Annotated in this window: 107 protein-coding genes and 1 tRNA gene (2 of these 108 cut by a window edge); 53 read left to right on the plus strand and 55 right to left on the minus strand. The window is 59.9% G+C overall.

Going from position 1 to position 115343, the window contains the following annotated elements:
• The 4 genes from EKD03_RS02310 to EKD03_RS02325 all read right to left on the minus strand — a co-directional run.
• A protein-coding gene (locus EKD03_RS02310; RefSeq protein ID WP_129626891.1) for a sulfite exporter TauE/SafE family protein crosses the window boundary here: on the minus strand, positions 1–14 show its start. Its footprint begins 712 nt before the window's first position; 14 of the gene's 726 nt are visible here — the first part of the coding sequence; it begins with the start codon at positions 12–14; its stop codon lies beyond the left edge, outside the window.
• A complete protein-coding gene (locus EKD03_RS02315) occupies positions 14–1273 on the minus strand; it encodes a glycosyltransferase family 4 protein (RefSeq protein WP_129626893.1) in 1260 nt (419 codons plus the stop codon). The genes EKD03_RS02310 and EKD03_RS02315 overlap by 1 nt, the downstream gene beginning before the upstream one ends.
• A complete protein-coding gene (locus EKD03_RS02320) occupies positions 1273–2085 on the minus strand; it encodes a M23 family metallopeptidase (protein ID WP_238613339.1) in 813 nt (270 codons plus the stop codon). Before EKD03_RS02320 ends, EKD03_RS02315 begins: the two co-directional genes overlap by 1 nt.
• Positions 2086–2200: 115 nt before the next feature.
• On the minus strand, positions 2201–3979 hold the full coding sequence (locus tag EKD03_RS02325; protein WP_129626897.1) for a protein kinase domain-containing protein: 1779 nt from the start codon (positions 3977–3979) through the stop codon (positions 2201–2203).
• Positions 3980–4245: 266 nt separating this feature from the next.
• Here EKD03_RS02325 and EKD03_RS02330 point away from each other — a divergent pair, with 266 nt between their 5' ends.
• Positions 4246–5400: an iron-containing alcohol dehydrogenase gene (locus EKD03_RS02330; protein WP_129626899.1), complete on the plus strand. Its 1155-nt coding sequence runs from the start codon at positions 4246–4248 to the stop codon at positions 5398–5400.
• Positions 5401–5443: 43 nt separating this feature from the next.
• On the opposite strand, the gene EKD03_RS02335 is transcribed toward EKD03_RS02330, so the two are convergent.
• Entirely contained in the window at positions 5444–6619 is a 1176-nt protein-coding gene (locus EKD03_RS02335) for a sugar phosphate nucleotidyltransferase (RefSeq protein ID WP_129626901.1), read from the minus strand.
• Positions 6620–6625: 6 nt separating this feature from the next.
• Positions 6626–7414: an enoyl-CoA hydratase gene (locus EKD03_RS02340; RefSeq protein WP_129626903.1), complete on the minus strand. Its 789-nt coding sequence runs from the start codon at positions 7412–7414 to the stop codon at positions 6626–6628.
• A 114-nt stretch (positions 7415–7528) separates the two neighbouring features.
• Between EKD03_RS02340 and EKD03_RS02345 the strand changes: the two genes are divergently transcribed.
• Complete coding sequence (locus EKD03_RS02345; protein WP_161569161.1) at positions 7529–8479, plus strand: STAS domain-containing protein; 951 nt, start codon at positions 7529–7531, stop codon at positions 8477–8479.
• 76 nt (positions 8480–8555) lie between these two features.
• On the opposite strand, the gene EKD03_RS02350 is transcribed toward EKD03_RS02345, so the two are convergent.
• Positions 8556–9053, minus strand: coding sequence for a zinc ribbon domain-containing protein (locus EKD03_RS02350; RefSeq protein WP_129626907.1), 498 nt, complete (start codon positions 9051–9053; stop codon positions 8556–8558).
• Between the two features lie 213 nt (positions 9054–9266).
• Here EKD03_RS02350 and EKD03_RS02355 point away from each other — a divergent pair, with 213 nt between their 5' ends.
• Complete coding sequence (locus EKD03_RS02355) at positions 9267–9863, plus strand: hypothetical protein (RefSeq protein WP_129626909.1); 597 nt, start codon at positions 9267–9269, stop codon at positions 9861–9863.
• A gap of 184 nt (positions 9864–10047) precedes the next feature.
• Here the strand turns inward: EKD03_RS02355 and EKD03_RS02360 are convergent, their stop codons facing one another.
• The 6 genes from EKD03_RS02360 to EKD03_RS02385 all read right to left on the minus strand — a co-directional run bounded on the left by EKD03_RS02360 (position 10048) and on the right by EKD03_RS02385 (position 15511).
• Positions 10048–11022, minus strand: a complete 975-nt coding sequence (locus EKD03_RS02360) for a PrsW family intramembrane metalloprotease (protein ID WP_129626911.1) — start codon at positions 11020–11022, stop codon at positions 10048–10050.
• Positions 11022–11612 (minus strand): imidazoleglycerol-phosphate dehydratase HisB, encoded by a 591-nt coding sequence (gene hisB, locus EKD03_RS02365; RefSeq protein WP_129626913.1) that lies wholly within the window; start codon positions 11610–11612, stop codon positions 11022–11024. The genes EKD03_RS02360 and hisB overlap by 1 nt, the downstream gene beginning before the upstream one ends.
• A gap of 8 nt (positions 11613–11620) precedes the next feature.
• Complete coding sequence (locus EKD03_RS02370) at positions 11621–11947, minus strand: nucleoside triphosphate pyrophosphohydrolase family protein (RefSeq protein WP_129626915.1); 327 nt, start codon at positions 11945–11947, stop codon at positions 11621–11623.
• Between the two features lie 23 nt (positions 11948–11970).
• On the minus strand, positions 11971–14172 hold the full coding sequence (locus tag EKD03_RS02375; RefSeq protein ID WP_129627182.1) for an HD family phosphohydrolase: 2202 nt from the start codon (positions 14170–14172) through the stop codon (positions 11971–11973).
• A gap of 11 nt (positions 14173–14183) precedes the next feature.
• Complete coding sequence (locus EKD03_RS02380; protein ID WP_129626917.1) at positions 14184–14735, minus strand: GatB/YqeY domain-containing protein; 552 nt, start codon at positions 14733–14735, stop codon at positions 14184–14186.
• A 146-nt stretch (positions 14736–14881) separates the two neighbouring features.
• Positions 14882–15511, minus strand: coding sequence for a guanylate kinase (locus tag EKD03_RS02385; protein ID WP_129626919.1), 630 nt, complete (start codon positions 15509–15511; stop codon positions 14882–14884).
• Between the two features lie 15 nt (positions 15512–15526).
• On the opposite strand from EKD03_RS02385, the gene EKD03_RS02390 reads away from it, so the two are divergent.
• Positions 15527–17380, plus strand: a complete 1854-nt coding sequence (locus tag EKD03_RS02390; protein WP_129626921.1) for an Rqc2 family fibronectin-binding protein — start codon at positions 15527–15529, stop codon at positions 17378–17380.
• Between the two features lie 165 nt (positions 17381–17545).
• The gene (locus EKD03_RS02395; protein ID WP_129626923.1) at positions 17546–18460 is read left to right on the plus strand and encodes a polyprenyl synthetase family protein; all 915 of its coding nucleotides are present in this window, start codon (positions 17546–17548) and stop codon (positions 18458–18460) included.
• An 82-nt stretch (positions 18461–18542) separates the two neighbouring features.
• Here EKD03_RS02395 and EKD03_RS02400 read toward each other — a convergent pair whose 3' ends face one another.
• Positions 18543–20522 (minus strand): DUF4838 domain-containing protein, encoded by a 1980-nt coding sequence (locus tag EKD03_RS02400; RefSeq protein WP_129626926.1) that lies wholly within the window; start codon positions 20520–20522, stop codon positions 18543–18545.
• A gap of 176 nt (positions 20523–20698) precedes the next feature.
• Entirely contained in the window at positions 20699–21256 is a 558-nt protein-coding gene (locus tag EKD03_RS02405) for a 2Fe-2S iron-sulfur cluster-binding protein (RefSeq protein WP_129626928.1), read from the minus strand.
• A 356-nt stretch (positions 21257–21612) separates the two neighbouring features.
• Between EKD03_RS02405 and EKD03_RS02410 the strand changes: the two genes are divergently transcribed.
• Positions 21613–22398: an RNA polymerase sigma factor gene (locus tag EKD03_RS02410; protein WP_129626930.1), complete on the plus strand. Its 786-nt coding sequence runs from the start codon at positions 21613–21615 to the stop codon at positions 22396–22398.
• Between the two features lie 155 nt (positions 22399–22553).
• The gene (locus EKD03_RS02415; RefSeq protein WP_129626932.1) at positions 22554–22943 is read left to right on the plus strand and encodes a hypothetical protein; all 390 of its coding nucleotides are present in this window, start codon (positions 22554–22556) and stop codon (positions 22941–22943) included.
• 161 nt (positions 22944–23104) lie between these two features.
• Here EKD03_RS02415 and gap read toward each other — a convergent pair whose 3' ends face one another.
• On the minus strand, positions 23105–24130 hold the full coding sequence (gene gap / locus EKD03_RS02420; protein WP_129626935.1) for a type I glyceraldehyde-3-phosphate dehydrogenase: 1026 nt from the start codon (positions 24128–24130) through the stop codon (positions 23105–23107).
• A gap of 485 nt (positions 24131–24615) precedes the next feature.
• Here gap and EKD03_RS02430 point away from each other — a divergent pair, with 485 nt between their 5' ends.
• The 3 genes from EKD03_RS02430 (at position 24616) to EKD03_RS02440 (ending at position 26176) form a co-directional block, all read left to right on the plus strand.
• Positions 24616–25341, plus strand: a complete 726-nt coding sequence (locus EKD03_RS02430) for a CvpA family protein (protein WP_129626939.1) — start codon at positions 24616–24618, stop codon at positions 25339–25341.
• A 197-nt stretch (positions 25342–25538) separates the two neighbouring features.
• Positions 25539–25865, plus strand: coding sequence for a thioredoxin (gene trxA / locus EKD03_RS02435; protein ID WP_129626941.1), 327 nt, complete (start codon positions 25539–25541; stop codon positions 25863–25865).
• A gap of 35 nt (positions 25866–25900) precedes the next feature.
• A complete protein-coding gene (locus tag EKD03_RS02440; protein ID WP_129626943.1) occupies positions 25901–26176 on the plus strand; it encodes a metal-sensitive transcriptional regulator in 276 nt (91 codons plus the stop codon).
• A 105-nt stretch (positions 26177–26281) separates the two neighbouring features.
• Here the strand turns inward: EKD03_RS02440 and EKD03_RS02445 are convergent, their stop codons facing one another.
• Both EKD03_RS02445 and EKD03_RS02450 read right to left on the minus strand, forming a co-directional pair.
• A complete protein-coding gene (locus EKD03_RS02445; protein ID WP_129626945.1) occupies positions 26282–27349 on the minus strand; it encodes a ParB/RepB/Spo0J family partition protein in 1068 nt (355 codons plus the stop codon).
• Between the two features lie 37 nt (positions 27350–27386).
• Positions 27387–28310 carry a diacylglycerol/lipid kinase family protein gene (locus EKD03_RS02450; protein ID WP_129626947.1) on the minus strand — a complete coding sequence of 308 codons (924 nt, stop codon included), beginning with the start codon at positions 28308–28310 and terminating at the stop codon, positions 27387–27389.
• A 405-nt stretch (positions 28311–28715) separates the two neighbouring features.
• Between EKD03_RS02450 and EKD03_RS02455 the strand changes: the two genes are divergently transcribed.
• Positions 28716–29288 carry a DUF1997 domain-containing protein gene (locus tag EKD03_RS02455; protein ID WP_238613340.1) on the plus strand — a complete coding sequence of 191 codons (573 nt, stop codon included), beginning with the start codon at positions 28716–28718 and terminating at the stop codon, positions 29286–29288.
• Between the two features lie 75 nt (positions 29289–29363).
• Here the strand turns inward: EKD03_RS02455 and EKD03_RS02460 are convergent, their stop codons facing one another.
• The 3 genes from EKD03_RS02460 to EKD03_RS02470 form a co-directional block, all read right to left on the minus strand.
• Positions 29364–29696 carry an FHA domain-containing protein gene (locus EKD03_RS02460; protein WP_129626949.1) on the minus strand — a complete coding sequence of 111 codons (333 nt, stop codon included), beginning with the start codon at positions 29694–29696 and terminating at the stop codon, positions 29364–29366.
• A gap of 177 nt (positions 29697–29873) precedes the next feature.
• On the minus strand, positions 29874–30578 hold the full coding sequence (locus tag EKD03_RS02465) for a protein DA1 (protein ID WP_129626951.1): 705 nt from the start codon (positions 30576–30578) through the stop codon (positions 29874–29876).
• Positions 30579–30581: 3 nt separating this feature from the next.
• The gene (locus EKD03_RS02470) at positions 30582–31448 is read right to left on the minus strand and encodes an alpha/beta fold hydrolase (protein ID WP_129626953.1); all 867 of its coding nucleotides are present in this window, start codon (positions 31446–31448) and stop codon (positions 30582–30584) included.
• 239 nt (positions 31449–31687) lie between these two features.
• Between EKD03_RS02470 and EKD03_RS02475 the strand changes: the two genes are divergently transcribed.
• From EKD03_RS02475 to EKD03_RS02495, 5 genes are all read left to right on the plus strand, one after another.
• A complete protein-coding gene (locus EKD03_RS02475) occupies positions 31688–32350 on the plus strand; it encodes a PH domain-containing protein (protein ID WP_129626955.1) in 663 nt (220 codons plus the stop codon).
• Positions 32325–34094, plus strand: a complete 1770-nt coding sequence (gene accC / locus EKD03_RS02480) for an acetyl-CoA carboxylase biotin carboxylase subunit (RefSeq protein WP_129626957.1) — start codon at positions 32325–32327, stop codon at positions 34092–34094. Before EKD03_RS02475 ends, accC begins: the two co-directional genes overlap by 26 nt.
• A gap of 4 nt (positions 34095–34098) precedes the next feature.
• Positions 34099–34728 (plus strand): GNAT family N-acetyltransferase, encoded by a 630-nt coding sequence (locus EKD03_RS02485; protein ID WP_129626959.1) that lies wholly within the window; start codon positions 34099–34101, stop codon positions 34726–34728.
• Positions 34729–34999: 271 nt separating this feature from the next.
• Positions 35000–36442, plus strand: a complete 1443-nt coding sequence (gene proS / locus EKD03_RS02490) for a proline--tRNA ligase (protein WP_129626961.1) — start codon at positions 35000–35002, stop codon at positions 36440–36442.
• Positions 36443–36480: 38 nt separating this feature from the next.
• Complete coding sequence (locus EKD03_RS02495; RefSeq protein WP_202976754.1) at positions 36481–37344, plus strand: STAS domain-containing protein; 864 nt, start codon at positions 36481–36483, stop codon at positions 37342–37344.
• A gap of 65 nt (positions 37345–37409) precedes the next feature.
• On the opposite strand, the gene EKD03_RS02500 is transcribed toward EKD03_RS02495, so the two are convergent.
• The 4 genes from EKD03_RS02500 to EKD03_RS02515 all read right to left on the minus strand — a co-directional run bounded on the left by EKD03_RS02500 (position 37410) and on the right by EKD03_RS02515 (position 43037).
• Positions 37410–38528, minus strand: a complete 1119-nt coding sequence (locus tag EKD03_RS02500) for a glycosyltransferase family 4 protein (RefSeq protein ID WP_129626963.1) — start codon at positions 38526–38528, stop codon at positions 37410–37412.
• A 57-nt stretch (positions 38529–38585) separates the two neighbouring features.
• Positions 38586–39671 carry a 3-phosphoserine/phosphohydroxythreonine transaminase gene (serC, locus tag EKD03_RS02505; protein WP_129626964.1) on the minus strand — a complete coding sequence of 362 codons (1086 nt, stop codon included), beginning with the start codon at positions 39669–39671 and terminating at the stop codon, positions 38586–38588.
• Positions 39672–39866: 195 nt separating this feature from the next.
• A complete protein-coding gene (locus EKD03_RS02510) occupies positions 39867–40670 on the minus strand; it encodes a TrmH family RNA methyltransferase (protein ID WP_129626966.1) in 804 nt (267 codons plus the stop codon).
• Between the two features lie 105 nt (positions 40671–40775).
• Positions 40776–43037 (minus strand): FAD-binding oxidoreductase, encoded by a 2262-nt coding sequence (locus EKD03_RS02515; RefSeq protein WP_129626968.1) that lies wholly within the window; start codon positions 43035–43037, stop codon positions 40776–40778.
• A gap of 190 nt (positions 43038–43227) precedes the next feature.
• Here EKD03_RS02515 and rplI point away from each other — a divergent pair, with 190 nt between their 5' ends.
• The 3 genes from rplI to EKD03_RS02530 all read left to right on the plus strand — a co-directional run bounded on the left by rplI (position 43228) and on the right by EKD03_RS02530 (position 46227).
• Positions 43228–43731, plus strand: coding sequence for a 50S ribosomal protein L9 (gene rplI / locus EKD03_RS02520; protein ID WP_129627191.1), 504 nt, complete (start codon positions 43228–43230; stop codon positions 43729–43731).
• A gap of 205 nt (positions 43732–43936) precedes the next feature.
• Positions 43937–45268 carry a replicative DNA helicase gene (dnaB, locus tag EKD03_RS02525; RefSeq protein WP_129626970.1) on the plus strand — a complete coding sequence of 444 codons (1332 nt, stop codon included), beginning with the start codon at positions 43937–43939 and terminating at the stop codon, positions 45266–45268.
• Positions 45269–45384: 116 nt separating this feature from the next.
• Positions 45385–46227 carry a plastocyanin/azurin family copper-binding protein gene (locus EKD03_RS02530; RefSeq protein ID WP_129626972.1) on the plus strand — a complete coding sequence of 281 codons (843 nt, stop codon included), beginning with the start codon at positions 45385–45387 and terminating at the stop codon, positions 46225–46227.
• Positions 46228–46302: 75 nt separating this feature from the next.
• Here EKD03_RS02530 and EKD03_RS02535 read toward each other — a convergent pair whose 3' ends face one another.
• The 5 genes from EKD03_RS02535 to pufB all read right to left on the minus strand — a co-directional run bounded on the left by EKD03_RS02535 (position 46303) and on the right by pufB (position 50458).
• Positions 46303–47523, minus strand: coding sequence for a geranylgeranyl diphosphate reductase (locus EKD03_RS02535; protein ID WP_129626974.1), 1221 nt, complete (start codon positions 47521–47523; stop codon positions 46303–46305).
• 51 nt (positions 47524–47574) lie between these two features.
• Positions 47575–48516, minus strand: a complete 942-nt coding sequence (chlG, locus tag EKD03_RS02540; RefSeq protein ID WP_129626976.1) for a chlorophyll synthase ChlG — start codon at positions 48514–48516, stop codon at positions 47575–47577.
• A 90-nt stretch (positions 48517–48606) separates the two neighbouring features.
• The gene (gene puf2C / locus EKD03_RS02545; protein ID WP_129626978.1) at positions 48607–49881 is read right to left on the minus strand and encodes a cytochrome c-554 Puf2C; all 1275 of its coding nucleotides are present in this window, start codon (positions 49879–49881) and stop codon (positions 48607–48609) included.
• A gap of 138 nt (positions 49882–50019) precedes the next feature.
• Entirely contained in the window at positions 50020–50205 is a 186-nt protein-coding gene (locus EKD03_RS02550; RefSeq protein ID WP_129626980.1) for a light-harvesting protein, read from the minus strand.
• Positions 50206–50287: 82 nt separating this feature from the next.
• Positions 50288–50458: a light-harvesting antenna LH1, beta subunit gene (gene pufB / locus EKD03_RS02555; RefSeq protein ID WP_006563675.1), complete on the minus strand. Its 171-nt coding sequence runs from the start codon at positions 50456–50458 to the stop codon at positions 50288–50290.
• Positions 50459–50792: 334 nt separating this feature from the next.
• On the opposite strand from pufB, the gene EKD03_RS02560 reads away from it, so the two are divergent.
• The 3 genes from EKD03_RS02560 to EKD03_RS02570 all read left to right on the plus strand — a co-directional run bounded on the left by EKD03_RS02560 (position 50793) and on the right by EKD03_RS02570 (position 55039).
• Positions 50793–52583, plus strand: coding sequence for an ABC transporter ATP-binding protein (locus EKD03_RS02560; protein WP_129626982.1), 1791 nt, complete (start codon positions 50793–50795; stop codon positions 52581–52583).
• The gene (locus EKD03_RS02565; RefSeq protein ID WP_129626983.1) at positions 52564–54345 is read left to right on the plus strand and encodes an ABC transporter ATP-binding protein; all 1782 of its coding nucleotides are present in this window, start codon (positions 52564–52566) and stop codon (positions 54343–54345) included. Before EKD03_RS02560 ends, EKD03_RS02565 begins: the two co-directional genes overlap by 20 nt.
• 142 nt (positions 54346–54487) lie before the next feature.
• Positions 54488–55039, plus strand: a complete 552-nt coding sequence (locus EKD03_RS02570; RefSeq protein WP_238613342.1) for a GNAT family N-acetyltransferase — start codon at positions 54488–54490, stop codon at positions 55037–55039.
• Here EKD03_RS02570 and EKD03_RS02575 read toward each other — a convergent pair.
• Positions 55011–56903, minus strand: coding sequence for an ABC transporter ATP-binding protein (locus EKD03_RS02575; protein ID WP_238613344.1), 1893 nt, complete (start codon positions 56901–56903; stop codon positions 55011–55013). The genes EKD03_RS02570 and EKD03_RS02575 overlap by 29 nt on opposite strands.
• Positions 56904–57212: 309 nt before the next feature.
• Between EKD03_RS02575 and EKD03_RS02580 the strand changes: the two genes are divergently transcribed.
• Positions 57213–57791: a DUF4126 domain-containing protein gene (locus EKD03_RS02580; RefSeq protein WP_129626985.1), complete on the plus strand. Its 579-nt coding sequence runs from the start codon at positions 57213–57215 to the stop codon at positions 57789–57791.
• A gap of 133 nt (positions 57792–57924) precedes the next feature.
• On the opposite strand, the gene EKD03_RS02585 is transcribed toward EKD03_RS02580, so the two are convergent.
• Genes EKD03_RS02585 through hisD form a run of 3 tightly spaced genes read right to left on the minus strand, consistent with a single transcriptional unit; the run spans position 57925 to position 61139 of the window.
• On the minus strand, positions 57925–59571 hold the full coding sequence (locus EKD03_RS02585; protein WP_129626987.1) for a spermidine synthase: 1647 nt from the start codon (positions 59569–59571) through the stop codon (positions 57925–57927).
• Positions 59572–59826 carry a YggT family protein gene (locus tag EKD03_RS02590; RefSeq protein ID WP_129626989.1) on the minus strand — a complete coding sequence of 85 codons (255 nt, stop codon included), beginning with the start codon at positions 59824–59826 and terminating at the stop codon, positions 59572–59574.
• A 29-nt stretch (positions 59827–59855) separates the two neighbouring features.
• The gene (hisD, locus tag EKD03_RS02595) at positions 59856–61139 is read right to left on the minus strand and encodes a histidinol dehydrogenase (protein ID WP_129626991.1); all 1284 of its coding nucleotides are present in this window, start codon (positions 61137–61139) and stop codon (positions 59856–59858) included.
• Positions 61140–61590: 451 nt separating this feature from the next.
• Between hisD and EKD03_RS02600 the strand changes: the two genes are divergently transcribed.
• Positions 61591–62562 (plus strand): LGFP repeat-containing protein, encoded by a 972-nt coding sequence (locus tag EKD03_RS02600; RefSeq protein WP_129626993.1) that lies wholly within the window; start codon positions 61591–61593, stop codon positions 62560–62562.
• Between the two features lie 126 nt (positions 62563–62688).
• Here EKD03_RS02600 and EKD03_RS02610 read toward each other — a convergent pair whose 3' ends face one another.
• From EKD03_RS02610 to EKD03_RS02620, 3 genes are all read right to left on the minus strand, one after another.
• A complete protein-coding gene (locus EKD03_RS02610) occupies positions 62689–64365 on the minus strand; it encodes a ribonuclease J (RefSeq protein WP_129626997.1) in 1677 nt (558 codons plus the stop codon).
• 191 nt (positions 64366–64556) lie between these two features.
• Entirely contained in the window at positions 64557–65066 is a 510-nt protein-coding gene (locus EKD03_RS02615; protein ID WP_129627000.1) for a hypothetical protein, read from the minus strand.
• Between the two features lie 42 nt (positions 65067–65108).
• Entirely contained in the window at positions 65109–65756 is a 648-nt protein-coding gene (locus tag EKD03_RS02620) for a uracil-DNA glycosylase (protein WP_238613348.1), read from the minus strand.
• A 414-nt stretch (positions 65757–66170) separates the two neighbouring features.
• Here EKD03_RS02620 and gltX point away from each other — a divergent pair, with 414 nt between their 5' ends.
• Both gltX and malZ read left to right on the plus strand, forming a co-directional pair.
• Positions 66171–67670, plus strand: coding sequence for a glutamate--tRNA ligase (gene gltX, locus EKD03_RS02625; RefSeq protein ID WP_129627003.1), 1500 nt, complete (start codon positions 66171–66173; stop codon positions 67668–67670).
• Positions 67671–67950: 280 nt separating this feature from the next.
• Positions 67951–69795 carry a maltodextrin glucosidase gene (gene malZ, locus EKD03_RS02630; RefSeq protein ID WP_129627006.1) on the plus strand — a complete coding sequence of 615 codons (1845 nt, stop codon included), beginning with the start codon at positions 67951–67953 and terminating at the stop codon, positions 69793–69795.
• A 16-nt stretch (positions 69796–69811) separates the two neighbouring features.
• On the opposite strand, the gene EKD03_RS02635 is transcribed toward malZ, so the two are convergent.
• A complete protein-coding gene (locus tag EKD03_RS02635) occupies positions 69812–70081 on the minus strand; it encodes a hypothetical protein (RefSeq protein ID WP_129627009.1) in 270 nt (89 codons plus the stop codon).
• A 203-nt stretch (positions 70082–70284) separates the two neighbouring features.
• On the opposite strand from EKD03_RS02635, the gene EKD03_RS02640 reads away from it, so the two are divergent.
• From EKD03_RS02640 to EKD03_RS02655, 4 genes are all read left to right on the plus strand, one after another.
• Entirely contained in the window at positions 70285–71742 is a 1458-nt protein-coding gene (locus tag EKD03_RS02640; protein ID WP_129627012.1) for an AAA family ATPase, read from the plus strand.
• Complete coding sequence (locus tag EKD03_RS02645; RefSeq protein ID WP_129627014.1) at positions 71743–72399, plus strand: DUF4276 family protein; 657 nt, start codon at positions 71743–71745, stop codon at positions 72397–72399.
• 47 nt (positions 72400–72446) lie between these two features.
• The gene (locus EKD03_RS02650; RefSeq protein ID WP_161569162.1) at positions 72447–73592 is read left to right on the plus strand and encodes an alpha/beta hydrolase; all 1146 of its coding nucleotides are present in this window, start codon (positions 72447–72449) and stop codon (positions 73590–73592) included.
• A 195-nt stretch (positions 73593–73787) separates the two neighbouring features.
• On the plus strand, positions 73788–75095 hold the full coding sequence (locus tag EKD03_RS02655) for a bifunctional folylpolyglutamate synthase/dihydrofolate synthase (protein WP_129627020.1): 1308 nt from the start codon (positions 73788–73790) through the stop codon (positions 75093–75095).
• A gap of 2 nt (positions 75096–75097) precedes the next feature.
• On the opposite strand, the gene EKD03_RS02660 is transcribed toward EKD03_RS02655, so the two are convergent.
• Positions 75098–75370, minus strand: a complete 273-nt coding sequence (locus EKD03_RS02660) for a DUF4404 family protein (RefSeq protein ID WP_129627023.1) — start codon at positions 75368–75370, stop codon at positions 75098–75100.
• A gap of 91 nt (positions 75371–75461) precedes the next feature.
• On the opposite strand from EKD03_RS02660, the gene EKD03_RS02665 reads away from it, so the two are divergent.
• Complete coding sequence (locus EKD03_RS02665) at positions 75462–76337, plus strand: polysaccharide deacetylase family protein (RefSeq protein WP_129627026.1); 876 nt, start codon at positions 75462–75464, stop codon at positions 76335–76337.
• Between the two features lie 24 nt (positions 76338–76361).
• Here EKD03_RS02665 and EKD03_RS02670 read toward each other — a convergent pair whose 3' ends face one another.
• Genes EKD03_RS02670 through EKD03_RS02680 form a run of 3 tightly spaced genes read right to left on the minus strand, consistent with a single transcriptional unit; the run spans position 76362 to position 78560 of the window.
• Positions 76362–76970, minus strand: a complete 609-nt coding sequence (locus tag EKD03_RS02670) for a M23 family metallopeptidase (RefSeq protein ID WP_129627029.1) — start codon at positions 76968–76970, stop codon at positions 76362–76364.
• 1 nt (position 76971) lies between these two features.
• Complete coding sequence (locus EKD03_RS02675) at positions 76972–78039, minus strand: glucosaminidase domain-containing protein (RefSeq protein WP_238613350.1); 1068 nt, start codon at positions 78037–78039, stop codon at positions 76972–76974.
• Positions 78036–78560: a hypothetical protein gene (locus tag EKD03_RS02680; protein ID WP_129627032.1), complete on the minus strand. Its 525-nt coding sequence runs from the start codon at positions 78558–78560 to the stop codon at positions 78036–78038. Before EKD03_RS02680 ends, EKD03_RS02675 begins: the two co-directional genes overlap by 4 nt.
• A 240-nt stretch (positions 78561–78800) precedes the next feature.
• On the opposite strand from EKD03_RS02680, the gene EKD03_RS02685 reads away from it, so the two are divergent.
• Positions 78801–79709, plus strand: a complete 909-nt coding sequence (locus tag EKD03_RS02685; RefSeq protein ID WP_129627035.1) for a ketopantoate reductase family protein — start codon at positions 78801–78803, stop codon at positions 79707–79709.
• A gap of 10 nt (positions 79710–79719) precedes the next feature.
• Here the strand turns inward: EKD03_RS02685 and EKD03_RS02690 are convergent, their stop codons facing one another.
• On the minus strand, positions 79720–80553 hold the full coding sequence (locus EKD03_RS02690; RefSeq protein ID WP_129627038.1) for a metallophosphoesterase family protein: 834 nt from the start codon (positions 80551–80553) through the stop codon (positions 79720–79722).
• Positions 80550–81413, minus strand: a complete 864-nt coding sequence (locus EKD03_RS02695; protein WP_129627041.1) for a YihY/virulence factor BrkB family protein — start codon at positions 81411–81413, stop codon at positions 80550–80552. The genes EKD03_RS02690 and EKD03_RS02695 overlap by 4 nt, the downstream gene beginning before the upstream one ends.
• A gap of 268 nt (positions 81414–81681) precedes the next feature.
• Between EKD03_RS02695 and EKD03_RS02700 the strand changes: the two genes are divergently transcribed.
• From EKD03_RS02700 to EKD03_RS02710, 3 genes are read left to right on the plus strand one after another with little or no spacing between them, the layout of a single operon-like run.
• The gene (locus tag EKD03_RS02700) at positions 81682–82437 is read left to right on the plus strand and encodes a LamB/YcsF family protein (RefSeq protein WP_129627044.1); all 756 of its coding nucleotides are present in this window, start codon (positions 81682–81684) and stop codon (positions 82435–82437) included.
• A gap of 14 nt (positions 82438–82451) precedes the next feature.
• Entirely contained in the window at positions 82452–83123 is a 672-nt protein-coding gene (gene pxpB, locus EKD03_RS02705) for a 5-oxoprolinase subunit PxpB (RefSeq protein WP_129627047.1), read from the plus strand.
• Positions 83120–84100: a 5-oxoprolinase subunit C family protein gene (locus tag EKD03_RS02710; protein ID WP_129627050.1), complete on the plus strand. Its 981-nt coding sequence runs from the start codon at positions 83120–83122 to the stop codon at positions 84098–84100. Before pxpB ends, EKD03_RS02710 begins: the two co-directional genes overlap by 4 nt.
• 40 nt (positions 84101–84140) lie before the next feature.
• On the opposite strand, the gene EKD03_RS02715 is transcribed toward EKD03_RS02710, so the two are convergent.
• A complete protein-coding gene (locus tag EKD03_RS02715) occupies positions 84141–84536 on the minus strand; it encodes a hypothetical protein (protein WP_129627053.1) in 396 nt (131 codons plus the stop codon).
• Between the two features lie 187 nt (positions 84537–84723).
• The gene (locus tag EKD03_RS02720) at positions 84724–87990 is read right to left on the minus strand and encodes an AfsR/SARP family transcriptional regulator (RefSeq protein ID WP_238613352.1); all 3267 of its coding nucleotides are present in this window, start codon (positions 87988–87990) and stop codon (positions 84724–84726) included.
• A gap of 113 nt (positions 87991–88103) precedes the next feature.
• On the opposite strand from EKD03_RS02720, the gene EKD03_RS02725 reads away from it, so the two are divergent.
• A complete protein-coding gene (locus EKD03_RS02725; RefSeq protein WP_129627058.1) occupies positions 88104–88397 on the plus strand; it encodes a hypothetical protein in 294 nt (97 codons plus the stop codon).
• Between the two features lie 4 nt (positions 88398–88401).
• Here the strand turns inward: EKD03_RS02725 and EKD03_RS02730 are convergent, their stop codons facing one another.
• Both EKD03_RS02730 and EKD03_RS02735 read right to left on the minus strand, forming a co-directional pair.
• Positions 88402–89145, minus strand: a complete 744-nt coding sequence (locus tag EKD03_RS02730) for a 3-oxoacyl-ACP reductase family protein (RefSeq protein ID WP_129627061.1) — start codon at positions 89143–89145, stop codon at positions 88402–88404.
• Positions 89146–89267: 122 nt separating this feature from the next.
• Complete coding sequence (locus EKD03_RS02735) at positions 89268–90455, minus strand: acetyl-CoA C-acyltransferase family protein (RefSeq protein WP_129627064.1); 1188 nt, start codon at positions 90453–90455, stop codon at positions 89268–89270.
• Positions 90456–90726: 271 nt separating this feature from the next.
• On the opposite strand from EKD03_RS02735, the gene EKD03_RS02740 reads away from it, so the two are divergent.
• Positions 90727–91275: a GNAT family N-acetyltransferase gene (locus EKD03_RS02740; protein ID WP_129627067.1), complete on the plus strand. Its 549-nt coding sequence runs from the start codon at positions 90727–90729 to the stop codon at positions 91273–91275.
• A 283-nt stretch (positions 91276–91558) separates the two neighbouring features.
• Here EKD03_RS02740 and EKD03_RS02745 read toward each other — a convergent pair whose 3' ends face one another.
• The 4 genes from EKD03_RS02745 to EKD03_RS02760 all read right to left on the minus strand — a co-directional run bounded on the left by EKD03_RS02745 (position 91559) and on the right by EKD03_RS02760 (position 96860).
• Positions 91559–92548 (minus strand): GGDEF domain-containing protein, encoded by a 990-nt coding sequence (locus EKD03_RS02745; protein ID WP_129627070.1) that lies wholly within the window; start codon positions 92546–92548, stop codon positions 91559–91561.
• Between the two features lie 49 nt (positions 92549–92597).
• Complete coding sequence (locus EKD03_RS02750; RefSeq protein WP_129627073.1) at positions 92598–93713, minus strand: cobalamin B12-binding domain-containing protein; 1116 nt, start codon at positions 93711–93713, stop codon at positions 92598–92600.
• 77 nt (positions 93714–93790) lie between these two features.
• Positions 93791–95119 carry a S41 family peptidase gene (locus EKD03_RS02755; protein ID WP_129627076.1) on the minus strand — a complete coding sequence of 443 codons (1329 nt, stop codon included), beginning with the start codon at positions 95117–95119 and terminating at the stop codon, positions 93791–93793.
• Between the two features lie 22 nt (positions 95120–95141).
• On the minus strand, positions 95142–96860 hold the full coding sequence (locus tag EKD03_RS02760; RefSeq protein ID WP_129627079.1) for a penicillin-binding transpeptidase domain-containing protein: 1719 nt from the start codon (positions 96858–96860) through the stop codon (positions 95142–95144).
• 133 nt (positions 96861–96993) lie between these two features.
• Here EKD03_RS02760 and EKD03_RS02765 point away from each other — a divergent pair, with 133 nt between their 5' ends.
• The 15 genes from EKD03_RS02765 (at position 96994) to EKD03_RS02835 (ending at position 112194) form a co-directional block, all read left to right on the plus strand.
• Positions 96994–97617 (plus strand): ABC transporter ATP-binding protein, encoded by a 624-nt coding sequence (locus EKD03_RS02765; protein WP_129627082.1) that lies wholly within the window; start codon positions 96994–96996, stop codon positions 97615–97617.
• 57 nt (positions 97618–97674) lie between these two features.
• Positions 97675–98385 carry a heme exporter protein CcmB gene (locus EKD03_RS02770; RefSeq protein ID WP_129627085.1) on the plus strand — a complete coding sequence of 237 codons (711 nt, stop codon included), beginning with the start codon at positions 97675–97677 and terminating at the stop codon, positions 98383–98385.
• A gap of 359 nt (positions 98386–98744) precedes the next feature.
• Complete coding sequence (locus EKD03_RS02775) at positions 98745–99848, plus strand: hypothetical protein (protein WP_129627088.1); 1104 nt, start codon at positions 98745–98747, stop codon at positions 99846–99848.
• A gap of 90 nt (positions 99849–99938) precedes the next feature.
• Positions 99939–100511 (plus strand): c-type cytochrome, encoded by a 573-nt coding sequence (locus tag EKD03_RS02780; RefSeq protein WP_129627091.1) that lies wholly within the window; start codon positions 99939–99941, stop codon positions 100509–100511.
• Between the two features lie 406 nt (positions 100512–100917).
• The gene (locus EKD03_RS02785; protein ID WP_129627094.1) at positions 100918–101883 is read left to right on the plus strand and encodes a cytochrome c biogenesis protein; all 966 of its coding nucleotides are present in this window, start codon (positions 100918–100920) and stop codon (positions 101881–101883) included.
• Positions 101884–101885: 2 nt separating this feature from the next.
• Entirely contained in the window at positions 101886–102092 is a 207-nt protein-coding gene (locus tag EKD03_RS02790; RefSeq protein WP_420808787.1) for a CcmD family protein, read from the plus strand.
• A 49-nt stretch (positions 102093–102141) separates the two neighbouring features.
• Positions 102142–102561 (plus strand): cytochrome c maturation protein CcmE domain-containing protein, encoded by a 420-nt coding sequence (locus EKD03_RS02795; protein WP_129627101.1) that lies wholly within the window; start codon positions 102142–102144, stop codon positions 102559–102561.
• Between the two features lie 78 nt (positions 102562–102639).
• Positions 102640–105045 carry a heme lyase CcmF/NrfE family subunit gene (locus EKD03_RS02800; protein ID WP_129627104.1) on the plus strand — a complete coding sequence of 802 codons (2406 nt, stop codon included), beginning with the start codon at positions 102640–102642 and terminating at the stop codon, positions 105043–105045.
• A 6-nt stretch (positions 105046–105051) separates the two neighbouring features.
• On the plus strand, positions 105052–106128 hold the full coding sequence (locus tag EKD03_RS02805) for a J domain-containing protein (protein WP_129627107.1): 1077 nt from the start codon (positions 105052–105054) through the stop codon (positions 106126–106128).
• 154 nt (positions 106129–106282) lie between these two features.
• Positions 106283–107125, plus strand: coding sequence for a TlpA disulfide reductase family protein (locus tag EKD03_RS02810; protein WP_129627110.1), 843 nt, complete (start codon positions 106283–106285; stop codon positions 107123–107125).
• Positions 107126–107139: 14 nt separating this feature from the next.
• Positions 107140–107820: a response regulator transcription factor gene (locus EKD03_RS02815; RefSeq protein WP_129627113.1), complete on the plus strand. Its 681-nt coding sequence runs from the start codon at positions 107140–107142 to the stop codon at positions 107818–107820.
• Between the two features lie 159 nt (positions 107821–107979).
• Positions 107980–108055, plus strand: a tRNA-Gly gene (locus tag EKD03_RS02820).
• A 328-nt stretch (positions 108056–108383) separates the two neighbouring features.
• Positions 108384–108899, plus strand: a complete 516-nt coding sequence (locus EKD03_RS02825) for a TIGR00725 family protein (RefSeq protein ID WP_202976755.1) — start codon at positions 108384–108386, stop codon at positions 108897–108899.
• 111 nt (positions 108900–109010) lie between these two features.
• Positions 109011–110810 carry a glycoside hydrolase family protein gene (locus EKD03_RS02830; RefSeq protein ID WP_129627116.1) on the plus strand — a complete coding sequence of 600 codons (1800 nt, stop codon included), beginning with the start codon at positions 109011–109013 and terminating at the stop codon, positions 110808–110810.
• Between the two features lie 73 nt (positions 110811–110883).
• Positions 110884–112194 carry a glycoside hydrolase 5 family protein gene (locus tag EKD03_RS02835; protein ID WP_129627119.1) on the plus strand — a complete coding sequence of 437 codons (1311 nt, stop codon included), beginning with the start codon at positions 110884–110886 and terminating at the stop codon, positions 112192–112194.
• Between the two features lie 41 nt (positions 112195–112235).
• Here the strand turns inward: EKD03_RS02835 and EKD03_RS02840 are convergent, their stop codons facing one another.
• From EKD03_RS02840 to EKD03_RS02850, 3 genes are read right to left on the minus strand one after another with little or no spacing between them, the layout of a single operon-like run.
• Positions 112236–112907, minus strand: a complete 672-nt coding sequence (locus tag EKD03_RS02840) for a hypothetical protein (RefSeq protein WP_129627122.1) — start codon at positions 112905–112907, stop codon at positions 112236–112238.
• Between the two features lie 5 nt (positions 112908–112912).
• On the minus strand, positions 112913–113389 hold the full coding sequence (gene ruvC / locus EKD03_RS02845; protein ID WP_129627125.1) for a crossover junction endodeoxyribonuclease RuvC: 477 nt from the start codon (positions 113387–113389) through the stop codon (positions 112913–112915).
• A gap of 14 nt (positions 113390–113403) precedes the next feature.
• The gene (locus EKD03_RS02850; protein ID WP_129627128.1) at positions 113404–114159 is read right to left on the minus strand and encodes a YebC/PmpR family DNA-binding transcriptional regulator; all 756 of its coding nucleotides are present in this window, start codon (positions 114157–114159) and stop codon (positions 113404–113406) included.
• Between the two features lie 382 nt (positions 114160–114541).
• Here EKD03_RS02850 and dnaE point away from each other — a divergent pair, with 382 nt between their 5' ends.
• On the plus strand, positions 114542–115343 hold the 5' portion of the coding sequence (dnaE, locus tag EKD03_RS02855) for a DNA polymerase III subunit alpha (protein WP_129627131.1). It continues 3005 nt past the right edge of the window; 802 of the gene's 3807 nt are visible here — the first part of the coding sequence; the start codon lies at positions 114542–114544; its stop codon lies off the right edge, out of view.

Below are 115343 nucleotides of genomic sequence, written 5' to 3' on the forward strand. Positions count from 1 at the left end.
ATCAGGGTGGTCATCACGGTCGCTCCTTGTGCAAGTGTGCATACAGTTCCTCGTACTGCGGCACCAGCAGCGGCACCGCGTAGCGCTGACGCGCCAGATCGCGGGCGGTCGCACCGAGCCGCCGCGCCTCCTCCGGGTGGGTGAGGAGATCGGCGAGGCGCTGCGCGAAGTGTTGCGGGGTGGCCGCCAACGCCCCGTTCAGCCCGTCGCAGATGATGTCGGGGGTGCCGCCGGTGGGCATGGCCAGGATCGGGGTACCCACGCTGGTGGCTTCGAGCAGGACACGGCTCAACGGCTCGCCCCAGGATGAGGGGAAGAGCAGCAGATCAGCACGCGCCATCAGCCGCAGCACCTCATCATGCCCGGCCCAATCGAGGAACTGCACCGCTACCCCCAGGCGGCCTAGTTCCTGCGCCAGCCAACCACGCAACCCACCATCCCCGGCCACCAGCAGCGTATAGGTAGGCAGCGGCCCCCCCCGCAACTCGCGGAAGATCGCTGGGAGTAATCCGGCTCCTTTGTTGGCCTCCAACTTGCCCACAAAGAGCAGCATTGGCCCCTCGACCTGCACGTGGCTCGGCGTGGCCAGTGTGGCGGCGAGGGCGTCATGATCTACCATGTGCGGCAGCACATGGATGCGCTCCGGCGGCACGATCCCGCGCAGACGGCGGGCGATGTAGGTGCTACAGGCGATTACCGCGTCGGCCTGAGCGAGAAAGGCGGCGCGGCGGCGCAGGTGAGCCAGCATATAGGGAATCGCGGGCAGCGCGAGTACCCCCCGCAATGGCCCCAAGCGTGCCGGGAGGTCGGTGGCCAAACTGGCCCAACTCGCCACCGGGTGCGGAATGCGATCCCCGTGCAACCCGGTCGCAAAATAGTCCCACGGCCAGTGGTCGCGCACCGTCACCACCACCGGCACGTTCAGCCGCCGCCCGGCCAACACCGCTGCCGGGGCCACCTGGACGTGCTGGGCGTGGATGACATCGGGCTGACCGACGGTCGCCGCCACAATTGCGTTCGCCAGTGGCTTCCAGAACTTTTCGTGGCGGAAGTAGTTCTGGATGATCGGCAGGCGCGGCGCACTGTAGCCCACCCGCAAGGCCGGGACACCCAGCGCATCATAGGCGCTGATCCCGCGCCCGCCGCGATCCGGCACTACCGCCTTGATGCGGTGGCCGCGTGCTTGGAGCGCCAGCGCTAAGGCGTGGCTGCTCCAGGCCGCTCCGCCCTTGCCGCTGGGTGGAAAGACATCGCTCGGAATAATGATCTGCATTAGGGTAGCACCGGGGTCATATTCTCCCCACGCTGCCATGCCTTCAGGTAGGGGAAGGGCGAGATCTGCCCGCGCCGTACCTGCCAATCGTCGGGGGTGGTGGGGCGCGAGATACCAAAATGCACATGCGGCGGGGTGTTGCGCGCATTGCCGCTCTTACCCGTCAATCCGAGCAGTTGCCCCGCCTCGACCCGCACCCCCGGCGCGATGCCCTCGGCCAGCGCCGAGAGGTGCGAGCCGTAGTAGCGCACACCGTCATCACCGATCATAGCGACCGAGATGCCCCCCCGAAGCGCAGGATCATCATTGGCCGGAGACCACCGATCCTCTGGGCTGGTAAAGTCAATCACCCCCGATGTCGGAGCCACAAAGCGGCTGCCCTCGGCACAGAAGATGTCGGTGGCCGGGTAGTCGTGGTGGCTCGAACCATAATCCACCTTAGCCCCTTGCACCGGGAAGACATAGCTCAGTTGCTCCGTCTCTGGAGGTAACAGATCGTCATTCACCACCAGAATCGGGGTCGCATCGGATGTAGGCGCTGGCAGCGGCGTAACCACCTGGGCCGCGATGAGGGTGGCGGTAGTGGCGGGTGTTGCCGTGGGTAGCGCGATGGTCGGGCTGGGGTTAGCCGTGGCTGTCGCCGTCGCCGTAGGCAGCGGAGTGGAGGTTGGTGGCGTAGTGGGCGTCAGCGTCGCCACTGGTGTTGGTGTCGCTGTCGGTACCTGGGCCGTGCTGGGCGTACAGGCGCTCAACAGCACGAGCAGTACGAGTAACCAGGGGCTGCGGCGGATGGATGACATGATCGGCAGCAAGGTGGAGATCTCCTTATGGTTCATGCGATGTAGAGGCGAAGCATCGCCCACAAAGTGTAGTCTGTGTTCCCCAGGTCATATGGCAAGCGATGCTTCGCCCCTACGTGACGGCACGTCACGGTAACGGCATCTGCCCCATGATCACAATCTCACTAATCGGTGTAAAATCGCGCCCGCCCTCTGGTGGCACAATAGTCGTCTCCAGAATGACCAAGCGCACATAGCTACTCAGCACCGGCTTGGGCAGGCGGATGCTTTGCAGACTGGGATCATCATTGAACATGGCTCTCACATTACTCCCGTCACTAAACTCCAGACCGATCTTGACCACGCGCCGGTTCTGCCAGAAGCGGTTGGTGCCATCGGTCGGATCAACCTTGGCATAGCCGGGAATGACCTGCACCTCGCTAATCAGCATCGGGGCACCCAGTTCCAACTGTAGCCCCTGGCCAATCCCATCGCCCTCGACGCGCCAGGCGGTATCGGCATAGCCATCTACCACATTCCATGGTGAATAGGAGATCGGATTGCCCGCCGCATCAATGCCATCGGGTGCGGCATCACTGGCTACAATGTCATAGGGGAAGAGTTGCTCAACCGGGCCATACTGGGGGCCACTAGGGGTGGTGGCGGTGGCACCAGCGACACCCGACGATGGCCCGGCGGGGCTACTGGTCGCCCCCGTCTGCACCGCACCAGCCGTGGGTGCTCGGTCATCGGTGGGGGTGGGAGTTGCGGTTGGCCGGGGGGTACGGGTCGCACTTACGGCCACACTCGTCGGCGCGGCTCCTGGCCCACCATCACGGATCACAAACCAGAATATCCCGCCACCCGTAGCCAGCAGCACAACCAGTCCGACGATGATCGGTAGGACGGCGCAGCCGCGCCGCTGCGCCCGTGGTGTCGATTCCAGGGGCAGCGCAAAGGCGGGTGGAGGTGGAGGGGCAGCGCGGGGCAGGGGCGGCGGGGCCGCCGGGCTCGCCTGCACCACGGTGGGATCGTAGCCCCTCGGTTGCACCAGCGTCGGCCCGACATTCGCCACCGGCCCGGCCCGCATGATCTGGGTCAGGTCGCGGCGCATCGCCGCCGCACTCGGCGGGCGGTTGCGCTGATCGAGTTGCATGCCATGGGCGACCCAGGCAGCCAGCACATGCGGCACCTGCGGGTTGATCTGCGTGAGGAGGTGCAATGGATCGGGTTGGCCGGAGGCGGTGGCTCCCAGACGTTGCAGCACATCGGGTGGTGGTGCAGCGGCCAGCAGATGGTAGATCGTGGCTGCCAGGGCATAGAGATCGCTTACCGGGCCGGTGCCACTGCCCTGCACCTGCTCCAACGGCGCATAGTTGGGGGTATAGGCCAAGATACTGGCCGTGTTGGCTGATTGCACATTGGCATAGCCCTTGGCCAAACCAAAATCGAGCAGCACGATCTCGCCCGTCGGGGTCAGTTTGAGGTTCTGGGGCTTAATGTCGCGGTGGATGATCGGCGGATTCTGGCCGTGCAGATACTCCAACACCGCGAGGCACTGATCGGCCCAGCGCATCACCTCTTCGACCGGGAAGGGCTGGCCGCGCTGGGTGAGCAGGTGGCCCAGATCATTGCCGGGAATATACTCCATCACCAAAAACTGGCCCTGCGCATCAGCAAAGAAGTCGGAGACCTTGGGCAAGGCGGGATGGCGCAGACTCGCCAGAATACGCGCCTCGCGCTCGAAGGCCGTGGACACATTGGCCCCCGTCACCGTCATCTGCTTGAGGGCGACTGTGGCTCCCAAACGCTGATCAACCGCCTCATAGACCGCCCCCATGCCGCCGCGCCCAATGGTGCGGGTAATCATGTAGCGTTGGTTGATCAGGGTATTTGCAGGGAACTCGGCTGGATTCTGGGTTTGCATGATTGCGCCTCCCTGTATGTCAACTTCTCACCTCTGGTGGGGGGGGGCGGGGGGCGGCTGCACCCCGATACCCCTCAAGCTAAGGGGATTTCGGCTTGGGGCTACGCCCCAAACCCATGGTTTTGCTGGTGCGGTTGGCCGCAAAGCGGCCAACCGCACCAGCAAAACACTCTTTTTCGTGGGGGCCTGCGGCCCCCACACCCCTGCTGTGGTAGAGACGGGTATAATGGAGAAGAACAGCCCCCCACCAGATAAAGGAAATCCCTATGCAGGAATTTTTCGAGTTTGGAATTGGCACCCGTGTCCTGTATAAACATGGCCTTGCCCATGAGCTTGGTTCGGTGATCGAAGAACTCGGTGCGCAGCGCCCCTTCATTATCGCCGATAAAGGCGTGGTTGGTGCAGGTCTGATCGAGCCAATCCTCACTGGAATCAACGCGCACTCTGAAGTGGCTGGCATCTTCGATGCGGTTCCCGCCAACTCCTCGGTGAGTGTGGTGATGGAATGCGCCGCCGCTGCCAGTGCTGCCGCCGCCGACCTGATCATCGCGATTGGTGGGGGTAGCCCGCTCGACACCGCCAAGGCGGTGCGGATCATCCTCACCTTCGGCGGGCATCTGCTCGACTACCAGGGCTACAATGTCATCCCCGACCGGCTCATCCCCATGATTGCCATCCCCACCACCAGCGGTACGGGCAGCGAAGTGACGCCCTACGCGGTCATCCGCGACGAGGAGCAGGATCTGAAACTGAGTTTCGCCAGCCGCTACCTATTACCCGATGTCGCCATTCTCGACCCGCTCCTGACCCGCACGCTCCCGCCGATGCTCACGGCGGCCACCGGGATTGACGCGCTCTCGCACGCTATCGAGACCTTCGTCTCGACCGAGAACAGCCCCTTCAGCGACGGCCTAGCACTGACGGCGATCAACCTGATCGGCACGCACCTCCGCACCGCAGTACAGCAGGGCGAGAACATGGAGGCACGCAGCCAGATGCTCATCGCCGCGTGCATGGCCGGAATGGCGTGTGCCAACAGCTACTTTGGCGTCATCCACGCCATGGCCCACGCGGTCGGCGGCAAGTTCCATGCCCATCATGGTACCGCGATCTCGATCTGTATGCCACACGGGATGCGCTTTAACAGCGAGGTCGAACCGGAACGCTACTTGCGCATCGCCCAGGCACTCGGCGTCAGCCGCGAGGGGCGCAGCGACGCCGAGGTGATCGCCGCCGGGATCGCGGCAGTCGCAGCGCTCGCGCATGACTGCGGGTTGCCCAGCCGCCTGCGCGATATCGGCGTGCCTGAGGACGCGCTACCCGATCTGGCCGCCACCGCCGCGATTGACGGGGCCATCTTCCATAACCCACGTGAGGCCAGTGAGGATGAGGTGTTGGCATTGTTGCAGGCCGCGTGGTGATGGGGTGGTGATGGGTGGTGTAGCGACGCAAGATATTGCGTCGCTACACCACCCGACCCGCATCAACCGCACCTGTCACATGCACCCCCTGGCTCAAGATCACCCCCCGCGTACAGAGTTGGGTACGGCTGAGCAACCCCGCCATCGCGGCGGTGGGGCGGAGTTCGCTGAAGTGCTGCACAGGCAAGTGCGCCATGGGCGCAACCGAGGCCAGATCATCAAGCCAACTACTCTCCACGCGGCTCCCCGCCCCCACATGCGCCCCGGCCCCGATCACCGAGTCCTGCACACGCGCACCATCATCTACGTGGGCTCCCGGCTCCAGACAACTGGTCTCGACACGGCATCCGGCCCCGATCACACAGTCATCCCCGATCACCACCGGGCCAATAATGCGGCTCCCCGCCCCTACCCGTGCGCGCCCGATCTGCACCCAGCCACTGATCTGCACCCCCGGATCTAATTGGGCCTGCGGGTCAATCTGGCTGCGCCACGCCGCCCGCCGCGCCAACAAGAACTGCGCCGCACTCAGCGCCTCCCAGGGCGTACCAATTGGCACCCAGAAACCACTACAGATGTGGTAACCCACGGGGCGCTGCGCCGCCAACAGCCCGATCAGGTCGGTCAGTTCATACTCACCACGTGGCGAGGGCTGGATCTGCTCCAACGCCGCAAAGGAATCCGCATCAAGGTGGTAGATGCCGGGGTTGGCCAACGCATCGGGCGGCGGATGATCGGGCTTCTCCCAGATGCTGCGCACATGCCCATCCACAATCTGGAGTACCCCAAAGGATCGCGCATCCTCCACCCGCAGACCAGCGAGGCAGGGCAGGCTGCTACACACCCCCACCAGATCATCATGGGCGATCAGGTTGTCGCCATAGAGCAAAAAGAACGGCTCGTCCAGCGCACCAACCGCCCGCAATGCCCCCGCCGTGCCGTTGACGTCGGTCTGAAGCACATAGTGCAGCGCAATACCCCGGTAACTAGAGCCAAATGCGTTATGAATATCATCAGCGCGGTAGCCGGTGACCAACGTGGCATGATCGATCATCCCCACCAACTCATCGAGGATATGGGCTAACAGCGGACGACCGAGGAGCGGGATGAGGGGTTTGGGGCGGTGGCTGGTGAGTGGACGGGTGCGTTTGGACTCGCCCGCAGCCAAAATGACTGCGTGGCGAGTGGTACCTGTGAAGGGAACGGGGCGATGCGCCATACAGACCTACTTCCCCCACTGAGGTGGGCGTTTCTCCAGGAAGGCACAGATACCCTCCTGGGCATCAGCAAGGGTCGCATTGGTGGCCATCACATCTTTGGTATAGGCATAGGCTTCGGCTTGAGGCATGGAGATCTGGCGATAGAAAGCCTGTTTACCCAAGCCAACCACGGTGGGGCTGGCGGCCACGATCTTCTCAGCCAACGCATGCGCCGTGCTGGCCAGTTCGGCCACCGGCACCACCCGATTGACCAACCCGGATTCGCGGGCCGCCTGGGCCGAGATCATCTCGCCGGTGAGCAACATCTCCAACGCCAGTTTGGCCGGCACCGCCCGGCTCAGCGCGACCATGGGGGTCGAGCAGAAGAGCCCGATCTTCACCCCTGGGGTGGCGAAGCGCGCATCCTCAGCCGCAACGACCAGATCGCAGGTGGCGGCGAGTTGGCAGCCGGCTGCGGTGGCAACCCCGTGGATCTGTGCAATCACTGGCTGCGGGATAGCCTGGATCTGCTGCATCAGTTGGGTACAAACATCAAAGATCTGCTGGTAGAACTCCGGTGTCTGGCCGGTCATCTCACTCAGATCGTGGCCAGAGCAGAAGACCGGGCCATTCCCACTGAGAATCACCGCCCCCACGTCACGATCAGCCCCAATCTGGGTAAAACAGTCCAACAACTCCTGCATGTGCGCCAACGAGAGCGCATTGCGGCGCTGGGGACGATTCATCGTCACATGGGCAATCCGGCCCTCACGTTCGATCAGAATGTGCTGATACGTCACTGTACCCTGACTCATGCCGCCTCCTTTGGTGGTGTCGTATATGATTATATCTGGGTGCATGGTACAATTGCAGCGGTTTTTACGCAACTAGCGCCATATCCTCCCGCCTTCATTGAGGAGAATGAAGATATGCAACTGACCCAACGGCAAGTCATCATCGCAATCCAGATCATATTGATTATTGGATCGCTCTTAGCCCTGATTTACCAACTGATTTTTCCAGAAGCATACGATTTTTCACTCTTCATCGACACTATAATCGTCATTCCTACCCTCTCAGCACTTGTCTTCGCCTACTGGCGGGGCTGGGAGTGGGTACGCTATATCATGCTGATTATGATCACGATTCTCTCAGGAATATTGATCGATGAGAAATATCTCTATGAGCACTTCTCACTCACCGCCTTCATCCCGCCATCCATGGCGCTCATTGTTGCTGGCCCAACCTGGCTCATTGGGACAACCATCGGAATGATCCTGATATTGCTGTTGCGTTCTGGCGGCAGTTCGGTTTATACCGACCCGATCACAATGATAATCTACCTGATCATCGTAGGCGGGATGCTCCTGGCGCGGATTGTGATGGATAATGCCCAACACCAAGCCGAGATGAGTGCCCAGGAAGCCCAAGCAGCCTTGGCAAGTACCCAAATCCACGCCGAAGAATTGGCACAGAAGGCCAAAGAACTCGAAGCCCAGAATGCCCAGCAGCGCCAGTTGATTGACCTCGTCTCGACCCTCGAAACGCCCGCTGTGATGCTTGCGGATGGCGTACTTCTGGCCCCCGTTGTTGGGCATCTCGATAGTCGGCGAGCGAGTGAACTAACCAAACGCCTGCTCCAAGAAGTCAGCATCCACAACGCGCACATGGTAATCATTGATATTGCCGGGGTACCTACGGTTGACACCTCGGTGGCGCAGGCGATTGTACGCACCATCCAGGCCATCCGGCTACTCGGTTGCCAAGTGACCATCACCGGCATCTCGGCCTCGGTCGCCGCCACAATGACCCATCTCGGTATCAACCTCAACGGGGTACGCACCGCCCGCACGCCCCAAGAGGTGATGAAAACCTCGTAGGGTCGCATCGCGATACGACCCATGCACGGGGGGGATTCGGGGGCCACAGGCCCCCGGAAAAACCTCCCCAAACGATCTACCCAACCCGTGCGCCACAGTTGGGGCAGAACATCGCACTACTCGGCATCTGGAAGCCACAACTCGGACAGATCTTCTGGGCGGACGCTGGTGGTGGGGTAACCATCGGCGGCGTGACCATCGGTGGCGTGACCATCGGCGGAGCATCATAGGAGATCGGCACCGACTGGCTGGGGCTGGTTGGCGATACGCCCAGAGGTGTCTCTTCAAAGACCTCATTCTGAGCAATCTTCAACTCTTCCTCATGGGTCACCAATGTCGAACGTAACTGATCCACCAACCCCGCCATCTCCGCAATCGAGGGCGCACTGATCTGGCCGGCGCGCTGGAGATCATACGCACGCTGCCCCATCTCCATCAGCTTTGCATCAAGTTGACGCCGTACCTCGTTGATCTCGCCCTGGAGGCGAGTCGTCTTTTGAAACTTCTCGGCCTCAAACTTCGCCCGATCAATCCCTTGATTGAGTGTCTTGCCAATCTGATCAAACAACCCCATAACCAACCTCCTTAGTGCTGTTGCGCACCATCCCTGCGGGTATGACGCTGGAGGTAGCCCGCTGGATGCACGCATTATTGTAGCATATAGCCCTACGTACTTCTGTCGTAAGTCATCCCTCTAATCACGACAGAAGTACTATGGACGCAGAAGGTAACATTTCGTACCATATACGTGCAGGCACACCATTGCTGCTACTTGAAAGGACCTGCTGTGAACCAGATTCTGACAATTACTCCATTGACTCCAGAAACGACATCTCAACTCCTAACCCTGCTTGAACTTCGTCGCCATGAGTTGCCGTTTGCTGATGAGGAATTGGCCCGCCATCAGACGTTACTCAACGCGATTGAGGAGCAGAATCAGCGTGGTGAGCAGACGTTAGCCGATTGGCGCAAGGCACTTTCGCAGCGCTGGCAGGCAGAAGTTGCCGGGCAGCGTACCTACATCGCCGTCCAGCGTAAACTTGCGGCCTATTTTGATAACGATACCACCTACCTGCAACTCGTTGCGCCGACCTCGCCCTCCGCCGCATTAACCGCAACCACGCTGCTGGCCGATATGCGCCGTCTGGAGGCATCGTTGACCCTCCTGCGCCCACGCCCGCCGTTTGCCGAGGAGAGCCTCGCTCAGATGCACGCGGCAGGCGATCAGTTAGCGGCCATGATCAGTTTGACCGAGCATTGTGAGGCTGAACGTCGGCGCGTGCTGATCGAGCAGCGCATGGCCAGCCACCTCTACGAGCGCGTCTGCCAGAAGACCCGCCAATTGGTGACCGAATACGCCCACGAAGAGGAATTGGCCGCGTAGCGACGCAAAATATTGCGTCGCCAACGAGCCAACGAGACGCAACATCGTGCGTCGCCAACGAGACGCAACATCGTGCGTCGCCAACGAGACGCAACATCGTGCGTCGCCAACGAGACGCAACATCGTGCGTCGCCAACGAGACGCAACATCGTGCGTCGCCAACGAGACGCAACATATTGCGTCTCTACGCCCCCGCCGATTGGCGCACCAAATATTCCCGCAACGCGGCTACCCGCGTACTATTCCCACGCTCATCGCCTAAGGTAAGCAATTGGTGCTTCTTGTGAACCAACTCGGCACAGGTGGTATAAAAGTCGCGTTGTGTCCGCCCGCGCATCCCTAAGCCAATCTGGGCCTTGATCGAGCTTGCCACGAGGTACTGCGCGGGGGTGATCACGCCCATTGCCACCTCCTCGCGCAGATAGTCGCGCATCCACTTGCGCTCACGCCAGATCGCCCAGATAACGATCCCCAACGCCGCCGCCCAGCCCGTCCAATCCACGAGCAAGGTGGCGATCAGCCCGCCTAGCCCAAAACTGCCCCCTAAGACGGTGGACATCCCGTTGTGGAGCGCGTGCAGAAAGATGGCGACACACCAACCCAGGAAGGGTGCGGCCAGTTTGATCGCCCAGCCGCGCCGTAAGCGTGCGACCGCCAAGCCAATGCCGATAAAGGCGGTGTAGACGGCATGGCCCCAACCGCCCAGTATCACCCGCAGCACAAACAGGGTAATCATGTCGCCCATGCCGCCCTCTTGGTAGCCCATAAAGTAGAGGTAGAGGACGTTCTCGGTGGCGGCAAAGCCTAGCGCGGTGATCGCCGCATAGACCATCCCATCCAGCACCGAGTCAAACTCGTGGGGGAAAAAGATGACGATCAGCAGTACCGCCAAGCCCTTCAGGCTCTCTTCCACCACGGGGGCCAGCAGGGTTGTCCCGGTCAATTCGGCCAGCGCCGCACTCCCCGTGATCACCTCGACCCCAACCTCCAGGAGACTCGTGGCAATGATCGCGCCCAGGGTGGCCACGCATGCGCCCCAGAGGAACGCGCCCCCCAACAGGTGCAGCGGCTCCTTCTCGAAGCGGTCGAGCCAGTAGACGATGGCCGCATAGAGAAAGGCGGGGCCAAAACTGAGCAGCACCGCAACGAGAAAGATCATCAGAGAACCCCCTTCGTACTCGGTACCGCCCCGGCTAAGCGTGGCTCAAGCCGGGTAGCAGTGTCGAGCGCCCGCCCAAAGGCTTTGAAGATCGCCTCAACCTTGTGGTGATCGTTGCGCCCGTAGAGTACCTGCGCGTGTAGGTTGAGCCGCCCGTGGAAGGCGACACTCTCAAGTAGGTGGAAGATTAGATCGGTGCCGAGTTGGCCAACCCGTGGGGTGACAAAATCGGCCTGTACGACACAGTAGGGCCGCCCACCTAGATCGAGCGCCACCATCGCTAACGTCTCGTCCATGGGCACGAAGCTGTGGGCCGTGCGCACGATCCCGCGCCGCTCGCCCAGAGCCAGATCAATCGCTCGCCCCAAGCAGATGCAGGTATCCTCGGCGGTATGGTGTTCATCAATATGCAGATCGCCCTCGGCATGAACGCTGAGGTCGAAGAGGCCATGCTTGGCCCACAGAATCAACATATGATCGAGAAAGCCAATTCCGGTGGCAACCTCGGCCTTGCCACTGCCATCAATGTTCAAGCTCAGGCTGATGGTCGTCTCGCCGGTTGTACGGTTGATGGTTGCGCTGCGCTCCATACTACTCCTTACGCCTCGCGTCGAATACTACGTTCGCTCGAAAAGCCTTCGGGGTAACGGCGGCGCAGCTTCTCGATATTCTGTGCCATCACCTCACCCATCTGCACGCCCAAGGCATCACAGGCCAGCGCCGCGTACCAGAGCACATCCCCCAACTCCTTGCGCAAGGCATCGGCGTCGAGCGTGTGGCCATGAAACTCGGCCTTCTTCAAGGTATCGGCAAACTCGCCCGCCTCACCACACAAGCCCAGCGCCGCATTGAGTAAACGCTCGCGCTCACTACGTCCCCCCGCCTCAGTCCGTAAGGCGAGAATCTGGTATTCATTCGCATCCATGCACTCAGTTCCTCTTATCTATCCTATTTCACTATCGAAGGCCCATAATCAACCCGTGGATGGTAGATACTCTGCAAACTATTCACAAACGCCTGTTTGATCAGGGCTATTTCACGCATCGTCAAGGACGAATCATCCAACTCGCCCTCGCGGATACGAGTCGAGATGATTGACTGCACCAGATCGTCGAGTGCCTGTGCCCCTGGCGTTGCGCTATTCGCGCCCTCACCGGTAGCCCCAACTGCAAGCAGTTTGCCGTGCTGCGCCTTGGAGCGCACCGTCGCCTCCACCGAATCCGCCAGCATGAGGATGGCCTGTTCCCGCGTGCGCGGGCGCGGGCCAGGGTAGCGAAAATCACGCGGATCAACGCTGTCATGCTGTTGGAGCGCCTGCTCGTAAAAATGGCGAATCAAACCCGTACCGTGGTGGGTGGCAATAAAGTCAATGATCTGTGGCGGCAACCCCGCCGCCTGAGCCATCTTCACCCCCTCGCGCACATGATCGAGAATGATCTGCGCACTCGTCTGGGGATCAAGGTCATTATGTACGTTGGCACGCCCCATCTGATTGTCGGTAAAGAAATAGGGCCGGATGGTTTTGCCAATATCGTGGTAGTAGGCGGCCACGCGCAGCAAGAGCGCGTCGGCATTGATCGCCTCGGCAGCCGCTTCGGCCAAGTTGCCCACCGCTACGCTATGGTAGTAGGTGCCCGGAGCCTCACGAATCAGCTTGCGCAGCAGTGGCCGCGAGGGGTGCGCCAACTCCATCAGTTGCAGTGGCGTCACCTGACCAGCAGCCCGGCTCACCAAGTTAAAGACCCCCAGGGCAAGGATGGTCGAGAAGATACCATTCACTCCGGCGAGCAGTATCCCCGTTAGTGCCTGAATCCCCAACGCAGAGAGGGTATCGGCACGGATGATCGGCTGTTCCAGCATCCAGAAGGCCAGATGCGCTAACGCCACCACCAGACTCACGCTCAGGCCCGCCAATAGAAAGACCGCGATATGATCGGCGTTGCGCACCACAAAGACCGCCACCACACAACTAGCCATCAGACTCAGCGCGAGTGGCAAGGTGCCATCTTGCATAAAGCTGATCGCAACCGTTACCAGCGCCGAGGCCGCCAAGGCAAAACGACCATTAAAGACCACCGCGATGATAATGGCGAGGCTGGCAAGCGGCCAAAAGTAGGTATTCGTTCCCGCAAGCGGGATGACGATCCGGCTCAAGATGAGGGTCAAGACCATCAAGGAGATCAGGACAAAGAGCGAACGCGGATTGTGGGTCGTATCGGTCTGATAGATCAGCCCATACCCAAAGAAGGCGAGCATCATCAGGAGCGCGATCAGGCCACGTCCCGCGATCCCCAACCAACTCAGCGCCAGTGGCATGGCCCCCGTCTGCTGTAACTTCTCAATCGTCTCCGGGCGAATGATCTCGCCCACCCGCACAATACTCTCACCGGCCAGCACGCGCACCTGTTGGGGTAGTACCTTATCACGCGCACTCTGGCGACGCACCGCCGTGGCCTCATCATCCAGCGTGCGATTGACCAGCAAGAACGACTGGGTGAAGAAGAGCGCCAACTCGCGCTGGGTTGGCGAGAGCGTGGTCGTCGCTAGCCAGTAGGTGAGCCAGCGTTCGCGCAACTCAATCAGCGCCTGTTCATCTATCGCATAATCATAGCGATTGAGCGACCGATTGTAGAGACCAATCACCTCCTGGCGCAACGTCGCCCAACTCTCTTGATCCAGAGTCAAGATCAGATCGGCGCGCTCCGCCGAGAGCGCCACCGTCGCATTGGGCAGAGCGGCCAGCGTGTTCAGACGCGCCGCCCGACTGAGCGAGGGATCATCGCGCACACTCGTGATCGTATCGAGCAGCGCATTGAGCGCCGTGCGTTGGTGAATGGGGATCTGGGGGTCGTAGAGATAGACCAGGTTCTCCGGGCTATTCTCAGCCTGCGCCTGACGTTCAGCAGTGAGGATCTCACTGATGTAGGTGGCGTCACGCGGGGCCACGACACTCTGGGGGCTAGGCTGACCAACCTCTAAGCGCCCATACTCACCGGGCAAACTGAGGGTAAGCGCGGCCCAGATACCGAGCCAGAGGATCAGCGCTTCCAGCCCCAGCGCCATGATGGGGCGCTGCGCAACGAGTACAAAGGGGCGCAGCGCCCGTGAAGCGGCGATTCGGATGAGCCAGCGACGCAGCGTTGTATTCATCGCCAAGGCGATTAGTTCCCGGCCAGAAGTTCGCGGGCCACCTGGCTGAGCACGCGGCCCTCAGCTTGGCCCTTGAAGCGCTCCATCAAGACCGGCATCAGTTTACCCATGCTGGATGCACCACTCAAGCCGAGTTCAGCGATCAGGGCCGCGACCTGGGGCCGTAATTCTTCTAGGCTCAACTGCTTGGGCAGATAGATCTCCAACATCTGCGCCTCGGCCTCTTCACTTGCCGCCAGATCCTCACGCCCAGCCTTGTGGTAGATCTCGGCAGCATCACGGCGGCGCTTCACCTCCTTGATGATGATCGCAACTACCGCCGCATCATCAAGCGGCGCGTGGGCATCAGCCGAGATCGCGCTGAGCGCAGCATCACGTGCCTCGGCATCATCGGCGTACTTGGCCTCAATCTCACGCGCCGCCGCGTCATAGCGCTGCTTGGCCGCCTCCAACTGGGCCGTCTGAAGCGCTGCCCGTGTGGTACGAATCAGTTCGACCCGCGCCTTATCGCCACTACGCATGGCGTCTTTGAGATCACTATTGAGTCGTTCATGGAGTAACATATCAGACCTCCGGTGGGGGTTTGGGGGCGGCTGCGCCGCCCCCGAAAATCTTTTTTGGTTGTTATTTGGCGGCGTAGCCGCCAAATAACAACCAACATTGGGATTTGGGGCTTCAGCCCCAAGAACGTTGCCCAGCCCTGGCTCGCTTATAACGTCACTTGGCGCGGATAGACCCGCAACTTCTCGGCGGTAATGATGGCCCGAATCTGGCCAGCGGCTTCATCCAAGTGCGACTCTTGGTTGATCACGATATAGTCGAAGAGCCGGGCCTGCTCCAGTTCGTGCGCAGCAACCGCCAACCGATCCTCGATCTCATCGGCACTCTCGGTGCGGCGCAGGGTTAAGCGGTGGCGTAGTTCATCCAACGATGCGGGGGCGAGGAAGATAAAGAGCGCCTCCGGGGCGATGCGCTTGATCGTCGCCGCACCATCCACATTGATGCGCAGGATCACATCGCGCCCGCTCTCCATCGCTTGGCGTACCTCAAATTTCGGAATGCCCTTATACTGTCCGTAGACATCCGCCCACTCCAGCAGTTCATCATCACGAATCATCTGCTCGAAGCGCTCATTGGTGACAAAGTGGTAGTCGAAACCGTCAATCTCGCCCGGTCGCTTGGGGCGGCTGTTGGCGGTGACGACAAAGTGGAATGGGAACCCCAATTCACGCATCCGCATCAGCACTGAGTCTTTACCGACCCCCGAAGGGCCAGAGATGACGACCAACAACGGTGTGGCGGGTTTACCTTCAAGCAATGGGTTGAGCAATTGCGACATTCGCATCCCTAATCTATGTACTTCGATGCACTGACAATAAGCGCAGTGGCCGATGAGTTGCGCGAAACCATCCTGGGTGGACGCATCCAACGTGTCCTGCTAACTGGCCCGCTCGGTATCGGGCTAGAGATCTACCACCACGGCCAGCGTTATCACCTGCTGGCCTCGGCGCATGCCCAGTTTGCGCGGGTTCATCTGGTGCGTACCCGGCTCAGCCGTGGGGTTGAGCAGGCGACGCCGCTGCTGCTGCTCATGCGTAAATATCTGCTCGGTGGCCGAATTGTGAGTATCGAACAGCCGCACCTTGAACGCATCCTCGTGCTTAGTATAGCCAAACGCGCAGAGACGCGCAACCAAGCCGAGGAAATAGAGGATGCAGAAGGGTTGTTTCCTCCGCCCCAAATCTCCGGGAGCCAATCTCCTCCTCCAGCGGGAGAGGACGAAGGAGGGGACGATGAAGAAGCTGATCCCTGGCCTGATGATGCCGAACAGCCCGCCCTGATCACCTGCGACCTGATCATCGAGCCGATGGATCGGCGTAGTAATATCATTCTGGTGGATGATAACAACCTGGTCATGGAGAGCATCAAGCGCGTGACCCCGCGCATGAGCCAGCGCGTGATCATGCCGCGCCATGTCTACGAGTTGCCACCGGCGCAAGAGAAACGCGATCCTACCCGTGCAATGGGCGAGGGGCTGGCGGGATTGAGCGCGTCGGTGGGGAACGAGTTGGAGAAGGCGCTGGTCGCCACCTACCGGGGGGTCTCGCCCCAAGTGGCCCGCGAAGTCATCTTCCGCAGCCTGGGCCAGCCCAAAGCGCCGATCAGCGCCGATCTGCCCTGGTATAGCCTAGCAGCCCGGCTGCGCGAAATCTTCAGCCCACCCTGGCAACCCTGCCTCGTGCGTGGCCCCGATGGCCCGCTCGCCTATGCCGCATACCACCTAGGGCACCTCGCCAATACCCAAGATGCCCCCAGCATCAGTGCGGTGCTGGAGGAGTTCTATGCTGCCCGCGAGACACTGACCAACCACACCCAACGCCGCAGCGCACTCGCGCAGCAACTCAGCACCGCCGCCGAACGCCTTCAGCACCAACACGACCAGATCCGCGCCGAATTGCGCAAGGCGGGCGATCTTGAGGTGCTGCGCTGGGAGGGCGAGATGATCTTCGCCTTCCTGCACGCACTTCAGCCCGGCCAGACGGTGCTCACGGTTGAAGGCCGCAAGATCCAACTTGATCCGCAGCGCAAACCGGTTGAGCAAGCCCAAGAGCGCTTCAAAGCCTACGACAAGGCCAAGAGTGCGCTGGCCGGGTTGCCCGAACTGCTGGGTCAGGTTGAACTGCGCATCCATGGGGTGGAACAACTACGTGCCCTTCTCCTCCTCAGCGACGACTATGATCAGATCGAGCAGATCGCCATCGAAGCCGAAGAGTTGGGCTACCTGCGCGAACATCCCGATCCAGTGCGTCAGCGCCGCCGACGCAAAACCAGCAAAGCGCGCCCGCTTCAGGTACAATCGAGTGATGGATTCAGCATCGTGATTGGCCGCAGCGCCCGCCAGAACGAGGAGGTCACCTTCCACATCGGGCGGCCCGACGATCTCTGGCTGCATGCACGAGGCATCCATGGCTCCCACGTCATCATCCGCAGTGGCGGCCGCGAGGTTCCCGAAACGACCCTGATCGAAGCGGCGGGTTTGGCGGCCCACTTCAGCCAAGCCGCAGCCGATGCGAATGTCGAGATTGATCTCTGTCGGCGGGTACTAGTGCGCAAGATCGTCGGCGGAGCACCCGGCCTAGTCACCTACCACGCTGAGCGCACACTGCGGGCCGCGCCACGCAAGCCGGGTTCCCCGATCATCCCGTAGGGGAGAAGCATCGCCCTTCAACCAGTTCGTGTTCCTCTGCCACATGGTGGGCGATGCTTCGCCCTTACAAGGAAGTTGACACCCCACGATGAATGGGGTATCGTACCGCCGCACCAACCCAACCCACATATCGGGCCTGCGCCATACGGCAGCCCGCCCAGATCTATGTTTAAGCTGCCATTGCCCGCCACCATCATGGCCGATCTTCAGGCGGTTGATCGGATTGTTCGCGAACGTACCGCATCTCGCTCCGGGGTGATCGGCGTGGCCGAGCCTACGATTCTGCGCCCCGACACCATGCGGCCACGCGCTGCACTGGTGCTACTCGCCGCCCACTTCGGTGAGTACGCGCTAGAACGTACCATCCACGCCGCCGCAGCGGTGGAACTCATCCACGCCGCCACACGCACCCATAACGATCTGATTGATGCCGCCGAGCGACGGCGCGGCCAAACGCGCCAAGGCGATTGGGGCCACGGGCTGTCGCTCATGGTGGGCGATTATCTCTTCGCCCTCGCCGCCGGCGAGATGGCACTCAGCCCAGACCCACGGGTGATCAGTTACTACTCGCAGGCGGTCATGCGGATCTGTGAGAGCGAGCTATCGCCGGTGCCCACCCTGCGCCCACGTGAAGCAGCGCACGCGGCCTACATCGCCCACACCGGCAGTTCAGCCGCCGCGCTCTACGCTGCTGCATGTCAGGCCGGGGCGGCCTGCGGTGGCCTCGCTGCGGAACATGTCGCGGCACTCTATCAGTATGGCCACGAACTCGGTCTGGCGCTCCAGATCAGTACCGAACTGCACGACTTCGCCGACCACACCGAGGCTGGCTCCAGCCTGCGCCGGGGTATCGCCAGCCTACCGCTGATCTTCGCGGCGGAACATGGCGCTGGCGAGCGGCTTGAGGCGGCGCTCAACACCCCCGATAGTGACCACGCCTGGGCCGTGGCCGAGGTGCGCCAGTATGGCCTCGCCCCCGCCCACGCCGTGATGCAAGCACACCTCGGCGCAGCCCGCGCCGCCCTCGTCGGGTTGCCGGAGAACCCGGCACGAGCGGTGTTGGAGGCGGTGGAGGTGTAGAGGCGCGTCGCGCCCTACATTTCTTCCTCTGCGTTCTCTACGGTGGAAAACCGGGCGACACGGGGCGCGTCGCGACGCGCCCCTACCTGCGCATCAACTCCCACACCAAACGCGGATCACCGGCCAAGTTGCGCAACAACAATGCCCGTCGCGCCCGCAACGTCGCACGCTGCCACGGCAAGGCGATGTGCAGGTCGGCAATCTGATCGAGGTGCAGTTGCAAGATGGTGCGCAATAACAGATGCCCCGGACGAGCAGCGGCGGGAACATGCGTCTGGGCCCAATCCAGCAGAAGATCCAAGCCCGCCTGCGCCGTCGCCAACGCCTGCTGCAACACCACCCGTTCAGCCCCGCGCTCGGCCATCACATAGAGCTGTTGGCGCAGCGCCAAAAAGCGCAACAACCCAACCGCCAACGCCCACTCGGCGCGTTCCGCCTCCAACGTCGCCCGCTCACCAAAGGCCGTGTGCAGCACTTCGTCCCACGCCGCCTGCCCCGCCAGCAAATCGGCCTGCATCCGGCCCATGCGCTCCAAACGCTGCTCGCAATCCGGGCGCGGCGCGGCCATATAGTCGAGCACATCCAGCGGAGGCAGCGCAACCGGATCGCGCTGATCGCCAGCCTCACGCCGCAGCGCCGCCTCAGCGGGGGTACGATCCAGCACCGCCAACCACGCCCGCTCCAAGGTGGTGTAGGTACGCAACAGCGCCGCCGGGCTACGCGGGGCACGAACCTCTGCGTAGGTCGCCAACAACGCCGCATGATCCTGCTCAGGATTCCAGGCCAAGCGCGCAAACAGATACGCATTGATCGGCGGCACCAGCCATGGCCGGTCACCCGTCATCAACGCATAAACACTCGTCACCCCCTGGCTACGGTAGTAGGTCAGATCCGCCGCGATCACTGCGGCCAAGGGCGGCGGCGAAGACTTGAAGAGGATACCATCCAGGTAATACTCGAAGAGCGCCACCGTCCCGCCAAACGCAGCCCGATTAGCAGCCAGATCAGCCGCGTGGGGTAGATTGAGGTGGCTCTGCGGATCGCCAAGCCCCTGCGCGTAGGAGCGCGGGCGCGGCGCAAGCAGCGCTTCCACCTGCGGATGCGGGCGCACCACTCGTGGTGCAGTGGCCGTGGTATGATAAGCTAAGTAGCTCAGTTTGGCCTCAGAGCGCAGCGCCGCCAGCGCCTCAGCCAGTGTGTTGATCACCAACAGACTCTGGTCGGAAGCACTAAGCCCCGCACACAGCGGGCAATCGCACCAGCCGCCCGCCAACAGATCATCGGGCCAGAGATGGTAGACCTGCGCTTCGGGGTAGGTGGTAAAGAAGGCGCTGGCATGCTGGCGCAACAGGGCGAGCGTCTGCGGGTTACGCGGGCAGCAATTGTGATCGGGGGTATGGCGACCATCGGCGACGCGGAAGAGATCGGGCTGGGACGCGAAGAGCCGCCGGGGCAAGAGATCGCGCAGATGGTGGCCTCCCAACTCCAGATCAAGACCACGTTCCGCCAAACGCGGCAGCAGCGCCCGCCGCCGCCGTCGCCAGGTCGCCAAGCGACACGCCCCAATCGCCGGGCCATGGTCAATCGTATGGATGAAGATCGTATTCAGGCGATTCTGCGCCGCCCAGACGATCCACGCTTCAGCTTCAGCCAGAAAGAGATCGTGGCCGATCACGAGGCTACGTCGGAGCAGAGCGGGGCGGTCGGCCACACCCTCGGCGGGCAAGATCACCTGCGCAAGGCGCGGGATGACCTCACCGGCAGCCCCCGGCATAACCCAGCGGCACCCCAGCGCCTCCAACAGATCATAGACCGCATAGAGCAGCCCCCGTGGCCCCTCGCCGCGCAGCAACATCCCCGCATGATCGGTGGCGCGCAAGAAGGCATCCCCACCTGACCCATGACGCAACACAATGCGCGGGCCAAGCGCCTGCGCAACCACGGACAACGCCGGGGCACCCATCCGCTGCAAGGTACGCCGCAACTCCTCGGCGGCGAAACGCGCCACCGGATGGGGACTCGTCAGTTCAATCGCCCAACTCGGCGTAAGGGTCAGATCCACCAAGCAGACCTCTTGACAAGATTTTTCTAAGCGCCTCCCGACGGGGGTTCGGGGGCGGCTTCGCCGCCTCCGAAAATCTTTTTTGTTGTTTTTTGGCGGCGTAGCCGCCAAAAAACAACAAAAATTGGGGCTTGGGGCTGCGCCCCAAGAACTTTGCATATGCCCTGGGGTCACGACTACGCCGACGGCGACTGATCCTTGGGTTCCGTCTTTAACATATGCTGCGTAATCCGCACCGTATCATCAACCAACTGATTAAGATTGGTGATCGGCCAGAGCACACTATACAGACCAATCCGGTTGATACTACTCAGCAAATTGAAGGGCCAACGCCCAATATGCTGCCAGTTGATCGCCGCAATATTCTCCAGCAAGCCGGGTAGATGATCGGCAGATGTCGTCCCCATCGGTGGATTCAGCACCGCATCAAGCTGACGGCGCATCTCCTCAGCGCGGGTCAGCACCTGTACGGGGCCAGTACCACGCAAGGCCGCCTGACAGCCAAGGCGATAACCCTGCGCCAGCCGCGCATCGGTCAACCACGTATGTTCAACCTCAGTCGGCTCATTCAACTGATCCGCGCCACTGAGAATCTTACACTCACACATGGTACAGATCCCACTGCCATCGCAGTAGAAACCGATATGGGACGCCTTCCGACGCGCAATCGCCACGATACGTTCACCGAGCTTGGCATCATCGGTGGATTCATCATTGATTTCAACCTGAACCATAGCCAACTCCTGTGCAATACAATCGCCCTGCACAGGTATTGTAACACGCACTTAGCGGCGGTGGGGGTTGGGGCGCAGCCCCACCAAGCGAAAAAGAGACACCAACTCGTTCAAGTGGATACCAGCGGCCAATCCGCACACTCCCTCCTCCCATTCCTAAAGAATACGACACACCATCGTAGCATCTGTCATCCGTTGCTCATCTAACGATCTTCTCAGCCACACAGTGAGTCCCTACAATCAATGTAGGAAGACCCACAGCACGGGCATACAGACGCCAAACAGCCAAACAGGGCGGTGAGCGTCTGATAACAACACAAGCAGCCCAGCGGGCTACTTGGAGAATTGAGGAGGCCATGATCACGCAGCGTATTGACACCCCCAGCCGAACCATCCCCAACCGAGGGACGAGCATGGCACTCCCTCAGCCCAACCGCGACGGCAGCCGTGTCATTGAAGATGAGCAGCCGGATCTTATGGATCTGATGATCCTGGTACAACGCTGTGCGACCGAGAGCGAGCGTTTTTACCGTGGCCAGCCCCATGACACCCGTTTCAGTTATGAACTCTTTCGGCGGGCGCTCGTGGAACGCGATGAGTTAGCATGGGAACAACTCTACCTCCACTACAGTGGCCTAGTAGAAGGCTGGATTCGGCGTAGTGGTGCCTTTGTCAGTAGCGGTGAGAGCAGCGAATATTTTGTGGTAGGTGCCTTCACCAAATTCTGGCGTGCGATCTCTGCCGAACGCTTCGCATCCTTCCCGACCCTCGCCTCGCTGCTACAATACCTCCAACTCTGCTCAACGAGCGTGGTGATTGACAGCGTGCGGGCGCAGTCCTGGTCGGAGATGCTCCCCGAAGAGACCATCACACCAACCCATATGCCCCACTACTCCCCCGACGAAGAGGCCATGAGCCGGGTGGATAGCCAAGAGTTTTGGAGCTTCATCAATACCCAACTCCACAACGAGATTGAGCGCGTCGTCGTCTACTACTCCTTCATCCTCAGTATGACTCCACGCGCCATCTATGCCAAGCGGAGTGATCTCTTCAACAGTGTCAACGATGTATACAACGTCAAACGCAACGTCTTAGGCCGCCTAAGCCGCAACCAACAACTCCGCATGATACTTGCCCAATAGGTCGTGTCGCGACAGAACGCCTCTTCTTATGGAGAAGAGGCGTTCTTTTTGACCAGAACAAACGACATAGCGTAGCAGGTATGTAAAATATAGTCATCCACTGCGTTTCTTACTATACGGCAGGGGGGTTCGGCTGCTGGTACATTGAGGAGCGCATGGCTATGATCATAGATAAGAGCCAGGAGACGGGCTGCGTGGCACCACCTGGATTGAGCAGTAGCGTACTGATGGCGGCGATTGACGGTGAACTTGATGCAGAGACCCAGGCCCACCTCGAAGTATGCCCAAGCTGTGCTACACGCATGCGGCAGATGCGAGAATTTCAGCGTCGGCTACATCTGCGGCTCTACCGGCTCTTTTGCCCAACAACCGATGTACTCGTGGATTATTGTCAAGGGCTACTTGATCCGTATCAACGCGCCCAGATCACCCACCATATTGCGCTCTGCCCCCATTGTGCCAGAGAAGTAGCGCTGATGGAAGCATTAGAACCGATCTCCGATCATAGTGCCCCGCGTGGGGCACTGCTCTGTATGTCGCGCTAGGCGCAAAAAGTCCTTGGGCTGCGCCCCAAACCCTAATTGGGTTGTTTTTTGGCGGCTACGCCGCCAAAAAACAACCTAAAATATCTTCGGGGGAGGCGTAACTTCACACAAAAAAGGGGCTTGGGGCTACGCCCCAAGCCCCTACCGAAGACAACTATACACTACTCAAAATGCTCAGCGATATAGGCGGTCAGATCGGAGACACGGGTCGAGTAGCCCCACTCATTGTCATACCAGGAGACGACCTTGAAGAAGTCGTCGCCCATGGCGATGGTGAGCGGAAGATCGACCATCGTGCTATAGGACATCCCGATGAAGTCGCTGCTGACCAGTTCCTCGTGGCTCACGCCGAGGATACCGTCCATCTCCTCGCTCTCGCTGGCCTCAATGAATGCCTGGTTAATCTCCTCAACCGTGGTGGCGCGGTTCAACAGAACCGAGAAGTCCACCATCGAGACCGTGGCAGTGGGGACACGCACGGCATAACCGTGGAACTTGCCCTTCAGTTCTGGGATCACCAACGAAACAGCCTTGGCGGCCCCGGTGGTGGTGGGTACCATATTGATAGCTGCGGCGCGTGCGCGACGCAGATCCTTATGCACGTTATCCTGAAGATTCTGATCCATCGTATAGGCATGGATCGTCGTCATCAGACCACGCTGAATCCCGAACTTGTCGTTGAGCACCTTGGCCACCGGAGCCAGACAGTTGGTGGTACAGGACGCATTCGAGATGATATGATGCTTCTCGTGATCATACTTGGTCTCGTTGACACCCAAGCAGATCGTCAGATCCTCGCCCTTCGCAGGTGCCGAGATAATCACCTTCTTGGCCCCTGCTTCCAGGTGCGCCTTGGCCTTATCCGCATCGGTGAAGCGGCCAGTTGACTCGATGACAATATCAACCCCCATCTTGCCCCAGGGTAGCGCGGTGGGATCGCGCTCGGCAAGAGCCGCAATCTCATAGTGAACATCATCATAATCAACGATAATCTTATCGTCGGTGACACTCACCTCGCCATCGAAGGGGCCGTAGGTCGAGTCGTACCGCAGCAGATGCGCCAGCGTCTCATTGTCGGTCAGATCGTTAATCGCGACGATCTCGAACTCATCTGGGTGGTACTCGAGCATCGCCTTAAGTGTCTGGCGACCGATCCGACCAAAACCATTGATTGCGACGCGAACCATGAATCGTGCCTCCTTCTCGATACGTAATTACCTCGCAGGCATCTACCGTCGAATTGGGCTCAATCCTATTGAGCCAAGCCGTCAGTAGCCGGTCTAGCGCCATGCCCTCACGAGAAAACGCATAGGATTATAGGCAACATTATAGCACGCTCAAGAGCGCAAGGGAAAGGTGAGTTGCATCCCCTGCGGGCATGGGCAACATCCTTGGGGTTGCACCCCAAACTCCAGTTTTTGGGGGCGGCTGGGGCGGCTGCGCCGCCCATTGACATGAACGTAAGCCTCCCGGCGGGGATTCGGGGGAGGCTTCGCCTTCCCCGAAGAACTTTTTTTCTCGTATTTTGGCGGCTTCGCCGCCAAAATACGAGAAAGAAGCAGGTCTGGGGCTGGGCACCAGACCCCTACGAAAGGTGGACGTAGCACATGCCCGCCAAGGGCATGTGCTACAATTGCGCGTACCATTGGCGCAATCAGCGAGGTGGCAGAATATGATTCTCATGATTATTGTCTTTATAGCCATCGGGGTCCTTGGTTTCATTGGCTTCTCGCGAGGCGTGCGCCGAGGATTGATCGCCTTAGCCGGAACACTTATGAGCGCGGTCTTGATCGATCTCTGGCAAGCGCGCTGGTCTGAATGGTTACGGAGTGAGATCGATCAGTCCCTCTGGATGGTCTTTCTCCTAACCGCCTTGATCTTCCTGGCAGTAGCGCTACTCGTGGGCTATGGAGGTAGCCTGCTCCTACCACACGATCCGCTACGCAAACCCCAAGCACCTACGACGCTGATGGATCGTGGGATCGGTATGTTCCTCGGTGCGCTCAATGCCGCCATCCTCACCAGTTACCTGATGCGCTATGCCAACGATATTTGGCCCGAAGAAGAGGCGCAGGATCTCTTCAGTCAGAATATTGTTACTGATATTCTTAATCAATGGCTGCCCTGGTTCATCCTCGCGATGGTGCTGAGTACGATGATCTTTGTGCTGGTAAAGGGCTATCACCGCATCTCGCAAGCCCTCAAGCAACCCGTCTCGACCATACCACCAATCAAACGCGCACCTATACCTCCGCCCCCCGCCCCTGCGCCTGCCCGCAAAGCCCCCCCGGCTGGGCCGACAATGCCCTCTTCACCGCCGCCCCAACCTAAAGCCTCCCCCCCGGTGGATCATGCTGATCTGGATCGCATCATGCGGGATCTGGATGCGAAGAAGTAGGGGCGAAGCATCGCCCCCACAGACGATGGACGATCCTCCCAGGATGCGCTGGGGCGATGCTTCGCCCCTACGGGATGATTGGGCAATCCAGCACCTCTTGACAAGCACAATGTGATCGTGTAATATACCCCCTAGGGGTATCCGAAAGGGATACACAAGCATAAAAACACCGGGGGTATACCCCGAGGAGGATTGCAATGGCAAAGCCCGTTAAGGTCACAGATGCCGATTTCGAGCAGGCGGTTCTCAAGTCGGACAAGCCGGTGGTGGTAGATTTCTGGGCACCCTGGTGTGGGCCATGCCGGGCCATCACGCCGACGCTCGATAAGCTCGCCGGGGAGTTCGAGGGTAAGCTGACTATCGCCAAGGTCAATACCGATGAGGAGATCCGCTGGGCCGGGCAACTGGGCATTCAGGGCATCCCCACACTAGTCATCTTCAAGGGCGGCAAGGAGGTTCAGCGCCTCGTTGGCCAGAAATCAGAAGGAGCCTACCGCGACATCTTTAATCAGGTGATCGGCTAATCTCGCGGCGATAAGGTTCATGAGCGGAGGCTGCTATGGCCGATCAGGTACGCCCCCTTTCGCCTGAACGACGCCAGGATGTCTTGTTACGTCTGCGGCGCATCGAGGGCCAGGTACGCGGTATTCAGCGGATGGTCGAGGATGACCGCGATTGCCGCGAGATCGTGACCCAGGTGGCGGCGGTGAAGTCGGCCCTCGCGAGTGTCAGTAGCCAGGTGTTGCGCTGTTATGCCCATAATTGCCTGGATAATGAAGAAGAATCCCGCGAGAAGACGATTGCCGATCTTATTCATCTCTTCGAGGGGAAATAGGGTGTGTGTGGCGTAGCGACGCAAAATCTTGCGTCGCGAGACGCAAAATCTTGCGTCGCGAGACGCAAAATCTTGCGTCTCTACGCCACACACCATTTTGCGTCGCTACTCCTCGGTCTCCCAACCTTCTTGTTCGGCCAACTCGCGTAGCCCGCGTGCAAGGCTCTCCAACTGCTTGAGCAGTAGCCGTAGTTTGAAGGGTGCCCCGTCATCGGCCTTAACCCACTTGTGGAGGTCGCCTTCGGCGTAGGCGCGTGTGATGCGGTCGGTCTCGTCTACCATCTGATCGAGCGAGCGAATACGGAAAACCCGCGCCTTGTTTTTCGGCTGGTTCTCGATGGTCTCTTCCTCGACCCGCAGGTAGCCCTGCTCCTCGCCTTGCTCCGCTTCTTCATCCTCCCAGAAACCCGCCTCGCTCTCGGCTTGGTCTACGGCGGCGATGCTCGTTTTGCCCAACGGCCCACCACCGATACCCCCCTCCGGTGTGCTGAGGGTGGTGCGTAGTTGTTCGCCCTGCTCCAATGCCTGGAGCGCGGTCTCTAGGGTTAGGTTGGGGTTGGCAGCAAAGTAGGCCACTAATTTGCTCAGTTCGGCCGCCGACATGCCCTCTTCGACGGCAAACCGGGCTAGTTCGATCTGGGTGCGCGGGCTACTCACCCGGCGTAGATGCTGGGCCTGGGTGACGTTCAGTTCGCCACGCCGAATGAGCTCTTGTACCTCGTCGGGGAGATCGAGCAGCCCCAGGTAGCGCCGCACGGTGCGCCCGCTAAAACCGACGGCCTCGCCTACCAGTTCATCAAGCTCGCTCTCGGCCAACTTGCCGCGTTCGGCAATGATGCGCGTGCGCAGCCGTGCATAGGCGCGTGCCTGCTCAACATCGTTGAGGTCTTGACGCTGCACATTCTCGATCAGTTGGCGTAAGAGGAGATCTGGATCGTCAGCATCGAGCACAATGCAGGGTAGCCGTTCCAGGCCCAGTTGCAGCGCCGCTGCACGCCGCCGCCCACCGTACACAACCCGATAGCGCCCGTTCCCTACTTCAACCACCCCAAGCGGCTGGAGCAACCCACGCTCAGCCATGGTGGCCGCCAAACCCGCAACATCCCCTGGATCTTCCCGCACGCCGTCTGGGTCGGTCTCAAGCTGGCGGGGGTCGAGATAGAGCAACTGCATTGCAGAGATCTCCTTAGATAAACACATTTGTTTGCTATTATACCACGAGACGCAGCGCACCCGAACACACCTCAACCTGAACGCGGGTCGCCGCTGTGGCCACCACCTCGCCATCGGTAGCGACGGGGATACCCTGCGGGCACGTCACCTCGATCTGGCGGGCGCGGCCCATGGTGGCCACGCGCAGCGTCGTGTGGCTACCCTCCATCAGTTTGGGGATGTAGCGGATGATCTGGTCGAGGCGGAGTTTATTCACGATACAGAGATCGAGCATACCATCATCAATCTCGGCTTCGGGGGTCATCCAAAAGCCACCGCCCTGACAACGGCCATTTCCCACACTTGCAAAGAGCAAGCGCCGCCGCACCTCGTAGTCATCGTAGCGTACACGCATCACGTGAGCTTTGTACTGCGTCAATGCCCGGATGATGGCCATCAAATAGACCGCAAAGCCCTTGATCGCCGTCAGTTTGAGGCTCTCAACAGAGACCTGAGCGTCCAAGCCCATGCCGAGGCCATTGATGAAGTAGCGCTGCTCCGTGCCCAGCGGCGACTCAACCGTGATTCGGCCCAGGTCAATCGGGCGGGTACGCCCCGCCGCCAGCCGCCGCACCGCCCCAAGCAGATCGTTGGGTTCCCAGCCATCCAAGACCTTCACAAAATCACTGCCGGTACCGAGCGGCACAATCCCCAAACTGGCACTCTGGCCAAAACGCTCCTGGCCACCCATCAGGCCATTCACCACCTCGTTGATGGTACCATCACCACCCACCGCGACCACACAGGTATAGCCGCGTGCGATGGCCTGGAAGGTCAATTCGGTAGCCCCGCCACGGGCATGGGTCTCGATTATATCAAATGGCACCCCAACTTCATGCAGCAATGCCTCCAACTCAGCCCGCCGCTGCCCCGCCATCCCGCGCCCAGCCCATGGATTGAGAATGACCCCGATCTTGGTCATGCTGTGCCTCCTCTTTTGGCCTTGGAGGGGCGAAGCATCGCCTTCCAAGCAAGATCGTGTTTCCCGGCCACATGGAGGGCATTGCTTCGCCTCTATAGAACTCAAGTTAAGCAGATTTCCGCTAGGAGCTACGCCCCAGACTCGCTTTTTTCTCGTAGGTTGGCGGCTTCGCCGCCAACCTACGAGAAAAAAAGTTCTTCGGGGCGGCGCAGCCTCCGCCGAATCCCCACCGGAGGTGAGGTTGCACATGCCCTAGTACAACCATACCCGATCTTGCCGAAAGAGACACACGATGCTATAATTTGCCAACAACATGCTTGCATATATGCAAAAGTAGTTCCTGACACCTATCAACCCACCAATGGCCGGGAGGTACGTGTGGCCTCCCCGCGTAAGGAGCCAAGTATGGCAGGGATTCATCCGCTTCGTAGAGCGGCCGCAGCCGAGCCACGTTATGTACAACTTGGGGGACAAGCTGTACATATCTTTCGCTTCGCCGCCCCACCAAATCTAGCCTACGAATATTTCTGCGATGTCCCCGCCGTCTTCTCGCTCCTCCCCGATGCGCTTGAGGTCTACCCCTATGCGACCGACCGCTACCGGTTGGTGGTGGGTGCCACCGATGGGCATGGCCACACCATGGCGGGGGTCTTCGATCTGATCACCATCCACGAGCCGGGTGAGGCGATCCGCGTGGTTCCCGATGAGCATGGCCCACCGATCAATATGCCGGGGCTGATCTTTAGTGGCTTCCTCGCCGCTGAAGCGGTCTTCTACCCCGATCAGCATGGCACATCGGTGGAGTATACGGTCAATATCGAGATGGATATTCCCATCCCCTCCATGCTGTGCATGATGCCCCACCAAGTGCTTCAAGGTCTCGGTGAGAAGGGCATGGAGTTGAAGATGAACCATATGATTACCGGCTTCACCCGCAGTGTGACCAACGATTTCCATACGTGGGTGCGGGGCGGGTAATCACTCCTGCGAAAGCAGAGAAGGGCGCAGCAACATTTGGTTGCTGCGCCCTTCTCCATATTCACGCTCACGCCTCTACCAGCGCCGCCCTCCCCCCACTTCATTGAAATATAAGACTTCGGCCTTGAAGGTTGCGGTGCCAACCGTTAAGAGATCACCTTCATTAATACGTTGTTGCCCGCGCACGGGTACTCCATTGAGAAAGACCTGGGCGTTCATGTCGAGCGGAATGATGAACCAGTGATCAAGAACGACCCGAATCTGGGCATGCTGAGGGAGAATGTGGCGATCATGCAGCACCAGATCGCAGTCATTCGCACTCCCGATCAACATCTGCCGCCCGGTAATGGGCATCTGGATACCAACCCGCGACCCAGAGATCCCGGTAAGGAACAGTGACTTTGCCATAGCAGATCCCTTCCCTGGAGTGGACATTACTTGTATGGTGATGCATTAAAAATAGAGCGGATATCCATTGTAGCACGCATACAAGGCAATGACAATAGGGGATCTATTCATCCTTGGGTAAGGAAACTCCATCATCGCCGGGTTGCCTGATCATCCCGTAGGGGCGATGCTTCGCCCCTACTCGGCCCGTTTCAGGTACTCGATCACCCCGGCGGCCCCTAGGCGTAGCTCCAACCCCAACACATGCTCCAGCGCTGGTCGGTAGGGATGCGGGGCGTTGATCATGCGCTGGGCCGCCAGATCACACCCGATCCAGCGCAGGTGGTGGTACGCGACCCATTCGGCGAAGCCTTCGCGCAGTACTTCATCGTGGAGCAAGGGGCAAAACTCGGTTTGCCAAGCATGGGCATATTCGTGGGCTACGGTGGTACGGAAGGTAAGTTTGGGTAGCCCGTAGAGCATGTAGATGGTGCGCAGGTGTCCGGCGCGCTGGTAGAGGCCCAGGATGTCCGCACCCTCGGCGGGAAGACGCCCGCCCTGGCCGCGAATCTGGGCCATGGTTGGCGCATCCACCACGCGGAAGGCAACCCCCACATTCAGGCGTAAGCCAAACTGATTGATCAGCGCCGCCACGGTCTGGTGGAAGATCTGCTCAGCCGCGTGGGGATCGTAGATCGCCGTGGCATGGCATGCCGCGCACTGCCGCCGCCCATCGTGCAGGCTCCAGTGCTGGTTGCCCAAGGGGGCACCGCAGGTGGCACAGCGCGGGCGGCTGGCAATACAGTCGGGACAGTAGCGCTCAGGACGGTCAATCAGGCCAAAGAAGACCGCCCCAAGCGGTTCGCCACAACTGGCACAGATTGTGGGTTCATGGCGGGGCATCGTTTAGCCTGGATTGGAAAGGAAGGCGCGAACTAGGCGGGCAAATTCGGCGGGGCGTTCGTCCTGTACCAGCATTGAGGCGCGGTCAATCACCTCTAGGCGGGCACGGCTGTTCATCTGCACAAACTCGTCGGCTTTGCGTAGCGGGGTGGTGGTGGCCTGCCGTCCCCAGATCACCAGGATGGGCATGCGCAGTTGCGGGTAGACCGCCGCAATATCGCAGGTGAGCAACCCACTCACAAAGCAGACCGGGGCATGCTCGCTGCCCGGAATCTGCGCCGGGGCGTAGAAACCGGCCATCGTCTCTGGGGTAAAGGTTGCGGGATCGTTATAGGCTTGGCGCGCCAGGAAGAAGCGCATGCTGCGCTCGCTGGTCAGTTGGCGGAAGACCCACAGCCCCAAGGGGCCATCGAGCAGCCGGTACAACCCCCAGTTGAAGGCACCGGGCGGGGTGGAAAGTTGCGAGATCCCCACCGGGCAGGCGAGCACCAAGGCGCTAACAAGATCGGGTACCCGTGCGGCAGCGGCAATCGCGTAGGCTGCGCCGAGCGAACTCGCGATCAGCACCGTGGGTGACCCGATGCGCTCCAGTTGCGCCACCGTCTGATCAATATAGTCCTCGGCCTGATAGACTCGCGCCGGACGATCTGAGTTTCCGTAGCCCAACAGATCGAAGGCATGCATGGTATAGTCGGACTGCAATTGGGTGAAGGGACCACGCATCTCAAATGCCGAAGCGGCGGCATTGATGCTATGCACCAGCAACATCGGCTGGCCATTCCCAGCGCGGTAGGTCGCAATACGATGGCCGCGCCAAGTGTCGTACTCGGGTTGGACAGGCAGAAGGGGCAGGGGCTGTTGAGCATTCATGGTACGGTTCCTGCAAACATTCCTCTGGTGGGGCTGGGGCGGCTGCGCCGCCCCAGAAGATTTTTTGTTGTTTTTTGGCGGCGCAGCCGCCAAAAAACAACAAAAATTGGGGTTTGGGGCTTCAGCCCCAAAGACTTTGCCCATGCCCGTTACCGGGCATGCCTACACCGGCACAGGTCGGCGTATAATACGATTATAATATGAGCGCGATGGTTGTGCTTGCCTGAGGATGATATGGTATGCGTTTTGAGGTTGCAGCACTAGATTCCTATGCGAGCCGCATTACCAGTGGCCTAGCCTATCTGGGTGGTTTGTTGATGCTGCCGCTCCTCTTCGCCTACCTCGCCAACCTGCGCTGGGCCGGGTTACTTGTCCCTGCGGCGCTGGCTCTGCCGTTAGCCCTCTTTATGCTGCTCTGTTATGCGGCACAACCAAGCCTCTATCTGATCGAGGAGCAAGCCCTGGTGATCACCCGCCGTTGGTGGCGGCCCTTGCGCATTCCGTTTGACCACGTAAGTGGCGCGTCATCGGCGAGCGCCCTGGCAGATGTGCCCCGCTCCGGGTTACGCTTCGCCTTCAATCCGGGTATCTTCGGCTACCTCGGTCCGTTTCACCTCGCCCCCTATGGCGAGACCTTCTTTCTGGCCACCAACCGAGCCCGCCTAGTGGCGGTGGCTCGGATCGCTCGCCCGCCGCTCATCCTGAGCCCGGCCCGCCCGCGTGAGTTTGTCGTGGCACTCAATGAGCGCCGTAGTCAAGCTGCTCTCGATCAACTTACAACTGGCAAACTGGGTCTAGCTGAGGCGGCGATCCTTCAGGATGCTCCTGCGTCCTCTCGATCCGCGTTTGTCAGCTTTGAAATGCAACAAGGTCGTTATGTTCGACACCGTACTGATCGCTAACCGAGGCGAGATCGCGCTTCGGGTCATGCGCGCATGCCGCGAGTTGGGCCTGCGCTGTGTCGCCGTCTATTCCGAGGCTGATCGCGAGGCTCCGCATGTGGCCTATGCCGACGCGGCCTACCTGTTGGGGCCTGCACCTTCCGCCGAGAGCTATCTGAGCATCCCACGTATTATTGAGGTGGCGCAGCAGGCTGGGGCCGGAGCCATTCACCCTGGCTATGGCTTTTTGGCCGAGAATGCCGACTTTGCGCGTGCGGTCGCTGCGGCTGGGATGGTCTTTATTGGCCCACCGCCCGAAGCGATGGAGCGCATGGGTGGCAAGACTGCGGCCCGCCGTGAGGCGACGGATGCCGGGGTGCCGCTGGTGCCGGGTACCCTAGAGCCGCTCGAGTCGCTCGATGAGATCCGGCGCTTGGGCGATGCCTATGGCTACCCGATCGCGATCAAGGCGGTGGGCGGTGGTGGCGGGCGTGGTCTGCGCGTGGTACGCACCCCCGATGAGATCGCCGATGCTTTTGCCAGCGCCCGCCGCGAGGCTGAGGTGGCGTTTAAGAACGGGGCGCTCTATGTCGAGAAGTATCTGACCAACCCGCGCCATATTGAGATCCAGATCCTCGCCGACACCCACGGTAACGCGGTCGCGATTGGTGAACGCGATTGCTCGGTGCAGCGCCGCCACCAGAAGTTGATCGAGGAGTGCCCCTCGCCCGCGCTCACCCCGCAGATCCGCGCCGAAATGGGCACAGCGGCGGTGCGCTTGGCCACTTCGGTCAATTATGTTGGTGCCGGGACGCTCGAATTCCTCTTCGAGGATGGCCACTACTACTTCCTGGAGATGAATACCCGCATCCAGGTCGAACATACCGTCACCGAGATGGTCTTTGGGGTTGATCTGGTCAAGGCCCAGATCCGCATCGCGCAGGGTGAAAAGCTCTGGTTGCGCCAAGAGGATCTGGTGCCACGAGCACACGCGGTGGAGTGTCGCATCAATGCCGAAGATCCGCTGGCCAACTTCCGCCCCGCGCTAGGGACGGTGGGGGAGTACCGCGAGCCGAGTGGCTTGGGGGTGCGGGTTGATAGTGGTATCCGTGCCAATTATGCCATCCCGCAGTTCTACGACTCGCTGCTGTCCAAGTTGATCACTTGGGGTGCGGATCGTAACGAGGCCATCGCCCGCATGCGGCGCGCACTGGCCGATTACCAGATCGGTGGGGTGATCACGACGATCCCCTTCCATCAGGCCGCGATGGCCCACCCGATCTTTATCAGTGGGGATGTGAGCGTCAACTTCATTGGCCAGCACCCGGAGTTGATCGAGACCACCCGCAGCTTCGCGCCGCCCGCCCCGGAACCGGGGACGAGCGAGACTCCCACCGAGCCGCGCAACCTGACCGTCGAGGTCAATGGGAAGCGCTTCGGGGTGCGTCTGTTTGGCGATCTGCCAGCGGGAGCCGCACCTGCCGCTGCCGCTGCCAAGAGCAGCCGCCGTGGCCCGGAGCGGCGCGGATCATCGCAGATGGCGGTCAAGGTGGATGGTGTCGTCAGCCCCATCCAAGGGCGGGTCGCGGCGGTACGCGCCACCCCCGGCCAGGAGGTCACGGCAGGCCAAGTGCTCTTCATCATCGAGGCGATGAAGATGGAGAACGAGATCACCGCGCCGCACGCAGGTAAGCTAGGTGAGGTATTGGCACAAGAGGGCACCACGGTAGAATCCGGGGCCGTACTCGCAACCTTCCAACACTAGCCCCATGCCAACCACGGTCATTACGCTGCGGCCAGCTACCTCCACAGATGTGGAGGTGCTGGCCGTGCTGCTCGTACAGCTCTACCATGTCGAAGCGCCGGGTGTGCTGCACGGGCCGCTGGAGGAGCAGCAGCGCTTCTTCCAGCACCTGATTGGCTACGAACTCGCGAGTGGTAGCACGGGCCGTTATATAGCACTTGATCCCAATGGTAAGATCGTCGGCACACTCGGCCTACGCCAACCGGGATGCACATTTGTTATGCTGCTGCCGCCCGGAACCCTGCGTATGGCACTCAACACCATCGGGCTGGCCGACACCCTAAGGCTCATCTTCAACGGCCTGCGCAACGCCTGCGCCCCCGAAATCACCCTGGCTCCCGGCGAGTTCTACCTCTACAGTCTGGTGGTGGACGAAACCATGCGCTACCGTGGCATTGGAGCCAAAATGCTCAGTACCATCGAGACTATCGCCCGCCAACTTGGTGGCCATACGCTGCTGCTGCGCGTGCTTACCAACAACACCTCCGCCCTACAGCTCTATCAACGTATGGGCTACCAGATGGTAGCCCATACGCCTTCATTTTTAGAGCAGATCGCCATCCCCAGTGCGGTGATGCGCAAGGTGTTGGGGTAACTCTAGGGCATGTGCCAAGTCCTTGGGGCTGCGCCCCAAACTCCAATGTTTGGTGTTGTTTGGCGGCGAAGCCGCCAAACAACACCAAACAAGATCTTCGGGGGCGGCTACGCCGCCCCCGCACCCCCACCGGCGGTGACTTTGCCCATGCCCTGGGGGTAACTCTACCAACACACAAAAAATACCCAATGCCGGGTATAATATGCCCAGCAGGCGCACCCGCGCCCATCTTGATCTGCACAGAACCATCTGCCCTGAGGAGCCAGCAACCATGCCCAAGGATGTCATTACCACCCGGGCCAAAGACTATAACCAGTGGTACCTCGATATTGTGCGCGAAGCCGACTTGGCCGAGGTGGCCGAGGTTGTGCGTGGCTGTATCGTCTTTAAGCCGACGGGCTGGGCGATCTGGGAGATGATGCAGCGCGCTCTTGATGATCGCATCAAAGAGACGGGCCACAGTAATGTGCAGTTTCCGTTGCTCATCCCCAAGAGTTTCATTATGAAGGAGGCCGAGCATGTGGATGGCTTCGCGCCCGAAGTGGCCGAGGTGACCCGTGCCGGGGGTGAGGAACTGACTGAACCCTATGTGATCCGCCCGACCAGTGAGACGATTATCGGCCACTTCTACAGTAAGTGGATCCGCTCCTACCGCGATCTACCGGTTCTCTACAACCAGTGGTGTAACGTGATGCGCTGGGAGATGCGAACCCGCCCCTTCCTGCGTACCTCGGAGTTCATCTGGCAAGAGGGCCACACCGCCCATGTGAACGAGGCTGAAGCCGAGGCCGAGACGCTCAAGATTCTGCATGAGGTCTATGCCGATTTTGCCGAACAGGTGATGGCGGTGCCGGTCATTCGTGGCCTCAAGACCGAGAATGAGAAGTTCCCCGGTGCGCTGCGCTCCTACTGTATCGAGGCGATGATGCAGGATGGTCGCGCACTCCAAGCCGGAACCTCGCACAACCTGGGTCAGAACTTCGCTAAAGCCTTCGAGATTACCTATACCGACCATAACAACACTGTTCAACATACATGGACGACGAGTTGGGGTGTCAGTACGCGCCTGATCGGAGCCTTGATCATGACCCACTCCGACGACGAGGGCTTGGTAATTCCGCCCCGCCTCGCCCCGATCCAAGTCGTGGTGGTGCCGATCTTCAAGAATGAGGCCGAACGCGAGAAGGTTATGACCACCGTCAGCGCACTGACCGCCACCTGGAAGGGGCTGCTGCGCTTCAAGATTGATGAGCGCGATAACCTCTCACCGGGCTTCAAGTTTAACGAGTGGGAGATGAAGGGTGTTCCGGTACGGATCGAAGTTGGCCCCAAGGATGTTGAGAAGGGCAGCGTGGCTATCGCCCGCCGCGACATTCCCGGACGTGAGGGCAAGAGCTTTGTGCCCCAGGAGGGGCTTACCGCCCGTATCCAGACATTGCTTGAGGAGATCCAGGAATCCCTCTTCGCACGCGCCCTGCGCTTCCGCGAGGAGCATAGCGCCGATGTGCAGACCTATGATGAACTCAAGGTTCAGGTCGAGCGTGGGTTTGCACGCGCCTACTGGGCCGGAAGTAGCGCCGATGAGAAGCGCATCCAAGAAGAGACCCGCGCTACCATCCGCTGTATTCCGCTCGATCAGCCCGGTACCACCGGTATCTGCGTTTATACCGGCAAAGAGACGACCCAGCAGGTGATCTTTGCCCGTGCATACTAGCTGAAAGCTTCCCGGAAGCTCAGTCAGGAGAGTAGACGATGAGTACGAGCCTAGCAGATCTTGGCCACTACCTCAAAGAGCATGCCGATCAGAGTCTGCAAGATCTGACCGACCAAGTATATGATGAGAGCGCCGCCTATCGCAGTAATCAAGGCAAGGAGGGAATCTACCAAACCTTCCGCACCTCATTGCTGATGATCAGTGATGCCCTCATCAGCGGCTCAACCGAGAATATCATCTCACGACTCTCCAACGTCGGGGCTGATCGCGCCCACGAGGGCTATCTCATTGAGGATGTCTTACTCGGCATCCGACTATTACGCGAACTGATTTGGGATCAGCTTGAGCGCTGCATGGTCGTCAAGGGCGACATGCCCATCGTTGAGGTGCGGCTGCTCGAACGCATGCTGCACCTCCTCAGCCGCACGATGATGGTGGGCTATAGCCAGACCTTCCAACAGACGATCCAGGCGGTGGAGAAACAGGCCGCCGAGATCGAGGCCCAGCGCTACACGATCCGCGAGATCGGGACGCCGATTCTGCCGCTCTACCCCGGCGTGATCGCCTTACCGCTCGTGGGCGCGATTGACAGTTACCGCGCCACCCAAGTCCTTGAGCGCCTGCTCGAAGAGATTAGCGCGAAGCAGGCCGACATCGTGATCATTGACATTACCGGGGTGCCGGTGGTAGACACGGGAGTAGCAAACTACCTCCTCCAGACTGCGCGCGCCGCGCAGTTGATCGGGGCGCAGGTGGTGTTGGTGGGTATCGGCGCGGAGATCGCCCAGACCTTGGTGCAACTGGGGGTTAATCTGAGCCAACTCAAGGTGCATGCCACCCTCCAGGATGGCATTCGCTACGCCCTACAGCAATTGGGCTTTGAGATTAGGGCGATCTCGTAGGGGCGAAGCATCGCCCACCAACCTCATTCGGGGTTCCCTGCTCCATGGCGGGCGATGCTTCGCCCCTACGGGATGTGTGAACCGTTCCCCAGCATCTCCCGGTAGACCTCAACATGACGGCGGGCGACGGCGGCCTGGGTGAAGTGTTCCAACACCCGCGCCCGCCCACGCTGCGCGAGGTCGTGGCGCAGTTGGGGGTGCTCGGCGACCTGGAGAATAGTGCGCCGTAGGCCGTCCGGGTCGCCTTCGGGGAAGATCAGTCCGGCAGCGCCAATCACATGCGGGATCTCGCCGGAGTTGGAGCCTAACACGGGCACCCCGCAACTCATCGCCTCGATCAGCACCCGCCCGAACTGTTCCTTCCAGTTGGCGGTGGTGTGCGAGGGCAGCACCAGCAGATCCAGATCGGCCATCACGGCTGGCACCGCCGTACTCCCCACCGCAGGGCGTAGCACAACCCGCTCCCCCAGACCCAACGCCACCACGCGCTCCTCGATCTGTGCCCGCAGCACCCCATCGCCCACTAGGCGCAAGTGGATGTGCGCGGGCAACCCGGCGAGTGCTTCGATGAGGTCAAGTACCCCCTTCTCCGGCACCAGACGCCCCAGATAGCCGATGGTAAAGGGGTTCGACTCTGTGCCGCTGGCCACCTGGGCGAACATCTCCGGGTCTACCCCAAACTGCGGGATGACACTGATCGGCCCCTGGTAGCCGTGGCGCCGAATGATCGTCGCGGCCTCCTGGTTGCCCGCAATCGCGTGCGCCGCATGGCGCAGGTTGTAGCGCTCAAAGAAACTGAAGGGCGGCGGGTAACGGCGATCAATATTGGCCCAGTTGTAGAAACAGCAGCGCGCCCCCAGTTTCAGCCCGATCCGCATGGCATGGAAGGTGGCCAGATTGAAGCTCTCTTCATCAATGTGCAACACCTCCGGGCGCAAGCGGCGCAGGTGGTGGGCCAGCGTGGGGTAGAAGTGGATGTGGTGCTGGCCATTGAAGGCCATCGGCAGCGCCACAAGCTGGTAGCCACTGGTGAAGCGGCGCTCAAGGCGTTGCACACCCACCCGTGGCTCACGCCAACTATGCGGCACCAGCGCCGTCAGTTCCACCCCTAGTCGGGCAATCGCTTCAAGTTTGCGTTGGTAGGCACCCGCCACGAGCGCCTTGGAAAGTATCACAACCCGCATACATGACAACAGGGTGGGCGCGAGGCACAGCGCCCCCACCCACCCCGCCTATTCTCGCTACCCATTCCTCTGGGCAAACTCGTCCATAAACCCGGCCAACGCACTACACGCCTCTGGCTCCAGCGCGTTGTAGATCGAGGCGCGGATACCGCCCACCGAGCGGTGCCCCGCCAAGCCAGTCATCCCCTGCGCCTGGGCTTCAGCCACGAACTTCTTCTCCAACGCCTCGTCGGGTAAGCGGAAGGTGACGTTCATCTGCGAACGTGCCTCAGTCACCGCGTGGCCGCGATAGAAGCCACTACTGCGATCAATCGCCGTATAGATCTGCTCCGCCTTGCCAGCATTGCGGATCGCCATGGCCTCCAAACCACCCAGATCCGCGATCCAACCCAACACCAGATTCACCAGATAGACCGCGAAGGCGGGTGGGGTGTTGTAGAGTGAGTTGTTCTTGGCAAAGGTGGAATAGCGCATGATCATCGGCAGATCCTTGCGCCCCTGGGCGATCAGATCCTCGCGCATCACCACCACCGTCACACCGGCAGGCCCGATGTTCTTCTGCGCCCCGGCGTAGATCATGGCGAAGCGACTGGCCTCCAGCGGGCGCGAGAGGATGTCGCTGCTCATGTCGGCAATCAGCGGGGCACCACCCACATCAGGCAACGCCGTCCACTGCACGCCCTGGATCGTCTCGTTGGTGGTCAGATGCACATAGGCCGGATTGGCACTGAGTTTGATCTCGTCCGCACTCGGCAGGCTGCGGAAGTTGCCCTCAGCGGTATTCGCCGCCACGTTGATATTCCCAATCCGCTTGGCCTCTTCGAGCGCCTTCTCGCCCCACGCCCCGGTGACGATGTAGTCGGCGACCCCATCGGCGGGCAGGAAGTTGAGCGCGATCATCGCAAACTGCGCACTCGCCCCACCCTGCATAAAGAGCACCCGATAGCTCTCACTCACCCCCAAGAGCGCCTTCATGCGCTCCTCGGCCTGCGCGTTGATCGCCTCGTACTCCTTCGAGCGGTGGCTCATTTCGAGAATTGACATCCCTCGACCCTGGTAGTCGAGCAGTTCGGCCTGGGCCTGCGCCAAGACTGCCTGGGGCAGTACGGCTGGGCCTGCGTTGAAGTTGTGTACTTTGCTCATGCGTATCCCCTCCACGGCCCCGCAGGGCTAGATCGCTCATTGCCCTAGTATAATGCTCTTTTGGCATGGCATGTGCAATGGCACATCCGGTAGGGGTTCGGGAGCGGCTTCGCCGCCAAAACACCCCAAAAATTGAGGTTTGGGGCACAGCCCCAAGAACTTTGCACATGCCCTGGCTATCCCATCTGCCGCCGACTACGCGCTTAACAAAGCCCGGCGGGATTGACTGAGGAGTTCATAGAGCAGCACCCCTGTCGCCACCGCGAGATTGAGCGAATCACTGCGCCCACACATCGGCAGATGCACCATCTGATCACAGAGCGCTTGCTGATCGGGGCTTAGCCCCTGGCGTTCGCTGCCCATGAGCAGCACCAGCGGCTGTGGATAGATCGGGTCTTGATAGTGGGTCGCTGCCGTATCGGCGGCCCCCACCACGTAGATAGCCTGCGCACGCTTCCAGGCGGCAAATTGGGCAAACGTAGCCCGCACCACCTGAAGCGCAAAGATCGCGCCCATACTCGCCCGCAACGCCGCCGGGTCGTAGGGATCGGTCGCATGATCGAGCAGGATGACCCCACTCGCCCCCACCGCATCAGCGGTGCGCAGGATCGTCCCCACATTGCCCGGGTCGGCTGGCTCAACCAGTGCCACCCACCCCGGTGCGCTACGCAGTTGCACATCGGCTAGATCGAGCCAGCGTTGCCGCGCCACTGCGGCCAGCCCTTGCGGCCCCTCCTTCTGCGAGAGGCTAGCGAAGACCTCCGTGCTCACCTCAAGCACACGGGTACGCCCGGCATGCTGCGCTACCAGATCGTGCGCAAACTGGCTGGTGAGTAGATCTGGGGCCACCACGAGGGTCTCAACCATCCCCAACGCCACCGCTTCACCCACCAAGCGCACGCCTTCCACAAAGAAGTGGCCACTGCGCTCGCGCTCTTTACGCTGGCGCAGGGCACGGATCTGACGGATACTCGGATTGGCAGCACTGGTAATGATCATGTGACGAGGATATCCTGTAGCATATCAAGGCTAGGTAGGGGTCTGGGGCGTAGCCCGAAGAACTTTGCCCATGCCCTGAGCTATGGAATTATAAGGTAGGCACCATTATAGTATGATCTTGCCCGGATTCAAGTTCCCCTGAGGATCGAATGTAGCTTTGATCTGCCGGTGGAGTTCGATACCCACCCGTCCCACGGCACGCTCCAAAAAGGGCCGCTTGAGCGTCCCAATCCCATGCTCACCCGACAACGTGCCGCCCAATTCGAGCGCCAAGCCAAAGATCGCCTCGGCACACGGCCACAAACGCGCCATCTCAGCAGGATTCTGCGCATCAAACAGGATGTTGGGGTGCAGGTTGCCATCACCCGCATGGCCAAAGACCGCGATGGGCAAACGGTACTCGACACTGATCGCCTGTACCCGCGCCACAAACGGCGCGATCTGCGGCAGCGGTACACAAATATCCTCACCCAAACGGCGGGGCCGAATCCGCGCCAACGCCGGAGCCACCGCCCGCCGCCCGCGCCACAGCCGCGCCTCATCGGCGGGAGTCGCCGCCACCTGCACCATGATCGCGCCCCCCCGCTGCGCCAGCGCCGCCAGCGCCTGCGACTCCGCCTCCACCTGATCAGCCTCGCCATCGGCCAGCATAAGCAGGATCGCCCCCGCCGTTCGTGGCAAACCCAAGCCCAGGTACGCCTCCACCGCCGCAATACAGGTCGCGTCCATCAACTCCAACCCGCCCGGCACCAGCCCCGCCGCCATGATCTGCGCCACCGTCGCACATGCCGCCTCGGTCGTCCTAAAGGCAGCCATGGTCGTGCGGTGCGCCGCCGGTAAAGGCACGAGGCGCAACGTGGCCTCGGTAATCAGCGCCAAGGTGCCCTCAGAGCCAACCAACAACTGGGCCAGGCTCTGGGTTGGCCCCTGGCCCGCCAGCCCATCTCCCCACCGCACCAGCGACCCATCGGCCAGCACCGCCCGCACCCCCAACACATAGTCGGCAGTCACCCCATACTTCACACAGCGCGGGCCACCCGCATTGCAGGCGATATTGCCGCCAATCGTTGAGACGGTATGGCTCGAAGGATCGGGCGGATAGAAGAGACCATGCGCTTCAGCGGCACGCTGCACCTCGGCGGTGATCGCGCCTGCCTGCACATGCGCCACCATTTGCGCGGCATCAATCACAATCCGCTGCATCCGGCTCGTGGCAATCACCAAAGCCCCGGCGCTACTCGTCGCCCCACCGGCAAGGCCACTTCCCGCACCACGGGCAATCACTGGCACCCCCGCACGAGCGGCATACTGCATCAACCCCACCACCTCCTCGGTGCTCGTAGGCAACGCCACCGCCACGGGCATCCCCTGTGGCTGGGCAATCGAGGCATCCCGGCTATAGACCGCCACCTCCTCCGGGCGGGTGAGTGGAGGGGCGAAGCATCGCCCTGGATTACGTATGGAACACCGATCATACGTGGGAGGCGATGCTTCGCCCCTATACTCGGTCGTCCGCGTCCCGCCCAACGCCTGCGCCAAACCCGCCACCACTGCCAGCACCCGTTGCCCCGTGGCATCAGCACCGCCAGCCAGGTGCAGGTAGATCGCCCCGACCCCCGCATCGCCCCAGAGTGTCAGGTGGTACCCACGACGCAGCGCCAAACTCCGCGCCGCCTGGATGAAACTCGGCAGCGCCACCCGTGGCAAGGTCAGTTCCAGACGCAACTCCGCCTGCACCTGCGCCAGCGCCAAGGCTTCCCAGGTGGCCCACGCCTGGGGTGGTGCCGGATCAGCCTGGGCCGCCACAGCCTGCGCCGCCGCCAACAGACGCACCGCGTGACGCTCCACCACCGTCGCTGGCCCGGCCAATTCCGCCAACAAACAAGCGCGCCCATTCGGCTCTTCCGCCAGCGCCAAGGCCCGCAAGACCAACCCAGCCGTAGCCAGCGTGGCAGCCAGGCGACACGCCGCAGCCAGATCGCCACACCGCACCAACCAAGCGGCGTGGGTTGCAGGTCGCGGGCGCAGGCTGAAGGTCAGATCGGCGAGTGGCCCCAAACCTAACCCATCACCCGCGAGCACACGGTGAAAGCCATAGCCGGTAGCCCGTTTCAGCGTCGGCCCACCCAGAATCAGCCCATCACTCGCCCGCGTCGCCGCCCGCACATAGCGCCCCACCGGCCCATACGCCAAACGGTAGCGCCCCCCAACATTGTGAGCCACCAGATCAGCCAGAGTCAACCCATCGCGCAGCGGCGCAACCGGCAACCACAGCCCATACTCGGCCAGAACCGCATTTAGATCCGCAATAGTGCGCTGTGCTGGTGCCCGTACCAACAACGCAGCGGGTTGGATTGAGTCAGGCATGAGTGTCGTTCACCTTCCAGGGCATGTGGAAAGTCCTTGGGGCTGCGCCCCAAACCCCCACCGGAGGTGACGTTGCACATGCCCTAGGTTCACCTTCGGTGGAGATTGACGTGATTTTAGCCCTATGGTAATATAACAGCCGTTGTCTTAAAGACCAAGTAATCTTAGGAGTGGTGTTGTGAGCGCAAAGATGAAAGTCCTGCTCACCCACGATGTCGAGCATCTGGGCAAAGCAGGTGAGCTTAAAGATGTTTCTGGTGGCTTTGGGCGCAATTACCTGATTCCGAAGGGTTTTGCAGTATTAGCGACCAAGGGCCAGATCCGCCAAGCCGAAGAGCGCATGGCCGCCCAGCGTCGCCGCGCCGAGGCCGGACGCAAGGATGCCCAGGCACTCGCCGAGCGCATCAATGGGGTCACGCTCCACTTTGTGGTGCGCGTTGGTGAGCAGGATCGCCTCTACGGCTCCGTAACCAACGTTGACATCGCTGAGAAGCTCCAGGCTCAGCTTGGCATCGAGGTTGACCGCCGCAAGATCGAGCTTGAAGAGCCGATCAAGCGCACCGGTGCCTATGCCGTCAAGGTACGCCTGTTGAGCGACGTTGAGCCAGTCGTGAATGTGATTGTCGAGCCTGAGGGTGGCCTGCCCGCAACCATTGACGAAGGCCCCTCGGATCAGGACGTGCCGCAGCTCTAGGTTCTGCGCTTCACGCACCATATCTCTCTCTGCAATGTGCCGTAGCATGGGCTGCGGCACATTGTCGTTTATCCACATAACTGTGGATAAAATCTGGATAAGTCCGCATATCATGTGTAGGACATGTGCAAAGTTTTTGGGGCTACGCCCCGCCCCCCACCGAAGGTGACATTGCACAAGCGCTGTATCATACGCCGGAGGGCGAATGGATCGCACCATACCCTATGATCTCCAGGCCGAACGCGCTGCCCTCGGCTCGATCCTCTTGGATCGCGAGGCGATTGTCGCGATTGCCGGTTGGCTGCCATCCGAATATTTCTACCTCGAAAAGCACGCCCTCATCTATGAGGCGATGCTGGCATGCTACGGACGCCGCGAACCCCCCGATCTGACGACCGTCGCCACCGAACTGCGCCGCCAAGAACGCCTCGATCTCGTCGGTGGGATCTCCTTCCTGGGTGAACTACTGAGCGAAGTTCCTACCGCTGTCCACGTCGAATACTACGCCCACAGTGTCGAACGTACCGCTGTCCTACGACGCCTGATCGAAGTGGGTGGCAAGATCACCGCCCTCGGTTATGATGAGAGCGATAGCCTCGAAGCAACCCTCGACAAGGCCGAAGCTGAACTCTTCACCGTCAGCCAACGCCGGGGTACCCAAGATTTTGTCCATATCGGCCAGATCGTCAACGCCCTCTTCACCCAGATCGAGACCCTCCAAGAGCGACGCGGCGAAGTTGTCGGGGTGCCCACTGGCTATACCGATCTCGATGAGATCACCGGCGGCCTTCAACCCAGCGACTTGATCATTCTGGCCGCACGCCCCTCCGTTGGCAAAACCAGCCTGGCCCTCTCGCTGGCCTATAACGTCGCCTACCACGCCAATCAGACCGTCGGCGTCTTTAGTTTGGAAATGAGCCGCGACCAGTTGGTACAACGGATGCTCTCGATGCACACCGGGATTGATATGCAGCGCCTGCGTACCGGCAACCTGCGCGGCGACGAACTCAACCTCGCCCTAGAGGGCATGGGTGTGCTCTCCGAGATCCCGATCTACATCGAGGATACACCCGGCCTGAGTATTAACGAGGTGCGCAGCAAAGCCCGCCGCCTGCACGCCGAAGCCGGGGTTGACCTGCTCATGATTGACTATCTGCAACTCATGTCGGGGCGACGCAGTGACAACCGTGTCCAAGAGGTGAGCGAGATCAGCCGTGGCCTCAAAGCCCTCGCCCGCGAGATCAATGTCCCCGTCATCGCCCTCTCCCAACTTTCGCGTGCAGTCGAAGGCCGCACCAGCCATGTGCCCATGCTGAGCGACCTGCGCGAATCGGGAAGTATCGAGCAAGATGCCGATATTGTCATGTTTATTTATCGCGAGGAATTATACGATAAAGAAACCGACAAAAAAGGCATTGCTGAGATCCACATCGCCAAGCATCGTAACGGCCCCTTGGGCGTCATTCCGCTGCGCTTTGAAGCCCGCACCACCCGCTTCCAGAACCTCGAACGCTACCGCGCCCCCGAAGGGTACTGATTCGGCTCACTTTCTTCTCATGTTGGGTTTATTTCTTGCAAAGTTGTGCCTATTCTATGCTACACTAAGCGACACCTAGTATTGTGATCATATGCTCAATGGATGAGGAGGCCTGTATGAGCTGGCGAGGTTCTGGGAATTTCCGTGGCTCGGGTGGCTCGGATTGGCGTGGGAAGGGCAATTCGGGCGGATCGGCACTCAATGGCGGCAGCGCGGGTGGCCCGCCGCTAATCTACCTGATCGCAGGCGCAATTGGTGTAGGTATCATCGCCCTGATCGTCGTCATCGCCGTCGGCATGTCGTCGGGTGGCAGTACCACCGCCGTTGTTGCTGATCCTACCCCAATTCCAGTGGAAGCCACTGCTGCCCCCGCCCCCACCGGCGATCCCGCAGCGGCTGTTACCGAGGTTCCGGCAGCTACTGAGGTTCCAGCGGCGACCACCGCCCCCACCGCTCCTGTGGCGACCACTGCCCCCACGGCGACCACCGCCCCCACCACCGCCGCCGTTCCGGCGGGTATCCCCACTGAGCCATATGGCCCAGCGGTGACGACTGGGAGTGGTACGGTGATCGAAATTGGCTCCAAGGGCGAAGAGCTCTTCTTCGACAAGGATACCCTGGAAGTGAATGGGGGTGACACCTACACTCTATCCTTCACCAACAACTCGACCGCCGTGCAGCACAACTGGGTACTGGTTGAGGGTGACGCCGCAGTGGTTGATGAAGTCGCCGCTGCTGCCATCATGAACCAGCTCAAACTGCGCAATCCGCTGGGCTCAGTGCCCCCCGCAGGGACTGCGGGCGTACTGGCTGCTATGCCAATCATCAATCCCGGTGAGACTGGCGAGATCACCTTCGTAGCCCCAACCAAGCCCGGCACCTACTACTTCATCTGCACCTTCCCGGCCCACTATCTCAATGGGTTGCAGGGGATGGTCGGTGAGCTCGTCGTGAAGTAACTCCCTTTTGGTTGACGCAAAGACGCAGGGGCGCAAAGATTTACAAATCTTTGCGCCCCTGCGTCTTTGCGTCAACTACGGCAGATCGCGTAGCGGGGTGCGCGGGCGCACATAGTTCCGCACCTGCGAGCGCAAAATATCCCCAGTCATCTTCATCTGCACCGCCCAAGGGGCGGGGGCCATCGTCTTGTGCATGTAACTATCGAAGGTGAGCCGCTGCACATCGGGGTTGCGACACATCTCGGTAAAGACTTCCATCTGGCGCTCGTTGCCGTAGCCCCACTTCTGAAGCCCGCGCAAGAAGGTATACATGGTGCCATACTGCTGCCACCAAAGCCGATCATAGGTACGCAGATTGGCGGCTGTGGGCGTATCGAGGTACTGGCTGAGTACCTGAGCCGCCAACTGGCCGCTCTTCATCGCCCAATAGATCCCCTCACCCGACGTATGCGTCACCAGACCAGCCGCATCGCCCACCAGCATGGCCCGCTCAAAGGCCAGATACTTCTGGGGTTGCATCGGTAGGGCATAGGCTTCACGCAACAGCAAGCGCCCACCGGCCAGCTTGGGGGCTAAACGCTGCTTCAGGTTCTCAAGCAACTGCTTGGCCTGTTTACTATGCGCCGGGCCAGTTCCGATCCCAATCGCCAAATGATCGTGCTTGGGGAAGGCCCAGGAGTAGAGATCGGGGCTTAACTCACGCCCCAGGTAGATGGTAGCCGTATCCTGCCACTCGCGCATCGCCTCTGGGGGCAACGCAATCCGCTCCTGAATCGCAATCGCCCGTGGCAGAGGTGGCAGGCCGAGCAAGCGCGCCGTTGGCGAATAGGCACCATCAGCACCAATCACCACATCAGCAGTGATCGTCTGCTCACGGCCATCAGCCATCGAGCGATACGTGGCGCGTACCCCCGCAGCACCAACCTCCAGGCCATTCAGTTGGCCATGGATCAGTTCGGCTCCACGTTGTTGGGCGCGCTCACGCAAAAAGCCATCAAAGACCTCGCGGCGCACCATGGCCACATAGTCATGCTCGGTGGGGTTTGTCCCCGCCACCGGCACATTCGCCTCCTGACCCGAAGGCGAAACCAACCGGCAGATCGTTACTTTACGATCAATCAGTGAAGTGGGAAGATCAAACTCGCGGAAGGCCGCCGGGGGCACTGCACCACCACAGGGCTTGGGCTTGTGCAGTTCCTTCTCAAGCAGAACCGTCTCAATCCCCATGCCACGCAGCGTTATTGCCGCCATCGCCCCACCAACCGAGGCTCCCACAATCAGAACCCGCTGAGGCATCGCGCATATCCATCCTAGGGGCACCCAGCGCGGTACCCAACCCATACAGAGTTACGCCGCAAGACCAATTGCCGCCGCCAGCATCCCCCACACAAAGAGCATAATCGCGGTCGCATTAAAGAAGACCTCATTATGCTCCGGGTCGCGGATGAAGCGCACATTGGGCACACTCTGGGCTGCCAATAGCAGCGCCACCACCGAGGCCGCAATCGGGTGGCCCCACCAGAAGAGCAGACCAATCACGCCGATCTGGGCAAGCCCCATCGTGATCACCACCAAACGCGCCGCCATCACCTTGCCATACTGGACAGGAATGGAGCGAATACCCATGCGCGTATCGCCCTGCATACTCTTAAAGTCATTGACGGTCATGATGCCGTGGGCACCCAATGAATAGAGCAGCGCAATCGCAATACTCTGGCTCGTAAGTGCGCCAAAGGCGGCATGGCCAGCCATCCAAGCCAGACCCTCATAGGAGATCGCCACGAGAGTATTGCCGAACCAGCCATTACGTTTACCACGGATCGGCTTGAGGCTATACGAGATCGCGCAAATCAGGCCAATACCGACAAAGAGTGCAACATCGTGGCCCAAAAAGATCGCAATACTACAGCCCACCAGCGTCAGCAGAATCGTGAGCGTATAGACATGGCGTAACGAAACCTGGCCGGAGGGAATGAGGCGCTGTGGCTCATTGATCGCGTCCACCTCACGGTCGCAGTAATCGTTAATCACCTGCGAAAGCCCGGTCAGGATCGGACCTGCCATCAGAATACCGAGCAACAGGCGACCCACCACCTCCAACGACCAGCCCAGATGGCCACTGGCCACTGCGCCACACAAGAAAGCCCACGCCGGTGCGAACCAAGTCACCGGCTTCATCAGCTTAACCGAGTGGCCCAAAATGCCACGAACCCCGCCGACTGGCCGAACGGCCGCAGTAACAGCGGGGGAAGGAGGAGTAACACCAGAACGGTCGGGGAGATTGCGCATGAAGAGACTCATTTCATCGTGTAGGAAAATAAAACCCGAAACAAATGGCGGGCGGGTGCCATCGGCCCCCGCCCGCCATCACTTCGGGATCTAGTTCCCTCCGCGCAGCACCTGCGGGAAGATGGTGAGACCAGCATCACCCTTATCAAGGAACGACGACTGGTTCATCGCCGCCCGTGGGATACTCACGCCATCAGCGTTATTATACCCTTGATGACAGGTGTAGCAACCGGGCATGTTGTAGTACTGGCCATCAATCATTTGGTACGAGAGCTTACTCGCGCCACCCTCCAGCGCACTGGGGATTTCCGCCTTCGCAATCGCCCCGTAGGTCGGCCAATTGGCCTGAATCCAGGAGGTCATCAGCAACATCTGCTGTGCCTTGAGACGGTTGTAGGCATAGAGCGGATTGGTGACGTTATCGGCTGGTGCCGTCTCGAAACTGGCGAAGTTGCGTGAATTGTGGCAGTAGTTACAGCCAACATTCAAGCTCCAGCCCAGGTTATTCATCGTGTTCTGCACGATGGTCACCTGATCCTGGGTACGCCCACCATCATAGACGAGCGCCAACGAGCCACGTCCACTACCGGATACCGCCGGATCATACTCGCTCCAGATCTGGTAGTTGTAGATGTAGTAGAGCACTGCATCCTGGAGCTTGACCGGATTCTGGATCGCAGCCGGCTTGAGTGCCGGATCGGTGATCGGCTGGCCCGTCTCATCGAGCGGATCAACGGTCACGTTAATCGGCGGGACACTCGGAATGAACTGGGGCGCAAATGCCTCTAGGTTCGTCGGCTGATTGTTGTGGCAGGTCGAACACTGGACATAGTTACCACGCCAATTGGGCAGATCCACCACAAAGTTGGCATTCAGATCCATCACCAGATACATCATGTTCCGGGCGGTGGTCTTCTGCGCATAGGTATCCAACGAGAAGTTGGTAATATCATGGCAGTACTGACAGCTCACACCAAGTGCGCCTGACACATACTGCTGCATGAAAGTCCAAATTTGGGCCGAGTCCATACCCAGGAGTACCTGGACATTGACCGGATTGGGATTCTTGGTAATCCAATCCTGGCCTGCCTGCACACCCTCCACCCAAGCAGCATTACCAAGCCAGGGCTGACGAATGTCACCCTGAGGTGGAACATTAGCTGGGCTTTCGATGATCACCTTGTTACCCTCACTGGGGCTCCAAGGAGTCGTTGCGGCGAGTTCGGCAGCGGCGCGCTCTTGACCTAGCGCCAAATCATAGATCCAGAAGAAGGTCGCGGTGGTCACCACGGCCACGATGATGCCTACGGCCACCGAGACAAATACTGCCGCCTGTCGATCGCTTGGCCGGGTCGACGATTGCATGGGAGTCTCCTCTGTAGCAAAAAAAGACCGTTCACGGCAGCCTCATAGGCAACAACCGCCAGCAGATGGCCTGCCGGCGGTTGTTGTTCTGTCTGCTGGTCTGTCGGCGACAGCACCGGCACATGGCTGCCCGTACCGCTAGAAGCCGAGGAGTACCCCAAGGTAGTTCAGCAACAGAGCACCCGGCGCTCCAGCAGGAGTCAGACTGTCGAACCAGTTGTAGCGAACCGAGCTAAGCACTACGAAGTGAATCAGCAGGGCGACCACGAAGCCAAGAATCGTGAAGATGACGATGTTTGTACGAACCGGACTGCGAGGGGGCATGGGAAACCCTCCTAAATATTTCTATTAAGGCTATGCTTACAGGGTGGGGCCTTCCCGCCCTGTTCCGCATACGTCCCGCTGCTTAGATACCAGCATTCAGCCAAGGACGCCAAATCCAGACCGCGAGATGGGCAATAGCCGCAATCACGCCGAAAGCCCAGAACGTCTTGACCATGATGTCGTGCATCAGCCAGTCCTGGTTGTTGAACAGCGAACGCCAGCGGGTGGGTACCAGATCGTCGTCGTCGCGCATGGGCGAACCTCCACTTGCTATAAGACCTTAAGTCCAAGGCGAATACCAGGTACGGCCAGTGCGCCTGGCTGTAATCTACGTTCCCTTCCGACCACCACACGATGGACGGTTGTGAACGTATCGAAGTTATTGGAATCGCAAGGCTTATGTTGGTGCAAATTATATAGGAATCAACAAAATTTGTCAATCGTTTGCTTTTAAGCACTTTTTCCTTTTTGTCCCTGTTCGTCTCACTCATACTGATTCGGCCTTCAGACTGACTGCAATGCCGTGCGACGGTGTTATACTCCCTCTGCCACTGCCTCTTTCTGCCTGTCCCAAGGAGCTTACATGTATGTCCAACTTACGTCATCTTCTTCCGTACTTGGCGCGCTACCGCCTGCTGTTGCTCGGTGGTCTGCTTTGTGCGGCATTGGGAGCAGCAGTAAGCGCAGTTGGCCCCTACGTACTGCGCCTCGCCGTGGACGAGATGCAACAAGGCCAGATTATTCCACAACGCTTGCTCTGGTTCGGTGGCTTGATTATCCTGGTGGCGCTGCTTGATGGTGGCATGAAGTTTATCCAGCGCATGCTGATCGCTACTACGTCCTATCGGGTTGAATATGATCTGCGCCGCGACCTCTTTGATCGCTACCTTTTCCTTGATCAGGCGTTCTTTGAGCAGAATCATACCGGCGATCTGATGGCCCGCGCCACCAATGATCTGAGTGCGGTGCGCCAGTTGCTTGGCCCCGGTTTCAATGGTACTGCTACCGCCATTCTCACGTTCCTCGCTGCTGCCATCCTGATGCTGCGCATGAATCTGGTGCTTTCGCTGGTGCTGCTGGTGTTACTCCCCACTGCGACCATCCTGTTGGTACTAGTGGGCAATCGGATTCGTAAGATCTTTACGCGGGTTCAAGAGCAGTTTGGGGTTATTTCCACCCGCGCCCAAGAGAATTTTAGTGGTATCCGCACGATTAAAGCCTATGGCCAAGAAGAGGCCGAATTGGCTGTCTTTGCCGAGGATAACACCCGCTATCGCCAACTCAATCTGCGCTATGTGTTGCTGAGTGGAGCGCTCTGGCCGAGTATGTCGCTGCTGCTCGGTAGTGTCGCCGCACTCGTGCTGCTCGTCGGCGGCCAGTTGGTGACTCAGGGTCAGTTGACGATTGGCGAACTGGTGCAGTTTAATGGCTATCTGGCGCTGCTGGCCTTCCCGATGATTATGCTCGGCTGGACGGTCGGCCTCTACCAGCAGGCGTCGGCCTCGATGGGGCGGCTGGTGGCGGTCTTAGAGCACGAGCCGCAGATTCAGAATGGGCCGTCCCCACGCCCGCTGCCCGCGCCGCGTGGCGAAATCGAGTTCTGTAACGTGGGTATCCGTACCGAGGCGGGGCGCATGCAGACCCCGCACAGCCCGCCCCTGACCCGCGAGTGGATGGTGCAGGCGATCTCGTTTACGGTGCCCGCTGGTACCTCGCTCGCCATTGTCGGTGCGACCGGGGCGGGTAAGACCACGCTGATCAATCTGTTGGGGCGCGTGCGCGACCCCGATGCGGGAGCGGTGCGCTTCGATGGGGTGGATGTGCGCGATCTGGATCTGGCCGATCTGCGGCGGGCGATTGCCTATGTGCCCCAGGAGACGTTTCTTTTTAGTGTCACGCTGCGCGAGAATGTGGCCTTTGGCCACGCTGATGCGCTTGATGCGGCGACGCTCGATCATGCCGTGCAGGTCTCGTGTCTGAGTAACGACCTCGCCCAGTTCCCCGATGGGCTAGAGACGCTGATTGGCGAGCGCGGGGTGACGCTCTCCGGTGGCCAGAAGCAGCGTGTGGCGCTTGCGCGCGCCCTCACCCGCGATGCGGCGATCTTGATTCTGGATGATGCGCTGAGTAGTGTGGATACCCACACCGCTGCGCAGATCCTGCGCGGGCTGCGCGAGGTAATGCGGGGACGTACCAGCATCATCATTGCCCAGCGTATTGCGACGGTGAAGGATGCCGACCAGATCATCCTGATTGATGACGGGCGAATTGTGGAGCGCGGAACGCACCAGGAGTTGGTGCAACTTGGCGGGCTTTACACGGCAATGTATCGCCGCGAGTTGCGCAAAGAGGAGTTGCATGACGCACCAATCGGCTGATGATGAGATCATGGGCAAGATCTATGACGGGCGGCTCGTGCGACGCCTGTTGGTCTTTGTTAGCCCCTATTGGCGGCGCTTAACCCTGGCGATAATCTTGCTGCTGGTGGCGTCACTGGCTGAACTCGCACCGCCCTTGTTGCTTCAGCAGGCGATTGATGGCCCCATCATCCAGGGTGAACTTGGCGGGATTTGGCGCATCTTCGCGATCTATATGGGGGTACTGCTGGCGATCTTCGGGCTGCGCTATGCCCATACCTACATCATCAACAGTGTTGGCCAGCAGGTGATGCAGGATATTCGCCTCGTGATTTTTCGGCATATTCAGCGTATGAGCCTGAGTTTCTTCGACCGCAATCCGGTGGGGCGTTTACTGACGCGCATCACCAATGATGTGGACGCGCTGAATGAGTTTCTGACCCAGGGTTTCATCATGATCCTGGCCGATACGGTGACGCTGATCGGGATCATTGCGATTATGCTGGTGCTGAACTGGCGCTTGGCGCTGATTAGTATCGCCACGCTGCCGATTCTGGCGCTGATCGTGCTGGTCTACCAGCGCATGATGCGCACGACCTACCGGCTGGTGCGCCAACGGCTGGCGCGCATCAATGCCTACCTGAATGAGCAGATTGGTGGGGTGCTGGTGAGTCAACTCTTCAACCGCGAGCAGCGCAGCCAGGCCCACTTTGCCGATCTGAATGGTGACTATCTCCAGGCCAACATGCGGGCGCTGCTGATCTTTGCGGTCTTTATTCCGAGTGTCAATCTGATGGCCGCGCTTGGCACGGCAGCGGTCTTGTATGGCAGTGGGCAGGGCATCCTGGCCGGGTGGGCTTCGCTGGGGATGTTGGCGGCCTTTGTGCAGTATACCGAGCGCGCCTTCCAGCCTATCCGCAACCTAGCCGAACGCTATACGGTGCTGCAATCGGCGATGGCGGCCTCCGAGCGCATCTTTGGGGTGTTGGATACCGCAGAGGAGATCCGCGACCCAGAGCATCCGGTTGGGTTGCCCCAGCCGGTGCGGGGCGAGATCGGGTTCCGTGATGTGGTCTTCGGGTATGACCCCGCTGAGCCGGTGTTGAAGGGGATTAACCTGCATATTCCGGCGGGCCAGGCGGTGGCGATTGTGGGCGCAACCGGCGCGGGCAAGAGTTCGTTGGTGGCGCTGCTGGCACGTTTTTATGATGTGCAGCAGGGCGGGATTTACCTGGATGGGGTGGATATTCGCCACCTGGGACAACACGAACTACGGCGGCATGTGGCAGCGGTGCCCCAAGACCCGGTCTGTTTTTCGGGTACGATTGCGAGTAACATTCGCCTGCACAACAACGCGATCAGTGATCAACAGATGCGCTGGGCAGCCGAATTGGTGAACGCGGCGGTCTTTATTGAGCAACTCCCCGACGATTATGCGCACGAGGTGCGCGAGCGCGGCTCGAACCTCTCGGTGGGGCAACGCCAACTGCTGGCGTTTGCGCGAGCGCTGGCCTTCAACCCGGAGGTGCTGCTGATCCTGGATGAGGCGACGAGTAGTGTGGATACTGCGACCGAGGCGCTGATTCAGGATGCGCTGGTGCGGATGTTGCGCGGGCGCACCAGTATTGTAATTGCACACCGCCTGAGTACCATCCGGCATGTGGATCGGATTGTGGTGCTGCACCAGGGCCAGATCGTGGAGGATGGCAGCCATGCGGAACTACTCGCCAAGCGCGGTTTTTATTACCGGCTCTACCATTTGCAGTTCGCGGAGGAGCAGTAACTGTTCACACTTGGGGTAAAGGAAGCTTCTGATTGACGCCAAGGCGCAAAGACGCAAAGGTTTTGTTGAAGGCTTTGCGCCTTGGCGTCTTTGCGTCAAAAACAACAGCACCTTGGCACCAATCCTATCGAGAGTAACAATTATGCACATCGAACCAGCTACCCGTGAGGATGCTGCCGCCATCCTCGGCCTGCAACACCGCGCCTACCAGCGCGAGGCCGAACTTTATGATAGCCGAAGCATCCCGCCACTGACCCAGACGCTTGATGCATTACTGGCCGAGTTTGATGACTTTCACATCCTCAAGGCGAGTATTGATGGCCAGTTGGTGGGCGCGGTGCGTGCCCAGATCAGTGACGGGATCTGCCACATCGGGCGGCTGATGGTTGAGCCGAGCTACCAAGGGCGAGGCATCGGCCAGCGGCTGATGCAGGCCATCGAGGCCGCGCTTGTCCCCGCCCAGTGCTACGAACTCTTCACCGGCGAGCGCAGTGTACGCAATGTGGCGCTCTACGAATATCTTGGCTACCGCACGGTACGCACGGCCAAGCTGAACGCGGTGGTGACGCTAGTGTATATGCAGAAACCTTGTAGGGGCGAAGCATCGCCCTCCATCGAGCCAGCATTCCCCAACTATATGGCAGGCGAAGCATCGCCCCTACGGATCACCGATAGCCCTCCGCCTGAAGGTTGAAGAGACGCGCATAGGTACCGTCAAGGGCGAGCAGTTCGGCGTGGGTACCTAATTCAGTCACGCGGCCATCTGCGATCACCGCGATGCGATCCGCCATCCGCACGGTGGAGAAGCGGTGACTGATGAGAAACGCGATGCGCCCGGCGGTCAGTTCACGGAAGCGTTGGAAGATCTCATACTCACGTTCGGCATCGAGCGCCGAGGTGGGTTCATCGAGCACCAGCACTTCGCTATCGCGCATGAAGGCGCGCCCCAGGGCGATCTTCTGCCACTGGCCACCGGAGAGTTCTGCGCCCTTCTCGAACCAGCGCCCCAAGAGCGTATCGTAGCCATCGGCGAGTTTCGCCATCACCTCATCGGCCCCGCCGCGTTCGGCGGCAGAGAGAATGCGCGCCTCGTTGTCGAGATCCTTGATCTGGCCAAAGCCGATATTCTCACGTGCGGTGAGTTGGTAGCGCACAAAATCTTGGAAGATCACCCCGATCATGTCACGCAGCGAATCGAGATCATACTCGCGCAGATCAACCCCATCGAGCAAAATCTGACCCTCGGTAGGATCATAGAGGCGGGTGAGCAGCTTGATCAGGGTCGTTTTACCGGCCCCATTCGCCCCCACCAGCGCGATCTTTTCGCCGGGGCGAACGTGCAGATTCACGCCGTGCAACGCCCAATCCTCGCGGTCGGGGTAGCGGAAACTGACATTGCGGAACTCAAAGCCCTGAGTGATCGGGCGCGGGATGGGGTGGCCGGTGGCGCTACGCATCTGGGGCGTAAGCGCGAGGAAACCGAAGAGATTCTGCAAGAAGAGGCCACTCTCATAGAGCTGGCCGGTATTGTAGAACATGCCCTGGAAGGTGGTCTGGCTCTGGCGAAACACAGCTAGGTAGAGGGTCATATCACCGATGGTAATCTGACCAGCCACGGTACGGTAGACGATCCAGGCGTAACAGGCATAGTAACTGGCACTCGCCAGCAAGCCCCATAGTATACTGATCAGTGAGCGGCGGCGCGCTAATGATTCATCCTCGCGGTAGAACTTCCAGAAGAACTCCTGGTAGCGCGCCAGCAGCGGCTCACCCAGCCCAAAGAGCTTGATCTCCTTGGCGCTATGATCCACCGTCAGCAGATGCTCCAGATAGTTCATGCGGCGAAACTCAGGGGCACGCCACGTAAGCAAGCGGAAATTGAGGCGGCTATACTTGGTCTGGGCGACAAAGGCGGGAACACTGGCCCCAAAGAGAATCAACGCTACCAGCGGGCTGAAGGCCACCAGCGCCGCCGCGAAGGAGACGAGCGTGATCGTGGACTGCGCAATGTTGAAGCTGGTATTGATGATGCTCAGCGCACGCCAATTGGACTCGCGGCGTGCATTTTGGAGCTTGTCGTAGAACTGGGCGTCCTCGAAGTATTGCAGATCGAGCGCCAGCGCCTTGCGGATAATGCCGGTATTGATGCGGTTGGAGAGGCGCGCATTGAGCATATGCTCAACCAAACTGCGCCCCTGGCTCAGCACATTACTGAGCGTGAGCAAGAAGAACTCGACGATCAGAAAGGGCAGACAGGCTTGCAGACCGGCCTGCGCACCCACACCATTTTTGAGGCTCTCGATCACCGTATCAATAATGAGCTTGCCGACCCAAGCATGCGAGATGGGGATGACGCCATTGATCAGGGTGATGATCGCCATGAGGATCGTCGCCGGGCGATGCGCTTCCCAAACCAGCGCAAACGCCTTGGGCACATTGCGGAAAGCCGAGCGTAGCTCTTCCCAACGCTCGTGCAACGTCTTGGCGGGCGTATCGGATGGCTTACCTTCGGTAATGGCCGGGCCGTGGGCCATGATTTTGCGTTTTCCGTATTTCATACAGATAGTATAGCCTGTAGGGACGCATCGTGATGCGGCCTATACCTCCTCAAGCTAAGGAGATTTCTGCTTGGGGCTACGCCCCAAACCCATGGTTTTGCTGGTGCGGTTGGCCGCTTTGCGGCCAACCGCACCAGCAAAACACCCTTTTTCGTGGGGGCCGCAGGCCCCCACACCCCCGCTACGGGCTTAGCTTGAACCCTATAGGGCGCGGCGTCACGACGTGCCCCTACGAATGCCACATTGCAACCTTTTGGCGTCGCCATACGTCTGAATCGTAGCACTATATTCTCGCAAAGGGGATCGATCATGGGCACACTGATCGCACTTGCCACTAGCCTGGGACTCTCCACCGCTGCCGGGTTCAACGCCTTCCTTCCACTGCTCACAATTGGCATTCTGGCGCGCTTCGGCTGGATCGAATTAGCCACACCCTTTGGTCTGCTCAGCCACCCCCTGGTGTTACTGATCATCGCGGTGTTGGCGATCCTCGACTTCATTGGCGATAAGGTACCCGCGATTGACAGTGCGCTGCACGCAGCGGGCATGATCATCGCGCCAGTGGCCGGAGCCATCCTGGCGCTGGCCGGGCAGGGCGATATAGCGACAATCCACCCGCTGCTGATCGGGATTGCCGGCGTGGTGGCGGCGGGCAGCGCTCATGCGGCGCGCACCACCATCCGCCCGATGGTCACCACCGCAACGGTGGGTACCGCCAATCCAGTGGTGAGCCTGATTGAAGATGCCACCGCCATTCTGCTCAGCATTTTGGCGATTGTGGCCCCGATCTTGGCGATCATTCTGGCGGTAGTACTGGGGATCGTGCTCTTCCGCGTCTTCCGGGGGGCGCTGCGAGTCTGGAATGAGCGTAAACCCAGCGTAGGCTAAGACATGGCTCGTCGTCACGTGACAGTTTGCCACCGAATGGCCCTCCTTCCTAGCCCTCCTCTCCCGTAGGCTTCGCTCACAGGAGAGGAGGGCTAGGAGGGCTTCAGCCCCAAAGACTTTGCCCATACCCTATTTATCGCGTCACCTCATTCAAAATTAACCCATCTATCAACTGCTCCACCGGGGCATGGTCATCAGTGAAGGGGCGGTAACGCGCCTGGGCTGGGCTGAACTCACGGATCGGCCCGAAGCGACCCTCGTTCACCGACCAGTACATCACCAACTGGAGTGCCTGGATGGACATGTGCTCGGCGTTGGCCGTGAAGTTCTGCACGCCATCGCCCACCGGCTCGTTCACCCCGATCAGGATGGCATTGGAGAAGCGCGTGTCAATCATGTAGACCTGGGGAAAGACGGCCAGCATGGTCGAGGCCAGCGCATTCACAAGGCGGTCATCGCCGCTGGCGGGCCGCCCGGCATTCACCACCGCCACCCCCTGTGGGTTGAGATGGTCGCGCACCTGCTGGAAGAACTCGACCGTGGTGAGTTGGAAGGGGATGTAGGGTTGGTGGTAGGCATCCATACCGATCACGTCGTAGGTGCGCTCGGCAGTGGCGATCCAGGCGCGCGCATCGGCAATATGCGTGGTGTAGTTGGGGAAGCGCGGGTCTTGGTCTTCAAGATCGAAGTATTCGCGCCCCATCGCCACAATCTGGGGGTCAATCTCGACCGCATCAATAATCGTCTCTGGCCCGTAGATGGCCAGAAACTGCTTGGGGATACTGCCCGCCGCCGATCCCAGCAGCGCCAAACTCTGGACACTGTTGGGATCGCGGTCGGGGTAGACATAGGGCGCAACGCTGAAGTAGTCCCACGGCCCGCCATCGGTGAGCAGATCGAGCGGATCGCCAGTGTTGCGGTACTTGAGGCGGTAGATCGAGTGGGTAGCCTGGCCTTCATTCAGCACCAGCACATGGCGCGGGTCTACCGTGTCATTCGCATAGACCACGCTCTGGCGGGCGACCTGGATGTAGTTATACTCCGACTCGGCTTCGGCCAAAAGCGTGCAGTTGTAGCAGTCGGCGCTCTTGATCGTGCTGCCCAGAGTGTAGTGGGCCACGGCCAGACCCAGCACCACCAGCAACATCAGGCCATAGCGCCAGTCGCGCAGCCCGACCAGCCCCAGCAGCACCAGGAAGCTGGCGAAGAGGAAGATCGTGCCGGAGGTACCAATCGCGGGGATGAGCAGCAGCACGGTGAGGAAGGTGCCCACAATCGAACCGAGCGTCGAGAGCGCGGAGATGGTACCAACGGTGCGCCCGGCGGCGGCCACGCCATCCTCGAAGCGGCGCATCTGGAGCCGCACCGCAAATGGCCCCACGGTTGCCATGAGGATGACCGGGGCGGCGAAGAGCAGGATCACCACCACGAGCGAGCCAATAAAGCCGCCCGCCACCACATGGCGCAGCGAGAACTGGGCGAGGCTGAGCAGCGGACGCGCCACCAACGGGATACCCGCACAGATCAGCCCGGCCCAGGCGATCAGGCGGTAGAGCAGGCGCTCATCGGGGGTGCGGTCGGCCAGTGTGCCACCCAGGCGGTAGCCAATCGCCAGATAGACCAGCGTCATCCCGATCACCACCGCCCAGATCGGCTGCGAGGTACCAAAGAAGGGAGCCAACAAACGTGGCATCACCATCTCGATACCGAGCGTGCCCACCCCAGCCAAAAAGACGACCAGCAAGAGAAAGCGGTCGCTGGTAGAAGTTGTTGGCCGCATCTAGATCGCCCGTAGGAGCATACTATGAAGGATCTGCAACAACAGCATGGCCACAATCGGCGAGAGATCGAACATCCCCACCGGCGGCAAGATGCTGCGCAACGGAGCCAGAATCGGCTCGGTAATCTCGCGCAGAATCTGGGTGATCCGCATATTGCCCATCGGGTCTACCCATGAGATGAGCACGCGCCCCAGGATGGCGAAGAGCAGTACATTAAACAGGAGATCGATAAAGGTTGCTAAGAAACCGGCCATGAACGTCCCTTTCGATAGATGAAAAAAAGCTACTCCTCCAACCGTGCCCGCACCGCCGCTGCGTGGGCAAACAGCCCCTCGGCCTCGGCAATCCGACGCGCCGCCGGGCCGATGCGTTCCAGACCGGCGCGGTTGAGGCCCACCAGCGAGATCACCTTGCGGAAATCGTCCACATTGACTGGCGAGGCGAAGCGAGCAGTGCCCTCGGTGGGCATAATATGCGACGGCCCGGCCACATAGTCGCCCAGCACCTCAAACGACTCTTCGCCCAGGAAGATGCCGCCCGCATTGCGCACCTTGCCCACATAGAGCCAGGGGTCAGCCACGAGCAGACAGAGATGTTCGGGGCCATACTCATTCGCCAGATCCATGGCCGTCTCCAGATCGGGTACCAGCACAATCCCGCCGCGTTGGCTCACCGCCTCGGCTGCCGCGCGTGCATTCGCTTCGGGGAGTGCCTCCAACTGCCGCCCTATCTCCACCTGTACCGCCTCAGCCAGATCCCGCGAGGTGGTGATCAGGATGGCGCTGGCCTCGACATGTTCCGCTTGGGCCAGCAGATCCGCAGCGGCCAGACGTGGATTGGCGACAGAATCGGCGATCACCAGGGTCTCGGTGGGGCCAGGTAGACTCTCGATGTCCACCGCACCAAAGACAAGCCGCTTGGCCTGAATAACGAAACGATTCCCCGGCCCGGCGATCTTATCCACCCGTGGCACACTTTCGGTACCATAGGCCATCGCCGCAATCGCCTGGGCACCACCCACCGTAAAGAGCCGCGAGACCCCCACAATATGCGCGGCAGCCATCACCACCTCGGCGGGTTCACTCGTCCCACGTTGGGGTGGCGAGCAGACGATAATATCGGCTACCCCGGCCACCTGCGCGGGCACCGCCGCGTGGATGAGCGAGGAGGGCAGGGGTGCGGCACCACCGGGGGCGTAGATGCCCACCCGTTCGAGGGGCAATACCAACTGGCCGCGTGCTCCTTCGACGCCAAAATCCACCCAAGAGTTGCGCGCTTGACGCTGGTGGAAGCTGCGGATCTCCTGCACCGCCAACTCCAACGCCGCCCGCAGATCGGCGGGAATGGCGGCTGCCGCTTCTGCCCAGCGCTGCGGCGGTACCTCCAGATCAGTCAATTCGACCTGATCGAAACGCGCTGTGAGGCGACGTAACGCCACGTCCCCATCACGCCGCACCTCGGCAATAATCGCCGCAACCGCCGCGCTCGTGGTGCCATCATCATCCAACAGGCTGCGCCGCAACAAACCAGCCCGCGCACGTTCAAGATCATCAACAATGGGAATCATGGGTACCTCGTCCGCCTCCGGCGGTGGGGTCTGGGGCGGCAAAGCCGCTTACGAAGATTTTGTTATCCGGTGGCTGAGCTTGTCGAAGCCGAGCTTGTCGAAGCCGAGCTTGTCGAAGCCACCGCGCCTAAGACATGATTTCAGAAGGCGCGTATCAACTTGACACGTGCGTTATGACCCTCACCCCCCTAGCCCCCCTCTCCCGTTCGCTGCGCGAACAGGCGAGGGGGGGATACGCTCCGGGATACCTCAGCCATGTGCCCCCCTCTCCTGTGGGCGAAGCCCACGGGAGAGGGGCTGGGGGTGAGGGCCGTTCGGCGGCGAACTGTCAAGTGTTTACGAACCATGCCTAACCCGCATTATACCCGCTACGCAACGCTTGCCGTTCATGCTATAGTAAGGCTCACAGATGCCCTATTCTTCTTCTTCTACCATTGGAACAGGAGTGAGTATGCGACCAAAACAGCGCGGTTGGAGAAGTCTGCTGATCCTGTTGGGTGTCCTGCTCATGCTGGGAAGTATTGCCCCAAGCATCAGCCAAGCCCAGGATGCCAAGTACTACTTCCCCGAAACAGGCCACTACCTGGGCGGAAGTTTCAGGAGCTATTGGGATGCGCGAGGTGGATTGGCAATCTTCGGCTATCCGATCACCGAGGAGTTTATTCAGGCGAGTGACGGGCGAATCGTGCAGTACTTCGAGCGCGCCCGTTTCGAGGTCATTACGAGTGGCACGAGTTCGTTTGTGGGCTTGGGGCTAATCGGTGCTGACTACATGAACATGCGCGGGCTGGGCTTCCCCCGCGTTGCCGCGCCACGCAACGAGCCGAATGTGCGCTACTTCCCCGAAACTGGCCATACGCTGCGTGGAGCCTTCAAAAGTTTCTGGGAGAGCCATGGGAGTCTGGACATCTTCGGCTTCCCGTTGAGTGAGGAGATTACCGAGCAACTTGAAGATGGTAACAACTATACGGTGCAATACTTCGAGCGCGCCCGCTTTGAACTGACGGGCAACAGTGTGCGCATGGGTCTGCTCGGTACGGCGCTGGCTCCCTGCCAACTCCGCCCAGGGCTGCCGCCCAACAGCCCGCCGCCAGGGCCGGTGCCGCAGGGCGATCCCAGCGACTGCAAGAAACTGCCCAACGTCAATGCGAGTGGGCGGGTCTACCCGAACGTGAGTGTCCCCGGCACCATCCTCGGCTTCGAGGCCCAAGGCTACGAACCGAATGAGCCGGTGAGTATGTGGTTCAATCTGCCCAACGGCACCACCCGCGCCCTACCCTATCAGGCGATTGCGGATGACACCGGCTACGTGCTGATCGGCCTGCGCACCGAGCAGAATGACCTCGTGGGCCAATGGGCCTTGGTGGGTCAGGGTACCCGTAGCGGGCGGGTGGTTGTTGCTCCGTTTGTGTTGCAGCGCTAACCAGTTCCAACGCTGGGGCTGCGCCCCAGACCCGCTTTTTTCTCTTCTTTTGGCGGCTTCGCCGCCAAAAGAAGAGAAAAAAAGTTCTTCGGGGGAGGCTTCGCCTCCCCCGAACCCCCGCCAGGTCTACACCTCCATCACCACCGGCAACACCATGGGGCGGCGGCGCGTCTCGCGGTAGAGGTATTCGCCCACCACATCTTTGATCTTGCGGCTGACGAACTGGCTATCGCCCTGGATCGTGCTCCCACCACTCTGGCTCGTCAGTGCGGCGCGCACGGTGTTCTTGGTGGATTCGATCAGATCCTGGCTCTGGCGCATGTAGACAAAGCCGCGTGAGACCACATCTGGCCCGGCGACCAACTCGCCCGTGGTGGCATCAATACTGACCACGACGATCAACATGCCATCCTTGGCCAACATCTGGCGGTCGCGCACCACCACATTGCCCACATCCCCCACTGTCGTCCCGTCCACATAGATGTAGCCCACCGGGGCTTTGCCGGTGATCTTGCCGAAGCCGGGGGCAAACTCCATGATCGAGCCACCCTCGGCGATCAGCACCTTCTCATCGGTGTACATGTCGTTGAGGCTGGTGGCCAGCTTGCGGTAGAGCATCACATGGCGATAATCGCCGTGGAAGGGGACGACATACTCCGGGCGCAGCAGCGCCAACACCAACTTGAGTTCCTCTTGGGCGGCGTGGCCAGAGACGTGGACGTGGGCTTGGCTGCCATAGACCACCTCGGCCCCCAAGCGGAAGAGATTGTTGATCACCCGATTGACCGAGACCTCATTGCCGGGGATGGGGGTGGCCGAGACGACTACCGTATCACCGGGCTTGATTTTGACGTGCGGGTAATCACGGTTAGCCATACGGTTGAGCGCCGCCATCGGTTCGCCCTGGCTACCCGTACAGACTACCGCAATCTGATCATCGGGGTAGGCATTCATCTCGTGGGGGCGAATGATCGTACCCTCATTGGCGGTCAGGTAGCCCATCTCAAGGGCGATGCGCGAGTTGTTCTCCATGCTGCGCCCCAGCAGCAGCACCTTGCGCCCATACGCCTCAGCCGACTCAATCACCTGCTGGACGCGGCTGATGTTGGAGGCAAAGGTGGCCACAATTACGCGCCCCGGTGCCACCGCAAAGATGTTGTCGAAGGCATCGCCGACACTCGTCTCACTCGGCGTATAGCCCTTGCTCTCCACGCGCACACAATCAGTGATCAGCGCCAGCGGCTTACGTTGGCCCAAATCGGCCAACTTCACCAGATCGGTGGGCTTCCCATCTACCGGAGTATGATCGAGCTTCCAATCGGTCAGATAGACCACCAAACCACCCGCACAGGTGATCGCAAACCCGACCGCATCGGGGATGGAGTGGGCAATATGGAACGGCTCGATGGTAAACTGCCCTACCTGGAAGGCATCTTTATCATTGATCGTGATCGTATTGACCTTATCGAGCAGACGGTGTTCCTTGAGCTTATTGCCCAAGATACCGTGGGTCAAACGAGTGGCATAGACGGGAGGAAAGCCGAGATCGGCGACCAAATGCGGCACCGCGCCGATATGATCCTCGTGGCCGTGGGTGAGCAGAATCGCCTTGATCTTATCGGTCTTCTCGCGCAAGTAGGTGATGTCAGGTAGTACCAAATCCACGCCGAGCATATCGGCATCGGGGAACATCACCCCACAGTCGAGAATGAGGATCTCATCGCCATACTCAAGCACCCACATATTGCGCCCAACCTCACCGGCGCCACCGAGGGGCAGAACTCGAATACGCTGTTTTGCCATAATCTTCCTTCTGAAGTCGAACAACCTGTGGCGACTTCAACTCCTTTCTGATTCGGACTACGTGGGGTAGACCAGCATAGCCACAACGATTCCAACATGCATATTGACAGAGCGCCATCAGAACCGGCGGCTCTATACTCCATTCACGCGGGCAACTACACACAAGAACGACGGCCAGTGCCGTCGCTCACTCATCCAGCAAGAGCGCGGCGAATCTCAGTGAGCAATTCGCTGCGGGCTTCAAGGCCGGGGTAGACCGGCAAGCTGCGTGAGCCATAGGTTTGACGATGTAAAAACCGCAGGATCGGGTTACGCATCTGCGGGCCAACATCCTGGCTAAACAGGATGGTATCGAGCGGATCATCGTGATCATCATCGGCAGAGCGTAAGCCCGCCACTGCCGACCAGGGCATATGAATATGGATACCGAGCGACTCAAAGGTGAGGCCATCGGCATCGGTGCGGTAGCTCGCGGCCCACTCCTCAAGCAGATTCCAGATGAGGAAGGGCGTGGCCACCAGTAAGACGAGCATCAGTAATGCGGGCAACACATGGCCCATGCTCAGACTCTGAATCTGGGCATAGTTGGTCTGCACACTCGTGATCAGGCTCCAGAGCGCGAAGGCAGCCAACAGTAGCGCACTCAGGATGAGCACCAGCGTCGAGCGGCGCCCGGCGGCTGAGAGGCGGTAGGTCTTCATAGATCAATACTTATAGATACGGGATGGGCAATGCCCGCCCGATTAAAACAGACTCAACTGCTCCAACGGCGGCTCATCACTCGCCTTGGGGGCAGCAGCCGCAGGCCGCAGAGCAGCCTCGGCCTGGGCCAGAATCTCTGGCAAGCGCCGGAAATCGGCTTCGATCAGCGGACGATTCTGGGGTTGATGCAACGCAGCGGCTGGATGCAGCATCGGCACCACCAAGCGGCCATCAATATTGCGTGGCTGGCCATGGATGCGCATAATGCGCTCGCCGGGCATAAACAGGCCCATCGAGAAGCGCCCCAGCGTCACAATCACCGGCGGGTCAAGCGCGACGATCTGGCGGTAGAGGTAGTGCTCGGTGCAGATCGCAATCTCATCGGGTTGCGGATCGCGGTTCTGGGGTGGGCGGCACTTCACCACATTGGCGATAAAGACCGTCTCGCGGCTGAGTCCCGCCAGCGCCAGCAGGTCATCGAGGAACTTGCCGGAAGGCCCGACAAAGGGGCGACCCTGGCGATCCTCGTGAAAGCCCGGCCCCTCACCAATCAGCATGATGCGTGCATCGGCTGGCCCTTCGCCGGGGACGGCACGGGTGCGCCCGCTGGCGAGGCCACACAGGGTGCAGGTGCGTACTTCCTGGGCGATAAGCTGGATCGTCTCAGCAGACAAGGTGCGCGCACTCACTTTCAAGCCATACGAGAGGATGGATCATACGCACTCTATTATACCCCATCAGGAGTATGACGCACAAGCCCGTAGGGGCAATGCCTAGGGCATGTGCAAAGTCACCTCCGGTGGAGGTTCAAGGGCGGCTACGCCGCCCCTGAAGATAATTTTTGTGGTGTTTTGGCGGCTTCGCCGCCAAAACACCACAAAAATTGGGATTTGAGGCTTCAGCCCCAAGAACTTTGCACATGCCCTGGGGCAATGCCTGCCATGGCGCAAAGGAACCCGAACAAGGTTGGCGGGCGATGCTGCGCCCCTACCATGTCACCGCCGGTGGAGGTTTGGGGCGCAGCCCTAAAGATGATACACATGGCCTGTTTATCCTCTATAATAGCCGCCAGCAATGTCGTCACTGAGCGGAGATAAGGATCTATGGCAGAGATCACCGGGCCGGTGCGGGTGCGCTTCGCACCAAGTCCTACTGGCTATTTACACATCGGCGGGGTGCGCACCGCCCTCTTCAATTGGCTCTTCGCCCGTCACTATGGTGGTCAGTTCATCCTGCGCTTAGAGGACACCGATGAGAAGCGCTTTGTGCAGGGTGCCGCCGATGATATTATGGCCTCTCTGCGCTGGGTGGGTGTGGATTGGGACGAAGGGCCGGATATTGGTGGCCCCCACGCGCCCTATGTGCAGTCGGAGCGCAAGGATTTGGGGATCTACCAGCGCCATGCCGAGCAGTTGGTGGCCTCTGGCCACGCCTACAAGTGCTTCGTGAATGCCGAAGAGGAAGAGGCGATGCGGGCGGCCTGGGCCGCTAAGGGTGAGCGCCCGGAGCGTTTCCGCTTCCGTGGGCCGGAGCGCGATTGGAGCGCGGAGCAGGTGGCCGAGGCCGAGGCGAGTGGCCGCCCCTATACCATTCGCCTGAAGGTGCCGCTTGATGGCGCAACCAGCTTTAGCGATCTGATCCGTGGCGGGGATCGTATCACCATCCACCACGCCGATCTCTATGATCTGGTGCTGCTCAAGACGAGTGGCATGCCCACCTACCACCTCGCACACCTCGTGGATGACCATCTGATGGGGATTACCCATGTCATCCGGGGCGAAGAGTGGGTGCCGAGTGCGCCCTACCATATTCTGCTCTACCAGGCGTTTGGCTGGGAGTTGCCGATCTTTGCGCATGTGCCCAACATTATGCGTCAGGACGGTAAGGGCAAGCTCTCCAAGCGCAAAGATGATGTCTCGACCAACCGCTTCTGGGAGCGTGGCTACCTGCCCGAAGCGATGTTCAACTATCTGGCGCTCCAGGGCTGGAGCTACGACGACAAGACCGAGATTATGAGCCGTGAGGAGATTGTTGAGCGCTTTACGATTGATCGTGTGCTGGCCTCGCCAGCGCGCTGGAACCCCGAAAAGCTCAAGGACATGAATGGGATCTACATTCGCAGCCTCAGTACTGCCGAGATTGCTGATCGCATTGTGCCCTATCTGGTGCAGGCGGGCATGATCAGCGAATCCCCGCGCCCGGAGGATCTTAGCTATGTGCTGCAACTGGTACCGCTCATCCACGAGCGCTTGGAAGAGTTGCAGCAGGCACCGGAGTTGCTGGCCTTCTTCTTCCAGGAACTACCAACCTACGATCCCAAACTGCTGATCCAGAAGCAAATGGATGCCCCACGCACGTTGGATATGTTGCGGGCAGTGCATGCCGCGTTTAACACCCTAGAGACATGGACAACTGCGGGGCTTGAGACGGAACTGCGCACCCTCGTTGAACGTTTTGGAGTCAAGCCGGGGCAACTCTTCGGCGCGATCCGGGTTGCGGTAAGTGGGCGTTCGGTTGCCCCGCCCCTCTTCGAGACCTTGGCGGTGCTGGGCCGTGAACGCTGTATGGCGCGGGTGGCTGATGCGGCGGCGGCGTTGGAGTAGGGGAGTCATATATCAACCGCAGAGGACGCAGAGGGATAGGTTTCGCGCTACCTGTGGTTACAACCTCTGCGTCCTCTGTGGTCAACCAGGGCATGTGCAAAGTCACCTCCGGTGGGGGGTTGGGGGCGGCGAAGCCGCCCCCGAAAATCTTTTTTGTTGTTTTTTGGCGGCTACGCCGCCAAAAAACAACAAAAATGGGGATTGGGGTGCAGCCCCAAAGACTTTGCACATGCCCTGTGTGGTCAACAACCGGGACGCAAGAGAACCACCGGAGGTGACAATGCACGATTGGCTGACCTCCATCCATCACGATGGCTCGCCCATGTATGTGGGTGCCGAGGCGCTGGATTTCGGATCGCAGGTGACGATTCGGCTGCGGGCAGATCGTGACGCGCCAATTGAGGCGGTCTTTTTGCGCACCTGCCCCGATGGTGAAGAGACGTTGCGGCCCATGCACCTCACAGAGGAGGAGGGTGTCTGTCGCTGGTGGCAGGTAGCGTTGCCACTCCAGATGCGCCACACCAGCTACCGCTTTCTCTTGCGCACCCAGATCGGGGTGCGCTGGTACAACGCCGCCGGAGTGGTCGGCCATTATCCCACCGATGCTAACGACTTCAAGCTGTTGGCCGATTATGCCGCCCCGCCATGGCTGCGCGATGCGGTCTTTTATCAGATCTTCCCGGACCGCTTCGCCGATGGTGATCCGAGCAACAATGTGTGCAGCGATGCCTACCTCTATCGCGGGCGTCCGGTGCATGCCAGCCCGTGGGGAGCCGCTCCGCGCAGGGAGTTGGGGGCGGGTGAGTTCTTCGGCGGCGACCTGCAAGGGGTAGCGCAGAAGCTCGATTACCTGGAGGATCTGGGGGTGTCGGCGCTCTATCTCAACCCGATCTTCACTGCTCCCAGTAACCACAAGTATGATGTGGCCGACTACACCCAGGTTGACCCGCATCTGGGCGGGGATGCGGCGTTGATCGCACTGCGGCGCGGCCTCGATGCGTTGGATATGCGCCTGATGTTGGATATTGTGCCCAACCACTGTGGTGCCACCCACCCCTGGTTCGTGGCTGCCCAGGCCGACCTCAATGCGCCAGAGACCGAGTTCTTCACCTTCCGCCGCCATCCCGACGAGTATGAGTCGTGGTTGGGGGTGGCCAGCCTGCCCAAGCTCGACTACCGCAGCGAGCGGTTGCGCGAGTTGATGTATGCCGGGTCAGAATCGATCATGCGCCACTGGTTGCGCCCGCCCTACCGGATTGACGCATGGCGGATTGATGTCGCCAACATGCTCGGTCGCCAGGGGCCATCCAACCTGGGCCACAAAATCGGGCGCGGTATCCGCCGGGCGGTGAAGGAGGAGCAGCCCGCTGCCTACCTGCTGGGGGAGCACTTCTTTGATGGGACGCCCCATCTGCAAGGTGACGAACTCGACGCCACGATGAACTATCAGGGCTTCACCTTCCCGATCTGGCAGTGGCTAACCCCGGCCACCCCAGAGCCACGCGAGCACCCGACGGCGGATCAGTACCCGCTGAGTAGTGCCGAAACCGCCGCGCAGATGCGCACGTTTCGCTCGGCCATCCCATGGCAGATCGCGGTGCAGCAATTCAACCTGCTGGGCAGCCACGACACGCCGCGCCTGCGCACGATCCTGGGCGGTGAGGTGGCGCGGGTGGGGGTGGCGGCGACATTGCTTTTCACCTACCCTGGGGTGCCGTGCGTCTATTACGGGGATGAAGTGGGCATGCAGGGGAACGCCGACCCCGACAACCGCCGCTGTATGGAGTGGGACGAGCAGGCATGGGATCATGATCTGCGCAGCCTCTTCCAACACCTGATCCGGCTACGCCGCACCACCCCGGCGCTGCGTTGGGGCGGCTTTCAGCAACTCTACGCCGCCGGTGACACACTGGCCTACTTGCGCGAGGCCCACGAGGAGCGGCTGATCATCGTGGCGCGCCGCGCCGACGATGGTCTCCAGAGTGTGCCGGTGCGCCAAGCGGGTCTCGCCGATGGCACACTCCTGCGCGAGATGCTCAGCGGGGCCGAGTCGCATGTGGTAGGGGGGCACTTGCCCCTGGTGGGGCTGGGGGCGGTGGGGGCGCAGATCTGGCGCGGGGTGTAGGGGCGAAGCAGTGCCCCTACTTCCACAGGCTATTCCAAATATCTTGGATGGTGGTCTGCACACCCGCAATTGTCTGGCGCACCGGATCGGGGGAGAGACGGGCATCGAGGCGCGTGCGAGCATCTTCGATCACCTCGGAGAGCAGTTGGTGGGAGTGGTGGGTATGCAACTGGGTGAGCAGAGCGGCATAGGCATCAAGGAGTTGTTCACGGTCGGCTTTGGGGGTCTCACTCAGGAGATTCCCTAGGATCTGACGTGCCTGTTCGTGGAAGTCATCAATAGACATGGGGACACCCCTCACGTATATATGTGTGAGAGTACATTATAGCAACGGATCGCAGGCAAAGATAGGGCAGAAACCCCAGCATCTGGGTTCCTCGATCATCCCGTAGGGGCGAAGCATCGCCCGCCAACCGCATTCGGGTTCCCCTGCTCCATGGCGGGCGATGCTTCGCCCCTACGCTATAGATCATCACAAGGACAAGTGCTATGTTGACCCGCCTAGAAGTTGATGGGTTTAAGAATCTGATCGGTGTGTCCATTGATTTTGGCCCACTAACCTGTATCGCCGGGCCAAATAGTGTCGGCAAATCAAACCTCTTTGATGCCATTCGCTTTCTCTCACTGCTTGCCGACCACACCCTCGTAGAAGCAGCCCTGCGGGTGCGTGATGGCGATATTGAAACCAGTGATCTGCGCGATCTCTTCTCTCGTGGCACCCAAGACATCTCCCATGGCGACGGTGATCTTCGTTTTCGGATTGCAGCAGAGATGATCGTAGAGCCGCATGTGCGTGATGACTTCGGACGTTCGGCGGAGGCGACATCTACATTTTTGCGCTATGAGGTGGAGATTGGTTATGAGCCGCCGGAGCAACGTGGCAGTCTTGGACGCCTTGTGCTTCTGGCCGAGCGGCTCGACTATATCACCGAAGGTGAGGCGGCAAGCCGGTTAAAATTCCCGCACAGTGTGCAATTTTTTCGATCATCCGTCGTAAAGAACCGGCGCAAGACTCAGTCAGGCTTTATCTCGACTCGTAACGCGCCCGATGGTCAGACGGAGATTGTCGTTCACCAGGATGGTGGCTCCCGTGGCCCAGGCCAGGTTGCTCCGGCCCAGAGTGCGCCCAAGACGATTGTTGGTACCTCCAATACCTCGATTACACCAACCATTCTTGCGGCGCGGCGTGAGATGCAGAGTTGGCTCTTTCTCGCCTTAGAGCCATCCGCTATGCGCCGCTCGGATCGTTTCCAGACTCCGCCGATGATCACTGGTGCTGGTGGCCATATTCCGGCGACGCTCTATCGGCTGGCGATGCGAGCCAAGCAGGTTGGACAGGCGGCGGATGATGTCTACACCGATGTGGCGAACCGGCTGGCCCGACTTGTACCGATCAGTTCGCTTGAGGTTGAAGTAGATGATGTGCGCCAGATGTTGACGATTGTAGCGCGTGAGCGCAGCGGGGTGCGCCTTCCAGCCGCCGCACTCTCTGATGGTACATTGCGCTTTCTGACTCTGGCGGTGTTGGTGGCAGACCCGGAGGCACGCGGGCTGATCTGCATTGAGGAGCCAGAAAATGGGATCCACCCGGCGCGTATGGGTGAGATGACGGAAATCCTTCAGACACTGGCTGTTGATCAAACCAGCACCCCTGGCTCAGAGAACCCACTCCGCCAAGTGATTGTAGCAACCCATTCGCCGGTCTTCGTTCAGTTACAGCGGCCTGATGATCTGCTCTTTGCCCAGGAGGTCAAGATTCGCGGTAAAGATGCCGCGATCATGAGAACACTGCGCTTTCGCCCCCTTGAGGGAACGTGGCGCGCACGCCAAGATCTGACAGCGGCGATTGGCTTGAGTACGATTGTTGACTATCTCATTGCGCCAGAAAACGCGCAATTGAAGTTGCCGAATTTTGATCTTGATGCGATTGCAGAAAGGCCGACCTAGATGCGTGTGCAGTTTCTCTTGATCGGTGAGGGTTCCACCGAGCATGGGTTAATTGACCATCTAACCAGTCTATGTATTGCATCAGGTGCCAGCGAGGCAAGTGGTTCGGTGCCGCCCTTTGAACGACTTCAGGTTGGTGTTGGTCACGACCTTGTGCTACGACTACGTGCGGCGCACCAGTTGAATCCTTCGGCCAACCTCTACTTTCTCCACCGTGACGCCGATGCCAGTGATGCTACGCCCCGCTATGATGAGATGACGCGGGCAGTACGTGCAAGCGGTATCAACCCGACCTACGTGGCAGTGGTGCCAATCCACGAGACGGAGGCGTGGTTACTGACGAATGAGGCGGCGATTCGCCGGGTGGCGGGGCGTCCCAATGGGCACGATCCGTTGAACTTGCCGCCACTCCAGCGTATCGAACAGACGAGTCACCCCAAGGAGCGCCTAGAAGCCGCATTGTTGGCTGCTGCTCAGCCGTTGGCTGGGAAGCGACTAACGAGTTTCCGCCGGAATATTGACCGGCGCCGCCAGCAATTGCTTGAGGAGTTGCCACTCGGTGGGGCACTGGAGCAGTTGGAGGCTTGGCGTCGCCTACGCGACGATACGGTTGCTGCTATCACCACACTGCGCACTGCCCAGAAGGCGCATTCCTAAGCGACACTCGCTGATCGCCTTCACCCATGCCACTGACTAGGACTACGATGCACAAACTGCTCAACATCTTGCGCCTACTCTGGAGCCTCGCACTCACCGGTATGGCGCTACTGATCATCATCCCATCGCCCAACTTCTTCTTCTGGCGCGTGGCACTGCTGGCCAGCGAGTGGAGCCACTGGATCGCCCTTGCGGGGCTGCCGACCCTGCTCCCCGGCTGGCGGCGCAACCGCACTGGGCAGATCGGGGGTATCTTGGGGCTAGGCGTAACCCTAGTGGCCCTCAGCCCGCTCGTGCGCGCCCTGCCGGTGGCGCGCAACCTCCCGGCGCAACTCGCGGCAACCTTCGGCCCCGCCAATACGCCGTTGGCGCGCCCCGCCCCGCTGAGCCTACGCGAGTTGCTGGTGGGGGTGAAGGTGCCGAGCATTGCCCCGCAAACGCTCGTCTATGCCGAACATGACGGCCAGGTCTTGGACCTCGATCTCTACCCCGCCCAGGGGCCACAGCCAGCCCCCTTAGTGGTCGTGATCCACGGTGGGGCATGGGAGGGTGGCGATAAGAACGAGATGCCCGCGCTAGGCCGCTACCTCGCCGGGCGCGGCTACGCCGTCGCCGCAATCAACTACCGCCTCGCCCCCCAATCACCCTTCCCCGCCGCCCGCGATGATCTCAACCAAGCACTAGAGTACCTCAGCCACAATGCCGGTGGCCTGGGGATTGATGCCAGTCGCATCATGCTGATCGGACGCTCGGCAGGTGCCCAACTGGCGCTCCTCGTCGCCTATACCCGCCACGACCCCGCCATCCGGGGGGTGGTCGGGTTCTACGGCCCGACCGATCTGCCCGATCTGGCGGCGCACCCCGCCAATCCGGCCATCCTCAATACGGACACGATGCTGTACAACTATGTCGGTTCCCCGCTCAAGGATGCCGAGCGCTACCAAGCCGCCTCGCCGATCAACAACATCAGCGCAAACACTCCACCTACGCTCCTCATCCACGGCCAGCGCGACGAAATGATCAACTTCCGCCAGAGCCAACGCCTCGCTGAGCAACTGGCCCAAGCGGGACGCCCACACCTGCTGCTTGCGCTGCCCTGGGCCAACCACGCCGCCGACTTCAACCTCAGTGGGCCGAGTGGGCAACTCAGCCTCTATGCGGTAGAGTATTTTGTCTCCTCATGCCTATTGTAGAGGCAACGCATCGCCCGCCAACCGCCCCAACCGGATGTGCGGAACACCCCGCGATATTGTCATCGCTCACCAACCGCGTTCGGGTTCCCATGCTCCTTGGTGGGCGATGCTTCGCCCCTACGGGATGTGCGTCTCTACCTACCCATGCTATGATGCACGCCAACCGACCATATCCTTCAATGCCCTGAAACCAGTATGCCAATCCAAACCTACCAAGACGCACTCGACTATATCTACAACTTCATTGACCCGCTACGCAAACCGGCGACGAGTATTGCCGAGGCCGAACTCAACCTAGATCGCATGCGCACCCTGCTGCATGCACTAGGCGATCCGCAACAAAGGTTGGCAACCATTGTGGTGGCGGGCACTAAGGGTAAGGGGAGTAGTTGCGCCATCCTAGAGGCCATCCTACGCTCGGCTGGGCTGCGGGTCGGTCTCTGGACCTCACCGCACCTCAGTTCCTACCGCGAGCGGATTCAGATCAACCGCGAGATGATTACGCAGGCCGATCTGATCCGGCTGACGGCGCGACTCCAGCCGATCATTGACGCCTTCGACCCGCAACCCTACGGGCGTCCCACCACCTTTGATGTCACCCTGGCGTTGGGGCTGTGCCACTTTGCCGAGCGCCAAGTTGATCTGGCGGTGATTGAAGTTGGTTTAGGCGGGCGCTTCGATGCCACCAACGTCCTGACCCCGCTGGTCTCGCTGATCAGCTCGATCAGCTATGATCATATGGCGATCTTAGGCACAACCCTGGCCGAAATTGCCGACAACAAGGCCGGGATCATGAAACCGGGCGTGCCGGTGGTCACAGTGCCGCAGCGTCCGGGCGCGGCGGCGGTGTTAGAACGCGAGGCAACCCATGTGGGCACGGATCTGTATGTGGCAGAGGAGGTGGGCTTGCGCGGGCCGACGCAGTGCGTTCCCTACTCTACCCCACCCCACCCAGCGCAGTTGCATGGCGCGTTTCAGCAGGAGAATGCGCGCTTAGCCCTCGGTGCGGCGATGTTGCTCGCAGAGCGCGGCTTCCCGCTCACAGATGCAGCACTGGCACAGGGATTGGCGACCGCGCAATGGTCGGGGCGCTTCGAACTGATCGCCGGGCGTCCGCGCATCCTGCTCGATGGGGCGCACAATTGCGACTCGGCACAAAAACTGATCGCCGCGATTCGGGCCGAACTGGTCTATGAGCGCCTCATCCTCGTGCTAGGCACCTCGCGTGACAAGGACATTGCCGGGATAGTCGCGGCGCTGGTGCCCCACGCAGCAGCGGTAGTGATCACCCGTTCGAGCCACCCCAGAGCAATGGACATGGATCGCGTGGCGGCGCTGGTACAGCCGCATCTGCGTGGTAGTATGGATCTAGTACCCGACATTCATGAGGCACTGACGCAGGCCCAGGTGCTGGCAGCCCCCAACGATCTGATCTGTGTCACCGGATCGCTGTTTATCATCGGAGCAGCCCGCGAGATCCTGGGCCTCGCAGTGGCCGATTAAGCCTAAAGCCCAATCCCGTTGAGTACATCCATCACCCGCATCATAGCTAAGGTCAGGTGGGGGTGCGAAGCCTCGAACTCCTTGATCACGGCGGGAAGGCCACGCTGGAACTCGGTATCAAGAACGGTATCACCTGGAGCCTCAACCTCGACAATTGCGGCGAGGGTCTGTTCGTGGAGGCTTTGCAGGGTGGAATTGTTGGGATCGGCGGCGGCGGCAGCAGCGAGTTCGGCTCGCATCTGCTCAAGTCGCTCGCGCAGAGGTTGCTGGCGCATCAGGCGCTCCTTTGCTGAGGCTCTGGCAACGCCCACACGGTGGGGCGGCCAGTGCGGGTATTATACGCGAGAACAGAGGGGGTGTTCAGCGATGCGCGTTCTCTTTCCTGTCGGAGTGTTGGGGCTGCTGTTGGCTGCAATAATACTCGCAACCACCCACTCTCCAGTACAAATCAGCCCCGCACCAGCCAGTGCAATGGGTGGACTGAGTGGCATGGCGGCACCGCAGATCGCGCTGCCGACGCCACTGCCGCCACCTCCAGCCTACACACCCGCCCCACCCGGCCAGCGCCCCTATGTGCCGATCCTCATGTATCACTATGTGCGCACGGTTGATGCCAACCTCGATCCGTTGGGCTATGGGCTGTCGGTGACGCCCGATCAGTTGGCGGCGCAACTCGCCTGGTTAGATGCCCAGGGCTACGATACGGTGACGGTGGCGACGCTGGCAGCATGTATGCGCGGCGAGGTGGCATGCCCGGCACGGGCGGTGGCGCTGACCTTCGATGATGGCCATTTGGATGCCTATACAACGGCATTCCCGTTGTTGCAGCAGTATGGCGCGGTGGCGACCTTCTATATTGTGCGCGGCTTTGTCGGCCAGGATGCCTATATGGGCTGGGATGAGATTCGCGCACTCGCTCAGGCGGGCATGGAGATCGGGGCGCATAGTATCAGCCATCTCGATCTGACCACGCTCAGTTACTACGAGCAGGTGGATCAGATTGCCCGTTCGGGCCAGGAGATCGCGGCTGAGATCGGGCTGCCGGTGCGTAGTTTCTGTTACCCGGCGGGGCGCTTCAATACCGACATTGCCACGATAACCCGTGATGCAGGCTATACCAGCGCCACTACAACCATCCAGGAGGGGCCGCAGGATGACCCCTACACCTTGCCCCGGTTGCGTATCTACGGGGCGATGGATCTCGATGGGTTTGCGACGACGATTGGGGTGTATGGAGAGTAAAGCCCCCTCCCCAACAAACCGTCGCTACGGGAAGACCCCAAAATCAAGCGGGTTCTGGTTGACCCACTGGCCACCCTGCCAAACCCAGATCTGGTAATCGAGGTGCGGGCCAGACGATTGGCCACTTGACCCCATATATCCGATCAGATCGCCAGGGTTGACCGTTTGGCCAGCTACTACCGCAAACTCGGCGAGGTGGGCATAGCCGGTGCGATACTGTTCATTACTCACCCAGACATGATTGCCCGCTGGCCAACTATTGGGGGTCGTGGTGATCACCCCACTATGAGTGGCATAGACCGGGTGGTTCCAGGATGCATGCGGATCAGCGCGGCCATCAGCATCGCCATCAATTGCAAGATCAATCGCACCCCAGGTTGCTGCGGGCGCGTGCGACCCCACCCCATAGCCTTGGGTCATCACCGTATTGGGCGCACCCAGTGGGTTGCCTTGGGGGTACGAGGCAGCGGCCATCCCACGTCCCTGAAGGGCTTGGAGTTGGGTTTGCGCAGCCAAGCCGGTATTGGGCGGTACCCACGCGCTCTGAATAGGCTGCGGGTCACGATTCAAGAGCAGAACGAGCAACCCAGCCAGCACCAGCGCAACCACCACCAAACGTGGCGTCTCGTGCATCTCAACGCACCCCGTTGATACGCCAACCATCAACCATCGTGGTGACCGCATCAACATAGGCTTGCACATCATTCTCGAATGATGGGGCATAGATGGGAATAATATCGGCGACCGTGAGCGTCCCGCGACCTTGGATATACTCCACATCGATCAGGCGGTACCAATCAGCGATTCCCGCCTCCCAGGAGGGGTAATCGCGGAAACGGCCATAGCAGGTAGCATAGCCAGCACAGATGATATTACCCACATTATGGGTACTACTCCCATCCGGCTTTAGCCCCGCCCATCCCTGATTGGTTCCGGCACTACTCTCATGAATGAAAAACGCCACCGCATAGGCCGGGTCAATCCCATACTCCAAGCCCAGGTTATACCAGAGTGCGCCGGTACCTGCCGCCGGTGAGCCATAGGCAGCCAGAATAGCGTCAATCTCCTGAACACTAATACTGGGTGAACCCTGAAGATGGTGATCGCCAGCCGGGTTGGCCGCCCCAGAGAGTTGCAAACGGTAGACCGACTGACTAGCATCGGCAAACAAGAGCGTCCCCCAACGACTCGTCACCGATGATGAGCTACCGAAACTTACAAAGAGCACCAGCAGGCTGATAACCGCCACGACCCCCAACATGAACCACTGGTTCAACAGCGGCAGATGGGATGTGTAGGGGGCGCGATACTCGGTATGGGGCAAGCGCGCAGTGAGCCGTTCTGCCTGATGCAACAACGACTCAGCATAATCGTGCTCGTACTTCGCCTCACGCAGCCGGTGATCAGGCGGCGCAACCTGCATCGGTCGCGGCCTAGGTGTCGGGCGGGGATCAACCTGAACCGAACGCGGTGCCGGAGGGGAAGAGTGTGCTCGTGGTGCCACCGTGGGCGGCGTGCGCCGCTCGCGGTGGGGTAGATCAACCCGGGTAGGAAAGGCAGCATCAAGATCACCGAGAATATCATGCAGGGGCGCGGGGGGGCCGCGCCGCACCTGCACTTCAATATCCTCAGGCTCTAAGGGAAAAAGCGGCTCGCGACGCCGACGTGGCGTTCCAGAACGACGATTGTCAGCGCTATTCACGGCCCATGCTCCTCTAGGAGCTGCTGTTGCTCACCCACTGTGGGGAGCCGGAAAAATCCGTCACGGTTGAGGTAGACGACCTGTTCATTGCGCACATCAATGATCAGATCCGCGAGACCATCGCGATCCATGTCTCGTAATGATAATAACACAGGTGTCAAATCCTCGTTCGCACCAAAGAGGTATGGCCCCGGCAGGCTCCGAACCTGGCTGGAGTCGCCAGCGGGTAGCTCCAATACCACAACTTGGCGATTTAGGTTCAGGCCGATAAGACGGGTCAGATGATTGGACGCTTCGGCCCCATGGCCAACCAGCCCCGCAATCTGGGTAGTGCGCGGGCGTCCGTAGCGAATATCGTCAATCCGCACCTGCGCCCAACCCACCACCGCCCCCACGAGCACGTAGATGGCTAACATCGCGAGAATGCCGGTGATCAGATAGGCAAATGAACCGATACTGTGTGGAAGCGGAATCTGGCGGGCAAGCCGGGTCTCGTGGATCTCTCGACTCGTAACGGCCATAACGGCACCCCTTTCTTGAACGATGCACTAGGCAAGCCGCGCTGGCCCACCACAGCGGTTTATGTCGCCACGGTACCTCGTAGTTGGGGTTGCTCGTCGTTCGTACTTGGGAGATGTGGCGGATCGAACTTATGTGCGTATCATAGCAAAACTAATGTTCTTTGTCAATAAGTTCGGGAGTGGCGTAGCCGCCCCTACCGTATAATGCCCCCATCACCAACCAACAGAAGGATCACCCCGATGTGCATCGCCATTATTGGAGCCGGAGCTATGGGCGGGTTGCTCGGCTTCTACCTGAGCCACGTTACTGAGGTAGTGCTGATTGATCCCTGGGCCGCACATGTGGCGGCGATCAATGCCGACGGGCTGATCTGCGCGGTGGATGGGGTCGATCAGGTGCGCTCGGTTCGCGCCGTGGCCACCCCCGACCACGCGGGGGTGGCCGATCTGGCGCTGGTTCTGGTCAAGGCCCACCAGACCGCCTGGGCGGCCCAGGTGGCGCAAGCGATTCTCGCCCCCCAAGGTGTTGTCTACACGCTCCAGAATGGGGTCGGTAACCGCGAGATCTTGGCGCAGGTACTCGGTGCGAACCGGGTGGGCCAAGCGGTGACGGCCCTCGGCGCGACGTTGGTGGGGCCAGGGCGGGTACGTCACGCCGGGCGGGGTGTGACCCACATCGGGGCGGCACCACTGCCCCACCTCGCCCACGATCTGGCCGCGCTGTGGGGGCGGGCCGGGCTTCCCGCTGAGGTTCACGCGGATGTCGAGAGCTTGGTGTGGGGTAAGTTGCTGGTGAATGTGGGTATTAACGCCCTCAGCGCTATCCTGCGCGTGCCCAATGGGGCGCTCGCCCAGTTGCCCCACGCCCGCTCCCTGCTCAGCGCTGCGGTCAGTGAGGCGGCGGCGGTGGCCACGGCACGCGGCACGACGCTCCCCTACCCCGATCCGGTCGCTCATACCTTGGCGGTCGCCCATGCCACCGCTGCCAACCGCTCCTCAATGCTGCAAGATGTGGAGCGCCATGCTCCCACCGAGATCAGCACCATCAATGGCGCGGTGGTACGCGAAGGGGAACGCCTCGGCATCCCCACACCGGTCAATCAGGTGCTGATGGATCTGATCATGGCGCTTGAGGAGGTGGCGGTGTAGGGGCGTACCCCTACAAAAACTCGCGCACCGCATCATCCACGCTGATCGCCCCGGCGTGGATGGCCGGGCTGTAGCGCGGTAGGAAATTGAACATGAGTGACTGGCCGGTTTGTAGTTCGCGCAGCATGATCTTGCCCATTGGGCCGATCGCCTCTAACGCCCCGCTGCTGATAAAGATGCGCTCGGTGGCGGCCAGATCATACACCACGCGCCGGATTTCAGCCGCCCATCCCGCCCGGCCAAGCGTGAGTTGCGCATAGGCAGCCCGCGTATCACCATCGAAGGGTAAGCCCACTGAACCGACATTCACCAGGAGTGTCGAATCGACCCGGCGCACAAACGGCATGTGGGTGTGGCCAACACAAAAGACCGCCGCCGCCGGATCGATCTGCTGGCGCAACTCGGCGTCGTCCGATGCCGCCAAGACGCCGTCGCGGTTGTGGCGCACCGAGGCGTGCAGCACATACAGCGCCCCCTCGGCGGTCGCCAGATCGAAGCGTTCAGGGAGCGTCGCAATCGCATCAATGCGGTCGCGGAGTTGCGCGTAGGCCCAACCGATCAGGCGGCTGAACTCGTAGCGCGGGCCACTGGTGGGGAAGTCGGGTTGCACTACGTCGTGGGCGTAGCGCAGGATGTAGCCCTCGTGATTCCCGGCAATCACCTGCCAGCCGCGTTCATCGCGCAGCCGCAGAATAAGATCGAGACAGGCATCCGACTGCGGGCCACGATTGACAATATCACCCGCAACGATCACCGTGTCGGGTGCCCAGGCTTCAATATCCGCAACCACCGCGTGCAGCGCGGGCAGGTTGGCGTGGATGTCGGCAAGAATGGCGATCTTCATGATGCTGGTGGTGTGGGGATCTTGCTCCCGAACTGGCGCGCATAGGTAAACGAAAAGACACCGCCTAACAGAATGACGAGGCTACTCAGGTAGATCCAGAACATGAGTGCCATCACACTCCCCACCACACCATACGAGGCGTAGTTGGCTTGCCCAAGGTAGATCCCAACCGCCTTCTGCAAGCCGGTGAAGAGCAGCGCACTGATCAGCGCCGCCAGCCACACATCGCGCCAGTGAACTTTGCAACGCGGCACAAATTTGAAGATGGTGGCGAAGGCGAGGCTGAGGAGCGCGAGTGAGAGCGAAAATTGGATCACCTGCCAGAAGAGTGCTTGGCCCGGTAGGGTGGTGGTGAGGTTGCTGAGCGCCGTCACCATCACCGTCGAGATGATCGAGAGGAGCATGAGGAAGGCGCTGCCCAACACGAGGCCAAAGGCCAGCATCTTCTGTTGCATTATCTTGAGGATCGTCTGAAGAATCCCCCCCGCATCCGCTTCGGCCCCGGTCTCCCAGATCGCCGCAAATGCCTTATCCAACGCGCCAAAGATCCCACTTGCGCCCATCACCAAAGTGACAAAACCGATCAACCCGGCCCCAACACTACTGTCATTCAGATTCTGAAGAGTTTGGGTGATCAGCCCGCGTACCTGTTCCGAATTGATCAGACTGAGGATGCGTTGTTGCACCGCAAACTGCTGTGGATCGAGTACCGCGCCCACCACACTCAGAATGACGAGGATCAGCGGAAAGAGCGAGAAGAGCGCATAGTAAGCCAGCGAGGCACCCAGACTCATGCAATCTTCCTTCTGCCATTTGGCAAAGGCGTTCATGGCAAAGCTGCGTAAGGCGGCAAGTGACATGGGTTCTCCTTCAGCAGGTATTTTTCCTCGTGGTGATTATACTCATATAGGTAGCATTGTACATTAGGGCATGTGCAACGTCGTTGGGGCTGCGCCCAAACCCCAATTTTTGTTGTTGTTTGGCGGCTACGCCGCCAAACAACAACAAAAAAGATCTTCGGGGGCGGCTGCGCCGCCCCCGAACCCCCACCGGAGGTGACGTTGCACATGCCCTGATTGTAATTGCGCAAACCGCATCGCTGTGCTACGCTCACACTAGGAGCAAACCATGCCCAGTATTGATCTCAACTGTGATTGTGGTGAGAGTTTTGGCCCCTGGCCGATGGGCGATGATGCGGCGATCTTGCCCCATGTCACCTCGGCGAATGTGGCGTGTGGCGGGCATGCCGGCGATCCGAGTACGATGCGGCACACTGTGCGGCTCTGCAAACAGTTGGGGGTCGCCGTGGGTGCCCACCCCGGTTACCCCGATCTGCCCGGCTTTGGGCGGCGCAGTATGGCCATCGCGCCGAGTGAGGTCGAAGATCTGGTGTTGGCCCAGATCGGTGCCTTGGCCGCCATGGCGCACGCCGAAGGGATCAGCCTGCGCCATGTGAAGCCGCATGGCGCGCTCTACAACGATGCCACCCACAATCCACTACTTGCCGCCGCGATTGCACGGGCAGTCGCCAGCTTCAACCCCGCGCTCGTCCTGATCGGCTTGGCCGGATCAATCCTACTCGATGCTGGACGTGCGGCGGGCTTGCGCGTGGTGGGCGAGGGCTTCGCAGATCGCGCCTACGAACCCGATGGCCGCCTGCGCAACCGCCAAGTACCCGCCGCCATGATCGACGATCCTCAGCACAGTCTGGCCCAAGCCCTCCAGATCGCCCTACACGGCCAGGTGATCAGCTATACTGGTAACCCGGTCAGCATCCAAGCTGCTACGATCTGTATCCATGGCGACACGCCCGCAGCGGCACAACGCGCCGCAATCGTGCGCCACGGACTTGAAGTTGCCGGAGTGGTGGTACACGCCTTCTGAAGAGCGAGGGCCGTATGCACTGGAACTTCAGCCCACTTGGTGACTCCGCCCTGCTCATGGAAGCCCAGGGCGAGAACGATGTGGCCAATCAGGCGGTGTTGGCACTGAGTATGGCCCTAGAAGCGAATCCGCCCACGTGGTTGCGGGCGGTGGTGCCCGCGATTGCCTCGCTCCTCGTCTGCTTCGCCCCCCTCAACATCAGCCATAACGGGGTGATCGCGCATCTGCACAAGCTCCTCAAGATCACCCCCCTCCAACCGGCAGAGCAAGTCCGCGTGCTGCGCATTCCCGTCCATTATGGCGGTGATGATGGCCCCGATCTTGATGCGGTCTCGCGCTTGGCCGATATGACCCCCACCGATCTAATTACGCTCCACTGTGCCCAGCCCTACCGGGTGATGATGATCGGTTTTGCCCCCGGTTTCCCCTATATCGGCCCGCTACCCGCTGCATTCAATATTCCCCGCCGTGCGACCCCACGCAGTGCGGTGCCGCCCGGCTCGGTGGCCCTAGCCGCCGGAATGACCGGCATCTACCCCAGCCGCCTGCCGGGTGGGTGGCATATTATTGGGCGCACCGAGGTGAGTCTCTTTCATCCCCAAGCCAGCCCGCCTGCCACGTTACGTCCCGGCGATATGGTACAGTTTGTGGCGGTTGTGCCCGATCTGCCCAGGAGCGAGCCATGATCGAGATCATCACGAGCGGCCCGCTGATGACGATCCAAGATCTGGGGCGGCCCGAAGCGCGTCGCTATGGAGTCTCGCCAGGTGGGGCGCTCGATCCCTTTGCGCTGACGGTGGCGAATCAGTTGGTGGGCAATCCGCCTGATACCGCTGGGATTGAGATCACCGCCGGTGGTGCAGCGCTGCGCTTTAGCGTACCAATCACAATCGCCTTGGCAGGCGGTGATCTGGGGGCACGCCTGAATGAGCAACCCATCACCACATGGAGTGCCTTACGGGCATGGCCGGGTGCGACCCTCCATGTGGCTGGGCGACGCGATGGCTGGGGTGGGCGCTGCTACCTAGCAGTAGCGGGCGGGATTGTGGTACCCAGCATCCTCGGCTCGCGCTCCACCGATCTTGCCGGGGGCTTTGGCGGGCTGCATGGGCGTCCACTCCATCCTGGCGATCAGTTGCCGCTGCGCCGCCCAGGCACCGGCATCATCCCGGTGGCAGGCCGCCACTGGCCCACCACCCTGCGCCCAGCCTATACCCCAACCCCAACCCTGCGCTTCATCCCTGGCCCACATACCGAATGTTTCCCTCCCGATGCACTTGAACGGCTTCGGCTGGCTACCCTGCGCGTCAGTGCAACCTCGAATCGCATGGGGTATCGCCTCGAAGGTGTGCAACTCGCCTACCAACACATGACGAGTATCCTCTCGCTAGGTGTGGTGCCGGGGACGATCCAGGTGCCCCCCGATGGAAACCCGATCATCCTCATGGCTGATGCGCAAACGAGCGGGGGCTACCCGATCCTCGGCGTGCTGATCAGTGCTGATATGCCGCTGGCGGCGCAACTCCTCCCCGGCGATATGCTCCGCCTAGCCCCCACCAGCCTTGATATTGCCTATGACGCGCTGCGGGAACAGGCCCAGATGTTGGCCCATAACCCCGAACATGATGAGGGCGATCTGTTGGCGACCTTGGCGGGGGCGTAACGACGCAATATCTTGCGTCGCGACGCAAGATATTGCGTCGTTACCCACGGCCCGCCACGATCATGATGTTGCTCAACACTAGAATCAACAACACCCCCAACGACGCCAGTGGTGCCCAACGCCCCAATGTGCGTAGCGGATTTTTCGCCCCTACCGCCATATGGCCGAGGCCAGCCGCAATAATGCCCAGAATCGGATGCAGGATGAAGGGCATACTCAGAAAGCGATCTGTCAGTGCGGGAATCGAGAGCAGCGAGAGCCAGTAGATAATACCCAGGGCCACTTGCAGATCAACCAAGATCGGAAAGATAGTCGCTACAATCCCCTGCGATGCGCCGGGTTTGTAGACCACCGTCATATAGATCGCAACCCCCACAATCACGAGGGGGAGTATCATTTCGCCAAAAATGCGGTGGATGAGGATGATCAGGTTCATGGAGTCTTTCTTTCTCGTAGGGGCGAAGCATCGCCCACCAAGCTCGTTCGGGTTCCTCTGCCCTATGGTGGGCGATGCTTCGCCCCTACAGTGGGCGATGCTTCGCCCCTACAGTGGGCGATGCTTCGCCCCTACAGTGCCCTATGGTGGGCGATGCTTCGCCCCTACAGTGGGCGATGCTTCGCCCTCAAATCGGCTCATTACGCTTGAGCCGCTCATAGAGCGCCAGCGTCTCTGGTAGCGGCTCAATCCCCATATCGGCACGCAAGATCTGGACACAGCGGGTATAGCTACGCAACGCCTGAGAACGGCTGCCAGCGCGGGCATGGGCACGCATGAGGATCTGGTACGCCTCTTCGTAGACGTGATCGTGGCGGAGTACCTGCTCACACAGTTGCACCGCCTGCGCCTGTTCGCCATCGTCACAAAGGCGCTGGGCATAGGCCACCGCCGTGGTCAGATAGCGGGCAACCAAGCGCTCGCGCTCTTCTATCGTCCAGAGATCATAGAGCGACTCGGCCAGATAGTCGCCACGATAGAGTTGTACCGCAATTTGGGCATTGCGGCGCGCAAAATCGGGATTGTCGCGGGTTGCCGCGCCTGCGACACGCAGTTCAAACTCGTCCACATCAATCCAGACCCCATAGGAGGGTGCAAAGCTGTAGGCCAGCCCTTGACGCCGGATAAAGAAGGGCTGCACCCGTGGCGGGCGATTGGGTTCGAGCGCCGCATTGAGCGCATTCAGTGTCACCTTGAATTGGCGTTCAGCCGCATCCAGATCGGCTTCTGGCCAGAGCCATGCACAGATCTGTTCGCGCTGAATCCAGTGGCCACGATAGGTGAGCAGGAGTTGAAAGAGTTGACGCGCCTTTTCACGTTGCCACTCACGGGCCTGGATCTCGTGCGCACCGCGCCAGACGCGGAAGGTGCCGAACATCTGGACGCGCAAGGTATAGCCAGGATGATAATCCTCCACCGCATCATCGGCAGCGATGGTGGGGAAGCCCTGGCGCAACAGTTGGCGCGAAAGTTCCACATGGCGCGAGATTCCCCGCGCCCGCAGCAGCAGCGGCACCATCATGGCCATGTCACGCGGGCCAAACAGGCTGGGTTCGATCAGCACACCCACATAGCCGTGGGCCACCACCAGATCGAAGAAGGCGGCAATCGCCGGATCGGCACGGCCAAGATCAACCACCCGTAGCGCACTCAGCGCCCGCCATAGGTAGACCATCGCCTGCCCATAGACATCGCCACCACGTGCAAAACGGGTGTAGGATTGATCGAGCCACTCCGGGGCGCGTGGATCGCCCATAACCGTGGCAGCCCCGCCGATTGCCAACAACAAGCATGCCGCAATCCACTCATCACCCGCCGAGGCGGCCACCTGCAAACCCTCTTGCAAATACATCTCGGCGCGCACCAGATCCCCCGCATGGCCATGCAGTAGGGTCAACCCCATCAAGCCCTCGGCACGAGTACGCACCACACCCGCCTCGGCGATCAGTTGCATCCCTGCCGCGTAATGGGCATGAGCGGGGCTGGTATCGTTGGGCATCACCAACTGATAGGCGTGGCCCAAGCGCAACTCGGCAATCGCCTCGGTGAGACGCGATCCCGATTCCTGGGCGTCCTCCAGGCTGCGCCGCGCCATCGCCAGCGCCCGTGTACCACCGCCGAGCATCGCATAAATCAGCGCCAACAGCAAGAGTGGTTCGCGGTGCGCACCGCGCTGCAACGCCAGATCGCCGAGTGTGCCCCCCACCCGCAATAACGCCTCGATCTGGCGGCGCGCCTCATCGAGCCGCCCGGCGCGCAAGAGCAGGCGCGGAGGCAAGCCAGCCTCCGCCTGGGCTGCGTGCTGCTCGGTAGGCCGTTTGCGCTGCTCCTCTTGGTCGCGGGCCGCCTGTTCGAGAATCAACGCCACATCGGCGCGCCCGCGATTAGCCCAATTCTCGGCCTGTAAACGCAAAATGCTGGCACGGCTGTTGGTGCGATCTCGCGGCAACAGCTTGAGCGCCCGTTTGAGCAGATCGGTCGCCGGAGCAGGCTGCACCGTGTCCAAATAGACCTCGGCCTGGCCACGCAACGCCCGCACTTGGCCATCAATATCGCCATGCGCAGCAAAAGCGGATTCGCTCGATCCATAGGCCACCAGAGCCGCATCAAAGATCCCCATGTGGCGCAATGCCGCCGCCTGTACCTCGATCAAGACCGGCGAATCGTTGTCTAGCGGGCGCAATTGGCGTACCCAGGCCAAAACCCGTTCCGGTTCACCAGCCGCAAAGATGGTCTTCGCCGCAACCACCAGCGCCTCTATCGCACGCGGATCATTCGCGGCGGCAAGGTGATGCAGCACCCCCTCATCATCGCCACGACTCTGGTAGTGCGCACTCAGGTGCAGGTGCAGATCGCTCCAATCGCTCATCTCGGCCCGCGCCCGGCGCACGAGAAAGGCGTGGAAGATCGGCTGAAAGCCACTGCGGCCATCCGGGCGCTGCGCGAGGAAGAGGTAGCGCCGATGCACCTCGGCAAAGAGCGTCTCAACCTCAGCGACAGCGGAGAGCAGGGGCGCAGCTTCAGGATCGAGCCAGCGCAGGGCAGCACTACGCAACACGAAGTGGTAGAGATCAGCCGACAGATCAGCCAACACCTGTTCGGCCAAATAGGCATCCAGCGGGCCAGTAGGCCGATCTTCACCGCACAGGCCGAGGGCGGCTTGCCAATCGGCGACGCCCAGCGTGGCCTGGATGGCCAGCGGCCAACCCGCCGTACTCGTCAGGATCGCCTCGGCATCAGCCGGGGGAGGCAGGCTAGCGCGTGCCGCCAGACTACGCAATTCGGCCAGGGTAAAGGCCAGATCGTTGGGGCCAAACTCGATCAACTCACCGCGCAGACGCGCCGTATCCAACCCCGGCATCGTCGGCGCGTAACGTGTCGAGAGCGCCACATGCAGGCGTAGCGGCTGTACCGCCAACAAGCGCTCGATGATCGCCCGTAGCTCCGGGCGCGCATCCACCAAGTGGTACTCATCAAGCACCAGCAGCGTCTCGTCATCCAAGGTCGCGGCAAGTTCATTCACCAGCGCATCGAGCGCGGCGGCAAAATTGCCCGCATCAGCCAGATCACCGATGCGCGCCTCACGAATCGCCGCGACCGGGCGGAACGCAGCCGCAATATGGCGCAAGAGCAACCGGGGATCATCCTCGGCACTCAGCCGACACCACGCCGTCGGCCACCCACCATAGATCGCCAACCCCGCCAAGGCAACCGTTTTGCCACCCCCAGCCGGCGCGACCACCACCGTCAACGGGTACTCCAACGCCTCGGCCAATAAAGTCTCTACCCGCGACCGCCGCAGCAAACGCGGCGGTTGGGCAGGCGGAACCAACCGGGTCAGCAGCAGCCCGCTCAGATCATGGCTGAACTCTTCTGTAACTACCTGGCGTACCATACCCATACCAAAGTCCCGACAGTGTTTCGTCGGGAATGCGCTTCCCGTGACAACGTCGTCCTACCTGCACGGATCATTCTACTACATAGAGGATACAAGTGCCGAGGGACACAATGAATGACGACACACGAACGCCGGAAGAACGACTGCGCCAGCAGTCCGCCGGCGCAGCCGATATGATGTTTCGCTCTGTGCGGGCCTGGAACGAACTGCTCACCACCAGCACCGACATGGCCTTCGATGTGGTGTTGAAGAACTGGGACTACAGCCGTAGTCTACGCAATTCTGCCGAGCAAGCGGTTGCCGATACCCTGCGCACCCAACAACGCTTGAACCGCGAGATGATCCAGGCATGGCAAGGGCTCTCCGAGGATGTCAAAGACATCATGGAGAAGGGCGGGAAGTAGGCACCTACATAAAGACGCCGCCATTCACATTGATCTGCTGGCCGGTGATATAGTCAGCATCCGCAGCTAAGAAGAGCACCGCCTTGGCCATCTCTTCGGGTAACCCAAAGCGTCCCATCGGAATCTTGGACTTAATCTGCTCCTGAACATTCTCCGCCACCTTGGAGAGCATATCGGTAAGCGTGAAGCCCGGTGCCAGTGAATTGACCGTGATGTTGTACTTAGCCAACTCAATCGCCGCACTCTTGGTGAAGGCGATGATTCCGCCCTTAGAAGCGGCATAGTTGGCTTGGCCAAAGTTGCCCGCCTGACCAACATACGAACTGATGTTGATGATGCGGCCATACTTCTGCTCGATCATAATGGGCATGGCGGCTGAGGTACACCAATAGACGCTGTTCAGATTGGTGTTGATCACCGAAAGCCAGTCCTCGTCGGTCAGTTTGCGCATAGTGCGGTCGCGGGTAATCCCCGCATTATTGACCAGCACATCAACGCGGCCCCAGGTCTCTATCACCTTCTTGATCATCGCACGGGCATCCTCAGACTTGGCCACATCGGCCTGCATAAGCATAGCCGTGCCACCAAAAGCAGCAATCTCATCGGCCACTTCCTGTGCCGAGCCAACACTGCTATTGAAGTTGATGACCGTCTTGGCACCTTCTTTGGCCAACAAGATGGCAATTGACCGTCCGATACCGCGTGAAGATCCCGTCACGATGGCGACTTTTCCATCCAGCTTACCCATACATTTCCTCCGTTTGTGTGCGTGCTGCGTGCCCTACTGCGTGCCGCGCGTTGGTTGTGGGGTGGGAGCGGTTGCGTTTGAGACCCCAGCCGCTCCCACCCCACGATCATTAAAAGCTTAGATTAGAGTCGTTCAAAAATCGCCGCAATCCCCTGCCCACCGCCGATACACATCGTCACCAGCGCATAGCGTCCGCCGGTGCGCTGAAGTTCGTGTACCGCCTTGACCGTCAGGATCGCGCCGGTAGCCCCAATCGGGTGGCCGAGCGAGATACCGCTCCCATTGGGGTTGGTCTTATCCATCGGTAGTTCCAGATCACGGGCCACCGCGAGCGCCTGAGCAGCGAAGGCTTCATTGACCTCAAAGAGATCAATATCGCCCATGGCGATCCCGGTACGTTCCAAGACCATCCGCACCGCAGGGACGGGGCCAATCCCCATGTACTTGGGTTCGACGGCGGCGTGGCTATAGCCCACCAGACGCGCCAGCGGCTTGTAGCCAGCCCGTTCAGCGGCACCGCGCTCCATCAGCACCACGGCGGCGGCGGCATCGTTGATGCTGGAGGCATTCCCAGCGGTGACGCTGCCATCCTTGAGGAAGACCGGGCGCAATTTGGCCATCTTTTCAACCGAGACATCACGGCGCGCATTCTCATCGGTGTCGAAGGCGGCGGTGCCACCCTTGACCTTGATCTGAATCGGCATGATCTGGCTCTTGAAGATGCCCGCATCAATTGCCTGCACCGCCCGCTGGTGGCTCTCCACCGCCAACGCATCCTGATCCTCGCGGCTGATCTGCCACTTGGCAGCGATATTCTCAGCCGTGACCCCCATATGAATATCTTCAAAGGGATCGGAAAGCGCCCCGACCATCATATCAACGATCTTAGAATCGTTCATACGGGTGCCCCAGCGCATACCGGGCACATTGTAGGGCGAGCGGCTCATCACCTCGGCCCCACCGGCCACCGCTGCATCCGCATCGCCCAGGATAATCGCCTGCGCCGCCGATACAATCGCCTGGAGCCCACTCCCACACAGCCGGTTCACATTGAAGGCCGGTGTCTCGACCGGCAAACCACCATTGACCGCCGCCATCCGCCCGAGGTACATATCGTGCGGTTCGGTGTTGATCACATGACCAAAAACGGCATGACCGACCTCGGTGGGTTGAACCCCAGATCGGGCAACGGCCTCCCTGACAACCATCGCAGCCAATTCCGACGGTGGAATATCCTTCAGACTCCCGCCAAAACTCCCAATGGCGGTACGGACAGCGCTTAGGACCACGACTTCGCGATCACGACTCATGCACGACCTCCTTGTCGACCGACGGTCTGTTCGGTGCGTATGCGGCTCTTGGATATTTGATTACTTGCAGGGATAGTTGCATTATACCAGCATTGCTGTCAGGATCGGGGAAGAAACGACAACTAAATTTTTGGTCAATGTTGCCGTTATCGAGCGGCAGGGTGAAAATGTGAAAAAAGTAACTCATCTGTAACTATCATTGCTAGAGTGCCTCTATCTCAAGCAACGAATAACACCATTCAGGTGTCCTGCAATAGAGGGAACGAGGGTCATGGTGCAACGCACTGAGGCGGAGAGCCGCGTAGCACTGAAGGATGGTCGAACCATCACAATCCGCCCACTGATGGATCAAGACCGTGTTGCGCTCATCAGTTTTGGCCTGGGCCTACCCAAAAATGATCTGCTCTACTTAGAGGATGACTTCCAAAACCCAGAGATTATCAGCCGGTTGATCAATGCCAACGCCGCTGAAAACTGGCGCCAGATCGTCGCCGTGACCGACGACGATTCGATAGTGGCCTATACAGCGGCACTACGAATGCCCGGTTGGTCCTACCATGTGGCCAACGTGCGGCTGATCGTGGATCGCGCATGGCGTCGCAGTGGGTTAGGCATGGCGATGGCCCAAACGATTGTGGAGGTTGCGCGTGAGAATGGGGCAACCAAAGTGACCGTGGAGATGTTAGCGGCACAGACCGCCGGGCAAGCGATCTTTCGTCGCCTCGGATTTGTTGTCGAGGGCCAGTTGGCGCGCCATGCGATTGATCGCGATGGTAATCTGCACGACATTGTGCTGATGTCGGTGTTTGTGCGTACATAATTCCCCCTCGTTCCCGCCTCCCCGCCATGCCCCCGCGTGCCCCTCCCAATTTTGGGGTTGTTTGACGGCTTCGCCGCCAAACAACCCCATACCCTACAGGGCATGTGCAAAGTCCTGGGGGCTGCGCCCCAAACCCCAATTTTTGTTGTTTTTTGGCGGCTTCGCCGCCAAAAAACAACAAAAAAGATCTTCTGGGGCGGTGCAACCGCCCCAGAACCCCCACCGGAGGTGACTTTGCACATGCCCTGCCATACCCTAGCGTGCGCAATACTCCATGGGGTGATCAATCCCGTGCGATCATCACACAGTTACGGCCATTGTCTTTGGCCTGATAGAGCGCAGCATCGGCGCGCGCCAGTAGCCGATCCGGGCTATCCTGATGCTTCCGCATCTCTGCCACCCCAACACTGATCGTAACATGAAAACTGACCAACTCATTGGCGAAGAAGCGCAAATGGGAAATATCACGGTTCAGACGTTCGGCCAGATCAACCGCCGCCCCTTCTGAGGTCATCGGCAAGATGCACAAAAACTCCTCGCCGCCGTAGCGCCCCAGATGATCAATCGCCCGAATGGAACGGCGCAATAACCCGGCACACTCGCGCAAGACCTGATCGCCCATAAGGTGGCCGTAACGATCATTCACCTGCTTAAAGTGATCAATATCTATCATCAAGACCGATACCTGCGACTGGTACCGCCGTACCCGATCAACCTCATTGCGCAAAATGAGCATAATACTGCGCCGGTTGAGTAAGCCGGTTAGATCATCAATCCGCGCCATCTGCTCACTATTGGCCAACGCCTCCTCCAACTCATGCTGCTTCTTCGCCAATTCATGGCTCGTCTTTTGCAGGCTGCGGGTAGTAGTGGCCAATTGGCTGGTGATCTGAATATACTCCTCGGCTGCATGTTGATCGAGCGGCGCGATCAACTCTGCCAAGAAGATATAGGTTCCCGGCTCAACCAACGCCAAAATTGTGCGATATGACTGCGGAATAGCCGTAGGAGATACACTCACGTTAAGCGTGACTGGCTCAGTCGGATGCCCAGACTGAACCGTAGCCAAGAGCATATGAAAGCGCCGTCGGCTATTCGGTTCTAGCAACGCCAAGATTGTATTCATCTCAGGATGGGCAGCTAGAATCTGACGGAGGCGAGGGTTCGCTTCCATCACTCCGCCTTGTTCATCCAATAACGCGACCAATGCACTGGTCTGTTCTATTAGCAGGCGGGCACCAACCATAATCAGGCGCTCAACGGACTCATACATACGGACGAGTGAGCCTTACCTTGAAGGCGCAGACATGAGTATCTGCATCCTAGTGCGTGTCTCCTGAGGAATGGATCCGTTCAATATAGCGCAATCCCTCACTTGCGCTACTTGCAAACCAATCAGCCCCAACATGCTGCCACAGTTCTGGCCCGGCAAGGTAGGCTTGGCCACCAACCAGAATAGTGGGCTTGGGATCAAGTTGGGCGGATCGAATATCAACTATCAGTTCTGTCACTGCGGGCAGGCTGGTGGGCAGCGTGGTTGAGATACAGATCACCTGCGCCTTGGTCTGAGCTAGAAGATCAACAATGGTGTCACTCGGTGTATTCGCACCAGTATAGTAGGTATCCCAACCATTCAATTCGAGAATATCGGCCAGAATCCGCGCCCCAACTTCATGCAGTTCCCCCGGCGAGGCGGTGACGATCACGCGGCCCTTGTCGCGGGGTTTATCCAAAATCTGCGGGTAGTAGTAGGCCATCACGCGCTGGGTGATCGCTGTCGCCAGATGCTCTTGGCCAACACTAATCTCCCCCTGCGCCCAGAGTTGCCCCACTTCATACATCGCCTGACGAATCACACACTCCCACCATGTCGCGATCTCATCGGGGCCATGGATATAGGCCGCCGCCGCATCTAGCGCCGCACGTGCATCAGGCGCTAACAACGCATTGAGGTAGTTCTGGATGTGGGTCTGGAGGATGGCCGCATGTTCGGAGGTATCCATGGCTTCCACAACTTCTTGGATCAAAGCATGGTGATATTCGTGTAAGCAGGTATAGACATCCATAATTGGGGCCGCAAGATCTGGCGCTAGATAGCGCTCAACCGCTGCCCGCCAAATCGTAAGATCGACCGGAAATGCACGCGGAATGGCGCCACGCATCTGGTAGGTGCGATAGACCCAGGTGAACATGGTCGCCAGCGCATCGGCGTCGGCATGCTCAAAATGCTCGGCCATATAGCGCGCATGCTCCGCATGGGTTCGGTAGATCATCTCTAGCGAGAGGAGATCAAAGGGCGGGCTAAGCTGTGCCTGCGCAGCGACCTGTTCATTTGCATACGCGATCATCTGCGGCGCATACTCCCGATAGGCCGCACCCGCAGCACTATCAACGGCTGCGAGGGCGGTAGCCAGATCTTGCGTCACGAGGTGTGCCATCGCTTCTGACCTTTCTAGACTGGGAAATGTTTTTCGAGGACATTTCCATGCGGTATCATGCAAGGGTCTATACTGTATCACTTGGTTGGTAATTGTGCATGGATGATACGCAAGCCCTCTCTGATCCAGGGATCATCAGCTTCACTATAGTAGATCCAATCCTGGCTCAATAAGAGATCGGGTTGAACGCCTACCCCCTCCAGGTTACTCCCATCACGCAGATGAAAGCCCTCTTGCGCCACCCACAGCCGCGCCCCGCCGGTGAGGTCGTAGGAGTAGATGGTTTCGGTGTTCCCCGCCGAAGGAAGCCCGATCACGGTCGCATTGGCCTCAGACTGTAGGATTGCCGCCAGAAGTTCGGCATAGGAGGCCGTGCCCTGATCAATCAAGACGACCAAAGGGATGTCGCTCAGATTGGGTTGGATGGGAGTCCTGATCTCCAAGGGAATCGTCCCCTGACGATTAAAGAAGTCCCCGACATGCCCCTGGACAAAGTGGCCCAGAATACCGACCAGAACATCACGCCAACCACCCGGATTACGCCGCAGATCAATGATCAGGCCATGCAACGGCGCTTCGCTGGTGAGTTCGCTCAGAGCCTGGGTGGTCAGATTGGCCATATCATTCACCCAGAGGGTCGTAATTGCCAGATATCCCACGCCCCCCGGAAGCATGTACGCCTCCGGCATGATGCGGCCCTCGATCACCCGTCGGGTGAGCACCATATCGCGGCTCTCTTCGCCGGGGCGCACCACGGTGATGCGTACCTTGCTCCCGGCGGGGCCTTCAATACTCGCTTGGGTATAGAAGACGCCATCCACCGCGACAATGCGATCCCGCACCTCAAGTCCGGCGCGATCCGCCGGACTATCGGGGAAGACATGCTGGATCAAGAGTGAATCGGGTAGGGGCAGGGCAATCACGCCAATTCCTACCTGTTCTTCGCGCCCACTACTGAGTACGTCTTCGCGTTGCGCCGCGTTGGGTGCCAGAACCCGCGAGTGGTTGTCATCTAGTCGCCCGACCATCTCACTCAACAAGCGGTAGAACGCTTCGTCACTCTGGGCATACTCAATCTGTTGGGCATATTCTTCGCGCAGTGCATCCCAGTTCAGGCCATGAAAATCGGCATATAAATAATGCTCATTCACTGTCGTCCAAACTTCGGCAAGGATCTGTTGGCGCAGGCTGAGTGGCAGGCTGGTGGGGGTTAGTAACGGGGTGGCGGTCAGCGTTGGCTCTGGCGATGGAGTAAGCGTAGGCAGAACAACAACCGCCACCGGGGTGGCGGTAGAAGATGAGGCAGGAACCACGATCTGGCTATTACAACCCACAACAAGCAGTGAGAGGGCAGCCACGATGGTGCCATAGAAGAAGAATGGTGTGAGTGAGCGGGCAAAAAACATCTTCTTCAACCTACTGTTCCGATCATTCAGTGGCGAATGCCGCCGCCAGCACCTCACCTGCAAGGCGAGCACCCACACTGCTGCCCTCGCCACCACTCTCAACCATCACGACTACGGCGTAGCGCGGCTGATCGAGCGGAGCGAGTGCGATGAACCACGCATGCGGAACCGCACCCGGTATATGTTCGGCGGTTCCCGACTTTCCGCCCACAGCAATCCCCGGCAGGTACTCGCTGATCACGCGCCCAAAACCGTAGCTCCCCACCGCCGCCATATTGTTGCGCATCGTCTGAGCGATCAACGCCGAGGTGGCGCGCCGAATGGGGCGTGGGGTCTGTTCCACGATCAGGCTGCCATCGGGGCGGGTGATCTTCTGCACAATGTAGGGGCGCATCAGGATACCCTCGTTGCCGATGGCGGCGGTCATCATGGCCATCTGGAGCGGGGTGACGAGGAGTTGGCCCTGACCATAGCCGGTGTCGGCCATGCCACGGGGCAGGTTGAGAAAGCCCGGATCGACATAGAGCAGGCTGGTGGCGGTGGGCAGATCGGTAAATTCACCATAGGTGCTATTGGCACGTTGGGGTGAGAAGATGTCGAACTGGCGCGCAGTCTCCGCAAAGAGATCGGGGCCGAGCCGCGTGGCATACTGAGCAAAGGCGGTGTTACACGAGTAAGCATAGACCTTTTCGAGATTCGAGGGATCACCAGTGAGTGCGGCAAGATTATCAACCGCATTCACCACCGGCGGCGCGGTCGGGTCGGGACGATACTCCTGGGGGCAGGTGATGGTGTCGGGTTGGCCCACACCCGAATGGGTCAGCGCAGCCATTGCCGTAAGGGTCTTAAAGATCGAGCCGGGTGGGTAGAGACCCTGGGTGGGGCGGTTGAGCAGCGGCTGCCCAGCGCTATCGGCAATGATCTGCGCCCAGTAGGCACCCACCCGCGCATTCTCGGTGTCCCAACTCTCGGCACTAGGGTCAAAACTGAGGCCACGCGGATCAAAACCGGGCTGCGAGACCATCGCCAGCACCGCGCCGGTTCGCGGATCGAGGACAACTATCGATCCGGCGCGCCCAGCCAAGGCTTGGGCGGCCCGCGCTTGCAACTCAGCATTGATTGTGAGCACAAGGGTGTTGCCGCGCCGCTCACCGCCCACAAACTGCTCCTGAAGGCGCTGGATTTCGTTGCCACGCTCACCCGTCAGGTAGGCCGAATAGGTCGCTTCGAGGCCGCTCTGGCCGTAGCGGGTGCTAAAGAAACCCAAGATGTTACTGAATGCGGCGGGATCATAGCGATCAGCCAGCGGGTAGGTGCGGCGCGCAAAGCCATTCACCGACTGGCTATCGGCGAGGATGACTCCGTGGCGATCCACGATCTGGCCACGCAAGACGCGCTGCGAAGCTAAGACCGGGCGCACATTACTGGTGGTGCTGCCATCCGGCCCGACCGCGACATAGTTGTAGATCGCGTCAGCTTTGACAAACTGCTGACGTAACAGTTGCAGGCTGAGCAGCCCAAAGCCGAGCAGAATGATCAAGCCCACATGATAGACCGTCCGGGCAAGCCCCGCTGGTGGCGCGGGGTAGGCCAGCCACCCAGCGAGGCCCAGCAGCGGTGCCGCGAGCCAGAGACAGATCAGCCAGCGGGTATCAGCATCAACCGGCTGGATGATCCCGTAGCTGAGGAGCGCGAGCGCCACGACCAAGAGCCCTGTGCGTATGATCGGTTGTTGGCCCATAGATCAGGTCTGCACTTTCCCATACCATGCCATAAATAAGAAGATTATACTATACGTCATTATAGAAACAGAGGATGCGCAAGGTTCGGTACCAGTTCATACCCCATTCGGGCCTATGGTACAATCCCCCACCATGGAGATCAGCCTACAGGTCGAGAACCTTGCCGCCAGCTACGGCCCGCGCACCGTCTTTGCGCAGGTCAATGTGCGGGTCGAACGTGGTGAAGTGCTGGTGGTCAGCGGTGCCAATGGAAGCGGCAAGAGCACCTTCCTGCGCCTCCTCGCCGGGTTGCAGGCACCCACAGCGGGGAGTGCCAGCTACCACTACGCCGGGGCCATCTGGGAGCCGCGCACGGCAAACCACCTCATCGGTTGGGTTGCGCCGGATCTTGCACTCTACCGCGAGCTTAGCGCCCGCGAGAACCTGCGTTTCTTCGCCAAGGTACGCCGGGTGCCGATTGATGATGCCGCAATAGACGCCCTGTTGGACGAACTTGGCTTGGGGGGGCGCGGCGATGACCGCCTCGCCGCCTACTCCTCCGGCATGGCCCACCGCCTACGCTACGCCTACGCCCTGCTGCATCGCCCACCGGTGCTGCTGCTCGACGAACCCACGGTAACACTCGATACCCGTGGCGCTGAAGTGGTTGATCGGGTGATCGCCCGCCAACGCCAACACGGTCTGGTCGTGGTAGCTACCAACGACCCGCGTGAACTGCGCTATGCCGATCTGCTGCTCCAGTTCGGTCAATCCTGATGATATTCACTCGGCGCTACTCCGCAGGGAGTGGCGCTGCAAGAGGCACTCAGCACTATGCAGCAACCCACCGCGATCCGCCTTCCTGCGCTTCTGGCTGCCGCATGGGCTATCTTCATCAAGGATCTGCGCAGCGAATTGCGCACCCGTTATGCCATCAACGCCCTGGTGCTGTTTGCGGCGAGCGCGGCTGTCGCGGTCAGTTTGGGGGTCGGCTTCATTGGAGTACGCCGCAGCGCCGAATACCTGCTCATCCAATCAACACTGCTCTGGATCGCACTACTCTTCGCCGCGCTCAACGGCCTCTCACGCGGCTTTGTCTACGAGGAAGAGACACGCACGATTGCCGCCTTGCGCCTAGCTGCACCACCCATCGCCGTCTATCTGGGCAAATTCCTCTTCAACCTCGCCCTACTGGTGCTGCTCGATACCGTCACATGTCTACTCTTCATCGTCATGGTACGGGTTGAGGTTGGCAGCCCACTCGCCTTCATCCTCGTACTTGCCGCCGGTGGCCTCTGTTTGGCAACCGCAACCACCATCCTGGCCGCGATCATCGCCCGCGCTAGCTTCAAAAGCGCCCTCTTTGCGGTCCTCGCCTTCCCCCTGCTTGTCCCCCCGCTCATCATCGCCATCCAATCAACCGCCCTGACCCTCGATAATAATGCTTTGGCGTTAGCACTGCCGGGTATTCGTACCCTGATCGCCTATGCCGTGGCAACCTTTGTCGCCTCACTGATGCTCTTCCGTTTTGTGTGGGAAGCGTAACGATTTTTCTCCACCTAACATTTTGTTTCACCTCCACGATTTTCACCTAATATCTTGTTTTTGTGAGACAAACAACGAATAATACACCCAGAAAGGCGATTTGACAAGCTTTTTGTTGCGATTTCTTAATCATCGTTAACAAAAACCTACTTGTCATGGTTCTCATTTTGTATTAAGGTGTGTGTACATAACACTTAAATCTCATAATCATACGTACAAGTTATCAATACAAGGGAACTGCGCACAGCTCCCTTCTGTTTTCGTTTGTCTTTGAGTGGCACACCCCGCCGTATTCTGACAGTGGCTCTGGAACCCCGGAGCAGATCCGCCGGTTCTGAACCGTATAAAAGGAGAGATGCATGCGTCGGTCAATGTTGGTTCCTTCCTTTGTTGTCGCACTCGTTATGCTCTTTGCGAGTGCATGTGGCCAGAGCACCAGCACCCCAGCGGCAAGCCCGCAGAGTGCCGCTCAGGCAACCAGCGCCCCGGTAGCAACAGCGGTTCCCACGGCAGTTCCGCCCACCGCAGTTCCGCCCACCGAAGTACCAACTGAAGCGCCCACCGCAGCGCCGACCGAGGCTCCGGCGGAGGTGCAGGTCGCCCCGGCAGATGTCTTTGTCGCGGCCTCTTCCCAGATCGAGGCTGGCGAGTACTTCATCTGGTTGGCCGGTTGTAACGATTGCCACACATCCGCTTGGGAGACATCGGGCGGCACCCTGCCCACCAGCGAGTGGCTAACAGGTGGGCGGCGCTTCAGTGGTGCGTATGGCACCACCTACGCCTCCAATCTGCGCCTGCTGCCAGAGAACATGACCGCCGAAGAGTTTGTTGAGATGATGCGCGCCCGCACCACCAACCCACCGATGCCCTGGGCGCACTACAGCAGCCTGCACGAGAATGACCTGCTGGCCGTCTATGCCTACCTGGAGAGCCTCGGTGCCAAGGGTGATCCGGCTCCGCCCTTTGTGCCCCCACCCGCCGAGTCGCCGACCCCGGTACCGACCAGTGCTGAGCCTACCGCAACTGCGGTGGTGACACCCGCCCCGACCGCGACGAGCGTCCCGGAGGATCTGCGCCCGCTGCCGCCGAGCAATGCCTTCATCCAGGCCGCGTCGCCCGAATTGGCCGGTGAGTACTTTATCTGGGTTGGCCACTGTAATGCCTGCCATACCACCGACTGGAAGCCGACAACTCCTAAGAGCGATTGGTTGACCGGTGGACGACGCTTCAACAGTGCCGGGGGCGTGGCCTACGCCTCTAACCTGCGCCTGCTACCCCAGGAGATGACCGAGGAGGAGTTTGTGGCGATGATGCAGACCCGCGAGGAGCACCCGCCGATGGGTTGGATCAACTACCACAACCTCAACGAGCAGGATCTGATCGCCCTCTACCGCTTCTTTGTCAGCCTAGGGCCAAAGGGCGAACCCGCACCGCCCTATGAGCCACCCGCCAGCACCAACTAGGAACCGTCTGCCGGGGAGGGCTTCCTCTCCCTCCCCACTCGCTACCAAATGATATAAACAAATCCCTCGGCAAGGAAAGGATACGATCCCGTGAACCACTCAGCATGGAGCCAGATCACCAATGGACGTCAGATGAATGGTAGCTCGCTGGTTCGGCTTATTACGCTCATTGGCATGGCTCTGCTCGGTATGGTTTTTGCAACCGGGTGTAGCAGCAACACGACCGCAGCGGCGGAATTGACCGCACGGCAGATCCCGACGCCAGTTTCAATGGCCAAGGCCAAGCCGATTCCGACCGCGATCCCCACCATGAGCCAGGAGCGCATCGCGCAAGCCCGCGATCTGCTCACGCTCCAGGGGTGTATTGGCTGCCACACCGTGCAAGACTATAGCGAAGCACGCGGTGTCGTTGGCCCCGATCTTACCCACGTTGCCGAGGAGGCTGCCAGTATTATTGCTTCGGCTGAGTATCAGCAGGCGGGCGGTGAAGCGAAGACCGTCAGCGAGTTTATGCGTGAATCGATCCTTAGTCCCTCGAAGTATCTGGCAACCGATTGCCCATTGGGCGAGTGCCAAGACTTCTTGATGCCGCGTGACTTTACGAAGCGTCTTTCGGCAGAAGAGCTGGAGTTGCTGGTCGAGTTGCTCACCACCTTCGAGTAGGCTGCTCACATACCAACAAGGCGGGATGGGAGCGGGCAACATGGTTGCCCGCTTCCATCCCGCTTGTGAGTCTTCGGCGCGGCCTATGATACAATGCGCCCATGCTATGAGCAAAATTTTTAGGGCGCAGCCCAAAATCTCAGTTTTTCTCGTATGTTGGCGGCTTCGCCGCCAACATACGAGAAAAAAGCGGGTTTGGGGCGCAACCCAAAATCTCAGTTTTTGTTATTGTTTGGCGGCTGCGCCGCCAAACAATAACAAAAAAAAGATCTTCGGGGGCGGCTGCGCCGCCCCCGAACCCCCACTGCCAATGCGCAAAATTGCTGTTGTTTGGCGCGTATGGGCGTAGTATGATAAACCAAAGCGTATTGTTGCCCATCACAAGGGACTGGAAAGGCGTTGGCCAATGGCGCAACGTATGGCCCAAGCAGCCAAGTTGCTGATCGGCGTCTGGATTGCGGGGGTGGCGGTGGCGATGTTCCTCGTTCTCCCGCAGTACGAAGGCTTAGGGAATGCCGGACGCATCATCATTATGCACGTCCCCACCGCCTGGGTGAGCGTGTTGGCTTTTGCCGTCTCGGCGCTCTTTAGCGGCCTCTACCTGTGGCGCGGGCGTACCGAAGATGATGATTATGCGACCGCTGCGGCAGAGAGCGGCTTCCTCTTTACCGTACTCGCTACCGTCACCGGAGCGATCTTCTCGCAGGTGGTCTGGGGTATCTATTGGAACTGGGACCCACGCCAGACCTCGATCTTCGTTCTGCTCCTGATCTATGCCGCCCTCTTTGCCCTCCGCTCAGCGATTGATGATCCTACCCGTCGCCGTCAACTAAGTGCGGTCTATTCGCTGTTTGCCTTTGTCACCGTACCCTTCCTCATCTTTGTCGCTCCACGTGTGAGTGAGAGTACCCTCCATCCCAACTGTGCCTTTATGCAGGGCAGTACGTGTGAAGGTGTTGACATCGGCGTCGGCAAACTTGGTCTGTTGGGTGATCGCAAGATCGAACTGGTCAGCCTGATCCAAACCGGTGATGTGGTGACAGCCGAGGTGCTGGTGAGCGAACCGGGCTTGAGTGATGATATCCGTTTAACCCCATCATTCAATATCGTCAATCAGGAGATCTTGGATCGCCCCAACTTCCCCGGCTTACGCTACCACCTGATCCTTCAGGAGGTTGATCTGGCCAATCAACGCGCCCGGCTGAATATTGAGGCTCCGGGAACTGGTCTGCTTGACAATTCACGTACCCTCTTGACCTTCTTGGCCGCGATCTTTGGCTTTACGGCGCTCTTCTTCTGGATGCTGTATGTGCGCGCCACCCTGCTCGGTGTGCAGTGGGCACTAGCACGTAAACAGGGGGCACACGGATGAATGTGGCACTCGAAGCAGGTGCGGCGGTCTATGTTGCCGTCGCCGTCACACTATCGGTTTGGCTCGGTATCTTCGTCTATCTCTGGCGTATTGATGCCCAGGCACGCGCCTTGAAGCGCGCACTTGAACGTGAGGAGCACCGTGAACCTGCTCCTGTCCCGCAGTCCACGGTGACGCGCATGCGCACGGGTGAGTCGGTTGAAAAGTAAGTTGGATGTGGCCCCATGGCGGGCTCTTGGAAGAACACGAGGATGATGTATGGCCTCAGTACCTGCCCCAGTTCGTCGCAGTGGCTTCGAGATTAAGCCGCTGCATATCGCCGGCCTCGGAATCATTTTGCTGGCGGTGGTCTATGGCCTCTTCGGGTTCAAGGATGCCTTCCGCGCCTATACCACCAGCGTGGACGAAGCAATGAGTAGTTCGCGTAGCATCCAGTTGGCGGGCTTTTTAGGCTCAACCGGCGAAATGGATGCCCAGGGCCGCTTCACCTTCATGCTTCAGGATGCCGATAAGCAGATGCTCAAGGTCATCTCCAATGATCCGCGCCCTGCCAACTTTGAACATGCCACCAGTGTGGTTGCGATTGGCTATTATGATGCCTCTGAACAGGCATTTATGGCTGAGGATTTGTTAGTGAAGTGCCCTTCCAAGTATCAGGAAGTCCAGCCAACTCAGTGATGGCTCGTTCATGCGTGCGGCCTGATCAGGCCGCACGCATCCATACCTAACCCTCCCCTTCCCCTAGAAAGCGCAGCTATGTACCCCCTCGGCACCTTTCTGATTGTCACCTCCATCGCCATGGCGTTGCTTGCGATCACAAGCTATGCATTGGTGTTGCGCGGGCAGCGTTTGGCGTTGCTCTATGCTCGTTTGGGCGTCTATGCCACCTTTGGTGCCCTGATGATGGCATGGATATTGTTGATTACGCTCTTTTTAGCCCATCGTTTTGACATTGACTATGTCAACAACTATAGCTCGCGTGACCTTGAACCCTTCTTTAAGGTGGCGGCGAGTTGGGCCGGACAACCAGGAAGTTTCTTGATCTGGGCGGTCTTTGGAGGGGCAACAGCAGCATTGTTGGTACGCCAAACCAAGCACTTTGAGCCGTATGTGCAGATCATTATGATGGTCGTTCAGGTGGCCTTGCTGGTGTTTGTGCTGATCATGAACCCCTTTGCGCCACTGATTGACGCGGCCACCGGCCTACCCGCCAATCCTGCCGATGGCCGAGGGCTTAATCCGCTGCTGCACAACTTCTGGATGATTATCCATCCGCCAGTGCTCTTCATCGGGTATGCTCTGGCTATTGTGCCGTTTGCTTTTGCGGTCAGTGCGATCATTCGCCGTGACTATGACACCTGGGTGGCGCGGGCCTTGCCCTGGACTATAGCCGCATGGGCTGCGCTGGGATTGGCCCTGCTGCTCGGTGGCTATTGGGCCTATGAGACGCTCGGTTGGGGTGGATACTGGGGCTGGGACCCGGTTGAGAATTCGTCGTTGGTGCCCTGGGTGATCCTGACCGCGCTCCTCCACGGGATGCTCCTCCAGCGCTTCCAGGGTGGCCTGCGCAAAACCAATCTGGCGCTGGCGTTGGCAACCTATGTGGGTGTCTTTTATGCCACCTTCCTCACCCGGAGTGGGGTGTATGCCAACTTTTCGGTACATTCGTTTGTGGCCGAGGGGATTTATGAGGCACTGGTGGGTTTTGTCATCTTCCTCACCTTGGGTAGTATTCTCCTAATGATCTGGCGTTGGCGCGATATTCCCGTCCGAGCGTTGAGCGATAAGTTCTTCTCGCGGGATAGTTTCTTTATCCTCGGCCTGATCGCGCTGGTGGTGATTGCCCTGGTGGTTGGGTTTGGTACCTCGATGCCGGTGATCTCGGCTATTCCGGGTGTCGGCCATACACTCCAGGGTTGGATGGGCGCATCGTTTGAACTGGATGATGGGACACTGATGGATCCCAACGCCCAACCCTTTACCGATGGGCGCTTCAGTCTGGCTCCTAGCTTCTACAAGCGCACGGTGCCCCCACTAGGTGCGGTGGTGATTGTGCTGATGATCGTGGGGCCGCTGCTGGGCTGGCGCGATGCCAATATGCGTAACCTCGTGCGGACGCTGCGCTGGCCAGCGCTCACCGCGCTGGTCGCCGCGATTGCGGCGATGCTGATTGATGTCCGCGATCTGATCTCGTTAGCCTATGTGGCGGGAGCGACCTTTGCGATTGGTACCAATCTGGTGATGATCATCCGCACCTTGCGGAGCGGCTGGTTGCGGATTGGTGGCTACCTCGCGCACCTCGGCTTTAGTCTGGCCATGATCGGTATGGTTGGATCAAGTGCCTATGCTACCCCTGAACAACAACTCGTGGTTGCACCCGGTGAAACCGCCAGTATCTATGGCTACGACTTCACCTTTAACGGCTATCAGTTGGATGCTGAACAGCGCGGTATGCTCGATTTTACTGTCACTGATGGGCAGGGGGGAAGCTATAATGCCCGCCCCTTCCTCTACTTCAACCCCCAGATGGGTTCGACAATCCAGACCCCCTCGATCCATAGCATGCTCTATCAGGATGTCTATATCTCTCCGGTAGGCTATGATCCAGAGGAGAACCCGGCGCGTCCGATTTTGGGCGAAGGCCAGGGAACCCGCATGGGGCCGTATGAGATGGTCTTTATGCAATTCAACCTCGATACGGCGGCGATGAACAATGGCGGCCCGATCCGGGTCGGTGCAAAGGTGTTGGTCTCCTATGAGGGCGAGCAGATTGAACTTGAACCGGCGATTCAGGTGGTGACTGACGAAGCCACCGGGGATCAGCACATCGAGTTTATTGCCGCGACCCTTCCCGGCGGGCAGACCCTCAACCTCGTTGAGGTTGACCCCACCAACCGCATGGTCTTGCTTGAGGGTAAGGGGCCGGGGCTAGATGATCTGCCACTGGTTCCGGCCAAGGGCGTGATCGCGGTCAGTGTCAAACCGCTCGTCATCTTCGTCTGGATCGGGATTGTAGTTGGCATCCTCGGTGGCATGATCGCCGTGGTGCGGCGCTACCTAGAGGGGCGCGCTGTGCTCGCCGGACAACCCATCCGCCTACCTAAAGGCTTGGCGCTTCGCTTCGGTACTCATCGTGCTCCGCAGCCAGCCAATGGTGATTAGAGAGCTATGCAAGACTATTACGAGACCCTGCAAGTCCACCCCAAGGCCGATGCCGAAGCGATTCGGGCGGCCTATGAGCGTTTGCACCAACGCTACGCATCTGCGTTGCTGGAAGGTGCTGCCGATGAGTTGCGCGAACTAGCCCGTCAGCGGCGTGAAGAGATTGAGCGTGCGTATGCGGTATTGAGCAATCCAGCCCAACGGGCTAGGTTTGATCAGGAGTTACAGCAGCGGACGAGCAATAGTGCCACCGAGCAGATCGGGCTTGATGCGCATGATGACGACCTGATTGACTACCGCCCACTGCCACCAGCGCAGGGTCAGGAACGGCCCAAGAGTTTCAATACCCAGCCCTACCTCCCCCGTAGCCACGCGCCCCGGCAGAGTGGGCGGCGCGTCCAGAACACCTCGCGCATGCCCGTCTGGTTGCCAACAGTGCTGATTGTAGCGGTGGCCACCTTTGCGATTGTCCTGATCACGCTGCTCACCACCGTCTCGCGGCCCCAGACACAGACCGCCACAACCCAGGGTACTCCTACGGCGGCGGCACCCTCAACCGACGAGACGGTCAACCAGTTTGAGGCCCAGATCACGATGGCGCGCCAAGTGGCGTTGCAGGTGCCAGACAATCCGAAGGCGTGGTTGGAGTTGGGCAACGCGCTCTTTGATAGCACCGTGATCGTGCGTGAGTTGATAGATAGCGGCCATACGAATCTGCAAAGCCTGTATGTCGAGCGTCTCCCGCGCTGGCTTGAAGCGCGTGACGCCTACACCAAGGTGTTGGAGATGACGCCGAATGATGCCATCGTGCGCGCCGATCTGGCTGCGGCGCTCTGCTACTATGGCGCGGGGGTGAACGACCAGAGCTATGTGGTGCAGGGGCTTGCCGAGGCCGACCAAGCCTTGAGCAGTGCGCCAGAGGAGGGCCGGGCCTTATTGAGTAAGGGCGTGTGCCTCATCCTCACTGATCCGCCCCAAACCCAAGCTGCCCTAGAGCAGTGGCAGCAGGTGGTTCTTCTGCCCAATGTTGATACCGGATTGGCCCAACATGCGCGCCAATTGATAGCAACCTATAGTCAGTAGCAGAAAAATGTATTGCGTCGTTTGGGCAGTAGAGCCGCCCAAACGACACAATACGCATAAAATCCCACGGTTCAACAAAAGTTAAAGTATCTATGCTACAATAAAAACGGGCTGCGGCGCGTCATACACAACCACAGCCAACCCACCACCAACTATGAGTACCTACTATACACTCTTGGGCCTTGAGCCACATGCCACCCATGAGGCAATCGAGGCAGCCTATCAGCACCAACGGGAAGGCTATGATCCTGCACGGGTAGCTGATCTTGACCCCGATATGCAGCGCTTGGCCGAAGCGCGTAGTGCTGAGATTGAGCAAGCCTATCGTACCCTGCATGATCCCCAGCGTCGCCAGCAGTATGATCAGCAGATTGGGATTGCGAAGCGCACGAATCCCAATGTCGTGGCACGACGCCAACTGACGCCACGCGAGCGCACGATGGTCGTGATCGGTGGTCTGGTTGCTCTAGGCTTAATCGTCGGGATGTGGATCTTTACCGGGCGCGGGGCGGGTGTTGAGGGCCAAGCGATGGGTGAGGTCAACCGGCCAGCCCCCGAATTCACCCTCCAGACCCTTGATGGTAACGAGGTAAATCTCGCCGCATACAAGGGCAAGGTGGTGCTGGTCAATTTTTGGGGCACGTGGTGTGAGCCGTGCCAGCGCGAATTACCCGCCCTGCAAGCAGCCAATGAACGTTATGCGGAGCAAGGTCTGGTGATTATTGGGGTCAACCTGACCGATGACGAGCGAACGCAGGGGCGGAGTGAAGATGATATCCGTTCGTTTGTGGCTCAATACCAACTGACCTACCCCATTGCACTGGATCAAGATGGACGAGTCACGGATTCATTTCGGGTCTACCCGCTACCCACCAGTTTCTTCATAGATCCACAAGGCCAGATTCGTTACGTTCATGTAGGCGAACTAACGCTTGATGACATCATTGCTCGCTTTACTGAGCTTCAACTCAGTGCGATGGTAAACGAGACCCCATAAATCAAGGATTGCTTATGGAGCAGCGTACTATTTTGGTAGTTGACGATGACAATGGCCTGCGTGAGCTAATCCGTATCAATTTAGAGCATGAGGGCTATACGGTCGTTCAGGCTGCCAACGGGCTGCAATGCCTTGACCTTGTGCGTGATCAACGTCCCGATCTGGTCATTCTCGATGTGATGATGCCAGAGATGGATGGGGTCGAGGCATGTACGAAGTTGCGCGAGTTTTCGCTGTTGCCGGTACTCATGCTGACCGCCAAGGTGCAGAGTGAAGATGTCATCGAAGGTCTCGACTGTGGTGCGGATGACTATCTGCTCAAGCCATTCAACATGAATGAGCTATCGGCACGGATTCGGGCGCTGCTGCGGCGCGTGCCGCCGGTCTACCGCCCGCTACACGCGGGTGAAGGTCAGATCCAGATTGATCAGCAGAAGCGCGAGGTACTGATACGTGGCGACGCAGTGGATCTTACCCCCACCGAGTACCAGTTATTGCTCATCCTGACCGAGCATGCCGGGAAGGTGGTGGAGCATGATACCTTGTTGCGAGCGGTATGGGGCCAGGAGTATTCCCGCGATAACGACTACCTCAAGGTCTATATCTGGCACCTACGGCGTAAGATTGAGCAGGACCCGCGCAATCCGAGTCTCTTGTTGACCGATTGGGGCGTGGGGTATCGGCTGATGCCGTAGGGAGGGTTGGGGGCTGCGCCCCCAACCTCAATTTTTGTTGTGTTTTGGCGGCTACGCCGCCCCCGAACCCCCACCGGAGGTGACGTTGCCCATGCCCTGATGCCGCCGATTTGTAAGTTGACAGATCGCCGCACCCAATGCTATACTTTCTAGCGTAGCGCGGGAGTAACTCAGTTGGTAGAGTACCTGCTTCCCAAGCAGGCTGTCGCGAGTTCGAGTCTCGTCTCCCGCTCCAATAGTGAACCGTACATCGCTAGGTGTACGGTTTTTTGTTACCCTTGGTGCGTCCGGCGTCAAATAGTAGCGACGCAGTAACTGTTCACACTTGGGGTAAAGGAAGCTTCTGATTGACGCAAAGACGCAAAGGTTTTGTTGAAGGCTTTGCGCCTCTGCGTCTTTGCGTCAAAACCGGAATGCTAGGAGAACTGTGAACAGTTACGCGACGCAAAATTTTGCGTCGCTACTATTTGACGCCGGACGCACCCCCCCGTATAATCAGCGGCGTCCTATGTGGATTCAATGTTGTCGGTAGAGGCATTGGTGCCTCGCCGCCCCTCCCCCGCATGGTAGACACACCAGCTTCACAACCGATACCTCACCCGCGCCGCCCGATGATCGCGGTGTGTGGAAGCAGTGCCGAAGATGCACTGAGCAACACCCTTGCTGAAGAAGTGGGGCGCTTGTTGGCCACCCATGGTGAGACCGTCATTTGCGGTGGTGGCCCAGGGGTGATGGCGGCGGCATGTCGCGGTGCCCTGTCGGCAGGTGGTGTCACCGTTGGGATTATGGCGGGAGATACAACCGTTGACGCCAACCCCTATGTGCAGATCGCGGTGGCTACGGGGATGAGCCACGCCCGCAACGCGATCATTGTTCAATCTGCTGATGTGGTGATTGCCGTGGGCGGTGCCTACGGTACCCTTTCCGAAATCGCCCTCGCCCGTGCATGTGGACGCCCTGTGATTGGTCTGGAGACGTGGGTCTTGAATGATCCGCGCCACCCCGACACCCTCATCCTTGCCACCACGCCTGCTGAAGCTGTCGAACGTGCGCTACGCCTCGCCGAACAGGCGCGGTAATCAAGGTGTAACGCGGCTTTCAGCAACGTGCCATATCGTTTACATCCATCACTGCTACAATCGTGCCTAGGATGTCCGTGTGTACGAGAAGGAAACACCTGAGGAGAGAGTATGGCGAAGCGAATCTTACTCGTTCTGGCGCTCGTTGCGACGATTGCCACCCTTGCGGCGCGCCCACAGCCCAGTGCGGCACAGTCGGGCGTCGCTAACACCTACCCGCCCTATCAGGCGCGCTATTTCGGGGAGACGGGCCACTCGGCGGTTAACTGGTTTTTGGAGTATTGGAAGAATACGCCCAATGCGCTCTTTGTGTTGGGCTACCCGATCTCGCAGCCCTTCATTGAGGAGAGTTTCACCAATCCTGGCCAGTACTACCGGGTACAGTATTTTGAGCGTGCAGTGTTAGAGGAGCACCCGGAGAACTTCGGGCAGCAGGACAACAAGTATTATGTGCTGGGGCGCTTGATGGGCACCCAGTTGGCCAAGGGGCGTAGCGATGCGGCCTTCCAGCGCGTACCCAACCCCAACGATGGCACCTATGATGCCGATACGGGCCACACGCTGCGCAATAGCCCGGCCCCCTTCCGCGATTTCTGGATGAATAATGGCGGCTTGAGTGTCTTTGGCAAGCCGCTCTCCGAGCAATTCCAGGAAGTCAATGCCGCTGATGGTCAGACCTACTGGGTGCAGTACTTCGAGCGCCAGCGCATGGAGTGGCACCCCAACGAGTCGAACCCGCAGTATCGTATTCTGCTCGGTCTACTGGGCAATGAGTACCGTGATAGTTACCACCGTAGTAATAGTGCCTTCAACTACCGCTCGGCGGATAACGCGCTGCCGAACCAGTTTGTGTATGGCTACAATGTTCACCTGTATGGGCAGGGCACGCCATGGCAGGATCGCAACCGGGTGATGCAGGTTTCTAAAAATTCAGGGGTGACCTGGATGCGTCAGCAGGTGCGCTGGATGGATCTCCATGATCGTTCGGGCGCGATCTACTGGGGCGAATTGGACAATATCGTCAATGATGCCCAGGCTAATGGAATCAGCCTGATGTTGAGTATCGTGGCGGCACCGGGTTGGGCCACCAGCAATGGGAGCCACGGTATGCCGACACGGGCGAACTTCCCCAAGTTTGCCGATTTTATGGGCCAGATGGCGGCACGCTACAAGGGCCGTGTCCAAGCCTATGAGATCTGGAATGAGCAGAACCGTGCCTGTGAGAATGGTGGCGATTGTGCCACGGCGGGTGGTACGGGCGGTGTGGTTGCCAGTGCCGACTACTATGTCGATCTCTTGGCAACTGCTTATGATGCGATCAAGGCTAATGATGCCTACGCGATTGTGGTGAGTGGTGCGCCGACTTCGACCGAGACCAACCGCACCGATATTGCCCTCAGCGATACGTCGTATATGGCTTCGATGGCCGCCAATCCCAAGTTCCGCACCCATGTGGATGCGATTGGCGTACATCCGGGTGGCCAGTACAACTCGCCCGACCAGATGTGGCCCGATAATCCCGGCCCTGGCCCGAACTGGCGCAACAGCCGTGAGTTCTACTTCCGGCGCATCGAGGATATCCGCGCTGTGCTGGTGCAGAATGGCATGGCCGACAAGCAGATCTGGGTGACGGAGTTTGGTTGGGCTACCCAGAATAATACCCCCGGCTACGAGTATGGCAATAGCATCTCGTTCCAGACCCAGTCGGACTGGATCGTGCGCGGCTTCCAGAAGGGCCGCCGCGAGTATGCCCCGTGGGTGGGTGCGATGTTCGTCTGGAACCTAAACTTTGCGGTGCCATGGCGCTACCAGGGTAACGAACTGCACGAGCAGGCGTCATTTGGTGTGCTCAATGGTGATTGGAGTCCGCGTCCGGCGTGGTATGGTATTCAGGCTTTGAATAAGGATTAGAGAGAGACGCAAAATTTTGCATCTCTTTGGGGGCGGCTGCGCCGCCCCCGAACCCCCTATGCGGAGTACCCATATGAAACGTTCTTTACGTGGATACAGCAGCCTCTTGCTGCTGTTTTTGCTTGTGTCGCTGTTGGTTGGATGTGGCAGTAGCCAGCCGACTACCCCCGTTGGAACTATTCCCACCGCAGCGGTCATCACCACCCCTGATACGTCCGCTCCCGCTGCAACGCCCGTCCCAACCATTGCTACTGGAGCAACCGCTGTGCCGGTGGAGGTGTCCCCAACTCCTGAAGCGACGGATATTCCGGTGATCCCAACTCCGCCTCCCTCTGAAGCCTACTTGGAGTTTGGAGTTGTGGGGCATCTCTACTATACCGACCGCGACCGGGTGCTTCAGTTGACCCAGAATGCCGGGTTTGATTGGGTGCGCCAGCAGGTGGTGTGGCGCGATATTGAAGATCCGGTGGCCGGGATCTATGGGTGGGAAGAACTCGACCAGATCGTCAATACGGTGAACGCCTATGGCCGCCGCCTCTTGGTGAATGTGGTACAGTCGCCGACGGCCTACAACTCGACCAACGGCCTGCCGGATGATCCCAAGGCGTTGGGCAACTTCCTGGAGATGATGGCCTTGCGCTATGGTGACAAGATTGACGCCTACGAGATCTGGAACGAGCCGAACTTGGCGCACGAGAATGGCGGCAACATTGTGCCGGAGGATGTCGGCCACTATGTTGAGATCCTCAAGGAAGCCTACACGCGCATCAAGGCGGTGAACCCCAACGCGATTGTGTTGGCAGCGGCCTCATCGTCGAGCGGTGTGACGAACCCAGAGATTGCGCTCTCTGACGAGGAGTTCTATCGGGCGATGTACACCTACAACGGCGGTGAAGTGCGCGATTATTTTGATGTCCAGGCGGTGCATCCGGGCGGCTCGGCCAACCCACCCGACACCCACTGGCCGGATAATCCCAGCACGGCGGATGGCTGGACCACCCATTCAACCTTCTACTTCCGACATATCGAAGAGGTACACACATGGATGGTGGAATATGGGATGGCCAATAAGCCGATGTGGATCACCGAGTATGGTTGGGCCACCCAGAACACCACCCCCGGCTACGAGTTTGGCAATCAGGTCAGCTTGGAGCAACAGGCCGAGTATATTACGGGGGCGATTCGGCGCACCTACGAGGAGTACCCGTGGGTGACCAACATGTTCCTCTGGAATATCAACTTTGCGGTGCTGTGGGGCGAGCGGGGTGATCCACTGCATGAGCAGGCATCATTTGCCATCATCAATCCGGATTGGAGTCCACGCCCATCATACCTAGCCATTCAGGGGTTGATTGCCGAGTTGAAGCAGAAGCAGGGGCGGTAGAGACGTATACCGCGTAGCGTAGAGACGCATAATATGCGTCTCTACGCCATGTTAACCCCCAACCGCGCCAAGAGCGCCGTCACATAGGGTAGCGCCTCTGGTGACACCACCCACCCGTGCGGGTTGGGCGTGGCCATACGCCCCAGCAGGCGTTGGTGGGCATGTGGCAGGGGCAGGTTGGGCAGCAGCACGCCCTGGGGTGTGGTTGGGGCGATGATTGTTGCGGGGGCCACTTGGGCATAGCCAAGGCGCAGGGCGCGGTCCTCATCGCAGGCGATGAAGTTGCCATGCTGGATCTGGGCATAGGTGGCTGGCCCGCGTGAACGGCGGCGGCGTACCACCCAACCCTCGCGCAACTCGGCAGTGCTGGGGCTGAGGCTGGGCACGGGTGCCCAGCCGAGTGGGTCGGCAATAAAGGTGCTGATGCGCTCATTGGGGGCCAGCTCGCGGCTAAAGGCGGGGCCAAGTGGGGCAGCATGGGGCAGATCGGGTAGCGCGGCCACCTGATCGTAGAGCGTGAAGACCACGAAGGAGCGTGCGCGCAGCCGGGCGATCATTCCCGCGCCCCGCCATGACGTGAGGCGGAATCGGTCGCCCTCGCGCTCGCCCTCGCCGCGTAGGACGGGGCTGAGCGCTGGGTTATGGATAATGAAGAGGCCAGGCTGCACCTCCTCGAAGTCGCAGGTGGCACCTGGTCGGCGGCGTGATGACATAGGTGTTAGAAGACTCGGTTGGTATAGGCGTGGCAGATCGCAATCGCCAGGGCATCGGCGGCATCGTCGGGACGGGGAATGCTGGTGAGGCCGAGGGTGATGCGTACCATCTCCTGCATTTGGCGTTTGTCGGCCCCACCATAGCCGGTGAGGGCTTGTTTGACCACCAGCGGCTTATATTCGTGGATACTCAGCCCGGCTTGTTGCAGAGCCAGCAGCACCACCCCACGCGCTTGGCCAACCGTGATCGCGGTATTGACATTCTTGCCGAAGAAGAGCTCTTCGACCGCCCCGGCTTGGGGTTGGAGGCGCTGGATGATCTGCACCAACTCGGTATAGAGTTTGTGCAGCCGCTCGGCCTGCGGCATCCCGGTGGGGGTGGTGAGAACCCCGAACTCAACCAGGCGCACCTCGCCGCCCTGTTTCTCGACCACCCCCCAGCCCATACGGGCGGTACCCGGATCAATGCCGATGGTACGCATAGATGATGTTGGAACTACTCAAAACTGGCCGCAAGCTCATCGGTAATGTCGAGATTGGAATAGACCTTCTGGACATCATCGAGATCTTCGAGCTTCTCGATCAGGCGGAGCACCGAGAGTGCCTCCTTCTCTTCGGGTTGGACGAGCGTCTTGGGACGCATCGTTTTTTCCGCCCCGATGAGCGGGATGCCCTGGTCGAGCAGGGCTTGGCGCACAAGGTGGAGGCTTGTCCACTCGCAGTAGATCTCTAGCGTATCGTCGGCAACCTCGACATCATCGGCACCGGCATCAATCGCTTGGAGTTGGACATCATCCGGGTCGAGCTTAGTGCCAATGAGGCTGACGGTGATCAGACCCTTCATCTCGAACATCCAAGCCACCGAACCGGGTTCGCCGGGGTTGCCACCCGCCTTGTTGATCGTCGAGCGCACATCGGAACTGGTGCGGTTGCGGTTGTCGGTGGCGGTCTCGATCATGAGCGCCACGCCACCGGGCGCATAGCCCTCGTAGTAGATCTCTTCCAGCGCCGCTTCATTGCCCTTACCCACGCCGCGCTCGGCGGCGCGCTGGATATTCTCGTTGGGCATATTGCTGGCGCGCGCTTTGTCAATCGCGAGGCGCAGCCGGAAGTTGAGATCGGGATCGGCGCTGCCACCCTCACGGGCTGCGATGGTAATATCGCGGGCAAGCTTGGTAAAGAGTTGGCCTCGGCGCTGGTCGGTGACCCCTTTTGAGCGCCGGATACTGTGCCATTTGGAATGGCCCGACATAGCAGTGTGCCTCCTGCGTGGTCAATACTGCTGGCTATTATACCAGATGCCTTGTAGGGGCGAAGCATCGCCCTCCATAGGGTATGGGAAACTGGCGGGCGATGCTTCGCCCCTATGGAATCATGGTGAAGAGCAACCCTGTTGTCATTCCACAACGGCTTACACTCCCCACACCCGGTGCGGCTGTGCTATAATAGCAGCGCGACCGTGATGGCTCCCATCTATCCCCACATTATGTAGATTCTTCGCTCCCTGAAGCACGAGATCTGACAAATAGCTTGTGGATAAGGTTCTCTTCTCATCAGGCTAATGCCTGATGTGGTTTCTTATAGTGTAAAGCGTTTTCTGAATGGAGCGGGTAGCTCCAGGGCAAACTACGGCTATGAAAGACTTCATTCATCTCCATGTCCATTCCGAATACAGCCTGCTGGATGGCTACGCTTCGACCAAGGCGATTGCCGGGCGGGCGGCTGAGTTGGGGATGGATAGCATCGCCCTGACCGACCATGGGGTCATGTATGGGGCGATGGAGTTTTATGATGCGGCGAAGAAGGCCGGGATCAAGCCGATCATCGGTGTGGAAGCCTATATGGCCCCCGGCTCGCGCAATGATGCGATGGCGCGTGGCGGGAAGAACTACTACCACCTGCTCTTGTTGGCGAAGAATGAGGTTGGCTACCGCAACTTGGTGCGGCTGACCACCCGTGCCCACTTGGACGGGATGGGCAAGGGGGTGTTTGCGCGCCCGCGTATTGATCGCGAGTTGCTCGAACAGTACCACGAGGGCTTAATCGTCACCTCGGCCTGCATTGCTGGGGAGGTGATCCAGAACCTCACTGCCCAACAGCGCAAGCAGGCGCTAGAGACGGCAGCCTACTACCGCGATCTGCTCGGCCCAGACAACTACTTCCTCGAACTGCAACTGCATCAGAATACCCCGGAACTAGAGGGCATCAACGACGAGTTGGTGCGCATCGGGGCAGAGCTCGGCATTCCGATGGTGGTGACCAACGACACCCACTTTGTGCGTGCGGAGGACATGGAGACGCAGCACCGGGTGATGGCCATGGGCATGAACCTGACCCATCAGGAGTTCTGTAACAAGGGCTTCAAGATGGACGACAGCTACCACATCATGTCGGGCGAGGAGATGTGGGCCAAGTTCAAGCATTATGGCACGGCGC

It is taken from the genome of Candidatus Oscillochloris fontis (assembly GCF_004138135.1).
GTDB lineage: Bacteria > Chloroflexota > Chloroflexia > Chloroflexales > Chloroflexaceae > Oscillochloris > Oscillochloris fontis.

Bases quoted from the DNA above. Each gene is read 5' to 3' on its own strand.
- EKD03_RS02615 (WP_129627000.1), bottom strand. From the start codon at position 65,066: ATGAAGACCTACCGCCTCTCAGCCGCCGGGCGCCGCTCGACGCTGGTG.
- EKD03_RS02730 (WP_129627061.1), bottom strand. From the start codon at position 89,145: ATGGGTAAGCTGGATGGAAAAGTCGCCATCGTGACGGGATCTTCACGC.
- EKD03_RS02805 (WP_129627107.1), top strand. From the start codon at position 105,052: ATGCAAGACTATTACGAGACCCTGCAAGTCCACCCCAAGGCCGATGCC.
- EKD03_RS02795 (WP_129627101.1), top strand. From the start codon at position 102,142: ATGGCCTCAGTACCTGCCCCAGTTCGTCGCAGTGGCTTCGAGATTAAG.
- EKD03_RS02850 (WP_129627128.1), bottom strand. From the start codon at position 114,159: ATGTCGGGCCATTCCAAATGGCACAGTATCCGGCGCTCAAAAGGGGTC.
- EKD03_RS02585 (WP_129626987.1), bottom strand. From the start codon at position 59,571: ATGCGGCCAACAACTTCTACCAGCGACCGCTTTCTCTTGCTGGTCGTC.
- EKD03_RS02600 (WP_129626993.1), top strand. From the start codon at position 61,591: ATGCGACCAAAACAGCGCGGTTGGAGAAGTCTGCTGATCCTGTTGGGT.
- EKD03_RS02370 (WP_129626915.1), bottom strand. From the start codon at position 11,947: ATGGATGCGAATGAATACCAGATTCTCGCCTTACGGACTGAGGCGGGG.
- EKD03_RS02670 (WP_129627029.1), bottom strand. From the start codon at position 76,970: ATGCACGAGACGCCACGTTTGGTGGTGGTTGCGCTGGTGCTGGCTGGG.
- EKD03_RS02415 (WP_129626932.1), top strand. From the start codon at position 22,554: ATGGCTATGATCATAGATAAGAGCCAGGAGACGGGCTGCGTGGCACCA.
- pufB (WP_006563675.1), bottom strand. From the start codon at position 50,458: ATGCGCGACGACGACGATCTGGTACCCACCCGCTGGCGTTCGCTGTTC.
- EKD03_RS02610 (WP_129626997.1), bottom strand. From the start codon at position 64,365: ATGGCAAAACAGCGTATTCGAGTTCTGCCCCTCGGTGGCGCCGGTGAG.
- EKD03_RS02460 (WP_129626949.1), bottom strand. From the start codon at position 29,696: ATGGCAAAGTCACTGTTCCTTACCGGGATCTCTGGGTCGCGGGTTGGT.
- EKD03_RS02725 (WP_129627058.1), top strand. From the start codon at position 88,104: ATGAATGACGACACACGAACGCCGGAAGAACGACTGCGCCAGCAGTCC.
- EKD03_RS02510 (WP_129626966.1), bottom strand. From the start codon at position 40,670: ATGATCATTACCAGTGCTGCCAATCCGAGTATCCGTCAGATCCGTGCC.
- proS (WP_129626961.1), top strand. From the start codon at position 35,000: ATGCCCAAGGATGTCATTACCACCCGGGCCAAAGACTATAACCAGTGG.
- EKD03_RS02495 (WP_202976754.1), top strand. From the start codon at position 36,481: ATGAGTACGAGCCTAGCAGATCTTGGCCACTACCTCAAAGAGCATGCC.
- EKD03_RS02550 (WP_129626980.1), bottom strand. From the start codon at position 50,205: ATGCCCCCTCGCAGTCCGGTTCGTACAAACATCGTCATCTTCACGATT.
- puf2C (WP_129626978.1), bottom strand. From the start codon at position 49,881: ATGCAATCGTCGACCCGGCCAAGCGATCGACAGGCGGCAGTATTTGTC.
- EKD03_RS02485 (WP_129626959.1), top strand. From the start codon at position 34,099: ATGCCAACCACGGTCATTACGCTGCGGCCAGCTACCTCCACAGATGTG.
- EKD03_RS02515 (WP_129626968.1), bottom strand. From the start codon at position 43,037: ATGCCTGACTCAATCCAACCCGCTGCGTTGTTGGTACGGGCACCAGCA.
- EKD03_RS02640 (WP_129627012.1), top strand. From the start codon at position 70,285: ATGTTGACCCGCCTAGAAGTTGATGGGTTTAAGAATCTGATCGGTGTG.
- chlG (WP_129626976.1), bottom strand. From the start codon at position 48,516: ATGCGCAATCTCCCCGACCGTTCTGGTGTTACTCCTCCTTCCCCCGCT.
- hisD (WP_129626991.1), bottom strand. From the start codon at position 61,139: ATGATTCCCATTGTTGATGATCTTGAACGTGCGCGGGCTGGTTTGTTG.
- EKD03_RS02745 (WP_129627070.1), bottom strand. From the start codon at position 92,548: ATGTATGAGTCCGTTGAGCGCCTGATTATGGTTGGTGCCCGCCTGCTA.
- EKD03_RS02340 (WP_129626903.1), bottom strand. From the start codon at position 7,414: ATGAGTCAGGGTACAGTGACGTATCAGCACATTCTGATCGAACGTGAG.
- hisB (WP_129626913.1), bottom strand. From the start codon at position 11,612: ATGGAGCGCAGCGCAACCATCAACCGTACAACCGGCGAGACGACCATC.
- EKD03_RS02350 (WP_129626907.1), bottom strand. From the start codon at position 9,053: ATGGGGTTGTTTGATCAGATTGGCAAGACACTCAATCAAGGGATTGAT.
- EKD03_RS02330 (WP_129626899.1), top strand. From the start codon at position 4,246: ATGCAGGAATTTTTCGAGTTTGGAATTGGCACCCGTGTCCTGTATAAA.
- EKD03_RS02445 (WP_129626945.1), bottom strand. From the start codon at position 27,349: ATGCAGTTGCTCTATCTCGACCCCCGCCAGCTTGAGACCGACCCAGAC.
- malZ (WP_129627006.1), top strand. From the start codon at position 67,951: ATGCACGATTGGCTGACCTCCATCCATCACGATGGCTCGCCCATGTAT.
- EKD03_RS02710 (WP_129627050.1), top strand. From the start codon at position 83,120: ATGATCGAGATCATCACGAGCGGCCCGCTGATGACGATCCAAGATCTG.
- EKD03_RS02645 (WP_129627014.1), top strand. From the start codon at position 71,743: ATGCGTGTGCAGTTTCTCTTGATCGGTGAGGGTTCCACCGAGCATGGG.
- EKD03_RS02590 (WP_129626989.1), bottom strand. From the start codon at position 59,826: ATGGCCGGTTTCTTAGCAACCTTTATCGATCTCCTGTTTAATGTACTG.
- EKD03_RS02810 (WP_129627110.1), top strand. From the start codon at position 106,283: ATGAGTACCTACTATACACTCTTGGGCCTTGAGCCACATGCCACCCAT.
- EKD03_RS02535 (WP_129626974.1), bottom strand. From the start codon at position 47,523: ATGCCTCAGCGGGTTCTGATTGTGGGAGCCTCGGTTGGTGGGGCGATG.
- EKD03_RS02575 (WP_238613344.1), bottom strand. From the start codon at position 56,903: ATGAAATACGGAAAACGCAAAATCATGGCCCACGGCCCGGCCATTACC.
- EKD03_RS02650 (WP_161569162.1), top strand. From the start codon at position 72,447: ATGCACAAACTGCTCAACATCTTGCGCCTACTCTGGAGCCTCGCACTC.
- EKD03_RS02530 (WP_129626972.1), top strand. From the start codon at position 45,385: ATGAGCTGGCGAGGTTCTGGGAATTTCCGTGGCTCGGGTGGCTCGGAT.
- trxA (WP_129626941.1), top strand. From the start codon at position 25,539: ATGGCAAAGCCCGTTAAGGTCACAGATGCCGATTTCGAGCAGGCGGTT.
- EKD03_RS02440 (WP_129626943.1), top strand. From the start codon at position 25,901: ATGGCCGATCAGGTACGCCCCCTTTCGCCTGAACGACGCCAGGATGTC.
- EKD03_RS02695 (WP_129627041.1), bottom strand. From the start codon at position 81,413: ATGTCACTTGCCGCCTTACGCAGCTTTGCCATGAACGCCTTTGCCAAA.
- EKD03_RS02835 (WP_129627119.1), top strand. From the start codon at position 110,884: ATGAAACGTTCTTTACGTGGATACAGCAGCCTCTTGCTGCTGTTTTTG.
- EKD03_RS02720 (WP_238613352.1), bottom strand. From the start codon at position 87,990: ATGGTACGCCAGGTAGTTACAGAAGAGTTCAGCCATGATCTGAGCGGG.
- EKD03_RS02715 (WP_129627053.1), bottom strand. From the start codon at position 84,536: ATGAACCTGATCATCCTCATCCACCGCATTTTTGGCGAAATGATACTC.
- EKD03_RS02580 (WP_129626985.1), top strand. From the start codon at position 57,213: ATGGGCACACTGATCGCACTTGCCACTAGCCTGGGACTCTCCACCGCT.
- EKD03_RS02700 (WP_129627044.1), top strand. From the start codon at position 81,682: ATGCCCAGTATTGATCTCAACTGTGATTGTGGTGAGAGTTTTGGCCCC.
- EKD03_RS02405 (WP_129626928.1), bottom strand. From the start codon at position 21,256: ATGGTTCAGGTTGAAATCAATGATGAATCCACCGATGATGCCAAGCTC.
- EKD03_RS02815 (WP_129627113.1), top strand. From the start codon at position 107,140: ATGGAGCAGCGTACTATTTTGGTAGTTGACGATGACAATGGCCTGCGT.
- EKD03_RS02750 (WP_129627073.1), bottom strand. From the start codon at position 93,713: ATGGCACACCTCGTGACGCAAGATCTGGCTACCGCCCTCGCAGCCGTT.
- EKD03_RS02375 (WP_129627182.1), bottom strand. From the start codon at position 14,172: ATGAATACAACGCTGCGTCGCTGGCTCATCCGAATCGCCGCTTCACGG.
- EKD03_RS02635 (WP_129627009.1), bottom strand. From the start codon at position 70,081: ATGTCTATTGATGACTTCCACGAACAGGCACGTCAGATCCTAGGGAAT.
- EKD03_RS02380 (WP_129626917.1), bottom strand. From the start codon at position 14,735: ATGTTACTCCATGAACGACTCAATAGTGATCTCAAAGACGCCATGCGT.
- EKD03_RS02680 (WP_129627032.1), bottom strand. From the start codon at position 78,560: ATGGCCGTTACGAGTCGAGAGATCCACGAGACCCGGCTTGCCCGCCAG.
- EKD03_RS02335 (WP_129626901.1), bottom strand. From the start codon at position 6,619: ATGGCGCATCGCCCCGTTCCCTTCACAGGTACCACTCGCCACGCAGTC.
- EKD03_RS02840 (WP_129627122.1), bottom strand. From the start codon at position 112,907: ATGTCATCACGCCGCCGACCAGGTGCCACCTGCGACTTCGAGGAGGTG.
- EKD03_RS02570 (WP_238613342.1), top strand. From the start codon at position 54,488: ATGCACATCGAACCAGCTACCCGTGAGGATGCTGCCGCCATCCTCGGC.
- EKD03_RS02770 (WP_129627085.1), top strand. From the start codon at position 97,675: ATGCAGCAACCCACCGCGATCCGCCTTCCTGCGCTTCTGGCTGCCGCA.
- EKD03_RS02565 (WP_129626983.1), top strand. From the start codon at position 52,564: ATGACGCACCAATCGGCTGATGATGAGATCATGGGCAAGATCTATGAC.
- EKD03_RS02800 (WP_129627104.1), top strand. From the start codon at position 102,640: ATGTACCCCCTCGGCACCTTTCTGATTGTCACCTCCATCGCCATGGCG.
- EKD03_RS02500 (WP_129626963.1), bottom strand. From the start codon at position 38,528: ATGCGGGTTGTGATACTTTCCAAGGCGCTCGTGGCGGGTGCCTACCAA.
- gap (WP_129626935.1), bottom strand. From the start codon at position 24,130: ATGGTTCGCGTCGCAATCAATGGTTTTGGTCGGATCGGTCGCCAGACA.
- EKD03_RS02735 (WP_129627064.1), bottom strand. From the start codon at position 90,455: ATGAGTCGTGATCGCGAAGTCGTGGTCCTAAGCGCTGTCCGTACCGCC.
- EKD03_RS02560 (WP_129626982.1), top strand. From the start codon at position 50,793: ATGTCCAACTTACGTCATCTTCTTCCGTACTTGGCGCGCTACCGCCTG.
- EKD03_RS02475 (WP_129626955.1), top strand. From the start codon at position 31,688: ATGCGTTTTGAGGTTGCAGCACTAGATTCCTATGCGAGCCGCATTACC.
- EKD03_RS02830 (WP_129627116.1), top strand. From the start codon at position 109,011: ATGGCGAAGCGAATCTTACTCGTTCTGGCGCTCGTTGCGACGATTGCC.
- EKD03_RS02825 (WP_202976755.1), top strand. From the start codon at position 108,384: ATGGTAGACACACCAGCTTCACAACCGATACCTCACCCGCGCCGCCCG.
- EKD03_RS02785 (WP_129627094.1), top strand. From the start codon at position 100,918: ATGGCGCAACGTATGGCCCAAGCAGCCAAGTTGCTGATCGGCGTCTGG.
- EKD03_RS02775 (WP_129627088.1), top strand. From the start codon at position 98,745: ATGCGTCGGTCAATGTTGGTTCCTTCCTTTGTTGTCGCACTCGTTATG.
- EKD03_RS02455 (WP_238613340.1), top strand. From the start codon at position 28,716: ATGGCAGGGATTCATCCGCTTCGTAGAGCGGCCGCAGCCGAGCCACGT.
- EKD03_RS02755 (WP_129627076.1), bottom strand. From the start codon at position 95,119: ATGTTTTTTGCCCGCTCACTCACACCATTCTTCTTCTATGGCACCATC.
- pxpB (WP_129627047.1), top strand. From the start codon at position 82,452: ATGCACTGGAACTTCAGCCCACTTGGTGACTCCGCCCTGCTCATGGAA.
- EKD03_RS02765 (WP_129627082.1), top strand. From the start codon at position 96,994: ATGGAGATCAGCCTACAGGTCGAGAACCTTGCCGCCAGCTACGGCCCG.
- dnaB (WP_129626970.1), top strand. From the start codon at position 43,937: ATGGATCGCACCATACCCTATGATCTCCAGGCCGAACGCGCTGCCCTC.
- EKD03_RS02390 (WP_129626921.1), top strand. From the start codon at position 15,527: ATGTACTTCGATGCACTGACAATAAGCGCAGTGGCCGATGAGTTGCGC.
- EKD03_RS02450 (WP_129626947.1), bottom strand. From the start codon at position 28,310: ATGACCAAGATCGGGGTCATTCTCAATCCATGGGCTGGGCGCGGGATG.
- EKD03_RS02740 (WP_129627067.1), top strand. From the start codon at position 90,727: ATGGTGCAACGCACTGAGGCGGAGAGCCGCGTAGCACTGAAGGATGGT.
- EKD03_RS02410 (WP_129626930.1), top strand. From the start codon at position 21,613: ATGATCACGCAGCGTATTGACACCCCCAGCCGAACCATCCCCAACCGA.
- EKD03_RS02385 (WP_129626919.1), bottom strand. From the start codon at position 15,511: ATGTCGCAATTGCTCAACCCATTGCTTGAAGGTAAACCCGCCACACCG.
- EKD03_RS02685 (WP_129627035.1), top strand. From the start codon at position 78,801: ATGTGCATCGCCATTATTGGAGCCGGAGCTATGGGCGGGTTGCTCGGC.
- EKD03_RS02470 (WP_129626953.1), bottom strand. From the start codon at position 31,448: ATGAATGCTCAACAGCCCCTGCCCCTTCTGCCTGTCCAACCCGAGTAC.
- gltX (WP_129627003.1), top strand. From the start codon at position 66,171: ATGGCAGAGATCACCGGGCCGGTGCGGGTGCGCTTCGCACCAAGTCCT.
- rplI (WP_129627191.1), top strand. From the start codon at position 43,228: ATGAAAGTCCTGCTCACCCACGATGTCGAGCATCTGGGCAAAGCAGGT.
- EKD03_RS02360 (WP_129626911.1), bottom strand. From the start codon at position 11,022: ATGATCTTTCTCGTTGCGGTGCTGCTCAGTTTTGGCCCCGCCTTTCTC.
- EKD03_RS02660 (WP_129627023.1), bottom strand. From the start codon at position 75,370: ATGCGCCAGCAACCTCTGCGCGAGCGACTTGAGCAGATGCGAGCCGAA.
- EKD03_RS02315 (WP_129626893.1), bottom strand. From the start codon at position 1,273: ATGCAGATCATTATTCCGAGCGATGTCTTTCCACCCAGCGGCAAGGGC.
- EKD03_RS02325 (WP_129626897.1), bottom strand. From the start codon at position 3,979: ATGCAAACCCAGAATCCAGCCGAGTTCCCTGCAAATACCCTGATCAAC.
- EKD03_RS02665 (WP_129627026.1), top strand. From the start codon at position 75,462: ATGCGCGTTCTCTTTCCTGTCGGAGTGTTGGGGCTGCTGTTGGCTGCA.
- EKD03_RS02430 (WP_129626939.1), top strand. From the start codon at position 24,616: ATGATTCTCATGATTATTGTCTTTATAGCCATCGGGGTCCTTGGTTTC.
- serC (WP_129626964.1), bottom strand. From the start codon at position 39,671: ATGAGCAAAGTACACAACTTCAACGCAGGCCCAGCCGTACTGCCCCAG.
- EKD03_RS02690 (WP_129627038.1), bottom strand. From the start codon at position 80,553: ATGAAGATCGCCATTCTTGCCGACATCCACGCCAACCTGCCCGCGCTG.
- EKD03_RS02465 (WP_129626951.1), bottom strand. From the start codon at position 30,578: ATGCCCCGCCATGAACCCACAATCTGTGCCAGTTGTGGCGAACCGCTT.
- EKD03_RS02655 (WP_129627020.1), top strand. From the start codon at position 73,788: ATGCCAATCCAAACCTACCAAGACGCACTCGACTATATCTACAACTTC.
- EKD03_RS02395 (WP_129626923.1), top strand. From the start codon at position 17,546: ATGTTTAAGCTGCCATTGCCCGCCACCATCATGGCCGATCTTCAGGCG.
- EKD03_RS02345 (WP_161569161.1), top strand. From the start codon at position 7,529: ATGCAACTGACCCAACGGCAAGTCATCATCGCAATCCAGATCATATTG.
- ruvC (WP_129627125.1), bottom strand. From the start codon at position 113,389: ATGCGTACCATCGGCATTGATCCGGGTACCGCCCGTATGGGCTGGGGG.
- accC (WP_129626957.1), top strand. From the start codon at position 32,325: ATGTTCGACACCGTACTGATCGCTAACCGAGGCGAGATCGCGCTTCGG.
- EKD03_RS02760 (WP_129627079.1), bottom strand. From the start codon at position 96,860: ATGGGCCAACAACCGATCATACGCACAGGGCTCTTGGTCGTGGCGCTC.